This window comes from Jannaschia pohangensis (assembly GCF_900113875.1).
GTDB lineage: Bacteria > Pseudomonadota > Alphaproteobacteria > Rhodobacterales > Rhodobacteraceae > Jannaschia > Jannaschia pohangensis.
Genome location: NZ_FORA01000005.1, coordinates 56126 through 168919, shown reverse-complemented (window position 1 = coordinate 168919; position 112794 = coordinate 56126). Strand labels below are relative to the sequence as shown.

The 112794-nt window shown below is 65.0% G+C and carries 106 protein-coding genes and 3 tRNA genes (2 of these 109 only partly in view); 54 read left to right on the top strand and 55 right to left on the bottom strand.

The window, feature by feature from the left end; genetic code table 11:
- On the top strand, positions 1–676 hold the 3' portion of the coding sequence (locus BM002_RS16385; protein WP_092783749.1) for a hypothetical protein. 383 nt of this gene lie to the left of the window's left edge; the window shows 676 of its 1059 coding nt (coding positions 384–1059); its start codon lies beyond the left edge, outside the window; the stop codon is at positions 674–676.
- On the opposite strand, the gene BM002_RS16380 is transcribed toward BM002_RS16385, so the two are convergent.
- Positions 673–1047, bottom strand: coding sequence for a DM13 domain-containing protein (locus tag BM002_RS16380; RefSeq protein ID WP_175484936.1), 375 nt, complete (start codon positions 1045–1047; stop codon positions 673–675). The two genes, BM002_RS16385 and BM002_RS16380, sit on opposite strands and share 4 nt — an antisense overlap.
- A 136-nt stretch (positions 1048–1183) precedes the next feature.
- On the opposite strand from BM002_RS16380, the gene hslU reads away from it, so the two are divergent.
- Positions 1184–2482 (top strand): ATP-dependent protease ATPase subunit HslU, encoded by a 1299-nt coding sequence (gene hslU / locus BM002_RS16375; RefSeq protein WP_092783746.1) that lies wholly within the window; start codon positions 1184–1186, stop codon positions 2480–2482.
- On the top strand, positions 2479–3729 hold the full coding sequence (locus tag BM002_RS16370; protein WP_092783743.1) for an MFS transporter: 1251 nt from the start codon (positions 2479–2481) through the stop codon (positions 3727–3729). The genes hslU and BM002_RS16370 overlap by 4 nt, the downstream gene beginning before the upstream one ends.
- Here BM002_RS16370 and BM002_RS16365 read toward each other — a convergent pair.
- Genes BM002_RS16365 through BM002_RS16355 form a run of 3 tightly spaced genes read right to left on the bottom strand, consistent with a single transcriptional unit; the run spans position 3697 to position 5826 of the window.
- A complete protein-coding gene (locus BM002_RS16365; protein WP_092783740.1) occupies positions 3697–4278 on the bottom strand; it encodes a Smr/MutS family protein in 582 nt (193 codons plus the stop codon). The two genes, BM002_RS16370 and BM002_RS16365, sit on opposite strands and share 33 nt — an antisense overlap.
- Positions 4275–5165: a murein transglycosylase A gene (gene mltA, locus BM002_RS16360; protein WP_245749297.1), complete on the bottom strand. Its 891-nt coding sequence runs from the start codon at positions 5163–5165 to the stop codon at positions 4275–4277. The genes BM002_RS16365 and mltA overlap by 4 nt, the downstream gene beginning before the upstream one ends.
- Before the next feature lies 1 nt (position 5166).
- Positions 5167–5826, bottom strand: a complete 660-nt coding sequence (locus tag BM002_RS16355; protein WP_092783734.1) for a Tim44/TimA family putative adaptor protein — start codon at positions 5824–5826, stop codon at positions 5167–5169.
- A gap of 101 nt (positions 5827–5927) precedes the next feature.
- Between BM002_RS16355 and BM002_RS16350 the strand changes: the two genes are divergently transcribed.
- Positions 5928–6422 (top strand): FxsA family protein, encoded by a 495-nt coding sequence (locus tag BM002_RS16350; RefSeq protein ID WP_092783731.1) that lies wholly within the window; start codon positions 5928–5930, stop codon positions 6420–6422.
- 60 nt (positions 6423–6482) lie between these two features.
- Complete coding sequence (secB, locus tag BM002_RS16345; protein WP_092783728.1) at positions 6483–7010, top strand: protein-export chaperone SecB; 528 nt, start codon at positions 6483–6485, stop codon at positions 7008–7010.
- Positions 7011–7020: 10 nt separating this feature from the next.
- Here secB and dnaQ read toward each other — a convergent pair whose 3' ends face one another.
- Genes dnaQ through BM002_RS16325 form a run of 4 tightly spaced genes read right to left on the bottom strand, consistent with a single transcriptional unit; the run spans position 7021 to position 9669 of the window.
- On the bottom strand, positions 7021–7707 hold the full coding sequence (dnaQ, locus tag BM002_RS16340; RefSeq protein WP_092783725.1) for a DNA polymerase III subunit epsilon: 687 nt from the start codon (positions 7705–7707) through the stop codon (positions 7021–7023).
- Positions 7704–8270, bottom strand: a complete 567-nt coding sequence (gene coaE / locus BM002_RS16335) for a dephospho-CoA kinase (protein WP_092783722.1) — start codon at positions 8268–8270, stop codon at positions 7704–7706. The genes dnaQ and coaE overlap by 4 nt, the downstream gene beginning before the upstream one ends.
- On the bottom strand, positions 8267–9082 hold the full coding sequence (locus BM002_RS16330) for a shikimate dehydrogenase (RefSeq protein ID WP_092783719.1): 816 nt from the start codon (positions 9080–9082) through the stop codon (positions 8267–8269). Before BM002_RS16330 ends, coaE begins: the two co-directional genes overlap by 4 nt.
- The gene (locus tag BM002_RS16325; protein ID WP_092783716.1) at positions 9079–9669 is read right to left on the bottom strand and encodes a Maf family protein; all 591 of its coding nucleotides are present in this window, start codon (positions 9667–9669) and stop codon (positions 9079–9081) included. Before BM002_RS16325 ends, BM002_RS16330 begins: the two co-directional genes overlap by 4 nt.
- Before the next feature lie 388 nt (positions 9670–10057).
- On the opposite strand from BM002_RS16325, the gene hemJ reads away from it, so the two are divergent.
- The 7 genes from hemJ (at position 10058) to BM002_RS16290 (ending at position 17393) form a co-directional block, all read left to right on the top strand.
- Entirely contained in the window at positions 10058–10495 is a 438-nt protein-coding gene (hemJ, locus tag BM002_RS16320; RefSeq protein ID WP_092783713.1) for a protoporphyrinogen oxidase HemJ, read from the top strand.
- A 131-nt stretch (positions 10496–10626) separates the two neighbouring features.
- Entirely contained in the window at positions 10627–11943 is a 1317-nt protein-coding gene (rho, locus tag BM002_RS16315) for a transcription termination factor Rho (RefSeq protein WP_092783710.1), read from the top strand.
- A gap of 15 nt (positions 11944–11958) precedes the next feature.
- Positions 11959–13236 carry a tRNA uridine-5-carboxymethylaminomethyl(34) synthesis GTPase MnmE gene (gene mnmE / locus BM002_RS16310; protein WP_092783707.1) on the top strand — a complete coding sequence of 426 codons (1278 nt, stop codon included), beginning with the start codon at positions 11959–11961 and terminating at the stop codon, positions 13234–13236.
- Between the two features lies 1 nt (position 13237).
- Positions 13238–15115 carry a tRNA uridine-5-carboxymethylaminomethyl(34) synthesis enzyme MnmG gene (mnmG, locus tag BM002_RS16305; RefSeq protein ID WP_092783704.1) on the top strand — a complete coding sequence of 626 codons (1878 nt, stop codon included), beginning with the start codon at positions 13238–13240 and terminating at the stop codon, positions 15113–15115.
- A complete protein-coding gene (gene rsmG / locus BM002_RS16300; RefSeq protein ID WP_092783701.1) occupies positions 15112–15714 on the top strand; it encodes a 16S rRNA (guanine(527)-N(7))-methyltransferase RsmG in 603 nt (200 codons plus the stop codon). The genes mnmG and rsmG overlap by 4 nt, the downstream gene beginning before the upstream one ends.
- Position 15715: 1 nt before the next feature.
- Positions 15716–16504: a ParA family protein gene (locus tag BM002_RS16295; RefSeq protein WP_092783698.1), complete on the top strand. Its 789-nt coding sequence runs from the start codon at positions 15716–15718 to the stop codon at positions 16502–16504.
- The gene (locus BM002_RS16290; RefSeq protein ID WP_092783695.1) at positions 16497–17393 is read left to right on the top strand and encodes a ParB/RepB/Spo0J family partition protein; all 897 of its coding nucleotides are present in this window, start codon (positions 16497–16499) and stop codon (positions 17391–17393) included. Before BM002_RS16295 ends, BM002_RS16290 begins: the two co-directional genes overlap by 8 nt.
- On the opposite strand, the gene hemW is transcribed toward BM002_RS16290, so the two are convergent.
- From hemW to rph, 4 genes are read right to left on the bottom strand one after another with little or no spacing between them, the layout of a single operon-like run.
- The gene (gene hemW / locus BM002_RS16285; protein ID WP_092783692.1) at positions 17390–18544 is read right to left on the bottom strand and encodes a radical SAM family heme chaperone HemW; all 1155 of its coding nucleotides are present in this window, start codon (positions 18542–18544) and stop codon (positions 17390–17392) included. The two genes, BM002_RS16290 and hemW, sit on opposite strands and share 4 nt — an antisense overlap.
- Positions 18544–18927, bottom strand: a complete 384-nt coding sequence (locus BM002_RS16280; RefSeq protein WP_092783689.1) for a RidA family protein — start codon at positions 18925–18927, stop codon at positions 18544–18546. The genes hemW and BM002_RS16280 overlap by 1 nt, the downstream gene beginning before the upstream one ends.
- Before the next feature lie 3 nt (positions 18928–18930).
- Entirely contained in the window at positions 18931–19542 is a 612-nt protein-coding gene (rdgB, locus tag BM002_RS16275) for an RdgB/HAM1 family non-canonical purine NTP pyrophosphatase (protein WP_092783686.1), read from the bottom strand.
- Positions 19539–20252: a ribonuclease PH gene (rph, locus tag BM002_RS16270; protein ID WP_092783683.1), complete on the bottom strand. Its 714-nt coding sequence runs from the start codon at positions 20250–20252 to the stop codon at positions 19539–19541. Before rph ends, rdgB begins: the two co-directional genes overlap by 4 nt.
- Before the next feature lie 116 nt (positions 20253–20368).
- On the opposite strand from rph, the gene hrcA reads away from it, so the two are divergent.
- Both hrcA and BM002_RS16260 read left to right on the top strand, forming a co-directional pair.
- A complete protein-coding gene (hrcA, locus tag BM002_RS16265) occupies positions 20369–21433 on the top strand; it encodes a heat-inducible transcriptional repressor HrcA (RefSeq protein ID WP_092783680.1) in 1065 nt (354 codons plus the stop codon).
- Positions 21434–21442: 9 nt separating this feature from the next.
- Positions 21443–22009, top strand: coding sequence for a nucleotide exchange factor GrpE (locus BM002_RS16260; RefSeq protein ID WP_092783677.1), 567 nt, complete (start codon positions 21443–21445; stop codon positions 22007–22009).
- A gap of 4 nt (positions 22010–22013) precedes the next feature.
- Here BM002_RS16260 and mutS read toward each other — a convergent pair whose 3' ends face one another.
- Positions 22014–24617 carry a DNA mismatch repair protein MutS gene (gene mutS, locus BM002_RS16255; protein ID WP_092783674.1) on the bottom strand — a complete coding sequence of 868 codons (2604 nt, stop codon included), beginning with the start codon at positions 24615–24617 and terminating at the stop codon, positions 22014–22016.
- Positions 24618–24695: 78 nt separating this feature from the next.
- Here mutS and BM002_RS16250 point away from each other — a divergent pair, with 78 nt between their 5' ends.
- A complete protein-coding gene (locus BM002_RS16250; protein ID WP_092783671.1) occupies positions 24696–26957 on the top strand; it encodes an NADP-dependent malic enzyme in 2262 nt (753 codons plus the stop codon).
- A gap of 81 nt (positions 26958–27038) precedes the next feature.
- On the opposite strand, the gene dnaJ is transcribed toward BM002_RS16250, so the two are convergent.
- Both dnaJ and dnaK read right to left on the bottom strand, forming a co-directional pair.
- Positions 27039–28196, bottom strand: coding sequence for a molecular chaperone DnaJ (dnaJ, locus tag BM002_RS16245; protein ID WP_092783668.1), 1158 nt, complete (start codon positions 28194–28196; stop codon positions 27039–27041).
- Positions 28197–28264: 68 nt separating this feature from the next.
- A complete protein-coding gene (gene dnaK, locus BM002_RS16240; RefSeq protein ID WP_092783665.1) occupies positions 28265–30178 on the bottom strand; it encodes a molecular chaperone DnaK in 1914 nt (637 codons plus the stop codon).
- Between the two features lie 158 nt (positions 30179–30336).
- On the opposite strand from dnaK, the gene BM002_RS16235 reads away from it, so the two are divergent.
- Entirely contained in the window at positions 30337–30948 is a 612-nt protein-coding gene (locus tag BM002_RS16235; protein ID WP_092783662.1) for an alpha-ketoglutarate-dependent dioxygenase AlkB family protein, read from the top strand.
- Here BM002_RS16235 and BM002_RS16230 read toward each other — a convergent pair.
- The gene (locus tag BM002_RS16230; RefSeq protein ID WP_092783659.1) at positions 30941–31468 is read right to left on the bottom strand and encodes a hypothetical protein; all 528 of its coding nucleotides are present in this window, start codon (positions 31466–31468) and stop codon (positions 30941–30943) included. The two genes, BM002_RS16235 and BM002_RS16230, sit on opposite strands and share 8 nt — an antisense overlap.
- A 65-nt stretch (positions 31469–31533) precedes the next feature.
- Positions 31534–32355, bottom strand: a complete 822-nt coding sequence (locus BM002_RS16225) for an ABC transporter permease (RefSeq protein ID WP_092783656.1) — start codon at positions 32353–32355, stop codon at positions 31534–31536.
- A gap of 103 nt (positions 32356–32458) precedes the next feature.
- Between BM002_RS16225 and cysQ the strand changes: the two genes are divergently transcribed.
- The 6 genes from cysQ to BM002_RS16195 all read left to right on the top strand — a co-directional run bounded on the left by cysQ (position 32459) and on the right by BM002_RS16195 (position 39450).
- The gene (gene cysQ / locus BM002_RS16220) at positions 32459–33256 is read left to right on the top strand and encodes a 3'(2'),5'-bisphosphate nucleotidase CysQ (protein WP_092783653.1); all 798 of its coding nucleotides are present in this window, start codon (positions 32459–32461) and stop codon (positions 33254–33256) included.
- A 79-nt stretch (positions 33257–33335) separates the two neighbouring features.
- The gene (gene galU, locus BM002_RS16215; protein WP_092783650.1) at positions 33336–34223 is read left to right on the top strand and encodes a UTP--glucose-1-phosphate uridylyltransferase GalU; all 888 of its coding nucleotides are present in this window, start codon (positions 33336–33338) and stop codon (positions 34221–34223) included.
- Between the two features lie 6 nt (positions 34224–34229).
- Positions 34230–35252 (top strand): glycosyltransferase family 2 protein, encoded by a 1023-nt coding sequence (locus BM002_RS16210; RefSeq protein WP_092783647.1) that lies wholly within the window; start codon positions 34230–34232, stop codon positions 35250–35252.
- A gap of 145 nt (positions 35253–35397) precedes the next feature.
- A complete protein-coding gene (locus BM002_RS16205) occupies positions 35398–36408 on the top strand; it encodes a glycosyltransferase family 2 protein (protein ID WP_092783644.1) in 1011 nt (336 codons plus the stop codon).
- Positions 36405–38090, top strand: a complete 1686-nt coding sequence (locus BM002_RS16200) for a DUF5927 domain-containing protein (protein WP_092783641.1) — start codon at positions 36405–36407, stop codon at positions 38088–38090. Before BM002_RS16205 ends, BM002_RS16200 begins: the two co-directional genes overlap by 4 nt.
- Positions 38077–39450, top strand: a complete 1374-nt coding sequence (locus tag BM002_RS16195) for a hypothetical protein (protein WP_092783638.1) — start codon at positions 38077–38079, stop codon at positions 39448–39450. The genes BM002_RS16200 and BM002_RS16195 overlap by 14 nt, the downstream gene beginning before the upstream one ends.
- Here BM002_RS16195 and BM002_RS16190 read toward each other — a convergent pair.
- The 7 genes from BM002_RS16190 to BM002_RS16160 all read right to left on the bottom strand — a co-directional run bounded on the left by BM002_RS16190 (position 39447) and on the right by BM002_RS16160 (position 43370).
- Positions 39447–39911, bottom strand: coding sequence for a PTS sugar transporter subunit IIA (locus tag BM002_RS16190; RefSeq protein WP_092783635.1), 465 nt, complete (start codon positions 39909–39911; stop codon positions 39447–39449). The genes BM002_RS16195 and BM002_RS16190 overlap by 4 nt on opposite strands.
- A gap of 31 nt (positions 39912–39942) precedes the next feature.
- Positions 39943–40515, bottom strand: a complete 573-nt coding sequence (hpf, locus tag BM002_RS16185; RefSeq protein ID WP_092783632.1) for a ribosome hibernation-promoting factor, HPF/YfiA family — start codon at positions 40513–40515, stop codon at positions 39943–39945.
- Between the two features lie 202 nt (positions 40516–40717).
- Positions 40718–41464: an LPS export ABC transporter ATP-binding protein gene (lptB, locus tag BM002_RS16180; protein ID WP_092783629.1), complete on the bottom strand. Its 747-nt coding sequence runs from the start codon at positions 41462–41464 to the stop codon at positions 40718–40720.
- Positions 41461–41949, bottom strand: coding sequence for a lipopolysaccharide transport periplasmic protein LptA (gene lptA / locus BM002_RS16175; protein ID WP_245749296.1), 489 nt, complete (start codon positions 41947–41949; stop codon positions 41461–41463). Before lptA ends, lptB begins: the two co-directional genes overlap by 4 nt.
- Positions 41950–41962: 13 nt before the next feature.
- Positions 41963–42577 (bottom strand): LPS export ABC transporter periplasmic protein LptC, encoded by a 615-nt coding sequence (lptC, locus tag BM002_RS16170; RefSeq protein WP_092783626.1) that lies wholly within the window; start codon positions 42575–42577, stop codon positions 41963–41965.
- A gap of 12 nt (positions 42578–42589) precedes the next feature.
- Entirely contained in the window at positions 42590–43204 is a 615-nt protein-coding gene (locus tag BM002_RS16165) for a ribonuclease D (protein WP_092783623.1), read from the bottom strand.
- A 79-nt stretch (positions 43205–43283) separates the two neighbouring features.
- Positions 43284–43370 (bottom strand) — tRNA-Leu (locus BM002_RS16160).
- A 129-nt stretch (positions 43371–43499) separates the two neighbouring features.
- On the opposite strand from BM002_RS16160, the gene BM002_RS16155 reads away from it, so the two are divergent.
- Positions 43500–44477, top strand: coding sequence for a complex I NDUFA9 subunit family protein (locus tag BM002_RS16155; protein ID WP_092783620.1), 978 nt, complete (start codon positions 43500–43502; stop codon positions 44475–44477).
- 63 nt (positions 44478–44540) lie between these two features.
- On the top strand, positions 44541–45923 hold the full coding sequence (locus BM002_RS16150) for an MATE family efflux transporter (protein ID WP_092783617.1): 1383 nt from the start codon (positions 44541–44543) through the stop codon (positions 45921–45923).
- Here the strand turns inward: BM002_RS16150 and BM002_RS16145 are convergent.
- On the bottom strand, positions 45920–46720 hold the full coding sequence (locus BM002_RS16145) for an undecaprenyl-diphosphate phosphatase (protein WP_092783961.1): 801 nt from the start codon (positions 46718–46720) through the stop codon (positions 45920–45922). The genes BM002_RS16150 and BM002_RS16145 overlap by 4 nt on opposite strands.
- Positions 46721–46957: 237 nt before the next feature.
- On the opposite strand from BM002_RS16145, the gene BM002_RS16140 reads away from it, so the two are divergent.
- The 9 genes from BM002_RS16140 (at position 46958) to BM002_RS16100 (ending at position 58302) form a co-directional block, all read left to right on the top strand.
- Positions 46958–48433: an NAD(P)-dependent oxidoreductase gene (locus BM002_RS16140; RefSeq protein ID WP_092783614.1), complete on the top strand. Its 1476-nt coding sequence runs from the start codon at positions 46958–46960 to the stop codon at positions 48431–48433.
- Between the two features lie 184 nt (positions 48434–48617).
- Positions 48618–49331, top strand: a complete 714-nt coding sequence (locus BM002_RS16135; protein ID WP_092783610.1) for a hypothetical protein — start codon at positions 48618–48620, stop codon at positions 49329–49331.
- On the top strand, positions 49331–49783 hold the full coding sequence (locus BM002_RS16130; RefSeq protein ID WP_092783607.1) for a GFA family protein: 453 nt from the start codon (positions 49331–49333) through the stop codon (positions 49781–49783). The genes BM002_RS16135 and BM002_RS16130 overlap by 1 nt, the downstream gene beginning before the upstream one ends.
- Positions 49780–54318: a glutamate synthase large subunit gene (gene gltB / locus BM002_RS16125; RefSeq protein WP_092783604.1), complete on the top strand. Its 4539-nt coding sequence runs from the start codon at positions 49780–49782 to the stop codon at positions 54316–54318. Before BM002_RS16130 ends, gltB begins: the two co-directional genes overlap by 4 nt.
- Positions 54319–54408: 90 nt before the next feature.
- Positions 54409–55143 carry a monofunctional biosynthetic peptidoglycan transglycosylase gene (gene mtgA, locus BM002_RS16120; protein ID WP_092783602.1) on the top strand — a complete coding sequence of 245 codons (735 nt, stop codon included), beginning with the start codon at positions 54409–54411 and terminating at the stop codon, positions 55141–55143.
- A gap of 31 nt (positions 55144–55174) precedes the next feature.
- Positions 55175–55840: an FtsZ-binding protein FzlA gene (gene fzlA, locus BM002_RS16115; RefSeq protein WP_092783599.1), complete on the top strand. Its 666-nt coding sequence runs from the start codon at positions 55175–55177 to the stop codon at positions 55838–55840.
- Positions 55837–56853 (top strand): tRNA epoxyqueuosine(34) reductase QueG, encoded by a 1017-nt coding sequence (queG, locus tag BM002_RS16110; protein WP_092783596.1) that lies wholly within the window; start codon positions 55837–55839, stop codon positions 56851–56853. The genes fzlA and queG overlap by 4 nt, the downstream gene beginning before the upstream one ends.
- A complete protein-coding gene (locus tag BM002_RS16105; RefSeq protein ID WP_092783593.1) occupies positions 56850–57719 on the top strand; it encodes an SDR family oxidoreductase in 870 nt (289 codons plus the stop codon). The genes queG and BM002_RS16105 overlap by 4 nt, the downstream gene beginning before the upstream one ends.
- A gap of 76 nt (positions 57720–57795) precedes the next feature.
- Entirely contained in the window at positions 57796–58302 is a 507-nt protein-coding gene (locus tag BM002_RS16100) for a L,D-transpeptidase family protein (protein ID WP_092783958.1), read from the top strand.
- Between the two features lie 46 nt (positions 58303–58348).
- Here BM002_RS16100 and dalA read toward each other — a convergent pair whose 3' ends face one another.
- A complete protein-coding gene (dalA, locus tag BM002_RS16095) occupies positions 58349–58858 on the bottom strand; it encodes a divisome-associated lipoprotein DalA (RefSeq protein WP_092783590.1) in 510 nt (169 codons plus the stop codon).
- A 213-nt stretch (positions 58859–59071) separates the two neighbouring features.
- Here dalA and BM002_RS16090 point away from each other — a divergent pair, with 213 nt between their 5' ends.
- Both BM002_RS16090 and BM002_RS16085 read left to right on the top strand, forming a co-directional pair.
- Positions 59072–59653 (top strand): L,D-transpeptidase, encoded by a 582-nt coding sequence (locus BM002_RS16090; protein WP_092783588.1) that lies wholly within the window; start codon positions 59072–59074, stop codon positions 59651–59653.
- 154 nt (positions 59654–59807) lie between these two features.
- A complete protein-coding gene (locus BM002_RS16085) occupies positions 59808–59990 on the top strand; it encodes a hypothetical protein (protein WP_092783585.1) in 183 nt (60 codons plus the stop codon).
- A gap of 190 nt (positions 59991–60180) precedes the next feature.
- Here the strand turns inward: BM002_RS16085 and BM002_RS16080 are convergent, their stop codons facing one another.
- The 3 genes from BM002_RS16080 to BM002_RS16070 all read right to left on the bottom strand — a co-directional run bounded on the left by BM002_RS16080 (position 60181) and on the right by BM002_RS16070 (position 62526).
- Positions 60181–61293, bottom strand: coding sequence for a site-specific DNA-methyltransferase (locus tag BM002_RS16080; RefSeq protein ID WP_092783582.1), 1113 nt, complete (start codon positions 61291–61293; stop codon positions 60181–60183).
- 112 nt (positions 61294–61405) lie between these two features.
- On the bottom strand, positions 61406–62029 hold the full coding sequence (locus tag BM002_RS16075) for a ribonuclease HII (protein WP_092783955.1): 624 nt from the start codon (positions 62027–62029) through the stop codon (positions 61406–61408).
- Positions 62030–62064: 35 nt separating this feature from the next.
- On the bottom strand, positions 62065–62526 hold the full coding sequence (locus BM002_RS16070; RefSeq protein ID WP_092783579.1) for a hypothetical protein: 462 nt from the start codon (positions 62524–62526) through the stop codon (positions 62065–62067).
- Between the two features lie 144 nt (positions 62527–62670).
- Between BM002_RS16070 and BM002_RS16065 the strand changes: the two genes are divergently transcribed.
- Together BM002_RS16065 and BM002_RS16060 are read left to right on the top strand one after the other, a co-directional pair.
- A complete protein-coding gene (locus BM002_RS16065) occupies positions 62671–62949 on the top strand; it encodes a hypothetical protein (RefSeq protein ID WP_092783576.1) in 279 nt (92 codons plus the stop codon).
- Positions 62921–63622, top strand: coding sequence for a winged helix-turn-helix domain-containing protein (locus BM002_RS16060; protein ID WP_092783574.1), 702 nt, complete (start codon positions 62921–62923; stop codon positions 63620–63622). Before BM002_RS16065 ends, BM002_RS16060 begins: the two co-directional genes overlap by 29 nt.
- 25 nt (positions 63623–63647) lie before the next feature.
- Here the strand turns inward: BM002_RS16060 and BM002_RS16055 are convergent, their stop codons facing one another.
- The 16 genes from BM002_RS16055 to BM002_RS15980 all read right to left on the bottom strand — a co-directional run bounded on the left by BM002_RS16055 (position 63648) and on the right by BM002_RS15980 (position 82897).
- Positions 63648–65705, bottom strand: coding sequence for a vWA domain-containing protein (locus tag BM002_RS16055; protein ID WP_092783572.1), 2058 nt, complete (start codon positions 65703–65705; stop codon positions 63648–63650).
- Positions 65702–66241 carry an RNA polymerase sigma factor gene (locus BM002_RS16050; RefSeq protein ID WP_217641178.1) on the bottom strand — a complete coding sequence of 180 codons (540 nt, stop codon included), beginning with the start codon at positions 66239–66241 and terminating at the stop codon, positions 65702–65704. Before BM002_RS16050 ends, BM002_RS16055 begins: the two co-directional genes overlap by 4 nt.
- A 76-nt stretch (positions 66242–66317) precedes the next feature.
- Entirely contained in the window at positions 66318–68351 is a 2034-nt protein-coding gene (locus BM002_RS16045) for a DEAD/DEAH box helicase (RefSeq protein WP_092783566.1), read from the bottom strand.
- A gap of 111 nt (positions 68352–68462) precedes the next feature.
- Positions 68463–68738: a hypothetical protein gene (locus BM002_RS16040; protein ID WP_092783563.1), complete on the bottom strand. Its 276-nt coding sequence runs from the start codon at positions 68736–68738 to the stop codon at positions 68463–68465.
- 145 nt (positions 68739–68883) lie between these two features.
- The gene (locus BM002_RS16035) at positions 68884–69804 is read right to left on the bottom strand and encodes an acetamidase/formamidase family protein (protein WP_092783560.1); all 921 of its coding nucleotides are present in this window, start codon (positions 69802–69804) and stop codon (positions 68884–68886) included.
- Complete coding sequence (locus BM002_RS16030) at positions 69801–70961, bottom strand: M20 aminoacylase family protein (protein ID WP_092783557.1); 1161 nt, start codon at positions 70959–70961, stop codon at positions 69801–69803. The genes BM002_RS16035 and BM002_RS16030 overlap by 4 nt, the downstream gene beginning before the upstream one ends.
- 1 nt (position 70962) lies before the next feature.
- The gene (locus BM002_RS16025; protein ID WP_092783553.1) at positions 70963–72588 is read right to left on the bottom strand and encodes an amidase; all 1626 of its coding nucleotides are present in this window, start codon (positions 72586–72588) and stop codon (positions 70963–70965) included.
- Positions 72585–73268 (bottom strand): FadR/GntR family transcriptional regulator, encoded by a 684-nt coding sequence (locus tag BM002_RS16020; RefSeq protein ID WP_092783550.1) that lies wholly within the window; start codon positions 73266–73268, stop codon positions 72585–72587. Before BM002_RS16020 ends, BM002_RS16025 begins: the two co-directional genes overlap by 4 nt.
- A complete protein-coding gene (locus tag BM002_RS16015) occupies positions 73265–73999 on the bottom strand; it encodes a DUF1028 domain-containing protein (RefSeq protein ID WP_092783547.1) in 735 nt (244 codons plus the stop codon). The genes BM002_RS16020 and BM002_RS16015 overlap by 4 nt, the downstream gene beginning before the upstream one ends.
- The gene (locus BM002_RS16010) at positions 73996–75783 is read right to left on the bottom strand and encodes a gamma-glutamyltransferase family protein (protein ID WP_245749295.1); all 1788 of its coding nucleotides are present in this window, start codon (positions 75781–75783) and stop codon (positions 73996–73998) included. Before BM002_RS16010 ends, BM002_RS16015 begins: the two co-directional genes overlap by 4 nt.
- Positions 75784–75793: 10 nt before the next feature.
- Positions 75794–76660, bottom strand: coding sequence for an ABC transporter permease (locus tag BM002_RS16005; protein WP_092783544.1), 867 nt, complete (start codon positions 76658–76660; stop codon positions 75794–75796).
- Positions 76660–77604, bottom strand: a complete 945-nt coding sequence (locus BM002_RS16000; protein ID WP_092783542.1) for an ABC transporter permease — start codon at positions 77602–77604, stop codon at positions 76660–76662. Before BM002_RS16000 ends, BM002_RS16005 begins: the two co-directional genes overlap by 1 nt.
- Positions 77605–77673: 69 nt before the next feature.
- Positions 77674–79182 (bottom strand): ABC transporter substrate-binding protein, encoded by a 1509-nt coding sequence (locus tag BM002_RS15995; protein WP_092783539.1) that lies wholly within the window; start codon positions 79180–79182, stop codon positions 77674–77676.
- Positions 79179–80288 carry an ABC transporter ATP-binding protein gene (locus BM002_RS15990; protein WP_092783536.1) on the bottom strand — a complete coding sequence of 370 codons (1110 nt, stop codon included), beginning with the start codon at positions 80286–80288 and terminating at the stop codon, positions 79179–79181. The genes BM002_RS15995 and BM002_RS15990 overlap by 4 nt, the downstream gene beginning before the upstream one ends.
- On the bottom strand, positions 80285–81253 hold the full coding sequence (locus BM002_RS15985) for an ABC transporter ATP-binding protein (RefSeq protein ID WP_092783949.1): 969 nt from the start codon (positions 81251–81253) through the stop codon (positions 80285–80287). The genes BM002_RS15990 and BM002_RS15985 overlap by 4 nt, the downstream gene beginning before the upstream one ends.
- Positions 81254–81484: 231 nt before the next feature.
- Positions 81485–82897, bottom strand: a complete 1413-nt coding sequence (locus BM002_RS15980) for an RtcB family protein (protein ID WP_245749294.1) — start codon at positions 82895–82897, stop codon at positions 81485–81487.
- 283 nt (positions 82898–83180) lie between these two features.
- Here BM002_RS15980 and rtcR point away from each other — a divergent pair, with 283 nt between their 5' ends.
- Complete coding sequence (rtcR, locus tag BM002_RS15975; RefSeq protein ID WP_092783533.1) at positions 83181–84746, top strand: RNA repair transcriptional activator RtcR; 1566 nt, start codon at positions 83181–83183, stop codon at positions 84744–84746.
- Positions 84747–84754: 8 nt separating this feature from the next.
- On the opposite strand, the gene BM002_RS15970 is transcribed toward rtcR, so the two are convergent.
- From BM002_RS15970 to BM002_RS15945, 6 genes are all read right to left on the bottom strand, one after another.
- Positions 84755–86644, bottom strand: coding sequence for an SWIM zinc finger family protein (locus BM002_RS15970; RefSeq protein ID WP_092783530.1), 1890 nt, complete (start codon positions 86642–86644; stop codon positions 84755–84757).
- Complete coding sequence (locus tag BM002_RS15965; protein ID WP_092783527.1) at positions 86641–87759, bottom strand: VWA domain-containing protein; 1119 nt, start codon at positions 87757–87759, stop codon at positions 86641–86643. The genes BM002_RS15970 and BM002_RS15965 overlap by 4 nt, the downstream gene beginning before the upstream one ends.
- Positions 87756–90104, bottom strand: coding sequence for a DUF5682 family protein (locus BM002_RS15960; RefSeq protein WP_092783524.1), 2349 nt, complete (start codon positions 90102–90104; stop codon positions 87756–87758). The genes BM002_RS15965 and BM002_RS15960 overlap by 4 nt, the downstream gene beginning before the upstream one ends.
- The gene (locus BM002_RS15955) at positions 90101–91204 is read right to left on the bottom strand and encodes an AAA family ATPase (RefSeq protein WP_092783521.1); all 1104 of its coding nucleotides are present in this window, start codon (positions 91202–91204) and stop codon (positions 90101–90103) included. The genes BM002_RS15960 and BM002_RS15955 overlap by 4 nt, the downstream gene beginning before the upstream one ends.
- Positions 91201–94860 carry a DUF4132 domain-containing protein gene (locus tag BM002_RS15950; RefSeq protein WP_175484935.1) on the bottom strand — a complete coding sequence of 1220 codons (3660 nt, stop codon included), beginning with the start codon at positions 94858–94860 and terminating at the stop codon, positions 91201–91203. Before BM002_RS15950 ends, BM002_RS15955 begins: the two co-directional genes overlap by 4 nt.
- 219 nt (positions 94861–95079) lie before the next feature.
- Positions 95080–95156, bottom strand: a tRNA-Arg gene (locus tag BM002_RS15945).
- A 113-nt stretch (positions 95157–95269) separates the two neighbouring features.
- Between BM002_RS15945 and BM002_RS15940 the strand changes: the two genes are divergently transcribed.
- From BM002_RS15940 to BM002_RS15920, 5 genes are all read left to right on the top strand, one after another.
- Positions 95270–96313 carry a LacI family DNA-binding transcriptional regulator gene (locus tag BM002_RS15940; protein WP_175484934.1) on the top strand — a complete coding sequence of 348 codons (1044 nt, stop codon included), beginning with the start codon at positions 95270–95272 and terminating at the stop codon, positions 96311–96313.
- An 84-nt stretch (positions 96314–96397) separates the two neighbouring features.
- Positions 96398–97042: an FkbM family methyltransferase gene (locus BM002_RS15935; protein ID WP_092783516.1), complete on the top strand. Its 645-nt coding sequence runs from the start codon at positions 96398–96400 to the stop codon at positions 97040–97042.
- 3 nt (positions 97043–97045) lie between these two features.
- Complete coding sequence (locus tag BM002_RS15930) at positions 97046–98185, top strand: GSCFA domain-containing protein (protein WP_092783514.1); 1140 nt, start codon at positions 97046–97048, stop codon at positions 98183–98185.
- Positions 98182–99729 carry a glycosyltransferase family 2 protein gene (locus BM002_RS15925; protein ID WP_092783512.1) on the top strand — a complete coding sequence of 516 codons (1548 nt, stop codon included), beginning with the start codon at positions 98182–98184 and terminating at the stop codon, positions 99727–99729. Before BM002_RS15930 ends, BM002_RS15925 begins: the two co-directional genes overlap by 4 nt.
- A gap of 9 nt (positions 99730–99738) precedes the next feature.
- On the top strand, positions 99739–100290 hold the full coding sequence (locus BM002_RS15920; protein WP_092783510.1) for a class I SAM-dependent methyltransferase: 552 nt from the start codon (positions 99739–99741) through the stop codon (positions 100288–100290).
- 247 nt (positions 100291–100537) lie between these two features.
- On the opposite strand, the gene BM002_RS15915 is transcribed toward BM002_RS15920, so the two are convergent.
- Together BM002_RS15915 and BM002_RS15910 are read right to left on the bottom strand one after the other, a co-directional pair.
- The gene (locus BM002_RS15915; protein WP_092783508.1) at positions 100538–101938 is read right to left on the bottom strand and encodes an L-serine ammonia-lyase; all 1401 of its coding nucleotides are present in this window, start codon (positions 101936–101938) and stop codon (positions 100538–100540) included.
- A 31-nt stretch (positions 101939–101969) separates the two neighbouring features.
- Positions 101970–102830, bottom strand: a complete 861-nt coding sequence (locus BM002_RS15910; protein WP_092783506.1) for a lysophospholipid acyltransferase family protein — start codon at positions 102828–102830, stop codon at positions 101970–101972.
- A gap of 120 nt (positions 102831–102950) precedes the next feature.
- Between BM002_RS15910 and BM002_RS15905 the strand changes: the two genes are divergently transcribed.
- The 4 genes from BM002_RS15905 to BM002_RS15890 are packed head-to-tail and all read left to right on the top strand — an operon-like array spanning position 102951 to position 105840.
- On the top strand, positions 102951–103565 hold the full coding sequence (locus BM002_RS15905) for a lytic transglycosylase domain-containing protein (RefSeq protein WP_092783504.1): 615 nt from the start codon (positions 102951–102953) through the stop codon (positions 103563–103565).
- A gap of 27 nt (positions 103566–103592) precedes the next feature.
- Positions 103593–104252 (top strand): lysophospholipid acyltransferase family protein, encoded by a 660-nt coding sequence (locus tag BM002_RS15900; protein ID WP_092783502.1) that lies wholly within the window; start codon positions 103593–103595, stop codon positions 104250–104252.
- The gene (locus tag BM002_RS15895; protein WP_092783500.1) at positions 104249–105184 is read left to right on the top strand and encodes a phosphatidate cytidylyltransferase; all 936 of its coding nucleotides are present in this window, start codon (positions 104249–104251) and stop codon (positions 105182–105184) included. The genes BM002_RS15900 and BM002_RS15895 overlap by 4 nt, the downstream gene beginning before the upstream one ends.
- Complete coding sequence (locus BM002_RS15890) at positions 105184–105840, top strand: CDP-alcohol phosphatidyltransferase family protein (protein ID WP_092783940.1); 657 nt, start codon at positions 105184–105186, stop codon at positions 105838–105840. Before BM002_RS15895 ends, BM002_RS15890 begins: the two co-directional genes overlap by 1 nt.
- A gap of 31 nt (positions 105841–105871) precedes the next feature.
- Here BM002_RS15890 and BM002_RS15885 read toward each other — a convergent pair.
- Positions 105872–105947: transfer RNA gene (locus BM002_RS15885), tRNA-Lys, on the bottom strand.
- A gap of 86 nt (positions 105948–106033) precedes the next feature.
- Here BM002_RS15885 and dapF point away from each other — a divergent pair.
- Together dapF and mtaB are read left to right on the top strand one after the other, a co-directional pair.
- Complete coding sequence (gene dapF / locus BM002_RS15880; protein ID WP_245749292.1) at positions 106034–106846, top strand: diaminopimelate epimerase; 813 nt, start codon at positions 106034–106036, stop codon at positions 106844–106846.
- On the top strand, positions 106843–108102 hold the full coding sequence (mtaB, locus tag BM002_RS15875; protein ID WP_092783497.1) for a tRNA (N(6)-L-threonylcarbamoyladenosine(37)-C(2))-methylthiotransferase MtaB: 1260 nt from the start codon (positions 106843–106845) through the stop codon (positions 108100–108102). Before dapF ends, mtaB begins: the two co-directional genes overlap by 4 nt.
- Here the strand turns inward: mtaB and BM002_RS15870 are convergent.
- On the bottom strand, positions 108050–108967 hold the full coding sequence (locus BM002_RS15870; protein ID WP_139212400.1) for a DMT family transporter: 918 nt from the start codon (positions 108965–108967) through the stop codon (positions 108050–108052). The genes mtaB and BM002_RS15870 overlap by 53 nt on opposite strands.
- A 71-nt stretch (positions 108968–109038) precedes the next feature.
- On the opposite strand from BM002_RS15870, the gene BM002_RS15865 reads away from it, so the two are divergent.
- The 5 genes from BM002_RS15865 to BM002_RS15845 all read left to right on the top strand — a co-directional run.
- Positions 109039–109650: an FMN-binding negative transcriptional regulator gene (locus tag BM002_RS15865; protein WP_092783491.1), complete on the top strand. Its 612-nt coding sequence runs from the start codon at positions 109039–109041 to the stop codon at positions 109648–109650.
- Between the two features lie 5 nt (positions 109651–109655).
- The gene (locus tag BM002_RS15860; protein WP_092783488.1) at positions 109656–110252 is read left to right on the top strand and encodes a glutathione S-transferase; all 597 of its coding nucleotides are present in this window, start codon (positions 109656–109658) and stop codon (positions 110250–110252) included.
- The gene (locus tag BM002_RS15855; protein WP_092783485.1) at positions 110252–110686 is read left to right on the top strand and encodes a GNAT family N-acetyltransferase; all 435 of its coding nucleotides are present in this window, start codon (positions 110252–110254) and stop codon (positions 110684–110686) included. The genes BM002_RS15860 and BM002_RS15855 overlap by 1 nt, the downstream gene beginning before the upstream one ends.
- 167 nt (positions 110687–110853) lie before the next feature.
- Positions 110854–111450 (top strand): ubiquinol-cytochrome c reductase iron-sulfur subunit, encoded by a 597-nt coding sequence (petA, locus tag BM002_RS15850; protein WP_092783482.1) that lies wholly within the window; start codon positions 110854–110856, stop codon positions 111448–111450.
- Between the two features lie 10 nt (positions 111451–111460).
- Positions 111461–112794, top strand: the 5' portion of a protein-coding gene (locus BM002_RS15845) for a cytochrome b (RefSeq protein WP_092783479.1). The gene runs 28 nt beyond the window's last position; only the first 1334 of its 1362 coding nucleotides appear in the window; its start codon is at positions 111461–111463; the stop codon falls past the right edge of the window.

Here is a 112794-nt window from a genome sequence, read left to right as displayed (position 1 = left end):
GTCGCTGGCCTTCAACAGCATCACCGTTTTCCACGGTCTCAAGGTGCCCGAGTCCATCCTGCCGCTGGCCCTGACGACGGTCACCATCGGTCTGTTCTGGTGGCGGTTCCGCGTGCCCTTTGCCATGGCTTTGATGGCGGGGACGGCGTTCATCTGCCTGATGTTCACGCTTGTGGCTACATCCGGCCAACAGGCGGGCTTTGCAGAGATGTTCCTGCTGTCCGCCTCCGGTCCCTTTGCCTGGGGGACGTTGCTGTTCGGCCTGTTCCTGTTCGCGGTGGCCATGTGGTTCGACATGTCCGATCCGCACCGCGTCACGCTTCGCTCGGTAAATGGCTTCTGGCTGCATGTCATCGCCGCACCCGCCATCGTGAACACGATTGCCCTCACGCTGATCTCGGCGGGCGGTGCGGTCGCGCTGGTCGTCCTGTCGGTCTTCTTGCTGGCGATCGCCTTCGTCGCCGTGGTCATCGACCGGCGGTCGTTCCTGATTTCGGCGGTTGGCTATCTTGTGGCGCTGCTGTCGACCTTTGCCGAAGGCTGGCAGGTCGCCGCTTCGATCTTCCTTCTGGGCGCGGGCCTTGTCGGCCTCGGCGCCGGGTGGCAGGCGGTTCGGCGCAGGTTGATGGGTGTTGTGCCCGACCCGCTGCGCGACTGCCTGCCGCCATCACATTAGCCGATCTTGGCGACACCAAGCGGCACGTTGAACCGTTCGCACCAGATCCAGATCTCGTTGTACTGATTGGGGTCGATACCAGCGGGCAGCGTATAGCTGGACGCGCCCGACGTGCTCTTGAGCGGACCCATCAGCGTGGCGGGATCATAGCCATCCCGGCCAAGGGCGACCTTCGGGTCGGGCGCACTGCCAAAGCGGAAGTCGTCCAGCAGGTTGACCTGATTGCCGACAAGCTCGCCCGATCCGCCGATGCCATAGCGTTCGGCACCCGAGAACGTGCCGACGCGGCCGTGGCCGCCCGCGATCAACCGGGTGGCGGGAAGCACGGCAAGGCCCGTGGCGGCGAGGGTCAGAAAGGAACGACGGTGCATGGAAATCTCCGGGTGTTGTGTGTGGGCAGACCCTGCGCGGCCCCGCGATTCGAAACCAGCCCATCCCACGGACACGTGAGCGGCGTTGCGTTTCCGTGAACGGCGATTAGGTAGGGCTGACGTGAAGGAGAGACCCATGACCGACCTGACCCCGCGCGAAATCGTGTCCGAGCTGGACCGTTTCATCATCGGCCAGAAAGACGCCAAGCGGGCCGTGGCCGTCGCCCTGCGCAACCGGTGGCGGCGCAAGAAGTTGGGCGATGATCTGCGCGACGAGGTCTATCCCAAGAACATCCTGATGATCGGACCCACGGGCGTCGGCAAGACCGAGATTTCGCGGCGTCTGGCCAAGCTGGCCCGCGCGCCCTTCCTCAAGGTCGAGGCCACGAAATTCACCGAAGTCGGCTATGTCGGGCGCGATGTGGAACAGATCGTCCGCGATCTGGTCGATGCCGCCATCCTTATGATCCGCGAACAGATGCGCGAGGAGGTCAAGGCCAAGGCCCATGGCGCCGCCGAGGACCGCGTCATCACCGCCCTGGCCGGTGTCGATGCCCGCGAAGGCACGCGCGAGTCGTTTCGCAAGAAGCTGCGCGCGGGCGACCTCGACGACAAGGTGATCGAGCTGGAGGTGGCCGATACATCCAACCCCATGGGCATGGCGATCCCCGGCCAACCCGGCATGGACCAGATGGCGGGCCTTGGCGAATTGTTCGGCAAGATGATGCAGCGCACCGTGAAAAAGCGCCTGACCGTCGCGGCCAGCTATGAGCTGTTGATCGACGAAGAGGCGGACAAATTGCTCGACGATGAAACCGTCAAGCGGGAGGCGGTGCGCGCGGTCGAACAGAACGGCATCGTGTTCATCGATGAGATCGACAAGGTTTGTGCCCGGTCGGATGCGCGCGGCGCCGATGTCAGCCGTGAAGGCGTGCAGCGCGACCTGCTTCCGTTGATCGAGGGGACGACGGTCTCGACCAAGCACGGCGCGGTCAAGACGGACCATATCCTCTTTATCGCTTCGGGCGCGTTCCACATCGCCAAGCCGTCCGACCTGCTGCCTGAATTGCAGGGCCGCCTGCCGATCCGGGTCGAGTTGCGCGCCCTTACCGAAGAGGATTTCGTCCGCATCCTGACGGAAACCGACAACGCCCTGACCCGGCAATACACCGCCCTGATGGCAACCGAGGAAGTCACGGTCAGCTTTACCGACGATGGTATCGCGGCCCTGGCCCGCATCGCCGCCGAAGTGAATGGCACGGTCGAGAATATCGGAGCACGGCGGCTCTATACGGTGCTGGAACGGGTGTTCGAGGAGCTGTCGTTCGACGCGCCCGACAAGGGCGGCACCAGCGTCACCATCGACGGCGCCTTCGTCGAGGATCAGTTGGGCGAACTGGCGAAATCGACCGACATATCGCGATATGTCCTGTGACAGGTCCCCGCGCCTATGCCGCGTTTGTCCGTGACAATGCGGCGTTTCTGGCAGCGGGGGTCCTTATCTGCTTCACCTCGAACTTCGGTCAGACCTGGTTCATCTCGCTGTTTGCCGCCGGCATCCTGCGGGATTTCGGGCTGACCGACGGGCAATGGGGTCTGGTCTATATGGTCGCCACGGGGGCATCGGCCGGCGCGATGATCTTTGCGGGCGGCCTGACTGACCGGGTGCGCGTGCGCGTGCTGGCGATGATCGCCTCGGTCGGCCTGGCGCTGGCCTGTCTGGCGCTGGCCACGGTCGAAGGGGTCGCGGCGCTCCTGTTGACGATCTGGGCGCTGCGCTTTTTCGGGCAGGGCCTGATGACCCACATGTCGGCGGTCGCCATGTCCCGCTGGTTCGTGGCCACCCGGGGCAAGGCGCTGTCGATCTCTGCCATGGGGTTTTCCCTGGGTCAGGCGACCCTGCCCATCATCTTCGTGGCGCTTCTGGCCACGACGAACTGGCGCAACCTCTGGTTCGTGGCGGGCCTTCTGGTCCTGCTGGCGATGCCGGTGATCCTGCGCCTGCTGCGTGCCGAACGGACGCCGCAATCCCTGGCCGCCGAGGCCCCTTCTGTCGGGATGGACGGGCGCCACTGGACGCGGGGCCAGATGGTGCGGCACTGGCTGTTTTGGGCGGTGATGCCCCTGATGCTCGGCCCCTATGCTTTCGTCACGGCGCTGTTCTTCCATCAGGTGCATTTCGTGGCCGACAAGGGGTGGGATCTTGTGGACTACGTCGCGCTCATGCCGCTGTTTACCGCCGTGACGGTGGCGATGACCTTCGCCTCGGGCGCGGCACTTGATCGAATGGGCACGGGGCGGCTCATGTCGCTGTACTTGTTGCCGTTCGTGGGGGCCTTCCTGATCTTCTGGTCTTCCGAGACGCTTTTCGGGGCGGCGCTCGGGTTGGCGGTCATGGGCCTTGGGACCGGGGCGCAGGCGACGGTGCCGAATGCGTTCTGGGCCGAATACTACGGCACGCGGCACCTGGGGTCGATCAAGGCGATGGCCATGTCGATCATGGTTCTGGGCACGGCCATTGGCCCGGGCCTGACCGGAACGCTCATCGATCTGGGGTGGGAGTTGGACGATCAATCCCTGGGCATCGCCGTCTATTTCGCGGCAGCGGCCCTGTTGGCGACACTGGCGATCCAGCGGGCGAAGCGCGGTCTAGCGCCGCAGATAGACGTAATACGCCCCTGATCCGCCATGGGTGCGATGCGCCTCAGTCACCTGTTGCACGACGCCGGACAGCGGCGCCATCCGAAGCCATTGCGGCACCTGATGCTTGAGCACACCGATGCGGGTCGGAATGGGGCCGCCGCCGTCCCGTGCCTTGCCCTTGCCGGTCACCACGATCACCAGACGCCGCCCCTGTGCCTGCGAAGACAGGATGAAGCGCGTCAGGGCCGGATGCGCCGTGTCGAGGGTCATGCCATGCAGGTCCAGCTTGCCTTCGGGCCGCAACTTGCCGCTGCGCATCCGGCGGTGCGTCTTGGCATCCATCCGCAGGGGCGCGCGGGCGATGTCTTCGGAAATCGTCGGCGTCGGAGTGAAGGTCGAAGCGCGATGGTTGACCCTCTGCCCAACACTGAATTCGGGGATCGGATCGGCCAGCGGGGCGGCGTCGGGTTTCGGTTTGGGCGTATCGGGCGCCTTGCTTCGCTTGATCGGATGCAAGGGGTCCGCCGTCCGGGAGTAGCGAGACCACAGATCCCGGTCCTCCTCCGTCAAGCCGCGCCGCCGCTTCATCGTGGCACCAGCGGGATGAATGCGCCCGGATGGTTCAAACGACCTGCGGCCTGTCCTGCGCCCTTCCCGGTGCCGAAGAACAGATCCGCCCGTCCCGCACCCTTGATGGCGGAGCCGGTATCCTGTGCGATCACAAGGCGGGCGATGCCGTCCACCGCGATCCAGACCGGCGTGCCGAGGGGGGTGTGATCGGGGTCGACCGCGATGGACCGGCCTTGCGTCACCTCGCAAAGCGTCCCCATCGGTCCGGCGTCGGGGGCTGTCGGGCGTTCCGCGAAAAACACATAGCTCGGGTTTTCGGCCATGACCGCGCGGCCCCGGTCGACGTCCTCGCGCAGCCATACCTTGAGCGCCTCGGCGGTGATGTCCGGCCCGAACACCCCGCGTTCGATCAAGAGTTTTCCGATGGAGCGATACGGGTGCCCATTCGACCCCGCATAGCCGACCCGCAGAGTGGCCCCGTCGGGCAATCGCAACCGACCGGACCCCTGAACCTGAAGGAAGAACCGGTCCACCTCGTCGCGGACCCAGGCAATCTCCTGTCCCACAAGTTGCGCATCGAGTTCGGCGCGCGGGGCCGACACGCCCCCGGGCGGCATCGTGTGCAGCGGGACGGGATGGCTTGGCGTCCGGACCCGGCTGCCCGAAAGCTCGGGTTCGTAGTAGCCGGTGAAATGGCCGTTGATCGGACCAGAAGGCGTGAAATGCGCCTCGAAAAAGGATCGTCCGTCCCGGGCCTGCGCCGCCACACCCGACAGCGGACCCGCCGGGTTCTTGCGAAAGACCGTCAGCGCGAGGTCCAGATCGTCATCGCCCCAACCTGCCAGGTCGGAAAACGAAAACCGCCCCGTTTCGGGGGCGGTCAGGGGTGTCTCGCTTGGTAACACGTCAGCCGTCCGTTGCGACCAGCTTCCAGTTGGGATTGTCGGCGCCCATTTCCCGGGCGAACGTCCAGACATCCCGCTGCTTGCGGATCTCGTTCGGGTTGCCCTCGACGATCGTGCCCTCGGCGTCGCGCACCACGCTGGTCAGCTCACCGACGAAGCGAAGGGAAATCTGTGCTTCGTTCCGGTCGCGGTCGAATTCCGCAGAGGTCAGGCTGGTTTCACGCACGCCGATGAAGTTCGCCTCGACCTTCAGGCCCTTGTCTTCACGGTCGGCGATCACTTCGACGAAGGCGTCACGCACATCGTCGGACAGGAAGTCGTCGACCGGCGACAGATCGCCGTTCTCGAAAGCCATCAGGATCATCTCATAGGCCTGACGCCCACCGCTGACGAATTCGGTCACGCTGAACCCCGGTTCGGCCAGTTTCATCGCGGCCAGCGCCTTGGCGCTTTCGGTGCCATCGTCGACGTGGTCGGTGATGTCGCGGTCCGGGCCGCCCTCGATCACCTCGAAATCGCGGCGAACCTGCGACGGACGTTGTGCGTCGGTCACGGTCGGTTTCTCGAACCCGGTCCGTGTTCCCAGGACATTCTTCAAGCGAATGACCAGGAACAGGGCGATCGCTGCCAGTACCAAAAGTTGTATCACGGCGTCGTCCATCCCTCTCTCCGGTTTGTACGGGGTTGGTATCCCGCACCGTGGACATATGTAAGTGCGACAAGGGGTCAAGGGAAGCGACCCAGCTAAATACGAGGCCCGAAATGTGGTTATTTGCCTTTTTCGTCGCAGTTCCGATCATTGAAATCGCCCTGTTCATCCAGGTTGGCGGGTGGCTTGGACTGCTCTGGACCCTCGCCATTGTGGTCGCGACGGCCATTCTGGGCACCTATCTTGTCCGCCGACAGGGGTTGGAGCAACTGGCCCGTATCCAGGCGTCGTTCAGCGAATTGAGCGATCCGACCCGGCCGCTCGCCCATGGCGCGATGATTCTGGCCTCGGGCCTTTTGCTTCTGACGCCGGGGTTTTTCACCGATGCCGTCGGTTTCGCCCTGCTGATCCCGGGTGTTCGGGATGCGGTGATGGCCTATCTGGCCAAGCGGATTTCGGTCCGGTCGTTCACGATGGGCGGCCAGCCCGGCCAGCGCCCGATGCCCGACGATGTCGTCGAAGGCGATTTCGAAGAGGTGTCGCCGCGGACCGGACCGTCGGGCTGGACCCAGAAGGACCTGCCCGATCCGGGCAAGCCGAGGTTGTGAGGCCACGGCCGCTCTGATATCGAAGCGCGACCCAATCGACAGACCCGAGGATTTCGCCAGATGGCCGACGAAGACCAGACCAGCACCGCCACCCCCGCCGCCGATCAACCGAATGGCGCCGCGCAACCCGTCATGCCGCAGATGAAGGTTCTGGGTCAGTTCATCCGTGATCTGTCGTTCGAAAATGTCGCCGTCCAGAAGGGCCGGTCCTTTGAGGGGCAGCCGGACATCAACGTGCAGGTTGGCCTCGAAGCCAAGAAGCGCACCGCCGAAGGCCAGTACGAAGTCGTCACCAAGCTGAAGGTCACCGCCAAGGGCAAGGACGGCGATGAGCCGATCTTTGCGATGGAGCTGGATTACTGCGGTATCTTCCAGATCGGCGGCGTGCCGGAAAACCAGATGCACGCCTATCTGATGATCGAATGCCCGCGGATGCTCTTTCCGTTCCTGCGCCGCATCGTATCGGACGTGACGCGCGACGGTGGCTTCCCGCCGCTGAACCTTGAAAACATCGACTTCGTTGCACTTTACCGCAACGAGATCACGCGCCGCGCCCAGGCCGAGGCCGCACAGGTCACGCCGTCCTGATCAACGCCGCCTAGGACGTCTTTTTCCAGATTGCGCCGTCGCCCAACCCGTCCACAAAGGCGGCATGGGCGGCGGCTTCTTCGTCGGTGATGCGGGGCTTGAGCGGCTGAGGTCGCGGCCTTGGTGTCCAGGTGCCGCCCATATCTTGCCGGTTCCCGGTATCGGCCACCAGCGACATCGTCGGCTGCCGCCCCCCGATCAACTCAAGATACACCTCCGCCAGGATTTCGCTGTCCAGCAACGCGCCGTGCTTTGTCCGGGCGGTGTTGTCGATGTTGAACCGGCGGCACAGCGCGTCGAGGGAGGCAGGCGATCCGGGATATTTGGACCGCGCGATGGCCAGCGTGTCGACAGCCCGGTCATAGGGCAGCCGCGGCAGGCCCATCCACTCAAGCTCCGCGTTCAGGAACTTCATGTCGAAGGCGGCATTGTGGATCACCAGCTTGTCGGTGCCGATGAAATCGAGAAATGCCTGCCCGATGGATTTGAACACCGGAAAATCCTTGAGGAAGTCATCGCCCAGACCATGCACCTCGAACGCGCCGGCGGGCATCGACCGCTCGGGGTTGATGTACTGGTGATAGACCCGGCCCGTCGCCACATGATTGAGCAACTCGACGGCCCCGATCTCCACGATCCGGTCGCCGCTTTCAGGCTCGAACCCAGTAGTTTCGGTGTCGAGAACGATCTCTCTCATGTCAGCTCCTCGATGATTGTCGCCACCATATCGCGCGCGGTCTCCATTGTCGAAGTGTCGATGACATAGTCGGCCCGGGCCCGTTTTTCAGCATCGGGCAGCTGACGCGACAGAATGGCGTCGAAGTCCGCCTCTGACATCGTGCCGCGCGCCAGAACCCGGGTCCGTTGTGTTTCGGCATCGACCGAGACGACGGCAATCCGGTCGCAGATCGCGTCGGCCCCGGTCTCGAACAGAAGCGGGACGTCGAGGACGACAAGCCCGCTCTTGTTCCGCAGGAATTCGGCGCGGTCCCCGGCCACCAGCGGATGGATCAGGGCATTGAGTTGGTCCAATACGCCCGGGTCCTTGGCCACGAGGGCCCGCAGCACATCACGGTCCACGCCGTTTTCCCCAACGCATCCGGGAAAGGCGGCCTCCAACAGGTCAAGCGCCGGGCCGCCCGGCGCATAGAGGCGACGCACCACATCATCGGCGTCCCAGACCGGAATGCCCTGTTCGGCGAACATGGCCGCCGTTGTCGACTTGCCCATGCCGATTGAGCCGGTCAGCCCCAGGATCATCCCAGAACCGCCCTGCGCAGGTCATCGTCCACCGTTGGCGTCACGCCGAACCAGCGGGCGAACCCGGGAACCGCCTGATGCAGCAGCATGCCGACACCATCGACCGTCGGGTGCCCGGCGGCCCGTGCCTGCACCAAAAGCGGCGTATCGACGGGCGTATAGACGATGTCGGTGACGATCGCTGTCTTCGGAAGGCCGGACAGATCGATCTCGAGCGGCGGCTGACCCGCCATGCCAAGGCTTGTCGTGTTCACCAGGAGCCCCTGCGAAGCCATGGTGTCCGGCAGATCGGACCAATCCGCCACCTCGACCCCGTCGTCGAACAGATCGGCGAGCGCGTCGGCCCGCCCGCGTGTGCGATTGACCAACGTGACCTGCGGCACGCCCGCATCGAGGAGGGCCGCGATGACACCCCGCGCGGCACCGCCCGCGCCCAGAACCAGTGCCGGTCGATCTGCGGTCCAACCGGGCGCGCCATCCCGAAGGTTGGCGATGAAGCCATAGCCATCGGTGTTGTCGGCGTGAATCTCCCCTTCCACGAAGGTCAGGGTATTGGCGGCCCCGACCGCGCTGGCCCGGTCCGTCACATCGTGGGCCAGATCGAACACCGCCTCCTTGTGGGGGATGGTGACGTTGATCCCGGCAAAGCCGAGACGTGGAAGCAGGTCGAGCGTGCGCGACAGATCGTCGGGGAGCACGTGCAGGGGGACATAGTGCCCGTCGATCCCGTGACGTCGAAGCCAGGTCCCATGCAGTCGCGGAGAGCGGCTGTGCCCGATGGGGTCGCCGATCACGCCGGCCAGTATCGTCATGTCCGGATATCCCCCCGTGTCGCCAGAAAATCGATCAGGGGCAGAAGCGGCAGCCCCAGAACGGCAAAGTAATCGCCCTCGACGCGGTGAAACAACCGCGCGCCTTCGCCTTCGAGGGTATAGCTGCCGGCCGAATGGCGGATGTCGTCCCAGTTCCGCGCGACGTAATCTGCGATGTAGTCCGGCGATAGCTGCCGCATCGTCATGATGACGCTGGAGATATGGCGCCAGATCGGCTTGCCGTCCTCGACGATCACCGCTGCGGAATGCAGCCGGTGCTTCCCCCCGGACATCGCGGTCAACTGATCGACCGCATCCTCGGGTATCGTGGGTTTCGACACCAGTTTTCCCTCGTGGTCCAGCACCTGATCACATCCAAGGATCTTGCCCGGCTCCCGCAGACGCAGCGCCTTCAACTCGGCCAAGGCGTCGGCGATGCTGCGCGGGGAGTGCCCCTCGGCCAGAAGCGATTCCTTGACCATGCTCTCGTCCACGCGGGCGGGTTTGGCCTCGAAGGGAATCGCGGCGTTGCGGAGGAGCGTCGCCCTGATTTTGGACGTGCTGGCGAGGATCAGCATGGGTATCATCCTGTGGGAAACCGAGGGGAGAACCCTGTCGGAGAATCTGGGTATGGTTTGCGACCTTCCCGTCCGGAGGACAAGTCACCCGATTTCCCATCCTCGCACCGGATTGATCGACACCCGTCGCCGAATTTTCAGCCATGTGGATATGCCGGGATGCCCACGAACGATCCCGGATCCATCCCGTATGTCCTCCACAACGCATGGCACGACAGGCAAAAGAAATTCCCCGATTCCTCCCCAATGCTGTGTCGTTTTCCAGGCCCCGGGTCGCTCCCTGTGTGCGATGACGTGGGCAACAAGTAATCCCCGTTTTCCACTGCCCCTACTATGAACATCATCCTTCTTTTCTTCTTTCATATTGTTAAGAGGGAGGACCGGAACGGGGGACGAGATGGGCGATCTATATCTATGGCTGAAGGCAGGACATGTGATCTCGGTGATCGCGTGGATGGCAGGGATATTCTATCTCCCCCGGCTTTTCGTGTACCACGCGGAGCAGCGTGCCGCAGTGCCGCAGATGGTCCCCACGCTGGAAGTGATGGAGCGGCGTCTGCTTCAGGCGATCATGACGCCTGCGATGATTGCAACATGGGTCTTCGGGTTGATCCTGATCGGTATGGGCGCTTTCGACTGGGGTGCGGCGTGGTCCTGGATCAAACTGGCCTGCGTCATCGGGATGACGGCCTTTCACATGTGGTGCGCGGCAGAGCGAAAGCGGCTTGCGACGGGAACGGCGACGATGACGGGGCGGAATTATCGCATGATGAACGAGGTGCCGACGGTTCTGATGATCCTGATCGTCATCGCGGTCATCGTGCGCCCCTTCTGATTGACTTCGGCGGCTTTCAACCGTATCTGCCCCGACAACGGTGGGCCGTCCTGGCCCGGATACCGGTTTCCAGATTTTCAAAAGACGTGCGGCACCCCGGGTGACTGCGCGCGCGGCAACGGAGATTTGCCATGCCCGACGATCAGATCAATGACATCGATATCGACGACGACGGAGAGTCCACCGGGACCCTGAACCTTCGCGATCTCAAAGCGCAGTCCCCGAAGGACCTGTTGTCGATGGCGGAAGAGCTCGAAATCGAGAATGCCTCGACCATGCGCAAGGGCGAGATGATGTTCTCGATCCTGCGGGAACGGGCGGATGAAGGATGGGAGATTTCGGGCGAAGGCGTCCTCGAGGTGCTTCAGGACGGTTTCGGCTTCCTGCGTGCGCCCGAAGCGAATTACCTGCCGGGGCCCGACGACATCTATGTGTCGCCCGAAGTCATCCGCCAACACTCCCTGCGCACCGGCGATACGGTTGAAGGGGTCATCCAGGCCCCGGACGACAATGAGCGCTATTTCGCGATCACCAAGGTCACGCAGATCAACTTTGCTGACCCCGAGATGGCCAAGCACAAGGTCAGCTTCGACAACCTGACCCCGCTCTATCCGGATGAGCGGTTCAACATGGAAATCGAGGATCCGACCATCAAGGATCGCTCTGCCCGGATCATCGATCTGGTCGCGCCAATCGGAAAAGGTCAGCGTTCTCTGATAGTTGCGCCACCTCGCACGGGTAAGACCGTGCTGTTGCAGAACATCGCGAAGTCCATCGAGACGAACCATCCGGAATGCTATCTGATGGTCCTGCTGATCGACGAGCGTCCCGAGGAAGTGACCGACATGCAGCGGTCGGTGAAGGGCGAAGTCATCTCTTCGACCTTCGATGAACCCGCCACGCGGCACGTCGCGGTCAGCGAAATGGTGATTGAAAAGGCCAAGCGCCTGGTGGAGCACAAGCGCGATGTCGTCATCCTGCTCGACTCGATCACGCGTCTTGGTCGTGCTTTCAACACCGTCGTGCCGTCGTCGGGCAAGGTCCTGACCGGCGGTGTGGATGCGAACGCCCTGCAGCGGCCCAAGCGGTTCTTTGGTGCCGCCCGGAACATCGAGGAAGGCGGATCGCTGACCATCATCGCAACCGCTCTGATCGACACCGGCAGCCGGATGGACGAAGTCATCTTCGAGGAATTCAAGGGCACCGGTAACAGCGAATTGGTCCTGGATCGCAAGGTGGCCGACAAGCGCGTCTTCCCCGCGATGGACATCCTGAAGTCCGGCACCCGGAAAGAGGAGCTTCTGGTTGATCCGAAGAACCTTCAGAAGACGTTCGTGCTGCGCCGGATCCTGAACCCGATGGGCACGACGGACGCCATCGAGTTCCTGATCTCCAAACTCAAGCAGACGAAAACCAACGCGGATTTCTTCGACTCCATGAATTCCTGACCCAGAGGCGATCAAATGGGCGATACGATTTTTGCCCTTGCGACCGCCCAAGGGAAAGCTGGCCTTGCCGTCATCCGTCTATCGGGACCCGATTCCGTCGCGGTGCTCCAGGCGCTTGGCGGCACGGCGCCCGACGCGCGGTCATCGCGGGTCTGTGTGCTGCGCGATGCAGGTGGTCTGATCCTCGATCATGCGCTGGTGCTTCATTTCGCCGAGGGCGCAAGTTTTACCGGCGAGACGACGATTGAACTGCACCTGCACGGCAGCATCGCCGTCGTTCGCGCGGCCTTGCGCGCCATTGAGGCGACGGGCCTCGCCCGGGCGGCGAACCCCGGCGAATTCACGCGCCGGGCCCTGATGAACGATCGACTCGACCTGACCCAGGTTCAAGGTCTGGCCGATATCATAGATGCCGAGACGGAAGCTCAACATCGCCACGCCATGCGCGTTTTCGGGGGGGAGATGGCCGACCGGGTCACCCGCTGGCGCCACGATCTGACACGGGCCATGGCGTTGCTGGAAGCGACGATAGACTTTGCGGATGAAGAGATTCCCGAGGATGTTTCGCCCGAGGTGGGGGTTCTTCTTGCGACGGTCGCCCGCGATCTTCGGGATGAGATTGATCGGCAAAGTGCCACTGCGCGGCTGAAGGCGGGGTTCGAAGTAGCCTTGATTGGCGAGCCAAACGCCGGAAAATCTTCGCTTCTCAATAGATTGACCCAAAGCGACGCTGCCATCGTTTCGGAGTTCGCCGGAACGACCCGAGATGTGATCGAGGTCCGGATGGACGTGGAGGGAATACCGGTGACCTTCCTTGATACGGCTGGCCTACGCGATGCGCAGGACCCGGTGGAGGTCATCGGGATCAAACGCGCCCTGAGCCGCGCGCGTCAAGCAGATTTGCGTTTGGTCCTGACCGAATCTGGCGCGGTCCCCGATCGGCTGGTAGAGGGGATCGCCGTCGACCTCGTCGTTCGAACAAAATCTGACCTGCATGGTGGCGACGGCGTTTCGGCTGTTACTGGCGACGGGATCGCGCCGCTCCTGAAGTCGATTGCATCGATTCTCTCGGATCGCGTCGGTGACGTCGGGCTGTTCTCGCGGGAGCGGGATCGGATCGCGCTCGAGGAGGCAGCCGCCCATATTGAGTTGGCCACACAATCTGCTATGCCGACAGAACTGCGGTCCGAAGAATTGCGACAGGCCGTTCAGGCGCTCCAGAACATCGTGGGGGGCATCGATGTTGAATCCATATTGGGTGAAGTTTTTTCCACCTTCTGCGTAGGGAAGTGAGATGTTTCACGTGAAACATACCGATTTCGATGTTCTCGTGGTCGGCGGCGGCCATGCAGGGTGTGAAGCTGCCTTGGCGGCGGCACGTCTTGGTGTCCGCGTGGCCCTCGTCACCTTTCGGAAAACTGACCTCGGTGTGATGTCCTGCAATCCGGCAATCGGCGGCCTTGGGAAAGGGCATCTGGTTCGCGAGATCGACGCCATGGATGGCGTCATGGGCCGTGCCGCGGATTTTGCCGGAATCCAGTTTCGGCTTTTGAATCGGAAGAAGGGCCCCGCCGTTCAGGGACCGCGCGCGCAGGCGGACCGTGAGCGTTACAAGGCCTTTATGCAGGCACAGTTCGCCGCTCAATCGGGTGTTTCGATCATCGAGGGCGAGGTTGTCGACCTTCTGGTAGGTGATGGAAACCGTGCTCAGGGCGTCAGGCTTGGCGACGATTCCGAAATTCGTGCCGCCGAAGTCGTCCTTACCACAGGAACCTTCCTCGGCGGGACAATCCATATCGGTGGAGAGCGCAAATCTGGCGGTCGCATGGGCGCGAATGCCTCTGTGCGCTTGGCCGACCGCCTGCGCGCCCATGCGCCGGGGGTGGGTCGTCTCAAGACTGGAACGCCGCCGCGTCTTCGAAAATCGTCGATTGCCTGGGACGGTCTCGCCATGCAGCCGGGCGACGATGCACCGGGTTTCTTTTCGTTTGATACGTCACATGTCGCCTGCGCGCAGATTTCCTGCGGTGTCACGCATACCAACGCGGAAACACATGACATTATTCGGCGAAACCTTGAGCGGTCGGCGATGTACGGTGGGATGATCGAGGGTATCGGGCCAAGGTATTGCCCGTCCATCGAAGACAAGATCGTGCGGTTCGAGGACAAGACATCACATCAGATTTTCCTTGAGCCAGAGGGGCTTGAGAGTGATCTGGTCTATCCGAACGGCATATCGACATCGTTGCCCCATGACGTTCAGATCGCCTATGTCCAATCGATTTCCGGGCTCGAGATGGCCGAGATCGTCCAACCGGGCTATGCAATCGAATACGATTATATCGACCCTCGTGGCCTTTCGCGGTCACTGGAACTGCCTTCGATCCCCGGGCTTTCGCTGGCGGGCCAGATCAACGGAACGACCGGGTACGAAGAAGCGGCGGCACAGGGCCTTGTTGTCGGCTTGAATGCCGCGCTTCGTGCTCTGGGCCGGGAGCCGTTGGTGTTTGACCGCGCAACCTCCTACATCGGCGTCATGGTTGACGATCTGGTGACGCGCGGCGTGTCGGAACCGTATCGCATGTTTACCTCTAGGGCCGAATATCGTCTGACGCTGCGGGCGGATAACGCGGATCAGCGGTTGACGCCGACAGGTCTGGCTGTCGGATGCATATCTGCGGCACGTGGCGCGGCGTTTGCCGACAAGATGGCGCGTCTGGACCGGTGCACGGCCGATGTTTCTGCTGTCATGTTTTCGTCAGGCCAGTTGTCCGAGCATGGTTTGCAGGTCCGATCTGACGGGAAACGTCGCAACGGGATCGAGACGCTCGCAATCGCCGGTGTAGAGGTGTCCGACATCATCGCCTTGGAGCCATCGCTTGCGGCGCATGACCCCGAAATTCTGGAACAGGTGGCGCGGGATGCGCTCTATTCAACGTATATCGAACGGCAGGAGCGCGACGTCGCGGTTTTGAACCGGGACGAGGCGATTTCAATCCCGACCGACTTCGATTTTGCGTCGGTCGGATCGTTGTCGGGCGAGATCCGTGCGAAGCTGAACGCAAGTCGGCCGGAAACATTGGCGCAGGCAGGACGGATCGAGGGGATGACGCCGGCCGCGCTGGTCTCGCTTCTGGCCGCCGTTCGCCGGGCCGAACGCGTTTCTGCATGAGCGGTCTGCCGGTCGCTCTGGATGTTTCACGTGAAACACTCGAGAAATTGCGCGCTTATGAGGCCTTGGTCCGGAAGTGGAATTCAAAGATCAATCTGGTGGCACAGGGAACGCTCGACGATTTCAGCTCAAGACACATCCAGGATTCTATCGCCATTGCGCGCGCGACAGCGATGCATGGGCAATGGCTTGATCTGGGTTCCGGTGGCGGATTGCCCGGAATTGTCGTCGCCATCTTGGCGGATCCAGAACGTTCCGTGACGCTGATTGAAAGCGACGGTCGAAAGGCGGCCTTTCTGAACACTGTGCGTCGCGAATTGGGGCTTGATCTACGTGTGATTCCTGACCGGATTGAAGATGTTGACCCGTTCGCTGCCGATGTCGTCAGCGCCCGTGCTCTTGCCCCCTTACCCCGTTTGCTGGAACTTTGCGTGCGCCACGGACACCCTCGGACCCGGTATATTCTTCCTAAGGGCCGCAATTGGCGGCAGGAAGTGATGGAAGCGGAGGCATCCTGGGTCTATGATGTGGAGATAATAGAGAGTCCGGTCGATCCGTCGTCGGTCATCTTGAAAATAACGAACCTGGATCGAGCGTGACATGAAGGCCAAGATTATCAGTATTGCGAACCAGAAGGGCGGCGTTGGCAAGACCACGACCGCGATCAATCTGGGCGCGTCGCTGGCAATGCGGGGGAAGCGGACGCTTCTGGTTGATCTGGATCCGCAGGGAAATGCATCGACTGGCCTTGGTGTGCCGCGAAACACCCGGGGTCGGAGCACCTATGACGTCATTCTGGGCGATGCCGCTCCGTTGGAGGTCGCGGTCGAGACCGAAGTCGATCATCTGTCGATAATTCCCGCGACGATGGACCTGAGTTCAGCCGACGCGGAGCTGATGAAAAGCGCGCGGCGCGTCGTTCATCTGCGCAATGCGCTGCGTCTGCGGGAAGCGCCCTACGATTATATCCTCATCGATTGCCCACCCAGTCTGAACCTGCTGACCGTGAATGCCTTTGTCGCATCCGATAGCGTCCTTGTGCCTCTTCAGGCCGAGTTTTTCGCGCTGGAGGGTCTATCGCAGCTGCTTTTGACGGTGCGCGAGGTCCGCTCATCCGCGAACTCGGACCTGCGGATCGAGGGGATCGTGCTGACCATGTTCGACAAGCGGAACAATATCTGTCAGCAAGTCGAAGAAGATGCGCGCGAGAACTTGGGCGATCTGGTCATGCAGACCAAGATTCCGCGAAATGTCCGTCTGAGCGAGGCGCCAAGCTACGCCATGCCGGTCACAAATTATGATCCGACGTCGAGGGGGGCGATTGCATATCGTAGCCTCGCGGCGGAACTCCTCCAACGCGAAGAAGAAACGGCGGTGTCCTATGGCTGAAGCTCCTCAGAAGCGCGCGATGCGTCGGGGTCTGTCTGCCCTGATGGCCGATGTGGGTGTGTCCGCCTCCGACATGGGGGGTCGCGGAAACGCCGAGCGGACGCTGCCAATCGAGCAGCTTCATCCCAATCCGGATCAGCCGCGTCGGACCTTTAATGAGCAGGAGCTTTCGGATCTTGCCGCATCGATCGCGCAGAAGGGGATTTTGCAGCCTCTGATCGTACGACGCGACCCCAAGCGCGAAGACGGCTATCAGATCGTTGCCGGTGAGCGTCGCTGGCGCGCCGCGCAGCGCGCGGGTCTGCACGAGGCGCCGGTGGTCATTCGCGATCTCGACGACACCGAAGTCCTTGAAATCGGGATCATCGAGAACATTCAACGTGCGGACCTGAATGCCATCGAAGAGGCTCAAGGCTTCCGCCAGCTGATGGAACGTTTCGGCCATACACAGGATCAGCTGTCGACGGTGCTTGGCAAATCGCGCAGTCACATCGCCAACCTGATGCGCCTTCTGAAACTGCCCGACAGCGTGCAGGAGTATGTTCGCCTTGGCACGCTGAGCGCCGGGCACGCGCGGGCGTTGATCAATGCGCCCGACGCCGAGCGGCTCGCGCGGAATATCATCTCCAAGGGCTTGTCGGTTCGGGAAACGGAGCGGCTTGTCAAATCTGCGACCGAAGGCGAGACTCAGCCCAGGGCCAAGACGGCCAGGGCGGGGTCCGACAAGGACGCCGATACGCGAGCATTGGAGGGCGACTTGTCCGCAGCTCTGTCCATGGCAGTGTCCATCGACCACGATTCGTCGTCCGAAGGTGGGTCAGTGATGATCCGTTACAAGAGCCTCGATGATCTGGACCGTCTCTGCGGCTTGTTGTCGTCCGGGGCCTAGCCTGGGATGATCTGACGCAGGATCGGATTTACCAGCATCGCGCCACGATCGGTCGTGGCGAGGTAGCCGTCATGGGACATGAGCAGACCCTGATCGATGAGGTCATCGACGGCCTGCTGATCCAGATGTGCGCCCAAGGCAGCAATGTGGGACAGGTCGGCACCCCGCCGCGTACGCAGGGACATCAGGATGTATTCTTCAAATATATCAGATGTTTGCAGGATTTCATCGGACACCACGCCCGCCCCGTTTTGTTCGACCTTTTGAACCCAGTCGCCCGGCATCCGCGCGGCGACCGTGGCGTGACGTGATCCGTTGATCGCAAGCCGGCCATGGGCTCCGGGGCCGATGCCCAACCAATCCCCGCCTGCCCAATAGATCAGGTTGTGGCGGGACGCAGCGCCCTCGGCCGCGTGATTGGACGTCTCGTAGCGATGCAAACCGGCAGCTTCGCACAGGCCCTGCGTCACTTCGTACATGTCTGCCGACATGTCCTCGTCCGGCAGGCCGCGCAGCCCGCCCGCCGCATGACGCGCGCCGAAGGCCGTGCCGTCCTCGATGGTGAGTTGGTAGAGTGACAGGTGTTCGCCCGCGAAAGTCAGCGCCTCGGTCAACTCAGCTTCCCACATGGCGGCGGTTTGATCCTGACGCGCATAGATCAGATCGAAAGACACGCGGTCCGTCGCGGATTTCGCGATCTCGAACGCGCGTCGCCCCTCGCTCGCGGAATGCAGCCGGCCCAGGCGACGCAGGTCCACATCGTTGAGCGCCTGGAGCCCGACCGAAAACCGGTTGACCCCCGCGCCCGTGAAATCGGAAAAGCGCGCGGCTTCGACTGAGGTGGGATTTGCCTCGAGCGTGACCTCCAGATCGTTTGCGGGCGTCCAGTGCCCGCGCGCGGCTTCGATGATCGCGCCGACGGTCTCGGGTGGCATCAGGGATGGGGTTCCACCGCCGAAGAAGATGCTGGTGAGGATGCGCCCGGGCGTCCGTTCGGCCCAATGGGCGAGATCGCGGAGCAAGGCCTTGCGCCACCGGTCCTGATCGACGGCGGCGACGACGTGGCTGTTGAAGTCGCAATAGGGACATTTTGCAGCGCAGAACGGCCAATGGACATAGAGGCCAAAGCCCCCGCGCTGCCAGTTCTCCATCAGGTGCCCCGGAAGGCCGTCACTTCGACCTCATAGAGCATTTCGGGCTTCATCAGCCCCGCGATCACCATGGTTGCCGCCGGACGGACGTCGCCCAACTCCGCGCCAAGCACGGGGATGACCGCGTCCACCAGCGCCCGATCGGCGACGTAATGCGTGACCCGAACGATATGCGCCACTTCGAACCCCGCCTCGGCCAGAACGGAGCGCACGGTCGCAAAGCAGTTGCGCGCCTGGTCCGCGATCCCATCCGGCAGAGTCATCGTCTTGTAATCATAGCCCGTCACCCCGGCCATGAAGCACCAATCGCCCTGCACGACCGCGCGGGAATAGCCGACCTGTGCCTCGAACGGCGATCCGGTGGAAATCAGTTTGCGCGCCATCGCTCAGGCCTTCCCGAAACAGGCGGCCATTGCAGCCAGGGCCTTGGCGCGATGGCTCAGGTGGTTCTTCTCCTCAAGCGCCATTTCCCCGAAGGTCCTGTCATGACCGGCGGGCATGAAGATCGGGTCATAGCCATGCCCCGTGGCACCCCGCATGGGCCAGACGACCTGACCCTCTGCCTCGCCCACGAAAACCTCCTCGTGACCATCTGGCCAGCGGAGCAGGAGTGTCGCGTGAAACCGCGCAGTCCGGGGTGTCGGCGCCTTGCGCGCCTCCAGCTCCTGCCAGGCGCGGGTCATGGCGATCTTGAAATCGCGCCCCGTCGGCGTCTCAGCCCAATCGGCGGTGTGAACACCGGGCGCGCCGTCCAGACCGTCGATGATGATGCCGGAATCGTCGGCCAGCGCGGGCAGACCCGTCGCCGTCACCGCCGCCACGGCCTTGATCCGGGCATTGCCCTCGAACGTCTGCTCCGTCTCTTCGGGCTCCGGCAGGTCGAAATCGACATTCGACCGGCAGGTGATCCCCAGAGGGCCGAGAATGGCCTGAAATTCCTCCAGCTTCCCCAGATTATGGGTCGCGATCAGAAGTTCAGAGCCTTCGAACCGTCTCATGCGGTGGCGGCCTTCTGGGCTGCGACCAATTCACCGACACCCTTCTTGGCCAGACGCATCAGTTCGGAAAACTCGTCCTGACCGAAGGTCGCCCCCTCGGCGCTGGCCTGAATCTCGATCATGCGGCCAGTGCCGGTCATCACGAAGTTGCCGTCGGTCCCGGCCTCGGAATCCTCGGGGTAGTCGAGGTCGAGGACCGGCTGACCGGCATAGATGCCGCAGGAGACGGCGGCGACGTGATCGACCATCGGGTCGGTGACGATATCGCCCGCCTTCATCAGCTTGTTGACCGCCAGCCGCAAGGCAACCCACCCCCCGGTGATCGACGCACAGCGCGTGCCGCCGTCGGCCTGGATCACGTCGCAGTCGACGGTGATCTGACGCTCGCCCAGGGCGTTACGGTCAACCCCGGCCCGCAGGGACCGACCGATCAGGCGCTGAATCTCCTGCGTTCGGCCCGACTGCTTGCCCGCCGCAGCCTCGCGCCGCATCCGGGTCGTCGTGGCACGGGGCAGCATGCCGTATTCCGCCGTCACCCACCCTTGCCCGGTATTGCGAAGAAACGGCGGGACCCTCTCTTCCAACGACGCGGTGCAAAGGACGTGGGTGTCGCCGCAGCGGATCATGCAGGACCCTTCGGCGTGGCGGGTGACATCCACCTCGATGGAAATGTCGCGCATCTGGTCAAGGGCCCGTCCCGAAGGTCGCATCTGTCTCTCCTATGGCTGTTGCCCCGTGACATGCCCCCCCGACCTGCGCCGCGCAACCCCGAGTTTGGCGCGGCGGATTGACCGTGGGCCCGGACCTGCATACATGCCTTACGCCCATGAACGATAACGCCAGAATCCTGTCCGAGATGAACGACCGCTCCCGCGAGGTGTTTCGCCGGGTGGTCGAAGGCTATCTGGGGTCCGGCGAACCCGTGGGCAGCCGCACCCTGACGCGGACGATGACGGAGCAGGTGTCGGCGGCGACGATCCGCAACGTGATGCAGGATCTGGAATTCCTGGGCTTGTTGCAGGCCCCCCACATCAGCGCGGGGCGCATCCCGACGCAGGCGGGTCTGCGCATGTTCGTCGATGGCCTCCTCGAAGCGCAATTGGGCGACGCGGACCGCGAACAGATCGAGGCGTCGGTCGGCTCGTCCGAAGACGACGTCTCGGCGATGATGGACCGGGTGGGAAATGCCCTTTCGGGAATTACGCACGGCGCGTCCCTGGTTCTGGCGCCCAAGCGCGAGGCGCCGATCAAGCACATCGAATTCGTGAGCCTTGCGCCCGACCGTGCCCTTGTCGTGCTGGTCTTTGCCGATGGTCACGTGGAAAACCGTGTCTTCGTTCCGCCCCCCGGTCAGACTCCGTCGGCCATGCGCGAGGCGGCGAACCTGCTCAATGCCCTGGTCGAGGGGCGGACCCTGTCGGACCTTCAGGGCATCATGACCAACGAAGTCGCCGCCCGTCGCCAGGAAATCGACGTTCTGGCCCATGACCTGATCGAAAAGGGGCTGGCCGTCTGGGAGAATTCCGGCGAGCGCAGCGAACGTCTGATCGTGCGCGGCCGGTCCAACCTTCTGGACGAAGGCACCGATGCCGCCGCCCTTGAACGTATTCGCAGCCTCTTCGACGATCTGGAGCGCAAGCGCGACATCGCCGAATTCCTGGACCTGACCGAACAGGGTGAAGGCGTGCGCATTTTCATCGGGTCCGAGAACAAACTCTTCTCACTTTCCGGTTCATCTTTGGTGGTTTCACCCTATATGAACGCGGATCGAAAAATCGTGGGCGCGGTCGGCGTGATCGGCCCGACCCGCCTGAACTACGGTCGGATCGTTCCGATCGTCGACTATACAGCACAACTTGTCGGTCGGATGCTCTCCGGCCCCGGAAGATAGAGGAAGACCATGGCTGATCCGAAGGAAGACGCGTTTCTCGACGATCCCGAAATGCTGGAGGAGGATTTCGACCTCGATGCAGCGATGGAGGAGGAGCCCGATGCGCCCGCGCAATCGGGACGTGCCGCCATGGAGGCCATCGTCGCCGAACGGGACGAGATGCGTGACCGCCTGATGCGCTCCCTTGCGGAGGCGGAAAACGTGCGCAAACGCGCCGCCCGCGACCGGATCGAGGCCGAGCAATATGGCGGCTCCAAATTGGCCCGTGACATGCTGCCGGTCTATGACAACCTGCGACGCGCGCTCGACGCGGCGGGCGAGGCGAATGATGGCGTGATCGAGGGGATCAAACTGACCCTCAAGGAAATCCTGAACGTCTTCAACAAGCACGGCATCACGCTTGTCGCGCCCGAAGTCGGCGATCGCTTCGACCCGCAGCTGCATCAGGCCATGTTCGAAGCACCCCTGCCCGGCACCAAGGCCGGCGACATCATTCAGGTCGCTGCCGAAGGCTTTCTGCTCCACGACCGCCTTCTGCGACCCGCCCAGGTCGGCGTGTCGTCGACACCCGCGTGACGGCTCAGCCGTCGGTCAGACGCTTCAACTCATAGAGCAGGTCCAGTGCTTCGCGCGGGGTCAGCTCATCGGGGAAGACATCGCGCAGCCGGGTTTCGGCTGCGCTTTCCTTTTGGGGTCGGGGCGCCGGAACCGGCGTGGCACTGAACAAGGGCAGATCGTCGATCATCGCCTTGGGCTTTGTTCCCCCTTCCCGCTCGCCCTCCTCCAGCGCGTTCAGGACGGCGCGGGCCCGAGCCACGACAGCCTCGGGCAAACCGGCCAGCTTCGCGACCTGCACACCATAAGACCGGTCCGCAGCACCATCCCGCACCTCGTGCAGAAAGATCACGTCGCCGTCCCATTCGCGCACGGCTACGGTTGCATTCTCGACCCCCGCCAGCTTGGCCGACAGGGCCGTCATCTCGTGGTAGTGGGTGGCAAAGAGCGCGCGGCACCGGTTCACGTCGTGCAGGTGTTCCAGCGTGGCCCAAGCGATGGACAGGCCGTCATAGGTTGCCGTGCCCCGCCCGATTTCGTCCAGGATGACAAAGCTGCGGTCGTCCGCCTGGTTCAGGATCGCCGCCGTCTCGACCATTTCGACCATGAAAGTGGAGCGTCCGCGGGCCAGATCGTCGGACGCGCCGACACGGCTGAAGAGTTGGCTGACGATGCCGATATGCGCCGCCTCGGCCGGGACGAAGGACCCCATCTGGGCCAGGACCGCGATCAATGCGTTCTGCCGCAGCCACGTGGATTTGCCGGCCATGTTCGGCCCGGTCAGCAGACGAATGGCCGCGCCATCGGTCGCATCTAGACGCGTGTCGTTGGCGACGAAGGGCGCGCCCTGGGCCTTGAGCGCGCGTTCGACGACCGGGTGGCGTCCCGTATCGATGGTGAACGCCCGGGTGCTGTCCACCTTGGGGCGGCACCAGTTTTCGCCGCGCGCCAGATCGGCGAGCGCGGCCGTCACGTCCAGTTCCGCCAGCACGCGGGCGGCGGCAAAAATCGCGTTCGAGGCGGACAGAACGGCATCACGCAGACCCGCGAAAATGCGAACCTCGATCTCCTGCGCCCTGCCCCCGGCGTTCAGGATCTTTGTCTCTAACTCAGACAATTCGACAGTCGTGAAGCGAACCTGATTGGCCGTCGTCTGGCGATGTATGAAGATGTCATCGGCCCGCATCTTGTCGACATGGGTGGCCGTCGTCTCGATGAAATAGCCCAGAACGTTGTTGTGCTTGACCTTGAGCGAGGCGATGCCCGTCCGGTCGGCATAGGTCTTTTGCAACGCCGCGATGACCCCTCGCCCCTGATCGCGCAGCTGCCGCGCTTCATCGAGGTCCGCGTCATGCCCGGATGCGACGAAACCACCATCGCGCAGCATCAGGGGCGGCTCGGCCACGAGGGCGGCATCGAGCAGCGCCGTCAAGGCCTCCTGCCCGACCAGATCTACCAGATCGAGCGGCAAATCAGTCTCTGACAAACAGGAAAACAGGCTTTGCCCGGCCATCAATCCGTCCCGAATTGCCGCCAGATCGCGTGGTCCGCCCCGATCCAAAGACAGACGCGACAGGGCACGGTCCATGTCGGGGGCGCGGCGCAACGCGGTGCGAATGTCATTGGCCAGCCGGTCATTGGCGCAGGCCCAGTCCACCGCATCCAGCCGCGACCGTATCACCCCTTCGACCGTCGATGGTGCCGAGACGCGGCGCTCCAGCAAGCGGCCGCCGCCCGCCGTGACCGTCCGGTCAATCGCCCACAACAGTGACCCGTCGCGCCCGCCCGATGTGCCCCGCGTCAGTTCCAGACTGCGCCGGGTCGCGGCGTCGATCGCCATCAATTCGCCGCTGGCCTCGGGGCGTGGCGGACGCATCAGGGGCAGTTTGCCGCGCTGTGTCAGCTCGATGTATTCGACCAGCGCCCCCATGGCCCCCAGGTCGGCGCGGGTGAAGGTGCCGAACGCGTCAAGCGAGGCGACATCGAACAGCGTCTTCAATCGCACTTCGGCAGAGGCGGAATCGAAGGCACTGCGCCCAAGCGGCGTGACGGCGACCCCCAGTTCGCTGGCGATGTCGGCCACGTCCGACTCGTCTGTCAGCACGATTTCCCGAACGACGAGGCGCGACAGATCGGGCCCCAGACGGACACGCGGACAGGCCGAGACATGGAACGCCCCGGTCGAGATATCGGCCCAAGCCAGCGCCCCCTCGCCCCGCACATCGCACCAGGCGGCCAGGTAATTATGCGCGCGGGCGTCCAGCAGCGTATCTTCGGTCAAGGTGCCGGGCGTCACCAGCCGCACGATCCCCCGCTTCACGACAGACTTGGAGCCGCGTTTCTTCGCCTCTTCAGGGGCCTCCAACTGCTCGGCCACTGCGACTCGAAACCCCTTGCGGATCAGCGTCATCAGGTAGTTTTCGGCGGAATGGACCGGCACGCCGCACATGGCGATGTCCTGTCCCAGATGCTGGCCTCGTTTGGTCAGCGCGATGTCGAGCGCGGCGCTGGCGGCGACGGCATCGTCGAAGAACAATTCGTAGAAATCGCCCATGCGATAGAACAGCAAGGCATTCGGCGCCTCGGCCTTGATGTCGAGGTATTGGGCCATCATCGGCGTGACTGACATGGGACCCCTCCGTTCGCGCAACACGTCTACCGTCACGCGCGCGCGTCCGCTACACCGAAACTCCTGAGGGAGGACACCATGGCCGAACGCACGAGAATTACCGACGCAGAAGCACTTGCCTATCATCTGGAGCCGCGGCCCGGAAAGATCGAGATCAATGCCTCGACCGCGATGGCGACACAGCGCGACCTGTCGCTTGCCTATTCGCCCGGCGTGGCCGTCCCCTGCGAGGCAATCGCGGAAAACCCGGCCTTGGCCTATGATTACACCACCAAGGGCAACCTGGTGGCCGTCATCTCGAACGGAACGGCGGTTCTGGGTCTGGGGAACCTTGGCGCGCTGGCCTCCAAGCCGGTGATGGAGGGGAAAGCCGTCCTGTTCAAACGCTTCGCCGACGTGAATTCCATCGACATCGAGTTGGACACCGAAGACGTCGACGCCTTTGTCGCGGCCGTGAAACTGATGGGTCCGTCCTTTGGCGGGATCAACCTTGAGGACATCAAGGCCCCCGAATGCTTCATGATCGAGAGCCAGTTGAAAGAGGCGATGGATATCCCCGTCTTTCACGACGACCAGCATGGTACCGCCGTGATCTGTGCCGCCGGGCTGATCAATGCGCTGCATATCTCGGGCAAGAAGATCGAGGATGTGAAGATCGTGCTGAACGGTGCGGGGGCGGCGGGGATCGCCTGCATCGAACTGCTGAAATCCATGGGTGCGCGGCACGAGAATTGCATTACATGCGACACCAAGGGCGTCATCTGGCAGGGTCGCACCGAGGGCATGAACCAGTGGAAGTCGGCCCATGCGATCAAGACCGATCTGCGCACCCTGGAAGAGGCGATGAAGGGGTCGGATGTCTTCCTCGGCGTGTCGGCCAAGGGGGCGGTGACGCCCGAAATGGTCTCTAGCATGGCGGAAAACCCGGTCATCTTCGCCATGGCGAACCCCGACCCGGAGATCACGCCCGAAGAGGCCCACGCCGTGCGTGCCGATGCGATCGTGGCCACAGGTCGGTCGGATTACCCCAATCAGGTGAACAACGTCCTGGGCTTTCCCTATCTCTTCCGCGGCGCGCTCGACATCCATGCGCGGGCCATCAACGACGAGATGAAGATCGCCTGTGCCGAGGCGTTGGCCGCCCTCGCGCGCGAGGATGTGCCCGACGAGGTCGCCATGGCCTATGGGCGCAAGCTGACGTTCGGGCGGGACTATATCATCCCGACGCCGTTCGATCCGCGTCTGATCCATGTGATCCCGCCCGCGGTCGCGCGTGCGGGCATGGACACCGGCGTCGCGCGTCGGCCCATCGTCGACATGCCGGGCTATGCCGATAGCCTGGCCGCACGGATGGATCCGACGGCGAGCATCGTTCAGGGCATCTCCGCCCGGGCGCGACAGGCGCAGGCGCGCATGATCTTTGCCGAAGGGGATGATCCGCGCGTGCTGCGTGCCGCCGTCGCCTATCAGCGGAACGGCTATGGCAAGGCGCTGGTGGTCGGGCGGACGGACGACGTCCGCGAAAAGCTGGAGGCGGCGGGTCTGGCCGATGCGGTGCGCGAGCTGGAGGTGGTGAACGCGGCCAACACCCGACACCTCGAGACCTACAAGGACTTCCTGTATGAGCGGTTGCAGCGGCAGGGCTATGATCGACAGGACATCCACCGCCTTGCCAGCCGTGACCGCCATGTCTTTGCCGCGCTGATGCTGGCCCACGATCATGGCGAGGGGCTGGTCACCGGGGCGACCCGCAAATCGGCCCATGCCCTGCGGCTGCTGGATCATGTGTTTGACATCAAGACGAACAAGGAAGCGGTCGGGATCACGGCGCTTCTGCATCGGGGCCGGATCGTCTTGATGGGCGACACGCTGGTTCACGAATGGCCCGATGAAGAAGACCTGGCCACCATCGCCGAGGCCGGTGCGCGCATCGCCCGCGGTCTGGGGATGGAACCGCGCGTCGCCTTCGTCAGCTTTTCGACGTTCGGCTATCCCGTGTCGGAGCGTGCGACCAAGATGCACCTGGCCCCGGGTGTTCTGGAACAGCGGGGGGCGGATTTCGAATACGAAGGCGAGATGACCGTCGACGTGGCGCTCAATCCCGAGGTCGCGGCGCATTATCCGTTTTCCCGCCTGACAGGACCGGCGAATGTACTCGTCGTGCCGGCGCGCCACTCGGCGTCGATATCGGTCAAATTGATGCAGGAAATGGCGGGGGCCACCGTGATCGGCCCGATCCTGACCGGGATCGACCGACCGGTGCAGATCGCATCGACCAGTTCGACATCGTCGGATGTGCTGAACATGGCGCTTCTGGCGGCCTGCCGGATCGGGGGGTGAGGGCCGGGGGCCAGCCCCCGGACCCCCGGAGTATTTGAGAAGCAGAGAAAAGGCGCCCGGGATCAGGGCGCCTTTCATAGGTTATTGGGTCATGCCATCCCAGAAGCCTTTGACCTTGCGGAAAAAGCTGTCGCCCTGGGGGTTGTTGTCGGCGTCGATCTTCTCGAAGTCACGCAGGAGCTCTTTCTGACGCGAGGTCAGGTTCACCGGGGTCTCGACCGTCAGTTCGATCAGCATGTCGCCGGTACCGCCGCCCCGCAGGGCGGGCATGCCCTTGCCACGCAGGCGCATCTGTCGACCGGTTTGCGAGCCAGCGGGGACCTTGACCCGTGACCGACCGCCATCGATGGTCGGCACCTCGACCTCGCCGCCCAGGGCCGCCGCGATCATGGAGACGGGAACCGAGCAGAATAGGACAGGCCCCTCGCGCTGGAAGATGTCGTGTTCCTGCACCTCGATGAAGATATAGAGGTCACCGCTCGGCCCGCCGCGCAACCCGGCCTCGCCTTCGCCCGAGAGGCGAATGCGGGTGCCGGTCTCGACCCCGGCGGGGATATTGACGGAAAGCTGACGCTCTTTCTCGACGCGACCGATGCCGCCGCAGGATTTGCAGGGGTTCTTGATGATCTGGCCCGCGCCCGAACAGGTCGGGCAGCTGCGTTCGACGGTGAAGAAACCCTGCTGCGCCCGGACCTTGCCCATTCCGGCACAGGTCGGACATGTGGCGGGTTCGCTCGCCCCTTCGGTGCCTTTCCCGGAGCATGTGGAACACTGCACCGCCGTCGGAACGGTGATCGTCTTTTGCTTGCCCGAGAACGCCTCTTCCAGGGAGATACGCATGTTGTAGCGCAGATCGGAGCCACGGGTGGCGCGCGGCCTGCCGCCGCGTCCGCCGCCCTGTTGGCCACCCATGAAATCGCCGAAGAGGTCTTCGAAGACGTCCGAGAAGGCCGAGGCAAAGTCACCCTGCCCGCCCGGCGCACCGCCGCCACGGGGCCCGCCGCCCATGCCACCCTCGAAGGCGGCATGGCCAAAACGGTCATAGGCCGCTTTCTTGTTGCCATCCTTCAGAACGTCGTAGGCTTCGTTCGCTTCCTTGAACTGGGCTTCGGCGTTCGGGTTGTCGGAGTTGCGGTCGGGATGCAGCTCCTTCGCCTTCTGGCGATAGGCCTTCTTGATCTCTTCGGCGCTGGCGCCCTTCGAGACCCCAAGCGTCTCGTAGTAGTCACGTTTCGCCATGCTTCATTCTCCAACGGAAGGGCCGACCCGCTTGGGGTCGGCCGCGTCCGTGTTTTGCTCAGGGACGGTCAGGCGCGCTTTTCGTCGTCGAGATCCTCGAAATCAGCGTCGAGGATGTCGTCGTCGGCGCCATCTGGCGCATCGGCAGGGCGTGCATCCCCGTCGTCGCCGTCATTGGCGCTGGCCTTGTAGATCGCCTCGCCCAGACGCATCGCCGCTTCGGTGACATTTTGGATGCCGGACTTGATCTTGGCGGTGTCCGAACTCTCCATCGTGTCCTCGAGGGCGGAAATCGCCAGCTCGATGGCTTCGACGGTGGATGGGTCGACCTTGTCGCCATGCTCCTCGACCTGCTTCTTGGTCGTGTGGATCAGGCTTTCGGCCTGGTTCTTGGCTTCGACCAATTCGCGACGATCCTTGTCGGCTTCGGCATTCGCCTCGGCGTCCTTGACCATCTGTTCGATATCCTCGTCCGACAGACCGCCCGACGCCTGGATGGTGATCGCCTGCTCCTTGCCGGTACCCTTGTCCTTGGCGCCGACCGACACGATGCCGTTGGCGTCGATGTCGAAGGTCACTTCGATCTGCGGCATGCCGCGGGGCGACGGGGGAATATCCTCGAGGTTGAACTGACCGAGCATCTTGTTGTCGGCCGCCATCTCCCGCTCGCCCTGGAAGACGCGGATCGTCACCGCATTCTGATTGTCCTCGGCGGTCGAGAAGACCTGGGATTTCTTGGTCGGAATGGTCGTGTTGCGGTCGATCAGGCGGGTGAAGACACCACCCAACGTCTCGATCCCGAGGGACAGGGGTGTCACGTCGAGCAGGACCACGTCCTTGACGTCACCTTGAAGAACGCCGGCCTGAATGGCGGCACCCATGGCCACGACTTCGTCCGGGTTGACGCCCTTGTGAGGCTCCTTGCCGAAGAACTTCGTCACTTCCTCGATGACCTTGGGCATGCGGGTCATGCCGCCGACCAGAACCACTTCGTCGATATCATCCTTGGACAGGCCCGCATCCTTGAGCGCGGCGGCACAGGGTTTCATCGAGGCCTTGATGAGATCACCGACAAGCGATTCCAGCTTGGCACGGGTCAGCTTCATGACCATGTGCAGCGGCTGGCCGTTGCTGCCCATCGAGATGAAGGGCTGGTTGATCTCGGTCTGCTGGCTGGACGACAGTTCGATCTTGGCCTTTTCCGCCGCCTCTTTCAGGCGCTGGAGGGCCATCTTGTCCTGCTTGAGGTCGGTGCCATGCTCCTTTTTGAACTCCTCGGCGAGGTAGTTCACGATGCGCATGTCGAAGTCTTCACCACCGAGGAAGGTGTCGCCGTTGGTCGACTTCACCTCGAAGAGGCCGTCGTCGATTTCGAGGATGGTCACGTCGAAGGTACCGCCACCAAGGTCATAGACCGCGATGGTCCGCGTTTCCTTCTTGTCGAGACCGTAGGCCAGTGCGGCGGCCGTCGGCTCGTTGATGATGCGCAGCACTTCCAGACCGGCGATCTTGCCTGCGTCCTTGGTGGCCTGACGCTGCGCGTCGTTGAAATACGCCGGAACCGTGATGACGGCCTGCGTCACCTCCTCGCCCAGATAGGATTCGGCGGTTTCCTTCATCTTCTGAAGGATCAGCGCGGAGACCTGAGCGGGGGAATACTTTTCGCCCCGAACCTCGACCCAGGCGTCACCGTTGCCGCCGTTGACGACATTGTAGGGGAGGTTCTTCTTGTCCTTCGCCAGATGCTCGTCGTCGAACCGGCGACCGATCAGGCGCTTGACGCCGAAGACGGTGTTTTCCGGGTTGGTGACGGCCTGGCGTTTGGCGGGTTGGCCGACCAGACGTTCATTCTCGGTGTAGCCGACGATGGAAGGGGTGGTCCGGGCACCTTCCGCGTTCTCGATCACGCGGGGCTGCGACCCGTCCATGATGGCGACGCAGGAGTTGGTGGTCCCGAGGTCGATACCGATGACTTTTGCCATTTCGAATGGTCCTCTCTTGGCGATGTGTGCGGCGCAGGGCCCAATAAGGCGCCCCGAGCCATATCCCGTTTGAATAACGGACAGGGTGACCCGGCCCGCGGTTCGGTGGGTATATAAGGAGGGGGTTTTGACCTCGCAAGGACGTGAAGGGGATCAAAATGAATGGACCTGACGGTCGTGACATTCGCGGCGTCCGTCTGTTCGACGGATTCCTGGACGCGGCGGCGCAGGCGGCGATGGTTTCGGATGTCCGGGATATCGTCCGGGCGGCGCCGCTGATCGCGCCGGTCACCCGGCGGGGTCAGGCGCTGTCGGTGCGGATGACCTCGGCGGGTGACATGGGCTGGATCACCGATCGCGGCGGCTATCGCTATGCGCCGCGCCATCCGTCCGGTGTGGCCTGGCCACCGATCCCGGCATCGGTTCTGGCCGTGTGGAGAACCGTCGTGCCGGATGCCCGCACGCCAGAAAGCTGCCTTGTGAACTGGTATGCGCCCGACGCCCGGATGGGTCTGCATCAAGATCGGGACGAGGGGGATTTCGACCAACCTGTGGTGTCGATTTCGCTTGGGGACGATGCGCTGTTCCGGATCGGAAATGTGGCCAGGGGTGGATCGACGGAAAGTATCTGGCTGCGGTCGGGCGATGTGCTTGTGATGGGCGGGGCCGCACGGCTGATCCACCACGGGGTCGACCGGATCGCGCCCGGCACATCGACCCTGTTGGAGGCGCCAGGCCGCATCAACTTGACGCTGCGCGTGGTCAGTTAGACAGAACGCAGCAGCCCGACAACGTGCTGTGACCGCGTGCCCCCACGTAGATCAGCGTGATCGAGAGGCCGAAGAGCCGGTCGCTCATCCCGTCACTACAGAGTTCGCGGCGCAGCACTCCCCGCGCCTCACCCTCCGCATCGCCGGCGGCAAAGCCGAAGATGTCGATCCGGTTCGCGGAGCGTGTCCCGTCCCGCAGATATCCATCGACCAGGGTCTCGCCTGACAGCGTCAGCTGCGCCTGTTCGCCATCGGTTTCGAGCGACCAGTAGGGCTCATTGCCATAGCAAGCGGTGATGGCGGGATAGCTGTCGCCGGTCTGACCCGGCTGACGGCTGAGGAAGCGCATCGCGACCCAACCCGTCCGCTCACCCGCGCGGATCTGGCCCCACCGACCGTCGAGTGAGGGAAAGACGACCTCCACGTCGGTCGCATCGGGGGCAAGGCCCGCGATGATGTCCGCGTCGGCATCGGCTAGTGCGCGAATGTTCAGGACGTCGTCGGCGGCAACGCCGGTCACGTCGAACAGGGCGGGCCAATCTTCGGTCTGGGCCAGCGCGGGTGCGCCCCAAACAAGCGTCGCGATCAGCGCCCCGCGAACCAGGACAAGGAGGTGTGCCGCCGCGTGTAGAATTCGCCCATCATTCCGATCACCAGACATATGACACCTATCATCAGGGGGTATTCCCAGTTCGTGTAGTGCGGATTGTAGTTGATGAAGGCATATCCGCGCGACTGGTCGATTGCATGGAACAGCGGGTTCCAGCTGAAGAACGGCAACATCGTCGCCGGAAGGGAGTTGGCCACGAACATCTTGCCGGATGCGATCATGTTCACGCGGGAATAGACCGAATTCACGATGTTCACGAAGTTCGGCGCCCAGGGCTTGAGCGCCAGAAGAACCATGCCGATGCCGACGCCCACAAACCACGCCAGCAGGAACATCATCGCAAAGCCGCCCATGTCGTAGATCTCGATCGGGGTCCAGGCGACGTGGACGGCGAACAGGATCAGGACAACCGACAACACCTGAATATAAAGCGATGACAGGGCCGCCGCGAGGATCGCGATGGCGGTGTTCATGGGGGCGTGTTTCATCATCGCTGACGCCGGGCCCTCGGCGCTGACAATCGCGCCCATGGCCTTGATATGGGTCATGAAGAGGAAGATGCCCGACATGATGTAGAGCACGAAGTTGCCCCGGATCGCGCTGCCCCGGATGCCCAGGATCGTGAACATCAGCACGAAGGCGCCGATGAAGATGACCGACTGCAGAACGTTCATGACCAGCGCCATCATGCCGGTGCCGTGGCCCTTGCGAATCTGGCGGACCGTGGCGTGGAACACCAGTTCCGACAGGGTAAATGCCCGGGACAGGGCGGAATCACGTCGTTCGAATCTGAACATGAGCCCCCTCCGTCAGGATTGCCGGGGTCGTCTGCTTGCCCCGGGGATGTCGAATACCATAAGCCTTGCCGCGTCACCAAGGTATTAAGACGGGAGTATGGGTATGGATTTCGGCGAAATGATGGTTGTCCTTCGGAAACTCGCACTCGAGGCGGGGGACCGGATCATGGAAATCTATGACGCGGACGACTTCGATCTGCGGTCCAAGTCGGACGACAGTCCCGTAACTGCCGCGGACGAGGCGGCCGATGCGCTGATCTCGGCCGGGCTACGGTCGGCGTTCCCGGATGCCGCCCTGGTGACCGAAGAGCAATCGGCCACTCACGATCTGAAGGTCAGCACCTTCTTCATCGTCGACCCGCTGGATGGCACCAAGGAGTTCGTCCAGAGGCGTGGCGATTTCACCGTCAACATCGCCTGGGTCGAAGACGGCGTGCCGGTGCGCGGTGTCGTCTATGCCCCGGCCAAGGGACGCCTGTTCTGGACCCGGGCCGACGGCCAGACGGTCGAGGAAACGGGCCCCTTCGACAAGGACCGGATCGGCGCCTGCACCGAGATTTCGGTCTCGACCCCAGATCAATCCGCGCTGCTTGTCGTGGCCTCCAAGTCGCACCGCGATCAGGCGACGGACGACTACATCGGCAAATACGCCGTCGCCGACATGAGGTCGGCAGGCTCGTCGCTGAAGTTCTGCCTTGTCGCCACCGGCGAGGCGGACCTCTATCCCCGGCTTGGCCGAACGATGGAATGGGACACTGCGGCGGGTCACGCCGTTCTGTCGGGGGCCGGAGGTCATGTGGTGCGCTTCGACGACCATCAGCCGCTGACCTATGGCAAGCCGATATTCGAGAACCCCTTCTTCATCGCCTATGCCCCCGGAGTGACCCTTCACCAAGGCTGAATGCCCAATTGGGGCCGCATTTCCCTGTCAAATCGGGGTTAAACGGGCATCAATCGCCCGCAACTGGAAGAGCTGAAGCATGAAGCGAAACGTCACCAAGGCGATTTTCCCCGTGGCCGGGTTGGGGACACGGTTCCTGCCTGCAACGAAATCCGTCCCCAAGGAGATCATGACCCTCGTCGACCGTCCGCTGATCCAATACGCGATCGACGAAGCGCGGGCGGCAGGGATCAAGGAGTTCATATTCGTGACGTCGCGCGGGAAATCCGCGCTCGAGGATTATTTCGACGACAGTCCCATCCTGGAGCAGGAGCTTCGCAAGAAGAAGAAGCTGGACCTTCTGGAGGAGTTGAAGCGGACCACGATGGATTCGGGCCAGATCGCCTATATCCGCCAGCACCGCGCACGGGGTCTTGGCCATGCCGTCGCCTGCGCGCGCCGCATGATCCACAACGAGCCCTTTGCCGTGATCCTGCCCGATGACGTGATCGCGGCCGACAAACCCTGCCTTGCGCAGATGGTCGAGGCCTATGCCGAAACCGGCGGCAGCATGGTCGCCGCGATGGAGGTCGCGCCGGATCGCACGTCGTCCTATGGCATTCTCGACGTGGCCGAGTCGGACCAGCAGACGATGCGCGTCAAGGGCATGGTCGAAAAGCCGCCCTCGGGCACCGCGCCGTCGAACCTGGCGGTGATCGGTCGCTACATCCTCAGCCCGAAAGTGATGAAGAACCTCACGGGTCTGGGGGCCGGGGCCGGCGGCGAGATCCAGCTGACCGACGCGATTGCGGGCGAAGTGGACAGCGAAGAGGGCGTTCACGGCTTCCGCTTCGAAGGGCAACGGTATGACTGCGGCTCCAAGGCGGGGTTCCTTCAGGCCACGGTCGCCTTCGGTCTGGCCCGCGAAGACCTTCGGGACGAGTTGCGCGGTTTTCTGGCCGATCTCAGCCTGACCGGACAGATCTGACGGGCGATGGCCCGGGCCCCGGATCTCTGGCAAGCCTACAAGCTGCGGTGGAAGCGGCGGCGTCTTCTGGCGCGATCCTTCGCCAAAAGGGGTCAGCTGTCCGCGCGACAGGACCGGACCGACCGGATCGGTCCGGGTGACATCCTGGCCTTCGCCACGGTCCGGAACGAGATGTCGCGCCTGCCGTGGTTCCTGCGCCACCACCGGGCGCTTGGCGTCGCGCATTTCCTGGTCGTCGACAACGACAGCGACGACGGCACCGTCGATTACCTGGTGGAACAACCGGATGTCTCGGTCTGGACGACGCCCCACGGCTACAAGGCGTCGCGCTTCGGGGTCGATTGGCTGACCGTGCTTCTGGCCCGTCATGGGCACGGGCATTGGTGCCTGACCCTCGATGCCGACGAGCTGTTCGTCTACGCCCACCATGATCGCCGTCCCCTGCGGGCGCTGACCGACTGGCTCGACCTGACGGGGCGGGAGTCGATGGGGGCGCTGATGCTCGATATGTATCCGCGCGGTCCCCTCGGACAGGCGCGCGTCGATCCCCAGGATGACCCGATAGCGACGTTGTCGCACTTCGATGCGGGCAATTATGTCATGATCCGCCAACCCGTCCTGCAGAACCTCTGGGTGCAGGGCGGTCCCCGGGCGCGGGCCTTCTTTGCCGACGATCCCCGGCGCGCCCCGACCCTCTCCAAGGTGCCGCTGATCCGCTGGAACCGGCGCTATGCCTATGTCAGCTCCACCCATTCCGCCCTGCCCCGGCATCTCAACCATGTCTATGACCAGAGCGGGGGCGAGGCGCCGACGGGCGTCCTGCTGCATACAAAGTTCCTCCCCAACATCCTGACCAAATCCACCGAGGAAAAGGAACGGCGGCAGCATTTCGAGAATTCGACCCTCTATGAAGGCTACTATGACGCGTTGATCTCCGATCCCGTCCTGTGGTGCGAGGCATCGACCCGCTATGCCGGATGGCAGCAACTGGAGGGCCTGGGGCTTTTGTCTCGGGGGGGATGGGAATGACCTTCGATCGCCATAAAGAGTTGCGAAATGGAATCATGGTTCCGCGACGCGGACCGCGATTGATTGCGTCCGAATTGGAAACAATGGTTTATCGAGTGCAAAGGTCGGGAGCGATGGCGCTGGTACGGGAAGGCAGAGCAAGTCGATGGGGCTGATCGCGTCCTATAGAATGCGCCTGCGCCGCCGCTATTGGCGACTTCGGGCCCTGCGAAGGCGGCGTCAGCTGACGGTCGTCAAGGATCGGACACGCGCGATTTCCTATGGGACGATCCTTGCATTCAGCACCGTGCGGAACGAGCGGACGCGCCTGCCCTACTTCCTGGAGTATTACCGCAAGCAGGGCATCGATCACTTCCTCTTCGTCGACAACGACAGCGTGGATGGCACCCGCGAATACCTGGCCGATCAGCCCGACGTGTCCGTGTGGACGACGCCGGACAGCTATGCCAAGTCGGCCTTCGGGATCGATTGGCTCAACTGGCTGATGCGCTCCCATGGGCATGGACATTGGTGCCTGACCGTCGATGTGGACGAATTCCTGGTCTATCCGTTCTGCGACACGCGGCCCTTGCGCGCGCTCACCGATTGGCTGGACGCGAGTTCGATCCGCAGTTTCGGGGCGATGCTTCTGGACATGTATCCCAAGGGCCCCGTCAACGCGCAGCCCTATCGCGAGGGGCAGAACCCCTTCGAGATCGCTGCCTGGTTCGACAGCGGCAACTATATGTTCGAGCGCAATCCCCGCTTCGGAAACCTCTGGATCCAGGGCGGCATCCGGGCCCGGGCCTTCTTTGCCGATGCCCCGAAAAAGGCGCCGGCGCTCAACAAGGTGCCGCTGGTCAAATGGCGTCGGGAGTTCACCTACATCAGTTCGACCCACATCCTTCTGCCCCGTGGCCTGAACCTGACCTATGATCCGGCGGGCGGCGAAAAGACGACGGGCGTCCTGCTCCATGCCAAATTCCTCAGCCTGTTCGTCGAACGCGCCGCCGAGGAGGCACAGCGGGCCGAACACTACCGCGCGGCGGGCGAATACAGGGCCTATGCCGACGGTCTGGAGGGTTCGGACGATCTGTGGTGCAAATGGTCCGAGCGCTATATCAATTGGCGACAGCTCGAAATTCTGGGCCTGATCTCCAAGGGGAACTGGGCATGAGCCTCGGGTTCATCATGCTGGTCCACACGGCCTTTGACCGCGCCGAACAGGTGGCGCGCTATTGGGCGTCGAACGGCTGTCCGGTAGTCATCCACGTCGACGGCAAGGTGCGGCCCGCCCGGTTCCGCGCGTTTCGCGACCAGTTTCGGGATGATCCGATGATCCGCTTCTCCAGGCGGACACGGGTCGAATGGGGCAAATGGTCCCTTGTGCGCGCCACGCAATTCGCGGCTGAACGCCTGCTGGCCGATTTCCCGGACGTGCGGCACGTCTTTCTGGCGTCGGGATCCTGTCTGCCACTGCGGCCGGTGTCCGAGTTGCGCGACTATCTCGATGCCCATCCCGAAACGGATTTCATCGAAAGCGTGACGACAGAGCAAGTCACCTGGACGGTCGATGGCCTGGAGGCCGAGCGCTTTACCCTGCGGTTCCCGTTTTCGTGGCGCAAGCAGCGCAAGCTCTTCGATGCCTATGTCCGGTTTCAGCGGCGCTTCGGTCTTCGCCGACGCATCCCCGAAGGCGTCTCCCCGCATCTGGGAAGCCAATGGTGGTGTCTGACCCGGCGGACGCTGTCGTCGATCCTGTCGGCCCCGGATCGGGCCAGCATGGACGCCTATTTCGCCAAGGTCTGGATACCGGACGAAAGCTATTTTCAGTCTCTCGCACGGCGCTATTCGACCCAGATCGAAAGCCGGTCCCTGACGCTGTCCAAGTTCGACGTGCAGGGAAAACCCCATGTCTTCTATGACGACCACCAACCCCTGCTGGAGCGGTCGGATTGCTTTGTCGCGCGCAAGATCTGGCCTCGTGCGGATCGTCTCTACGAGGTCTTCCTCGATGATACCCGTCTTGCGAACCGCGGGGCGGAGCCGAACCCGGGCAAGATCGACCGGGTCTTCTCCAAGGCGAACGAGCGGCGGGGTCAGGGCCGGCCCGGGCTCTATTCCCAGGCACGCTTCCCGTCACCCGGGCTTGAGAACGGGCTGACCTGCGCGCGCTACAACATCTTTTCCGGATTCGACTTCCTGTTCGACGGGTTCGAGCCATGGCTCGCGCGGCGGATCGGGGGCCGTATCCATGGGCACCTCTATGCGCCCGAGCGTGCGGAGTTCGCCGGGGGCGAGACGTTGATGAACGGTTGTCTGTCCGACTCCGCCGCCTTGCGCGACTATCGCCCGACGCAATTCCTGACCAACCTGCTCTGGTCCACGCGCGGCGAACGGCAGAGCTTTTTCATCGGTCCACATGATGCGCAGGACGTGGTGCCCTTCGTCACGAGTGATCCGAACGCCACGATTGCCGCCGTGACCGGGGCCTGGGCGGTTCCCCTTCTGACGTCGAACCTGGGCTTCGATGCCATCAAGGCCGAGGCCGCGCGTCTGCAACGCGTCGAACTCGCCTTCCTGAAGGAACTGAAATCCCCGGGTCTGGCCGCCCGGGTGCATGTCTGGCCGCTGGCCGATTTCGTGGCCCAGCCGACAGAAAAACTTCAGAATGTCCTGTCGGAGATCACCGGTCCCAGTCCGCGACGCCTGACCGATCTTCCGCCGATGCGCGATCTGACGGGCTTTCGCGACTTCCTGTTGCGGCTGCGTGACGGGGGCGTGAAACCGCAGGTCATGGGGGATCTTGCCCTCTTCCCGACCAAGACGGACGGAGGTGCGAAACATGGCAGCGTTTGATGCCTTCGTCCTCTTTGCCGAAATGCGCACCGGGTCCAACCACCTTGAGGAATCGCTCAACGGGCTCGACGACGTCCAGAGCTTTGGCGAGGTGTTCAACCCCGTCTTCCTCGGCGCGCACAACCGGACCGAACTTTTCGGCATCGACATGGCCGCGCGGGAGGCGGACCCGATGCCCCTGCTCCGCGCCATCGTGGCCCAACCGGGGATCAGCGGCTTTCGGTTCTTCCATGACCACGATCCGCGCGTTCTGGGGCCTGTCCTGGAGGATCCGCGGATCGCGAAGGTCTTTCTGACGCGCAACCCGCTGGACAGCTATGTCTCGCTGACGATCGCCGCTCAGACCGGGCAATGGCGCCTGACCAATCCGAAGATGGCGAAGGTGGCCAAGGCGACCTTCGTGCCTGCGGATTTCGACGCCCTTGTCGAACGTCAGCGCGTCTTCCGCGACGAGGTGCAGCGCCAGTTGAAAATCAGCGGGCAGGGGTCGTTCTGGGTCAGCTATGACGACATCGGCGATGTCGAGGTCATCAACGGAATCGCGCGGTTCATCGGGTCGAAGGGCCGTCTGGAAGACGTGCCCGGAAAGCTCAAGAAGCAGAACCCCGGCGAGATCGAGGACAAGGTCGAGAACCCCGATGTCCTGCGCGCGCATCTGGCGACGCTCGACCCGTTCCTTCTGTCGTCCTCCACCAACCTGGAGCCGCAGCGCGGACCGTCCGTGCCGGGCCTGATGGCCGCCGCCGACAGTGCCCTGATCGCTCTGCCGGTTCCCGGTGGGCCGACCGATGCCCTGCGCGACTGGCTCACGGCGCTGGACGGGGCCGCCCCGATCGAGGGAATGTCGCAAAAGCAGCTTCGCCCCTGGATGCGGCAGCACAAGGGGTTCATCAGCTTTGCCGTGGTGCGCCACCCCCTTGCCCGCGCCCATGACGCGTTTTGCGATGTTCTGGCCGCCAAGGGGCCGCAGGCGAATACGCTGCGCCGGATTCTGACCAATCAGCACGGCGTCGACCTGGACGGCGATGCGGCGGCGGCGTTCCTTGGGTTCCTGCGGTTCATCAAGGCAAACCTCGGGGGGCAATCGTCACTGCCGGTGCAGCCGGAATGGGCCAGCCAATCGGCCTTGCTGGCGGGCATGGCGCAGGCGGTCCTGCCGCAGCGCCTGATCCGGGAGGAAGAGGTACAGGCGGAGCTGGACCGCCTGGCGAACCTTGTCGGCAAACCCGCAAGGCCGCTGATCCTGCCCGGCCGGGCCGCGCTTGCGGAAATCTGTAGCGACGAGATCGAAGACGCCTGCATCGACGCCTATCGTCGCGACTTTCTCAATTTCGGATTCAAGCGCTGGAGGAATTCCTAGGCGGCGTCTGCCGTCTGTGCTTCGGTCAGCACGGTATAGAGCAGGGACGGATCGTCATTGGCGCGCAGCTTGGCGCAAAGTCCCGGATCGCGCAGCGTGCGGGACACCAGCGCCAGCGCCTTGAGATGCGCGACACCCGCGCCTTCGGGCGCAAAGAGCGCAAAGATCAGATCGACCGGCTTGCGATCCATCGCATCGAAGTCGAGCGGCGATTCAAGGCGGATGAACACACCATGCACTTCATTCAGGTCGGGCAGGCGCGCATGGGGCAGGGCGACACCGTCGCCCACGCCCGTCGTGCCAAGCGCCTCGCGTTCCTGCAACGCCGCGAAGGCAGCGTCATAGTCCAGCCCGTGCAAATCCTGCGCGACCTCGGCCAGATCGCAGAACAGCCGTTTCTTGCTGGACGCCTTCGGCAATACCTTCACGGCCCTCTGGGCAAGGATTTCGCTTAACCGCATCTGCTCTCCCTTTATCCGCCTTCGGGCGTTTTCAGGTGCCTGTTGCGGGGTCGATCCATCCAACGTTTCCATCGTCGCGCCGATAGACAACGTTCACGCCGCCGCTTTTCTCGTTCTTGAAGACCAGCACCGGGGCACTGGCCAATTCCATCTGCATAACCGCTTCGCCAACGGAAAGCGACGGTATCTTGGTCGACATCTCGGCCACGATCACGGGTGCCAGGCTGTCGGGTTCTTCCAGGCTCTCGTCATCAGCGGCGAGGATATACGAGGCCGCCCCCGAGAGTTCAACCGGCTGTGCGCGATCCTGATGATGATCCTTCAAGCGGCGTTTGTAGCGTCGCAGCTGCTTGTCCATCTTTTCGGCACAGGCATCGAAAGCGGCATAGATTTCAACGGCTTTACCCTTGGCCTGGGCCGTCAGTCCCGTCGAAAGATGCACTGTCGCCTCGCAGACGTTCTCATGCGCGGACTTCGAAAACACCACCATCGCATCCGTCGGTCGGCCCGCATACTTGCCGATGACTTCGCCCAGTTCGGTCTTGACGTGGGTCTGAAGGGCCTCGCCGATGTCGATCTGCTTGCCGGTGATTTGATAGCGCATGATGCCTCCTACTGGAATGGCGGGCCTGAACCTGTCGGTCTAACCCATTGGATGGCTTGAGTTTCTGGATACCGTGCCGCGATATGCCGCGGCGGTCTTCTCATCGGTCCCGGCGGGCGGGACAAGGTCGTGAGAGCGGGGCTCCATGCTCCGATTGGGCGTCGAATGCGCGCGCAAGTCAATCTCGAATCACATCAAGCGATTAACGGGTGAAGCTTTCGCCCAGATAGACCCGACGGACATTGTCGTTGGCGACAACTTCGTCCGGGCTGCCCGACATCAGGACACGCCCGTCGTGCAGGATATAGGCGCGATCAACCAGTTCCAGGGTTTCGCGGACGTTGTGATCGGTGATCAGGACGCCGATTCCGCGCGACTTCAACTCGACCACAAGGGCGCGGATATCGCCAACGGCAATCGGGTCGACACCCGCAAAAGGTTCATCGAGCAGGAGGTAGCTCGGGTTCGCGGCCAGGCATCGCGCGATCTCCACCCGCCGCCGTTCACCGCCCGAGAGCGCCATGGCCGAAGCGCGGCGCAGATGTTCGATGTGGAATTCGCCCAGAAGCTCCTCCAGCCGTTCGCGACGGCGGTGGCGTTTCGGTTCCGCCACTTCGAGAATTGCCATGATGTTCTGTTCCACCGTCATGCCGCGAAAGATCGACATTTCCTGTGGCAGGTATCCGATGCCCGCCTTGGCGCGCCGATACATCGGCAGCCAGGTGACATCGCGGCCATCCAGACTGACCGTTCCGCCATCGGGGGTGACGAGACCTGCGATGCAATAGAAGGTCGTCGTTTTCCCCGAGCCGTTCGGTCCCAGAAGGGCCACCACCTCGCCCCGGGCCAGGTCCATCGACACATCGGTGATGACCGGGCGCTTGCGATAGGATTTGCGCAGGTTGCGGATGCGCAGGCCGCCGTCGCCTTCGGTGACCGAAAGCGTCACGGCTGCAACGTGGTCCGCACGCGCCCGGTGACGGTGCCCGCCCCGCTGGCCAGATTGATCGAAAGGCGGTCACCGGCCAAAACGCTGCCCGCCTGGGTGACGACGACATCGCCGGTCAGCAGGATGTCGGAACTGGCCAAGGTATAGACCGCGTCCTGACCCTCGGCGGCATCCTCGCCCGCCACGATCAGGACATTGCCCGAGGCGTTCAGCCGCTCGATCTGGCGATCCCCGCCGCCCGTCGAATAGTCGACCGTGACGATGTCCGCCGAAAGCCTGAGGTCGCCCTGGGCGATCACGACGTTGCCGGTCAGCGTGGCACGCCCCGTCGCCTGATCCACCTCCAGGCTGTCGGCGGCCACTTCGACCGGAGCGGATCGGTCGAAATCGCCCTGGCCAAAGCCGACTGCCGCCGTTTGTGCGGCGGCCATCACCGTGGTGGCCGACAGAAGGACGAGGGAAAGGGCCAGGTTGCGCAGGAGCATCGGGATATCCGGATCAGGTTGGGGGTTGGTATAGCAGGTCGACGCCTCCGGTGAACAGCAATCGCGTCCCGCCGTCGGCATCTTCGTTCAGGCGCATCTCTCCGGCCCTGAGGCGACCCAGGGGGCCATCACCCGAGACAGGCCCCGGCGACACCACATCAAGACGGCCGAGCGACCCCTCCAGACGGTCCGTGGTCAGGCTGTATCCGGTGGATGTCTCGATCTTCACATCCCCCGTCAGGACCAGGGTCCGGCGCGCCGTATCGACGTCGCCCGCGTTCGAGATGACGGTGGATTGCCCGCCGTTCAGACCGTCGAGCACCAGGCGCAATTCTTCGGCGGTCATGCGGCGCGGGTCCGTGGGATCCGGTCGTGCCAGCCGCGCCGACAGGTCGAATGCCGTCCCGTCCTGCGAGACGCCTGTGAAACGCGGCATCGTCAGTTGCTGATCCCGCGCCCGTTCGGACACATCGACATCGGCCACGGGAATGGCGTCATCGGGATTCACCGACCGCGCCAGCAGGAACAGCGTGCTCAGCAGCATCAACGCCAGCACCGGCAGGACAAGTTTCGCCATCCGCACAAGGCGGCTGTGAAGGCTTTCGGACAGGGGGCGCGCAGATGCCATGGCGGCAGTCTGTCATGTATGGGCGAAAATGTCCGTCTCGGGATAGCCGATCAGGTCAAGTTTCGCGCGCGTCGGCAGGAAATCGTAGCAGGCCTGTGCGATCTCCATCCGATCCTCGCGCGCAAGCCGTGCGTCAAGCTCGGCCTTCAGGCGATGCAGGTAGAGGACATCGGACGCCGCATAGGCCAGCTGCGCCTCGGTCAGGGTTTCGGCACCCCAATCGCTGGTCTGTTGCAGCTTGCTGATGTCTTCCTGGAGCAGCTCTTGTAGCAGCACCTTCAGCCCGTGACGGTCGGTATAAGTCCGCACCAGTCGGCTTGCGATCTTGGAACACCAGACCGGCGTCGCAAGCGCCCCGAAGGTGTGGAACATCGCCGCGATGTCGAAGCGTCCGAAATGGAACAGCTTGAGCACAGAGGTATCGCGCAGCAGCCGCTCGAGGTTTGGGGCCGATGTCTGCCCCTTGGCGATCTGCACCAGATGCGCGGTCCCGTCGCCCGACGACAGCTGCACAAGACAAAGCCTGTCGCGGTGCGGGTTCAGGCCCATCGTCTCGCAATCGATCGCGACAGAGGAACCAAGGTCCAGCCCGTCTGGTAGATCGTTCTGGTGCAGGGTGATGGTCATCGCGGGCCTCCGGATCAAAAACGCGAACGCCCGGCCGCCGTTGGTAGTCGGAGGCCGGGCGTTTCGTGTTGGTAGACCGTGGTGCCCAGGAGAGGACTCGAACCTCCACTCCCTTGCGAGAACTGGCACCTGAAGCCAGCGCGTCTACCAATTCCGCCACCTGGGCATCCACGGTGCGCGGTGCGTATATCCGGGTGCGAAGACTGTCAATCGGTCAAACTGCGAAAATTGGCGCACTTGCCCGGACGGCCCCCGGCGGCTATCCGAACGCATCTCATTCGGCAGGAGCGACCCCATGCAAAAGCTCGTCACCATTTTCGGCGGTTCCGGTTTCATCGGGCGCTATGTTGCCCGCCGCATGGCCAAGGACGGCTGGCGCGTGCGCGTCGCCTGCCGTCGCCCGAACGAGGCGGGCTTCGTGCGCATGTACGGCAGCGTCGGTCAGGTGGAGCCCGTGCTGGCCAATATCCGCGACGATGCCTCGGTCGCCGCCGCTGTCATGGGGGCGGATGCGGTGGTGAACTGCGTCGGCATCCTGGCCGAGGCGGGCAAGAACCGGTTCGACGCCGTTCAGGCCGAGGGAGCGGCCCGCGTTGCCCGCCTGTCCGCCGCCGCCGGTGTCGCGCGTCTGGTCCAGATCAGCGCCATCGGGGCCGATGCCGACAGCGACAGCGACTATGCCCGCACCAAGGCCGCGGGCGAAGCAGGCGTGCTGGAGCATATGCCCGATGCCGTGATCCTGCGGCCGTCCATCGTGTTCGGCCCCGAGGATCAGTTCTTCAACCGCTTCGCCGGCATGGCCCGCATGATGCCGATCCTGCCGGTGGTGGGGCCCGACACCAAGTTCCAACCCGTCTTCGTCGACGATGTGGCCGCCGCCGCCGCCCTTGCCGCGGAAGGCAAGGCCGCGCCCGGTGTCTATGAGTTGGGCGGCCCCGACGTCGATACCTTCCGCGAGCTGATGCAGACGATGCTCAAGGTCATCCGTCGCCGCGCCCTGATCCTGACGGTGCCGTTCTTTGCCGCGCGGCTGATGGCCTTCGGCCTCGACATGGGTCAGAAGCTCAGCCTTGGCCTGTTGCACAATGGCACCCTGACCCGTGACCAAGTGCGCAACCTGGCCCATGACAATGTGGCGACCGGCCCCGGCTTCGACGCCTTCGGGATCGCGCCGACCGCGATGGAGGTGATCCTCCCGGGCTATCTCTATCGCTTTCGCCCCTCGGGTCAGTATTCGGACATCAAGGACAGTGCCCGCAACCTGAAGACCTGACGGAACTGCTGCGCCGCGCCAACGGTTGGCCCGCGAAACCAAAAGACTGGCAAGGGACGGCACATGGCGCGCAATTCGAAGGACCTGACCGAAGGGCCGATCTGGCGTGCGCTGGCCGGGTTATCCCTGCCGATGATGCTCGGCATTCTGGCGGTGATCTCCACGGGTCTGGTCGATGCCTATTTTCTGGCCAAGGTCTCGCCCGAGGCGCTGGCCGCCGTGGGCTTCATCTATCCCGTGACCACCGCCATCTCGTCGCTCTCCATCGGGATGTCGGCGGGGGCCAGCGCCATCATCAGTCAGGCATTGGGCCGCAAGGAAAGCGAAGACGACGTCACCCGTCGCGGACTGCATGCCCTTGGTCTGGGCCTGACCTTCGCATCCATTGCGGCGGCGCTCTTCTGGCTGGTCGACCGCCCGCTTCTGGCGGCCCTGGGAGCCGAGGAAGAGGTGCTCGAGACGGCGCTGCGCTACACGCCGATCTGGTGTTTGTCCTTTCCGTTCCTCGTGTCGATGATGCTGATCAACGGGGTGTTCCGGGCCCATGGCAACGGCACGCAATCGGCGGGCGTCATGGTGTTTTCGGCCATCGTGAACGTGACGACCACACCCGTTTTCATTCTGGGCCTTGGCCCGGTGCCCGAACTGGGGGTTGCCGGGGCGGCCCTTGGCACGCTGGTGGCCATGCTGTCGGGCAGTGCGATGGCCTTCTTTCTGGCGCTGCGCGATGGCATCCTTCAACCCTGTAGCGAGCCGTTTCTGGACCTGTGGCGGAACCTGCGCAATGTCGTCGCCATCGGCGGCCCTGCGGCCACATCCAATGCGATCAACCCGGCCGGCATGGCGCTGGTGACGGCGGCGGTGGCGACGGTGGGTGCCGATTACGTCGGCGGGTTCGGCGCGGCCACGCGGGTCGAATCGCTGGCCGCCGTGCCCCTGTTGGCCCTGTCCTCGGGGATCGGGCCGGTGGTGGGTCAGAACTGGGGTGCGGAAAAGCAGGATCGCGCGCAACAGGCGCTGCGCCTCTGTCTGATCTTCTCGGTCGGTTATGGCCTTCTGCTGGCGCTGACGCTGACCATCTTCGGCGACTGGATCGCCACTGCCTTCGGTGCGGGCGAGGGCAGCACGCAGGCTGCCGCCGCCTATCTGCGGGTCGTCGGATGGTCGATCTTCGGCTACGGAATGCTGGTCACTGGGAATGCGGCGCTCAACGCGATTTCCAAGTCCGGCCATGCGATGACCCTGTCTGTGGCACGGGTGCTGGCGATCTATGTGCCTTTGGCGTGGCTTGGCGTGACCCTGTTCGGCTATGGCGGCATCCTTGCCGCGGCGGTGGTCGCAAACGTCTTCGGGGCCTGGGCCATTCTGGTGGCGGCGCGGGCGACGGGTCTTCTGGCATGGGATATCCCGCCGGTCTCCTGGCCCGCGCAGCGCGTCCCGTCCTAGGTGTAGGCCCAGGTCAGAAGGGCAAGCCCCAAGAAGATCCGATAGATCACATAGGGCGTGAAGCTGACCGACCGCAAAAGCCGCATCATCAGGGCCAGCGCGCCCAAGGCCGCAAGAAACGACAGAACCGCGGCGATTGCCCCGTCGCGAAGCAGCGCGCCGCTGGTGTCGTTCATCACGTCCAGCGACAGAAGCGCCGCCGAGGCGAGGATCGTCGGAATCGACATCAGTATCGAGATCCGCGCCGCATCCTCGCGCCCGTAGCCCATGGAGCGGGCTCCGGTGATGCAGATGCCCGACCGCGATGTGCCGGGGATCAGGGCGATGGCCTGCCAAAGCCCCAGCTTCAGGGCCTGTCCCGGGGTCCAGTCGGCCACGGTGCGGTCATGCGCGCCCCGGCGGTCGAACCAGAACAGCAACAGTCCGAAGCCCAACGTCGCCCAGCCGATCACGGTGACGGAGCGCATCGCGTCGCTGGCCCCGGTCACCTTGAGGATCAGGCCCGCGATGATGACCGGCACCGTCGCGATGGCGAGGCCTGCGGCCAGACGCTCGTCCGGGCCCCATTTGCGGCGGAACAGACCCAGAGTGCCGACCAGGGCGCGGGCGACGTCGGCGCGGAAATAGAGGACGACGGCGCCGAGGGTGCCGAAGTGCAGGGCGACGTCGAGGGCGGTGCCCTGATCTTCCATTCCGGTCAATGCGGGCAACAGGATCAGATGGCCAGAGGAGGAGATGGGCAGGAATTCGGTTACGCCCTGGATCAGCGCCAGAAGGATGAGATGCCACAGCGCCATGATTGATTCGTCCTTGGTTTCGCGCACAATGAATCACCTGTGCCGAAAGGAAAAGATTGACATTTAGGACCAAGTCGGACCTAAAATAACTTCACCGGAGCGAAAAACTCGCCTCAGGACCTCGAAAATCTGAAACTAGGTCAGCAATGCTGACTTTATTCCCCGAAACACCTCGTGTAGAGCGGGGGTCTGATGTTGGTGGGCGCTTTGAAAACAAGGCGCAGGGAGGAGACCCGGATGGCCTCGAACAAGATGCTCAAGTTTGTCACGGTAGAACGCCAGACGCCAGAAAAGCGCGAGGCCGAGGCGCGCAAGGCCGACTTCGGGGAGATCTATCGCGAATACGCCGCCGAGAAGGCCGCCGAGCAAGCGGGGCGGTGCAGCCAATGCGGCGTCCCCTATTGTCAGAGCCATTGCCCGCTGCACAACAACATCCCCGACTGGCTGCGCCTGGTGGCCGAGGGACGCCTGCAGGAGGCCTATGAGGTCAGTCAGGCGACCAACACCTTCCCCGAAATCTGTGGCCGCATCTGCCCGCAGGACCGTCTGTGCGAAGGCAACTGCGTGATCGAGCAGTCGGGCCACGGCACCGTCACTATTGGCGCGGTCGAGAAATATATCACCGACACCGCCTTCGAAATGGGCTGGGTCCCGTCGATCAAGCCGCATGCTGAGCGCGCGGAAAGCGTGGGCATCATCGGGGCCGGCCCCGGCGGGCTGGCGGCGGCGGATGTGCTGCGCCGCGCGGGCGTGCAGGTCACGGTCTATGACCGCCACGACCGCGCCGGCGGGCTGATGATCTATGGCATCCCCGGCTTCAAGCTGGAGAAGGACGTGGTCATGCGCCGCAACGCGCAGCTGGAGGAGGGCGGCGTGACCTTCGCGCTGAACACCGAAATCGGACGCGACATCACCTTCGACGAGATCCGGGACAAGCATGACGCCGTCATCATCGCGACCGGCGTCTACAAGTCGCGGGAATTGTCCGGTGCGAACCATGCCGCCAAGGGCATCGTGCGGGCGCTGGACTTCCTGACCGCGTCCAACCGCAAGTCGTTCGGCGACGATGTGCCCGAATTCGACAGCGGTGAGCTCAATGCCAAGGGCAAGCGCGTCGTGGTGATCGGCGGGGGCGACACGGCGATGGACTGTGTGCGCACGTCGGTCCGGCAGGGGGCCACGTCGGTCAAATGCCTCTACCGTCGCGACCGCAACAACATGCCGGGATCGCAGCGCGAGGTTGCCAATGCCGAGGAAGAGGGCGTCGAGTTCGTCTGGCTGACCGCGCCCGACGGGTTCACCGTCGACCTGCGCGTGACCAAGGCCGACGACAGCGGCGCGGCCGGTCCGGTCAAGGGCGTGCGCGTCCAGAAGATGAAACTGGGCGAGGCGGATGCCACGGGGCGTCAGGCGCCGGAACTGATCGAAGGGGCCGACTACGTCGAGGAGGCCGACCTGGTCATCAAGGCGCTGGGGTTCGAACCCGAGGCGCTGCCGAAGCTTTGGGAAAAGCCGGAGCTGGAAGTGACGCGCTGGGGCACGATCAAGGCCGATTTCCGCACCCACGAGACGCCGCTGGACGGGGTCTATGCGGTGGGTGACATCGTGCGGGGCGCGTCGCTGGTCGTCTGGGCCATTCGCGACGGTCGCGAGGCTGCCGATGCCATCCTGGAGCGGTTCGCCGCCGCCCAGTCCAGCGTTGCCGCTGAGTAGAGCGGATGTCCGGTCAAGCGGGATATTTCGGCCATGCATTTCACGCAATGTCGGCCGGGCGGGACGGGTGCCCGAAGGGGGTGTCAGCTGTACACCCCCCGTACACCCCCCGTGCATCCCGGGCCGGTATGCAGGTCGCGCAATGTGTCAGCGCGGCTGACCCGTTCTCTGGCCGCTTGACGTGATGGCCGTTCAGCCCATCGACACCGTCTTTCAGGACGAGGACCTGATCCTGCGCTGGCTGCCCGGGCGGACGCGGCGTCTGGTCGTGGTGTTCACCGGGATGAAGGCCGGGTTCGGCGGCGCGCCGCTGGATGAGTTCGCGGGCTCGGCCAGCGGGCGGGGCGATAACAATGTGCTGTTCGTCACCGACAAACGGGCGAGCTGGTACGCGGCCCCCGGTCTCTGGCGGCGCGTGGTGAAGTTCATCCGCTACCTGCGTCGCGCCGAAGGGATCGAAGAGGTCATCACGCTGGGCACCTCCATGGGCGGGTTCGGCGCGCTGCTGCTGCCGCGCGACCTGCGGGTGCGGCGCGCGATTGCCTTTGCCCCGCAGGTCAGCATGGACCGCAGCGTGATCGAGGACGACCGCTGGCCCGATGTGCACAAGCGCTATGGCAGCCTGCCGGTGCGGAACCTGGCCGACGAGATGGGCGAGACACGGACGCATTACTTCGTGCTGGCCGGGTCCGATTGCCCCGACGACCTGCGCCATCTGGCGCTGATCCCGGATGATATGCCCCGGGTGCAGCGCTGGATCCTGCCGCAGGGTCGGCACAACCTGGCGCGGACGCTCAAGGATGCGGGTCTGCTGGAGGCCGTGATCGGCGCCATCGTCCGGGGCCGCGCGTCGCGGGTCGATGGATTACTGGGCCGCTATGCGGCGCGGGTGGCGTGATGGCGGACCATGACGTGCGCGGACGGATCGTCGGACACTGCCTTTGCCGGTCGGTCACCATCGAGGTGGACGGCGCGCATGTCGCCGCCGTCGGTGCGTGCCATTGCCGCATGTGTCAGGCGTGGTCAGGCGCGCTATTTGCTGCGTTCGACGCCGATGCGGCGGCGGTGACGGTGACCGGAGAGGTCGCGCGTTACCAGTCGTCGAATTTCGCGGAGCGGGCCTTTTGTCCGCGCTGCGGCAGCCACCTGTGGTTGCGCGATACGGACCCCGAGGGCGAGCCCTATGAACTGATGCCCGGCCTGTTTGTCGACGCGGCGGCGTTTCCGCTGGCATCCGAGATCTATATCGACCGGCGACCGGCCTATCTGCCGCCTGCCGGGGAGTACCGAACCCAGACCCGTGCCGACTATGAGCGGGACCACCGATCTATCGAGGGAGATACCCCATGACCCATTATTTCAGCGACTGGGAACGTGACGAGTTGGCCCGCCGTCAGGCGATGGCGGGGACAAGTCTCTATCACGAGGAGAGCGAGCATTCGTCCTGCGGGGTCGGGTTGGTCGTCAACATCTCGGGCAAGCGGTCGCGCAAGGTGGTCGAGGCGGGGATTTCCGCGCTCAAGGCGATCTGGCACCGGGGGGCCGTCGATGCGGACGGCAAGACGGGCGACGGCGCGGGCATCCACGTGCAGATCCCGGTGGAGTTCTTCAAGGACCAGATCCGCCGCACCGGCCACGAGCCGCACGAGGGCAAGCGCATCGCCGTGGGCCAGGTGTTTTTGCCGCGGTCGAATTTCACCGCGCAGGAGGTCTGCCGGACCATTGTCGAGACCGAAGTGCTGCGGATGGGGTATTACATCTATGGCTGGCGCCATGTGCCGGTGAACATCGATTGCCTGGGCGAAAAGGCCAATGCGACGCGGCCCGAGATCGAGCAGATCCTGATTTCGAACCTGAAGGGCGTGGACGAGGATACCTTCGAGCGGGAGCTGTATGTCATTCGTCGCCGGATCGAGAAGGCGGCCATCGCGGCGCAGATCAATGGTCTGTATCTGGCGTCGCTGTCGTGCCGGGGGATCATCTACAAGGGCATGATGCTGGCCGAGCAGGTGGCCGAGTTCTATCCCGACCTGCAGGACGAGCGGTTCGAGAGCGCCTTTGCCATCTATCACCAGCGGTATTCGACCAACACCTTCCCGCAGTGGTGGCTGGCGCAGCCGTTCCGGATGCTGGCCCACAACGGCGAGATCAACACGCTCAAGGGCAACATCAACTGGATGAAGTCCCACGAGATCCGCATGGCGTCGGGGGCGTTCGGGGATTTCGCCGAAGACATCAAGCCCATCGTGCCCCAGGGGGCGAGCGACTCTGCGGCGCTGGATTCGGTGTTCGAGGTGCTGGTGCGGGCCGGGCGGTCTGCGCCCATGGCCAAGACCATGCTGGTGCCCGAGTCGTGGTCGCAATCGGCGGTCGAGCTGCCGGATGCGTGGCGCGACATGTATGCCTATTGCAACGCGGTGATGGAGCCGTGGGACGGACCCGCGGCCCTGGCTATGACCGACGGGCGCTGGGTCTGCGCGGGTCTGGACCGCAACGGGTTGCGGCCGATGCGCTATGTTCTGACCGGTGACGGGATGCTGATCGCCGGGTCCGAGGCGGGGATGGTCCCGGTGGACGAGGCGACGGTGATCGAGAAGGGCGCGCTTGGCCCCGGTCAGCTGATCGCGGTCGATATGGAAGACGGCAAGCTTTACCACGACACGCAGATCAAGGACCGGTTGGCGGGCAGCCTGCCGTTCGGGGATTGGGTCGAGCGGATCACCAACCTGGAGGACGTCACCAAGGGCGTGCCCGAGACGGCGATCCACAGCGGTGCAGAGCTGCGCACGCGGCAGGTCGCGGCCGGCTATTCCATCGAGGAGCTGGAGCAGATCCTGGCGCCCATGGCCGAGGACGGCAAAGAGGCGCTGGCCTCCATGGGGGACGATACGCCGAGCGCCGTCCTGTCCGAGAAGTATCGCCCGCTGAGCCATTTCTTCCGCCAGTCGTTCAGCCAGGTGACCAATCCGCCCATCGACAGCCTGCGCGAATTCCGGGTGATGAGCCTGAAGACGCGGTTCGGGAACCTCAAGAACGTGCTGGACGAGAGTTCCAGCCAGACGGAGATCCTGGTGCTCGACAGCCCGTTCGTGGGCAACTCGCAGTTCCAGACGATGTTCGCGCATTTCGAGGATTCGGTGACGACCATCGATTGCACCTTCCCGGCGGGCGGCATCAACGGTGCCCTGCGCGACGGGCTGGAGCGGATCCGGGCCGAGGCCGAGGACGCGGTGCGCTCGGGCGCGGGGCATATCGTGCTGACAGACCGCTTGCAGGGCGAAGACCGCGTGCCGATGCCGATGATCCTGGCCACCAGTGCGGTGCATTCGTGGCTGACGCGCAAGGGGCTGCGGACCTTCTGTTCGATCAACGTGCGGTCGGCGGAATGTATCGATCCGCATTACTTCGCCGTGCTGATCGGTTGCGGCGCCACGACCGTCAACGCCTATCTGGCGCAGGACAGCCTGGCCGACCGGATCGAGAAGGGCCTGCTGGATTGCACCCTGGACGAGGCGGTGACGCGGTATCGCAACGCGATCGACGCCGGTCTGCTCAAGATCATGGCGAAGATGGGGATATCGGTCATCTCCTCCTATCGCGGGGGTCTGAACTTCGAGGCGGTGGGCCTGTCGCGGGCGATGGTCGCGGAGTATTTCCCCGGCATGCTGAGCCGGATTTCGGGCATCGGCACCTGGGGCCTGCAACGCAAGGTCGAGCAGGTCCATGCGGCCGGCTGGCGGGGCACTTCGAACGTGCTGCCCATCGGCGGGTTCTACAAGGCGCGGCGCTCGGGCGAAAAGCACGCCTGGGAAGCGCAGACGATGCACATGCTGCAGGCCGCCTGCGACCGCGGGTCTTACGAGCTGTGGAAGCAGTTCAGCCACGCGATGCAGGCGAACCCGCCGATCCACCTGCGCGACCTTCTGGCGATCAAGCCCATGGGCAAGTCGATCCCCATCGAAGAGGTCGAGAGCATCACCGCGATCCGCAAGCGGTTCGTCACACCGGGCATGTCGCTGGGCGCGCTGTCGCCAGAGGCGCACAAACTGCTGAACGTGGCGATGAACCGGATCGGGGCCAAGTCGGACAGCGGCGAAGGCGGCGAGGACCCGGCGCATTTCGTGCCCGAACCCAATGGCGACAACCCGTCGGCCAAGATCAAGCAGGTCGCGTCGGGGCGGTTCGGCGTGACGGCGGAATACCTGAACCATTGCGAAGAGCTTGAGATCAAGGTCGCGCAGGGCGCCAAGCCCGGCGAGGGTGGTCAGCTTCCGGGCATGAAGGTCACCGACCTGATCGCGCGGCTGCGCCATTCGACCAAGGGTGTCACGCTGATCAGCCCGCCGCCGCACCACGATATCTATTCGATCGAGGATCTGGCGCAGCTGATCTATGACCTCAAGCAGATCAACCCACGCTGCAAGGTGACGGTCAAGCTGGTGGCGTCTTCGGGCGTTGGCACGATTGCCGCCGGCGTGGCCAAGGCCAAGGCCGACGTGATCCTGATTTCGGGGCACAACGGCGGCACGGGCGCGTCCCCCGCGACGTCGATCAAATACGCCGGTCTGCCGTGGGAGATGGGTCTGACCGAAGCGCATCAGGTTCTGGCGATGAACAAGCTGCGCGAGCGGGTGACGCTGCGCACCGATGGCGGGCTTCGGACCGGGCGCGACATCGTCATGGCCGCGATGATGGGGGCCGAGGAGTATGGCATCGGGACCGCCGCGCTCATCTCCATGGGCTGCATCATGGTGCGTCAGTGCCAGTCGAACACCTGCCCGGTGGGCGTCTGTACCCAGGACGAGGCGCTGCGCGCCAAGTTCACCGGGACGGCGGACAAGGTCGTCAACCTGATCACCTTCTATGCGCAGGAAGTGCGTGAAATCCTTGCCGAGATCGGCGCGCGGAGCCTTGATGAGGTGATCGGGCGTGCGGATCTTCTGACTCAGGTCAGCCGGGGATCGTCGCATCTGGACGACCTGGATCTGAACCCGCTTCTGATCAAGGTCGATGGGGCGGACCGGATCAAGTACGACCGCAACAAGCCGCGCAATGCCGTGCCCGACACGCTGGACGCGCAGATCGTGGAGGATGCCGCGCGGTTCCTGAACGACGGCGAGAAGATGCAGCTGTCCTATGCGGTGCAGAACACGCACCGCACCGTGGGCACGCGCATTTCCAGCCATATCGTGTCGAAGTTCGGGATGCGCAATTCGCTGCAACCCGATCACCTGACGGTCAAGTTGCAGGGGTCGGCGGGTCAGTCGCTGGGCGCCTTCGCCGCTCCGGGTCTGAAGCTGGAAGTGTCGGGGGACGCCAACGACTACGTGGGCAAGGGCCTGTCCGGGGGCACCATCGTGGTGCGCCCGCCCATGGCCTCGTCGCTGAAGGCGGATGACAACACGATCATCGGCAACACGGTGCTTTATGGCGCGACGGACGGATATCTGTTCGCCGCCGGTCGTGCGGGCGAGCGGTTCGCCGTGCGCAACTCGGGCGCGTCGGTGGTGATCGAGGGCTGTGGCTCCAACGGGTGCGAATACATGACCGGCGGTGTCGCGGTGATCCTGGGGACGATCGGCGCGAACTTCGGCGCGGGCATGACCGGCGGGATGGCCTATGTCTATGATCCCGACGGCGATGCGGCCCCGTTGATGAACATGGAGACGCTGGTCACCTGTCCGGTCACGGTCGCCCATTGGGAGCGGCAGCTGCGCGGCCTGGTCGAGCGCCACGCCGCCGAGACCGGATCACGCAAGGCGCGCCTGATCCTGTCGGATTGGGATCGCGAGAAGGGCAACTTTCTGCAGGTATGCCCGAGAGAGATGCTGATCCACATCCCGGCCCCCCTGACCGAGGAAGCGGGGGCGATTCCGGCGGAATAGTCTCTGCCCGGTGACGCTTTGCCCCGTCCGCCGCTTGGTGGGCGGGGTTTTTCTTGACCCCGGGCGTGTGGCCCGGTTCCTAGGGCCACCATGGCGCGCAAGACGACTTCAAGGAAGACGGCGAAGAAGCCCGGCCTGCGGGCGCGGGGCGGGGCGTTTTTGCGCCGTGTTCTGCGCTGGCTGGTGCGGGGTGTGTTCTGGGGGGTCGTGGTGATGCTGGTCTGGGTGCTGGCCTATCGCTGGATCAACCCGCCGACGACGATCTATATCGAACAGGAGCGGGCGCGGCTGGGGTCGGTGGCGCAGACCTGGGTCGATCTGGAGGACATGGCCCCGGTGATGGCGCGGGCGGCGGTGGCGGCCGAGGACGCGAATTTCTGTCTGCACTGGGGGTTCGACGTGGAGGCGATCCGCGAGGCCATCGAGGATGGCAGCGGGCGCGGAGCCTCGACCATCAGTCAGCAGGTGGTGAAGAACGCTTTTCTCTGGCAGGGGCGATCCTGGGTCCGCAAGGCGATGGAGGCGGCGCTGACTCCGGTGATGGAGACGCTCTGGCCCAAGCGGCGGGTGATCGAGATCTATCTGAACGTGGCCGAATTCGACGAAGGCGTGTTCGGCGTGGGGGCCGCGTCGCAGCATTATTTCGGTCGCGATGTCGCCGATCTGACCGCGCGGCAGGCGGGACTTCTGGCCGCGATCCTGCCCAGTCCCAAGACGCGCAGCGCCGCGCGGCCCACGGATTTCGTCAGCCGCCGGGCCAATTCCGTGGCCGACGGGGCCGCGACGATCCTTGCCGACGGGCGGGCCGATTGTTTCGAGGATTGAAAAGCGCGGGCAGGCGGGGCAAATCATCGGGATGATCCAGCTTCATCACTTCGCCCTGTCGCCGTTTTGCCGGAAGGTCCGCCTTGTGTTGGCCGAGAAGAAGCTCGAGGTCGAGCTGATCGATGAGCGGTATTGGGAGGCGACGGCGGAGTTCCTGCGCCGCAATGCCGCCGGGAAGGTGCCGGTTCTGCGCATCGACGGGCATAGCCTGTCGGATAGCACGGCGATCTGCGAATACCTTGAAGAGACGGTGCCCGAGCCTGCGTTGATGCCCAAGGATCCGCTGGAGCGGGCCGAGGTGCGGCGGCTGGTGGCCTGGTTCGACGACAAGTTCCACCACGAGGTGACCTCGAAACTGGTCTATGAGCGGGTCAACAAGAAGCTGACGCGGGCGGGCTATCCCGACGGGACGAACGTCAAGAACGGCGTGAAGGCGATCAAGTTCCACCTCGATTACATGGGATGGTTGCTGGACCGGAATCGCTGGCTTGCCGGGTCGTCGCTGACGGTGGCCGATTTCGCGGCGGCGGCGCATCTGTCGTGCCTCGACTATTCGTCGGACGTGGACTGGAACCGAAATCAGGCGGTGCGCGACTGGTATGCCAAGATCAAATCGCGGCCCGCGTTCCGGTCGATCCTGGCGGATGTGGTGCCGGGGTTCCGGCCTGCGAAGCACTACGCCGATCTGGATTTTTGAGCTTTCGCGCGCGTCTTGAGGCCGAGGCGCAGGCAGCGGGTTTCGTGGCGCTGGGCGTCTGTCGGCCCGATGCGATCCCCGAGGCACCCGCGCGGCTGGCCGCATTTCTGGACGCCGGACACCACGGTCAGATGGGCTGGATGGGCGAGCGGACGGCGTGGCGTGGCGACCCCGGCGCGCTCTGGCCCGAGGCGCGGTCGGTGGTGATGCTGGCGCAATCCTATGCGCCCGAGCATGACCCGCTGACCGACCTCGAACGACCCGAACACGGGGCGGTTTCGGTCTATGCGCAGGGGCGCGATTATCATGACGTGGTCAAGAAGGCGCTGAAACGGGTGGCACGGTGGATGGTTTCGGTGGCCGACTGCGAGGTCAAGGTCTTCGTGGACACCGCGCCCGTCATGGAAAAACCGCTGGCGCAGGCGGCGGGTCTGGGGTGGCAGGGGAAGCACACCAACCTGTTGAGCCGGGAGTTCGGCAACTGGGTGTTTCTGGGCGCGATCTTCACCACCCTCGACCTGGAGCCGGACGCGCCGGAGGGGGAGCATTGCGGGACCTGCCGCAAATGCCTCGACGTCTGTCCGACCGATGCCTTTCCCGCGCCGTTCCAGCTGGATGCGCGGCGGTGCATTTCCTATCTGACGATCGAACATCGCGGCCCGGTCGACGAAGGTTTGCGCGCCGCCATGGGCAACCGGATCTATGGTTGCGACGATTGTTTGGCCGTCTGTCCGTGGAACAAGTTCGCCGTGGCCGCGTCCGACATTCGCTATCACGGGCCGCACCGCGCGCCGCCGTTGGCCGACCTGGCCGTGCTGGACGATGCGGCGTTCCGGGTGCGATTCAGTGGGTCGCCCATCAAGCGGATCGGGCGGGACAGGATGGTGCGCAATGTGTGCTACGCCATCGGCAATTCGGGAGAAAACCCCTTGAAACCCATTGTGCAGAGCCTTTGCGACGATGCCGATGACGCCGTGGCCGATGCCGCGCGCTGGGCGGTGGGGCGCCTATGAAAACGCTTCTGAGTTTTGGTCACGGGTTTTCGGCGCGGGCGTTGACGCCCCTGCTGCTGGCCGATGGATGGCAGGTCATCGGGACGACCCGGTCAGCCGAAAAGGCCAATGCCCTGCGCGCCGAAGGGGTGGAGCCGGTGATCTTCGGTGAGCCGCTGGAGGCGGCGATGGCGCGGGCGAGTCATGTCCTGACCTCGGCCGGGCCGGACACGGATGGCGACCCGGTGTTGAATGCCTATGGCCCCTTGTTGGAGACGCATCTGGGGTCGAAAGCCTGGGTCGGATACCTGTCGACGACGGGGGTTTACGGCGACCACGGTGGCGATTGGGTGGACGAGGAGACGCCGCTGACCCCGGCGACCCGGCGGGGCCGAATGCGGGTCGAGGCCGAGGCGGCGTGGCAGGCGCTGGCCACCGCGACCGGCGCGCCGCTGCACATCTTTCGACTGGCGGGGATCTATGGTCCGGGGCGCGGGCCGTTTGCCAAGGTGCGCGATGGCACCGCCCGGCGGATCGTCAAACCGGGGCAGGTGTTCAGCCGTATTCACGTCGAGGACATCGCCCAGATCCTGGCGGCGAGCATTGCGCGACCCCGGTCCGGCGCGATCTATAACCTGTGCGACGATGACCCGGCCCCGCCCGAGGATGTGATCGGCCATGCGGCGGAATTGCTTGGTTTGCCGGTGCCGCCCGCCGTGCCCTTCGAGACGGCGGAGATGACGCCGATGGCGCGCAGTTTCTATGCCGAATCGAAGCGGGTGCGGAATGACCGGGTGAAGCAAGAGCTTGGCGTGACGCTGAAATTCCCGGATTACCGCAGCGGGCTGGCCGATTTGTTGCAGCGGGAGCGCCTTGCGCCAAAGTGATCGTTTGCCCCGTTCCGCAATCGGCGGAATTGCGCTATTGGGTATCGAGACAGTGCAACACAGAGTGCAGGCAGACATGGAACGGTACACACGACGCAGCGCGCTGGCGCTGGGCCTTGGCGGCACGGCGTTGCTGGCGGGATGCGGCAGCAAATTCATCAATTACGACGGTCCGCAGGTGACGCGGGTCGAGATTCAGAAGGGCAACCGGGCGATGTTCCTGTTGCACAATGAACAGGTGCTCGAGGCGTATCAGGTGCAGCTGGGCTTTACCGCCGCCGGACCGAAGCAATTCGAAGGCGATGGCCGGACCCCCGAAGGGCGCTATCATATCGACCGCCGTAACCCGAATTCGGCCTTCTACCTGTCGGTCGGGATCGATTACCCCAATGCCGAGGATCGCGCCTATGCGGCGTCGATGGGCAAGAAGCCTGGCGGCGACATCTTTATCCACGGATGGGGCGACAAGCGGCGTCAGCGCAGCGCGGACTGGACCGCGGGCTGCGTGGCCGTGACCAACCGGGAGATGAAGCTGGTCTATGCCATGGTGCAGAACGGCACGCCGGTCGACATCTTCGCATGAAAAAGGGGGCCGCGATGGCCCCCCGTTCGTCCGAATGTCGGCGCGATCAGGTGCCGACGTTGAGCGTGTACCAGATCTTGCCGTTGGATTCCTGATAGAAGGCAAAGCCCATGCGCCGCCCGTTCGGGTCAAGCAGGACGCGGCGGGGACCCGGTTCCTGCAGCCAGGCGGCGACGGTTTCCAGCTCGGTCTCGTAGGTTTCCGAAATCGTCTCGCCCAGAAGGCGGCCGTCGAAGCCCACGCGTTGTGCCCGGTCGATGGGGGAGGAGCCGTCCGAACCGAAGTGCCAGGGACGGTTCTGGACCGACATGTCGCGCGAATGGGTGGCGGCGGCGGCGGACAGCTTGGAATCGAGGGACAGCGGCGGCGCACCGGCCCCCTGGCGCAGGGCGTTCACCGCGTCGAGCGCGCGGAACGGCACGCGCCGCGCTTCGGACCCGGAGATCCGGTAGATCTTGGGAAGCGGTTTTCCATCGGGGCCGAGCGCCGGCGGCGGCGGCGCACAGGCGGCAAGAGCGGTCGATCCCAAAAGAAGCAGGGCGGTACGGCGGTTCATAGAATTTCCCCAAGGTCGTCTGGACTTTGAACGGCATTATACCGGAGCAGGCGGCAACGCAAACGCCCCGACCCCCTGAAAATAAGCGAATCATTGCCCGTTGGCGGTCGATTGATTTGAATAGTCGGGCTTTAATCCCTAGCAATCGGGTCAAGCCGCGTATTTGCGACACCCGCCGGATGCGACACTCCGGAAGAGAATCAGGAGTATTTCATGCAACGTTTCGACCGTCGTGCGTTTCTGGCCACTGGCGCGGCCTCGCTGCTGGCCGCACCGGCCATCGCCCAGAACCTTCCCGATACCGTTCAACTGGAGGCCGAGATCACGTCGGTGACCCGGCGCAACACCTCGAGCTTTCGGGCGCTGGATTGGCGTCCCTATTTCCGCACGCTGAACCGGGGCGCGATCCTGGTCGATATCGACAGCCGGGTGCTGCACCACTGGCAGCCGGACGGCAGCTATGGTCTCTATCCGTCCTCCGTGCCCATGTCCGAAGATCTGACGCGCCGGGGCCGGACGAGCGTTGTGCAGAAGGTGGTCGGGCCGACCTGGCGCCCGACGCCGAACATGCGCCGCCGCAATCCCGAATGGCCCGCGGTTGTCGGGCCCGGGCCGGACAATCCGCTTGGCACCCATGCGCTCTATCTGTCGTGGACCTATTACCGGATTCACGGCACCCATGACACGCGCAAGATCGGGCGGCGGTCGTCCTCGGGCTGCATCGGGCTTTACAATGAACACATCGCAGAGGTGTTCGGGCGGACCGTGGTGGGGACACAGGTGTTGCTTATTTGACGAAAGTCCATGTTTTCCCCCGATAACCGGGGCGAGTCGCCGTTGCATTGCCCGCTCATCCCTGCTTAATCGACTCGCACGAGGTACAGTCTTGGGTGCCATATGGTGTGGCAACTGTCGCCTCACCGATGGCGTATCTTGGAGGATACTGATTATGAAGAAACTCGCTCTCGCCGCCGTTCTGTCGGCTACCGCTTCGGTTGCTTTCGCTGGCAACCCGGCTCCCGCCCCGATCGAACCCGTTGTCATCGTTGAGGACACCTCGTCCTCTTCGGCCGGCATCATCGTTCCGATCCTGGCCCTGATCCTGCTGGCCGCCGCCGCTGCTTCGGACTGATCCAAGCACGACGACGAACCACTGCGTTCAAGGAAAAGGCGTCCCTTCGGGGGCGCTTTTTTCGTTTTGGATGTGGGGTTTGCGGCGACTGGCGGACAAAAAGAACCCCTGAACCCGACAAGCGGGAACAGGGGTTAAGGTTGCACCAGCCGGACATTGGACAGCCGGTGCGGGCGGTAACTGGTTTCGGTCAGTTGAGACGATTGCTCGCCATTTCCTCGCGAATTTGTTGGCGCAGGGTGTCGATAGGCACAGCCTTCCCCTCGCGCTTGAAGTGCCAATACGTCCAGCCGTTGCAGCTGGGCGCGTTCTCGGCGGCTGCCCCGACCTGATGGATGGAGCCTTTGACGCCGTCGCCCGCAAGGGTGCCATCGGCGCGAATCTTGGCGCGGTGGCGGCCGTTGACGGACAGAAGTTCCTCGCCCGGGCGCAGCATGCCGCGTTCGACCAATTGGCCGAAGGGCACACGCGGTTCGGCACGCTTGCTGGTCGTCACCTCGATCGCGGTGGTGTCGAGGGGGCGGACATTGGCAATGCGTTCGGCGGCGAGTTGGCGGTACTCCTCCTCCCGCTCGATCCCGATGAAGTGACGGCCAAGCATGGTGGCCACCGCCCCGGTCGTCCCGGTGCCGAAGAACGGATCGAGGACGACATCGCCCGGATTGGTCGTCGCCACCAGAAGTCGGTGCAGCAACGCCTCGGGCTTTTGTGTCGGATGGGCCTTTTCGCCGCGCGCATTCTTGAGCCGCTCATGTCCGGTGCAGATCGGGAAGGTCCAGTCGGAGCGCATCTGCACCCCGTCATTGGCGGCCTTCATCGCCTCGTAGTTGAAGGTGTATTTCGACCCTTCGGACCTGGACGCCCAGATCATCGTCTCATGCGCATTGGTCAGCCGCTTGCCGCGAAAGTTCGGCATCGGATTGGTCTTGCGCCAGATCACGTCATTGAGAAGCCAGTACCCCTGATCCTGGAGGGCGGACCCGACGCGGAAGATGTTGTGATAGCTGCCGATGACCCAGATCGCCCCGTCGGGTTTCAGCACCCGGCGCGCGGCCTTGAGCCAGTTGCGGGTGAAGACGTCATAGGCCTTCAGGCTCTCGAACTGGTCCCAGTGGTCGTCGACGGCATCGACGCGGCTGTTGTCGGGGCGGTGCAGATCACCGCGCAATTGCAGGTTATAGGGCGGGTCGGCAAAGATCAGGTCGACGGACTCGGCAGGCAGCGCGTTCATTGCGGCCACGCAGTCTCCGGACATGATGGTATCGAGCGGAAGCACGGGGGCCTCCGGGTTGGGTCTTGCCATTGTCTGTCGCCTCGGTCGGGACCCTCGTTGATCGGGGCCGCCTTGTTGTTTGTGAGACCAAGATGACGGGGTCGGCGTTAACCGTCCACTGAGCGATTGGGGCGTATTTGTGTCAGCCGGTCTGACACAATATCTTGTGGATCGGCGCGAAGCTTCTCCGATGATATGGTGTCACACCGTGGTTTTTCAGCCCCTCCTGATGGGCCTTGGTGCCGTAGCCCGCGTTACGATCCCAGCCGTAGCCGGGGAATTGTTGCGCCAGGGCAACCATGCCTTTATCCCGCCGTGTTTTTGCCAGAACCGACGCCGCGGCGATCGACAATGACCTGCTGTCGCCCTTGACGATGACGTCGCGGGGACAATCGACCCAGGCGGGGCAGTCGTTTCCGTCGATCAGCAGGTAGTCGGGCAATTGCGGCAGGTCGGCCACGGCACGGCGCATGGCCAGATGCGTGGCCTGCCGGATGTTGAGGGCGTCGATTTCCTCTGCGCTGGCTTCGCCGAAGCCGACCTCGCAACAGGCCAGCAGGAGCGGGACCATCGCCTCGCGCCGTTTCGCGGTCAGCTTCTTGCTGTCGTTGAGGCCTGCGGGGGCCGGGCCGATCAGGCGCGCGGCGCAGGCAACCACGGGTCCGGCCCAGGGTCCGCGCCCCACTTCGTCAAGGCCGACGATGAAACGCGCCCCCGTCTTGGCGGCGGCGCGTTCGAAGCTGAGGTCGGGAGCAACCTTGGGCATGGGCGGACCCTGCCCCCCGGTCGGGTCGGCGTCAATCAGCGGCGGGCCGTGCGGACCGACCAACCCTCAAGTGCCATGCAGCGGGGATCATAGAGATTGCGCGGGCCCCGGTGCGCGCGGACCTGTCGGATGCAGTTGGGCGGCAGCAAGCCCGGGCGGGCAACAGCGTTCTGCATGCAGCGCGCGCCATAGCCGGTATAGCGGCCCCGATCCGTCGGGACGGTGATATAGCATTGCTCGGGCAACAGGCGGACATCGCGGCGCGGAGGGGTCCGGCGCGGCGGATGCGGGCGGGGCGCGACATAGCGGGGCGGCGTCGGTTGCACGACACGCGCGCCCCGGTCGCGGTCCCGGTCGAGCGCTTCCTTGAGGATATAAAGCGCGGCCAGCCCGCCCAGAACCTTGGCGATATCGCGGTTGTCGGCATGGGCGGGGGCAGTTGTCATGGGCAGAGCCAGGGCCAGCGACAGGGTGGCGGCAAGAAGATTGCGGAACATGGGACAGGTCCTTTCGGTTGGCAGGTGCCCCAATGTCCCCCGTGCTGTCTTCGTGGCTCAATGACAGGGGGATGTCATGGGATAACAGTGCCCGGACCCCCGGTTGTCATTGCCTGACGCGCCCGGATCGCCCATCAAGACGCCATGAAACTCGCATTCTCCCTTTCGATCCTTGTGCTCATGGCTGCGCCTGCGTCTGCGGCCTGCTATGCGGACTACAAGGCCAAGCAGGACAATCCCCTGCAGCTCCACTACGGTGTCATCGAAGTGCCTGACGCCCAGTGCACCCCCGCCGGTGCCGCCGCCCAATTGGCGAGTCGCTTGCGCGACGGGTGGCAAGTGCTGCAAGTGATGTCCGTGTTTGGCCCCGAAGGTCTGGATCAAAGGAAAGCGAGTGCCGGCGAATACTTCCTCCGTTACTGAGACGCGCGCCGCATCGGCCCGTGTCGTGGGCCTTGGCATCGCGGCGATCGTCGTCATCCTGCTGGCCGCCGCGATCTTCCTGTTCGCCACGCTGCCCGACGCCAATGCGTTCAACGCCCGGGTCGAACGGCTGTTCATCGAATCCGACCTGACCGCGCCCGCCGAGATCGGCTTGCTCGAGGTGCTGGCCCAGTCGGGCACCGCGTTTTCGGACGTGTTGGTCAGTTACCGGGTCATCATCTTCGTGCTGCTGGTGTTCGCCACGGCGCTGCTGATCGCCTGTGTCGTCCTGTTGCTGGCCATCGTGACGCTCAACCGCAAGATGGGCGAGATCGAGCGATCGGGAATACAGGTGACGTCGCTGGTTCTGGCACGGGCCGAAAATGTCGTGATGCTCAACGATATCGAGCTGAAGCTGACCGAGGCCGCAATGGAGACGATGGCCGTTCTGGCCGAAGCGCGGCTGGACGGTGAAATGCTGACCGGGACCCAGATCGAGGCGATGATATCCGGCAAGCCCGAGACCGACTGCGAAGAGGCGGCGGGGGCGACCCGGATCAAGCGTCTGCGTGACGCGCTGGGCAACCAGATCGTCACGCATCTGCTGATCCGGAATATCACGCGGCAGGGGTATGTCCTGGCGCTCGACCCCAAGGTCATCCGGATGATGTGACGGGGGTTTCCCCCCGTCCCGATCCTCAGCGGTCGGTCAGACTTGCACCCAGTTCCATCAGTTCGACCAATTCGCGGCGGCGCCCATCGGTGTCGTCGCCCAGGCCGCCCCGCGCCAGCGCGATGACATCGGCCCATTCCACATCGTTCAGACCCGGTGCCCCGCGCAGTTTTTCAGCGAACCCGGCGGCGGCGACCGAAAAGCGGACGTCGTCCGACGTCTCGGTCAGGGGGATCGCGTCGCCCACCACGATGGGCGCGGTGATCAACCGGCTTTCGTCGCCGTCTGGTGCCTTGTAGCGGATCTGCAGGAAGCCCAATTCGTCGGCCAGAGTCGTGGTCGTTGCGGTCTCGGTCGCGGTGTCGCCCTCGGCATAGCGCAGGGGCGGGCCATCGGGGCGAACCCCCTGCGGCAGGACTTCGTAAATCGCGGTGACGCGGTGGCCCGCCCCGATCTCGCCTGCGTCGACGCGGTCATCGTTGAAATCCTCGCGCGACAGGGCGCGGGTCTCATAGCCGACCAGGCGATAGCTTTCGACCACGGCGGGGTTGAACTCTACCTGCAGCTTCACGTCCTTGGCGATGGTGAAGATCGAGCCGGTCGCCTGTTCCACCAGAACGCGGCGCGCCTCGCTCAGGGTGTCGATATAGGCGGCGGTGCCGTTCCCGGCCTGGGCCAGCGCCTGCATCGTGTCGTCGCGCAGATTGCCGGTGCCGAACCCCAGGACCGACAGGAAGACGCCCGTCTCGCGTTTCTCCGCGATCAACCGCTCAAGGGCCAGCGGGTCGGAGGGGCCCACGTTGAAATCGCCGTCGGTGGCCAGGATCACGCGGTTCGCGCCGCCTTCGATGAAGGCCTCTTGCGCCAGGTCATAGGCGGTTTCGATGCCCGCCGCTCCGGCGGTGCCACCCCCGGCCCGAAGGCTGTTGAGCGCGGCCCGGATGCGGGTGCGTTCGCGGGCCGGGGTCGGCTCGAGCACGATGCCCGCATTGCCCGCATAGACGGCGATGGCGATGGTGTCTTCGGGGGCCATCTGATCGACCAGCATTTCCAGCGAGCGGATCAGCAGGGGCAGCTTGTCGGGCGATTCCATCGACCCCGACGCGTCGATCAGGAAGACGAGGTTCGCGGGCGGGCGGTCCTCGCCGACAAGATCATAGCCCTGGATGCCGATGTGCAGCAGTTGCGCGCCGTCGGTCCACGGGCTGTCGGTCAGCGTCGTCGTCGCGCGGAAGGGCACGTCGCGCGTTTCGGGCACGGGGTAGTCATAGGCGAAGGCGTTCAGCACCTCTTCGGGGCGGATCATCTCGGGCGGCGGGACCTGACCGGCCAGGATCGCGCGCCGCATCCGGGCATAGGAGGCGGTGTCGACATCCGCCGAGAAGGTCGAGACCGGGGCATCGGCCACGGATTGGTAGTCGCCGACCGCGCCGGGGGCGTAGCGTTCGGAGCCGGTGGGATCGTTGGTAAAGCCCGGGCTGACCACCATGTCGGCGCTTTCGCGAAAGGCGCCCTGGACCATGGGTTCGGCCATCTCGGACCTTGCCCGCAAGTCCGGACGCGCCGTGTGCGTCGGTACCGGGACGGCCGAAACCTGGGGCGACACGGGCACCGGGGCCCGTGGTGTCGCGATCTCCGACGTCGTCGGCTGCGGGATGGCGATGGGCTCGGGCGCGGCTTCCTCGGTCGGCGCGACGACCGACGTGCTGGGCGCATCGGCCTGGACGCTGCGCGTATCATCTTGCGCGACGAGGCCGCCTTCGGTCCGGGCCGGCACCAACGCATCGGTTTCGGCAATGGTATTCTGTTCGTTGATCACGAAGATCGTGGTGGGCAGCGCCACGCTTGCGACCAGCAGGGCGGCAAGGGCGGGGCGGGATCCGGCGGGGAAGAAATTGGGCATCGAAAGGCTCCTCAGGGTGTTGATGACACCCCTGAGACGCCCGCCCGTCGCGGATCCTTTGGTCGTGGGATCGGAAAATTCGCCATCGAAGGCAGAAAGTCCCGCCGACAGCGCCGCATCGCGCGCCGATTGACGTGGCGCGGGCACAGGCCCGGACAGTTTGTCGAGATCGTCGGTCATGCGGCCTCTTCCTCCATCAGGGTCTTCAGGCGGGCCCGTGCGGCGTGAACATGATAGCTGACCGTGGCTTCGGCACAGTCCATCGCCTCGGCGGCCTCGGCGTGGCTGACCCCTTCGCCATAGACCAGCGTGACGGCCATGCGCTGTTTCGGCGGCAGTTGCCGCACGGCCTCCCACAGACGGGTGGCGGCTTCGTCGTCACACCCGGGGTCGGGGGCGGGTTCATTGGCCCAGGCTTCGCGCAGTTTGCCGTCGCGCGCCAGTTTACGACCCTGATCGCGCGCGGCGTTCAGCACCACCTTGTAGAGCCAGGTTTCGAACCGGCCCTTGCCCGACCAGCTGCGCAGGGCGCGCGGCAGACGGATGCAGACATCCTGCGCGACATCTTCGGCATCGGCGCGGCGGCCCGACCAGCGATAGGCGGCGCGATACATCAGGTCGTAGTGCCGGCCCAGAAGGCAGCCGAACGCCGCGCGGTCGCCGCCAAGGGCGCGCTGCGCCAATTGGGCGTCGCTCAGGGTGTCGATCTGGGTCACGATCCGCATTTGATCATGAGACGTGTGTCGGGGGCCATTCCTTTGGTCGCCCCCCCGAAATAATTTCACAAAGGCCTCAGCCCTTGGACGGGCCCTTTTGCGCGGCCTTCTTTTCGGCGGCCCGGGCGCGGTTTTTCTTGCTGCTGGGCTTGCCGACGGGGGTCTTGCCGGGCGCGGGTTTGCCGGGCTTGCCGCCCTCGGGCTTGGCCCAGGGTTTCGCGCCGGGCTTGCCGGCGGTCTTGGTGCGCGGCTTGCGGTCGGGTTTGCCGTCGGGCCGGGGCGTTCGCTTGAATTCCTCGACCACGCCTTCGGGGCGGTCCTGATGGGGTTTGCGCGGCTTGGCGTTCGGATGGGCGACCTTGGGCTTTTTCGGGCGGGGCGCCGGATCGTCGTTCCATTCGACGGGTTTCGTCGTGCCCTTGGACTTGGCATTGTAAGCGGGTTTGTCGGCTTGCGGCGGCGCGCTGTCATAGGCGGGCTTGTCGGCGCGGGGCGGGCGGTTGCCGCCCTCGGGCTTGCGGTAAGCCGGGCGCGGGCCTTGGGCCGGGGGCGCATCGGAGGGGCGGACGGCCTCGCCCTCGATCTCCATCGCGGGGCCGAGCGATTTGGTGAAGGCTTCGGCGGTGGCCTCCGAGATCTGGAAGAAGGTCTCGTCCTCCCGGATGCGGATCGCGCCGATGTCGTCGCGGGTCAAACCGCCGGCCTTGCAGAGCATCGGCAGCAGGCGACGGGGGTCGTGATGCGCCTTGCGCCCGCCCACCATCGCGAACCAGCGGGAGGGGCCGAATTCCTGACGACGCTCGGGCTTGCCCGCGACTACTTCGGACAGATCCTCGGGCGCGGTCTGGCGGGTAGCCATCAGGCGCAGATAGGCGGCGGCGAGTTGCTGGGGCGTGAAGCGCGCGGCCAATTCATTGACCACGTCCGATTCGTCCTCGGTGATTTCTTCGTGCCAGGCCGGATCGTCGAGAACGCGCTCGCGGTCCTTGGCGCGCACCTCGTCGGCGCCGGGGGCAGGGGCCCAGGTCGCCGACAGCTTGGCCCATCCCAGAAGGCGGTGGGCCTTTTTCTTGGCGGCGGGCGGTACGATCAGGGCGCTGACGCCCTTGCGCCCGGCGCGGCCCGTGCGCCCCGACCGGTGCAGCAGCGTGTCCGACCCGGTGGGCAATTCGGCGTGGATCACCAGATCGAGGTTCGGCAGGTCGATGCCTCGCGCCGCCACATCGGTCGCCACGCAGACCCGCGCCCGCCCGTCGCGCATCGCCTGAAGCGCGTGGGTACGTTCGGCCTGGGACAATTCGCCTGACAGGGCCACAACAGAAAAGCCCCGGTTCGACAGCCGGGTGGTCAGGCGGTTCACCATGGCCCGCGTGTTGCAGAAGACGATGGCATTGGGCGCTTCGTGAAAGCGCAGGACGTTGATGATGGCGTTCTCACTGTCGCGGGCCGACACCTCGAGCGCGTGGTATTCGATATCCGCGTGCTGGGTCTTGCCGGTGACGGTGGCGACGCGCACGGCGTCTTTCTGATAGCTTTCGGCCAGTTTGGCGATGGCCGCGGGAACCGTCGCGCTGAACAGCAAGGTCTGACGGTCTTCGGGGCATTCGCCCAGGATGAATTCCAGGTCTTCGCGAAAGCCGAGGTCCAGCATCTCGTCCGCTTCGTCCAGCACCACGGCGCGGATCGCCGTCAGGTCTATGGAGCCGCGCATGATGTGGTCGCGCAACCGGCCCGGCGTGGCCACGACGATATGCGCCCCCCGGGCGAGCGCGCGGCGTTCGTCGCGCATGTCCATGCCGCCCACACAAGACGCGAGGTCAGCCCCTGCCTTGGCATAAAGCCAGGTCAGTTCGCGGCGCACCTGAAGCGCCAGTTCCCGGGTCGGCGCGATGATGAGGGCCAGGGGGCTGCCCGCCTGGTCGAACATCTCGTCGTCGCCCAGAAGTGTGGGTGCGATGGCCAGGCCGAACCCGAGTGTCTTGCCCGAGCCGGTCTGCGCCGAGACGAGCATGTCCGCGCCTTCGAGGCCGGGCTCCAGCACGGCGTCCTGAACGGGGGTGAGGGTGACGTATCCGCGCTCGGACAGCGCTTCGGCAATGGCTTGTTTCACGTGAGGTCCTGACCGTCATCGACCCACCGACAGGGTGTCGGTCGGGGCAAGGGTCCGCTGCTACGCCGAAAGGCCCGTCATGTCGAGAGTTGGGCCGCATTCGCCGTCACGTCAGCGGGTTGTCTGCCGCCGGGTGCTCAGGGAGCCGCTTGGATCGTGACGGTGAAATCTTGCCCGGACCCGTCGACGCTGATGGGCAGCCCACTCGGCAGGGCGGTGGCCAGCTGTGCGCCGGACGATGATGACACGACTGCCGTCGAGATCGAGGAAGAGCGGGTTCAGCTCGAACACCGCGTCGGTGGCAATGTCCTGCCCGGTCGCGAGATCGCGCAGGACAAGCGTCCCCGTCTCGCGCGCGACGGCAAGCAGGTGCGAGCCGTCGCCCAAGGTGTCGAGCGTACCGTGACCGTCCAGCCAGTCGCCCGGCAGGGTATGGGAAAGGGCCCGGTCATGTGGAGGAAGGTCACCCCCTTAAGCACCCGAATCGACCCATTGCGCGGGTCGGTCAGGGTTGTGCCGGTTTCGGTCGGCGTCAGAGCAGGGCCTTGGCCATCATCATGTGCACGCCCTTCTCGCGGTTCACCGTCTGCGTCACGCGCAAATCGCCTGCCAATGAGCAGAGCATATAGGCTTCCTCCCGCGTGATCCCCGCCTTGTCCGAGACGAGCGCGATCATGTTGCGCGTCGCGGTGCGGGCGCAGTCATCCAACGATGCATCGGTGGCCAGCGTGATCCAGTGGGTCGGCGTCTCGGCCAGGATCACGGGAGGCATGTCATCGCACAGGGTCAGGCGGAAGCGCCCTTCGAGCGCGGTTTCGATGGCTGTGACGTTCACCTCTCCGTCGCCCTGCGCGCCGTGCCCGTCGCCGACGCTGAAGAGTGCGCCTTCGGCATGGATCGGCAGGTAGAGCGTCGTGCCCGCGATCAGCTCCTTGCAGTCGAGATTGCCACCATGGGCGCGCGGCTCGATCGTGCTGATCCGACCCCAGGCGGGGGGCGGGGCGACGCCCATCACCCCGAAGAACGGGGCCAGCGGCAGGTCGAGGCCCCAGGGCATCCGCGCGGTCATCGCGGCCTTGTCGAGGGGGATGTTGACCTGCGTCGTTTCGTGGAAATCCATCGGCAGGGTTCCCGCGAGGGGGCGGATGAAGTTGTAGCCCCAGTTCTGCCGAAGGCCTACGTCGAGAATGTCGATTTGCAGCACCTGACCCGGTTTCGCCCCTCGGACAGCAACCGGGCCGGTCAGGATATGGCCCGGGGCGGCGGGCACCCCGGCAGCGTGGATATCGTGCAGTTCTGGCGGCACGTGAAAGCCGTCGGGCGGCAGGGCAGTCGGCCCGCCCGACACGGTGCGGATGGTCACCTCATCCCCGCTGGCCACCTCGGCCACGGGTGCCAATGTTGCGTCGAAATAGCCCCAGTGCACCGTCGCGGGAGAGGCTTCGACGATCATGCCGAAAGTCTCTGTTCGGCAAGTTCGACCCACCAGGAGCAGCCGACGGGAATGATCTCGTCGTTGAAATCGTATTCCGGGTGATGAAGGCCCGCGCTCGGCCCGTTGCCGACCTGGATATAGGCCCCGGGGCAGGCCTGCAGCATATAGGCGAAATCCTCGCCCCCCGTGGTGCGCGGGGCTTCGGTATTCACGTCGCCCGCCACGGCGCGCGCGGCAGAGGCGGCATGGCCCGTCTCGGTCTCGTGGTTGACCATCACGGGATAGGGCACTTCGTCGAAGGCCAATTCAGCGGTCGCACCATAGGCCGCGGCGGTCGCGTCGATCAGCCGTTTCATGTCGGCGATGCATTTGTCGCGGGTGGGGCCGTCGAAGCTGCGGATGGTGCCGCGCAGGGTGGCCATGTCGGGGATGACGTTGAACGCATCGCTGTCGGTGCGGAAGGCGGTGACCGACACGACCAGAGGCTGCTGCGGATCGGTGTTGCGGCTGACCACGGATTGCAGCGCCATGACGATGGCGCTGGCCGTCAGGGTGGTGTCGACGGTGTTGTTGGGCCGCGCGGCATGGCCGCCACGCCCCTTCACGTCGATGCGGAAACTGTCGACGGCGGCATAGAAGGGACCCGAGCGGATGGCGAATTGCCCGGCAGGCAGCAGGGGCGAATTATGCATGCCGTAGATCTCGGTGATGCCGAAGCGCGGGATCAGGCCGTCCTGCACCATGGCGTCGGCCCCGGCGCCGCCTTCCTCGGCGGGCTGGAAGACGACCGCGACGGTGCCCGCGAAGTTGCGCGTCTCGGCCAGGTACTTTGCCGCCCCGAGCAGCATTGCGGTGTGACCGTCATGGCCGCAGGCGTGCATCTTGCCGGGTGTCTTGCTGGCATGGGCTGCGCCCGTCGCCTCATGGATGGGCAGGGCGTCCATGTCGGCGCGCAGGCCGATGGTTTTCCCCGGTTTAGAGCCTTTGATGAGACCTACGACTCCGGTGCGTCCGACCCCCTCCACCACCTCGTCGCAGCCGAAGGCGCGCAGCTTGCCCGCCACGATCCCGGCGGTGCGGTGGACGTCGTATTGCAGCTCCGGGTTCTCGTGCAGGTCACGCCGCCAGGCCGTGATCTCGGGCAGCAGTTCTGCGAAACGGTTGCGGACGGGCATGTCAGATCTCCGGTCTGATGTGGTGGACGTCGAAGGCGGCTTCGAGGGCTTGGCCGACCGATAGCATCGGCCCCTCGTTGAACAGCCCGCCCCAGAGTGAAATCCCGTGGGGGACGCGGTGCAGGGTGCCGTCCGTGGGCCGTGCCGGGCCGGCCGATGACCCGAGCGCACCGGGCGGTCGCGTGGCAAGCCGGTCGAACCCGCTGCGCAGGTGCAGGCAGGGATGGCCGGTGAAGTTCGTCGCGGTCAGCATGTTGGCGGTGCCCATGGGGCCGATCACCACGTCACAGTCCCGGAACAGCGCGTCGACGGCCTGCATCACGCGATACCGCAGGCGGTCGAGTTGCACGTGATCGACAGCCGACAGGAACCGCGCCTTGCGGAAGGCATTGGGCCAGGCGGGCGCGTCCTGCCAAGTCAGCTCATCGTCGCGGCCCGACAGGGTGAGGTTTTCGAAGGCGGCGGCAGCTTCGGCGAAAAGCACGTTGGTCAGGCTCTCGTAGGGGAGGTCGGGCAATGTGAGCTCGACAGTCTCTAACCCCAGCGATTTCGCGGTATTCAGAGCCGTGCGGTCCAGGTCGGTCGCCCCCCCGCCGAATGCTTCGGGCAGATAGCCGAGGCGCAGCCCGGCCAGAGGTTTGCTTGCATCCCAGTGGAACGGTGCCGCGATGCTGCCCCGGTCGGCGGTATCGCCCCCGTTCAGCACCGACAGGACCAGCCCGGTGTCGGCGACCGTCCGGCAGATCGGCCCGACCTTGTCCAGCGACCAGGCCAGCGGCATTGCACCCGCGCGCGACACCCGCCCGAACGTCGGGCGCAGACCCGTGGTGCCGCAGCGCTGCGAGGGCGAGACGATGGAGCCGAGCGTTTCCGTGCCGATGGCAAAGGCACAAAGACCCGCCGCCGTCGCACTGGCCGATCCGGCAGAGGAGCCGCTCGACCCTTCCTCGGGGTTCCACGGATTGCGCGTGCGGCCCCCGTACCAGAGGTCGCCGTAGGCCAGCGCGCCCAATGTCGTCTTGCCCAGCAGGACCGCGCCCGCCCGGCGCAGCTTGCCGACGATGGTGGCGTCGGTGTCCGGCACACGGTCGGCATAGGGTTCGGCGCCCCAGCCTGTCGTCACGCCCTTGGTGTCGAACAGGTCCTTCAAGCCGTAGGGCACCCCGTGCAGCGGCCCGAGCGACACGCCTTCGCGGGTCAGGGCGTCCACCACCTCGGCTTCGGCCCGGGCGATGTCGGGGGTGACGGTGGCCCAGGCGTTGAGGGTCGGGTTCAGGCGGGCAATCCGCGCGAGATAGATTTCGACCAGTCGCGCCGAGGTCAACGCGCCTTGCCGGATCCAATGTGCCAGATGGGTGACGGGTGCAAAGGCGATGTCGTCGTCATCGTCGGGCAGCGGCGCATCGACGGGCAGCAGGCGCAGCATCCCGGTCCCCTGGGGCATGACGAAACCGGGCAGGCGTGGGTCGAAGGTGCTTGCGGGTGGCGCATCGCCAAGGTCGACGCCGCGTCGGACGCGGGCGCGGATGATCTGCGCCTCGAGATTGTCGAGCATCAGGGCCCGTTCGTCGATGGTAAAGGTGACGCCCAGGATCGTTTCGGCGGCGGCAATATCGGCGGGCGTCATTCCCCCGCCTCGCGCAGACCGTCGGTGAATTCGGTCTTGAGCGCGGTGAACCGCGCGGACAGGTGGTCATGCATCGCTTGTCGCGCGGCGTCCGGATTGCGCGCGGCGATGGCGTCGATCAGAACCTCGTGCTCGCTTTGCGGCACGGTCAGGGATGTGCGGCTGCGCGCCCGGGCGCGGACCTGCACCCAATCGGGGTTCGACCGGATGCGATCGAGGAGGGCAAATGCCGTGAGCAAGGGTCTGTTGCGGGCACATTGCGCGATCAGGCGGTGAAATGCGCCGTCCCAAAGCTCGATCGTCTGGGCGTCGGCGGCCACATGTCGATGGGCCAGGGTGCGCAGGCGGGCGAGCTCTTCGTCGGTCATCCGCGTGGCACAGAGCGCGGCCAGCTCCGGCTCGATGCACAGGCGTGCCTCCATCACCTGGATCGGGTCGGTTTCCCCCGCGATGCGGGCGGCAAGATCGCCGGTCGGGTCCTCGGGTTGCCCGGCATAGGTGCCCGACCCCTGTCTGCGCCAGACCAGCCCCTCGGTCTCCAGTTGGTCGAGAACCTGTCGGACCACGCGGCGGGAGGTGTCGAAGCGTTCGGCCAGCGCCCGCTCGGTGGGCAGGCGCCCGTCGGGGGGCAATTCGGCCTCGATCAGCTGGGTGATGGATTGGCGAAGGGATTGGGTCATGTCTCGACGGCGTGCGATTGGCTGGGTCTGCCCGAGGCTATCCGCTGCGCTTCGGCTTGGGCAATGGCCGCGTCGATGTGGTCGCGCGTCGGACTGCCGGAAAAGGCGGCGCGGGTCGGTATGCCGAGGGTGAAATGCACATAGCGTTCCTGCGCCACCTGCCAGAGCCGGTCCAATTCGCCCAGGGGGTCGGCATGGTCGTCGGCGCGCAGCGACAGCCAGGGATGATCTTCGCCCCGGTGGATGGTCAGGCCCGCCGCCTGTCGCCCGCGCTTGTCGCCGCCCGCCGCTTCGCCCGCTTTCATCGCCGCGATCAGACGGTCGGCGAAGGGACCGCTGGCCTTGGTGAAGGCCTGTGACGTCGCTTCGATGACCTTTGACCCGGCCAGCATGTTGCCCGCAACGGAATGGTCGTCGCGGATCAGGTGGCCCGCCCAATCGACGCAATCGCCCCCGGTGTGGGCGGCGAAGTTCCCTTGGGCGTCGATCATATGCGCCTGCCTGATGGCCTGGCCCTCGTCACGCGCCACCAGATCGGCCAGCACGTCGGCAGCAGGTTCGGTTTCCAGGCGCGCGCGGCCCTCGGTGCCCCAGATCGGGTTGCAAAAGGCCTGACTCGCCACGGCAGTGCGAGGGCCCACGTAAGGAACGACCGCGCCGCAGGCGAAGAACTTCGACGCGACGATCAGCCCGATGTCGTCTCCGTCGCGCGCGATCAGGCTCCAGGTCATCGGCCCACCGCATAGGCCTGCATCAGGCGCGGGGTGGCCGCGGCGCGCAGGGTGCCGTCCGGTTCGCGCAGGGCGGCGGTGAGGCGTCCGACGGACCAGGGTTCGGCCACGTGGACGATGTGCCCGCGTGCGCGCAGACCCTCGATGACTGCCTCCCCAAAGGCGGGTTCAAGCATCATTTCTGCGGGCTTGGCCTCGCGCGGATAAAAACTGCCCTGGAAGTGCATGGAATGGAACAGCGGCGCGTCCATGCAGGCCTGAAGCTCCATGTCCCAATGGACAAAACGCAAGAACCAGACGAGTTGCCACTGATCCTGCTGATCGCCGCCGGGGGTGCCGAAGACCATCCGCCGCCCGTCGGTATGGGTAGCCAGCGACGGGGTAAGGGTGGTACGGGGCCTGCGACCGGGCGCCAGGGTGGTGGGAAGACCCTCCTCCAGCCAGAACATCTGCGCGCGGGAATTGAGCGGGAATCCGAGGCCGGGCACCACCGGGTTCGATTGCAGCCAGCCGCCCGAGGGGGTGGAGGCGACCATGTTGCCCCAACGGTCGATGATGTCGAGGTGGACGGTATCACCGCGCTTTTCCGTCAGGTGGGCCATTGTGGGTTCCTGCGGCGCGGCATCGGCGGCCCCGAAATCGCGCGCGGCGCGGGCGATATAGGCGTCGGCCAGATGCTCCAACCCCGGCACGCGCCCGGGCCGCTGTTCGGTGCTGGCCTGCGCGGTGATCAGCTTGGCGCGGTCCGTGTTGTAGGCGTCGGACAACAGGTGCTCCATCGGGATCGTCGAATGGATCGGATCGCCATAATAGGCCTCCCGGTCGGCATAGGCGAGCTTCATCGCCTCGATCACCGTGTGGACGAAGTCGGCCCCCATAGGGTCCATCGACGCGAGGTCGTGGTGTTTCAGGATGGCCAGCGCCTGGAGCAGCACGGGGCCTTGCGACCATGGGCCGGTCTTGTGGACCGTCCAGCCGTGGTAGTCGTAGTGGAGGCTCCGCTCGTAGGTGGCTTCCCAGCCCGCCATGTCGGCGCGGGTCAGGACGCCGCGATGCTTTGCGCCCGACACGTCCATGACTTCGGCGTCTGTCAGGAAGTTTTCGATCGCCTCGGCCACGAACCCGACGGACCATTCGCGGCGCGCCGCGTCGATCTGGGCGACACGGTCATCGCCCGCCGCTTCGCCGGTTTCGACGAGGCGTTCGTAGGTGCGGGCGAGGTCTGGGTTCTTGAAGAGCGCGTTGGGTTCGGGGGCCTTGCCACCGGGGGTCCATGTGTCGGCCGAGGTGGGCCAATGTTGGGCGAAATAGGCGGCCAGACCGGCAATCTGGTTGGCGACGCGGGGCAGGACGGGATGGCCGTCGCGCGCATAGCTGATGGCGGGCTCCAGCACCTCGCGCAGGGTCATGGTACCGTGGTCGCGCAGCATCAGCATCCAGCCGTCGAAGGCCCCGGGGATCACCGTTGCCAGAAGGCCGGACCCGGGGATGAGGGTGAGGCCCTGCGCCTTGTAGTGCGCCAGCGTGGCACCGGAGGGGGCGGGGGCCTGGGCACAGATCACCTGAACCTCCTCACCCGCCTTCTGAAATATCGCGGGCATGTCGCCGGCGGGGCCATTCAGATGCGGCTCCACCACTTGCAACGTGATGGCGGTGGCCACGGCGGCGTCGAAGGCGTTGCCGCCGCGTTCCAGCATCGACATCCCGACGGCGGACGCGATCCAGTGGGTCGATGTGGCAACGCCGAAGGTGCCGCGAATTTCGGGACGGGTGGTAAAGGTCATGATGGGCCCTTCAATGTTCGCGGGGGTCGAGGGCGTCGCGCAGACCGTCGCCCAAAAGGTTGAAGCCAAGCACCACAAGGAAGATGGAGATGCCGGGCCAGAGCGCCATCCACGGCGCCTGATTGAGGAAGTTCTTGGCGGTGTTCAGCATGGACCCCCAGGACGGCGCGGGGGGTTGCTGGCCGAGGCCCAGGAACGACAGCGACGCCTCGGCGATGATGGCGGTGGCGATGGTCAGCGTCGCCTGCACCAGGATCGGCGGCAGCACGTTGGGCAGGATGTAGCGCGACAGGATCAACCGGGTGGGCAGGCCGATGGCGCGGGCGCTGTCGACGTAATCCTCCACCTTGATGTTGATGACTTGGCCCCGTGTCAGGCGGATGAAGACCGGCGTGGCCGAAATGCCGATGGCGATCATCGCATTGGTCAGGCTTGGCCCAAGGAAGGCGGCAAGCGCGATGGCCAGGATCAGGAAGGGGGCCGCCAGCAGCGCCTCGGTGCAGCGGGAAATAACGGCGTCGGTCCAGCCGCCGAAATAGCCCGCCACGACCCCAAGCGGCACGCCGATGGCGACCGCGATGCCGACCGAGATGACGCCCGCCAGCAGCGACGCCTGCGCGCCCCAGATCATCCGGGACAGCATGTCGCGTCCGATTTCGTCGGTTCCCATCCAATGCGCCGCCGAGGGCGCCTTGCGCACCAGGCTCCAGTCGGTGGCCGCCGGATCGGGGATCGGCAGGATCGGGGCCAGAAGGGCGATGGCCACGAAGAACACCACGAGGATGCCGCCCAGCATGGCCGATTTGTGGCTGCGGAATTTCTTCCAGACCCGGTTTTCCGGCTTGGGCAGGTCGAGGGCGGGATCGGCGGCGACCATCAGGCGCTCCTCAGGCGGGGGTTGAGCAGGAAATAGGCCATGTCCGCCAGCAGGTTCATGACGATGAAGCCCACGGCGGTGACCAGAACGATACCCTGCACCACGGCGTAGTCCCGGTTGAAGACCGCATCAACGACCAGTTTGCCGAAACCCGGAATGGTGAAGATCTGTTCGGTCAGGACCGCCCCGGCGATGAGTTCGCCGAAGAGGAGGGCTGTCAGTGTGACAATGGGGGTCAGCGCGTTGCGGAAGGCGTGTTTCAGCACGACCTTCCGTTCGGACAGGCCCTTGGCCCGGGCGGTGCGGACGTAGTCGGAGGTCAGCACACCCAGCATGGCCGACCGCGTGTGCCGCATCAGCGTCGCGGCCAGCGCCGTGCCAAGGACGAAGGCGGGCATCAGCATGGTCTTGATCGAGAGCCAGAAATCCTCGCCCGGGGGGACATAGCCCGACGCGGGCAGCAGTTGCCATTTCACCGACACCAGCAGGATCAGCATGATCCCCAGCCAGAAGTTCGGGATCGACAGGCCCGACAGGGCGACAACGTTGGCGATGTAGTCGGTCACCGTGCCCTTGCGATAGGCCGAGACAATGCCCGCCGGGATGCCGATGGCGATGGCGAAGATGAGGGACATCACCGCCAGTTGCAGCGTGACGGGCAGTTTCTGGGCGATGAGTTGCGTCACCGGCTGATTGGTGCGGAACGATGTGCCGAGGTCGCCGGTCAGGGCATTGCCGATCCAGGTCAGGTACTGGATCGGGATCGGGTCGTTCAGGCGATACTTCTCGCGCAGGAATTCCAGCACCTCGGGGTCGCGCTCCTCGCCCGCCAGCACCAGCAGCGGATCGCCGGGCAGTAGTTTCTGCAACGCGAAGACGAAGACCGAGATCAGCAGGATCGTCGGGATCGCGATGGCGACACGGCGCAGGAAGAAAGCGAGCATGGGAGGCCCTTGCCTGGGTCAATTGCGGGGATGGCCCGCCCCGCGATCGGGGGCGGACCGGGGGTCACGTCACTCGGACTTCGAGACGCCTTTGAGGCGGATCATGCCGTCGGGATAGGGCACAAAGCCTTCGATCGCGCTGTCGAGCGCCCAGAGCCAGGTGTCATGCCACAGGTAGACGATGGGCAGGTCCTCACTCAGGATGCTTTGCGCCTCGGCATAGAGCGCCTTGCGCTCGGCCGTGTCGTTGGTCTGGCGGGCGGCGTTCAGCAAGCGGTCGACCTCGGCGTTGGAATAGCCCGAGTCGTTGATGCCGCCGTCCGTGGTCACGAACTGGTGTATGTTGCCGTCCGGGTCGACCCGGCCGGACCAGCCGACCAGCGATGCGGTGTAGCTGCCCGCCGACTGGTCGGCCAGCATGGTCGCGAACTCCTTCGAGGTGATCGTCAGGTTGATCCCCGCCTCGGCGACCATGGCCTGGATCACCTGCATCACCTGCTGGCTGTCCGTGTCGTTCGGGGCCTGCACCTCGATGTCGACCCCGTCGGCGAAACCGGCTTCGGCCAGCAGGGCCTTCGCGGCCTCGATGTCGCGGGTCGGCACCGGGTAGGCGGCGGCATAGAAGTTCGAGCCGGGCGAATACTGCTGGTTGCCCGGCGTGGTCACGCCGTCGAACACCACCTGGCTCAGCGCCTGGCGGTCGATGGACAGGCTCAGCGCCTGGCGCAGCAGCTTGCCGTCGGTACCGAACGGGTTGTCGGCCCTGTCGCCGTTGCCGACGTTGAACGTCATCCCGTCATAGCCGAGCGACGTCGCCCGTTCGACGATGATGTCCTCGTCCGCCTCGGCCTGCGCGAGGTCGGTCGCCGACAGGCGCTCGATCATGTCGAGGTCGCCGGACTGGAGGTTCGCGAGACGCACGGTAGTGTCGGGGATCGGCAGATAGGTGACCGTATCGAAGTTGATCGCCTCCGCGTTCCAGTAGTCGGCGAATTTCTCCAGCACGATGCGGTCCTGCGCGATCCGCTCGACAAATCGGAACGGGCCCGAGCAGATCGGGTTTGCGCCGAAGTCCGTCCCGGCCTCGGTCGCGGCCGTGGGCGAGATCATCATGCCGGCCCGGTCGGCCAGCTGCGCCATCACGGTCGCATCCGGGGCCGTAAGGTTCAGAGTCAGAGTATAGTCTCCGGTCACCTCGACCGAGGCGATGGAGGCCAGTTCCGACTTGCGGCGGCTTTCCTCCAGCGTCTGCGAGCGCGAGATGTTGTCGGCCGCAGCCTGCGCATTGAAAGGGGTGCCGTCATGGAAGACGACGCCTTCGCGCAGGGTCATGTCGATGGACATGCCATCCTCGGCCACCGTCCATTCGGTGGCGAGTTGCGGAATGATCTCCAGGTCGGGCGTGATGTCCACCAGCTTGTCGCAGAGCGCGGTATAGACGATCCGGCCGACGAAGGTGCGCGACTGGTCGGGGTCGAGGACGTCCGGGTCCTCCTGCAGGCCGATGCGCAGGTCTTGCGCCATGGCACCCGTCGCCATCAGGGCGAGCGCGGCAGTGGTGAGGGTCAGGTATTTCATGTGAGTTCCTCTCTGTCGGGGGTCTTGGATGCGACGGGGATGATCTTCGCCCCCTCCGTCGCCTTTCGATAAAGCTCCAGCCGCGCTTGCGTCGCGGGGCTTCGGCTGCTTGCGGTCGTCTGACGGGGGGTCAGGCCAAGGTCCTGCCAGTGGTGGCAGGCTGTCATGTGCCCGTCCGGTGTCGTCTGGGGCATCGGCACCTTCGTGCGGCACAGGTCAGTCGCGTGCGGGCAACGGGTGTGAAAGGCACAGCCGGGGGGCGGGTTCAACGGACTGGGCATCTCGCCCTCGATCCGCGCGCGGCTGGCGCTTCCGCGGTCGTCCGGGTCCGGGATCGCGTCGAGAAGCGCGCGGGTATAGGGGTGGCGTGGTCGCTCGAACAGGTCGTCGGTTGTCCCCTGCTCCACGATCTTGCCCAGATACATGACGGCCACGCGGTCCGACATGTGCCGGATCACGGCGAGGTCATGGGCGATCAGGATCAGGGTCAGGCCCAGGTCACGGCCGAGGTCACCCAAAAGGTTCACCACCTGCGCCTGGACCGAGACATCCAGCGCCGACACCGGTTCGTCCCCAATGATGAGCCGGGGCCCGGAGGCCAGCGCGCGGGCGATTCCGATCCGCTGTCGCTGGCCGCCCGAGAATTCGTGCGGATAGCGGTCGGCATGTTCCGGGCGCAATCCGACCTGGGCCAGAAGCGCCGAAACCTTCGCCTGCCGCTCGGATTTCGACAGGTCGGGGGCGTGGACTTCGAGTGGTTCACCGACCAGCCGTCCGACCGACATGCGGGGATTCAGCGACGAGAACGGGTCCTGAAAGATGAACTGCACGTCGCGCCGCAGGTCCGACAGGGCCTTGCCGCGCGCCGTCGTCACCTGCTTGCCATCAAACACCACATCGCCGGTCGTCGCATCGATCAGGCGCATCAGAAGGCGGGCGAGGGTCGATTTTCCGCAGCCGGATTCGCCCACGATGGCAAAGGTCTCGCCGGGGGTGATCGACAGGGAAACGCCGTCGACCGCCTTGACCAGACCCTTTTTCTGAAACAGGCCCCCGCCGGTCGGGAAATGCTTGGTGACGTTCTGCGCTTCGAGGATCGGTTTCATCCCGCCACCGCCAGATGCTGTTCCAAAGGCGCGAAGTGACAGGCGACGGCATGGCCCCCGGTCAGACGCGTGGGCGCCGGACGGGTGGCGCAGAGGGGGGCCGCAAAGGCGCAGCGCGTGCGGAACCGGCAACCTTCGGCCATCGCGTCGGTCGTCGGCACGGTCCCCGGGATCGTGGTCAACCGGGCGCGTGGGCCGGTCAGGCGGGGAACGGAGGCCATCAGGCCGATGGTATAGGGATGCTGGGGGTTCTCGAAGACCTCGGCCACGGGGCCGGTCTCGACGATCTGGCCGCCGTACATGACGGCCACGGTGTCGGCGACTTCGGCCACGACGCCAAGATCGTGGGTGATCATGATCGTGCCCATGCCGGTGTCGCGTTGCAGGTCGCGAATCAGCTCCAGGATCTGGGCCTGAATGGTCACGTCCAATGCGGTCGTCGGCTCATCCGCGATCAAAAGGCGGGGGTCGTTGGCCAGGGCCATGGCGATCATCACGCGCTGACGCTGACCACCGGACAATTGGTGCGGATACTGGTCGAGGCGTTGCTCGGGCGACGGCAGGCCCACCCGGCGCAGCATCTCGAGCGCGCGGGCGCGGGCGTCGGCGCGGCTGCATCCCTTGTGACGTTCCACCGATTCCGCGATCTGGTCGCCGATCCGGAACGCCGGATTGAGGGATGTCATCGGTTCCTGAAAGATCATGGCCATGTCGCTGCCACGCATGTCGGACGGGATGCCTTCGGTCGTCAGATCGAAGGTTCGCCCGTCAAATGTCATCGATCCGTCGGGAATGCGGGCCGTGTCCGAGGGCAGAAGCCCCATCAACGCCATGGCGGTCACGCTCTTGCCGCATCCGGATTCGCCCACGATGCAGAGGATTTCACCCGCCGCCACGTCGAGGTCGACGTTCTCCACGACACAGGCCCCCTGGCCGCGAAAGCGCAGGCTGAAATTCCGCAACATCAAGAGAGGAGGCGACTCGGTCAATCTCGGGCCTTCCGCGATGGTGAACCAATTACCTATTGGTTCAATCCACGGGGGCGAGAGTCAACGGATTCCCGCCGCACAGTCCGGCATCCGACCGGAACGCCCAAATATTGTGCAGTTGTCCGGCATTCGACCATGGCTTCGTCGGTTTTCAGCCGCTCCGACGCAATTCGACGACCCCGCCGATTGTGGCGGGATCGTCGGGTGTCATCTGCGCCCGCGCGTCTTGCGGGTGAAGCGCGGCAGCTCACCGGCCATGATGCAGCCGTAGGGGTCGATGTGGTCGACCACTTCGGCCAGACCGAAGGAGCCGATCTGCTCCGCCACAGCCGAAGCCGGCTTGTAGCTCGACGGCAACTCGGAAGCATCGACCTTGCCGCTGGCGAAGCGGACGTCGAGTCCGACGGTCTCCTCCAGCAGGGCTTCATTCGCCGTCTTCGACCCGAGCCTGCGCATATGCTCCGTCCGGGACCAGTTGCGCCCGGCCCCGTGCGGGCTGAACCCCAGGGCATGGTCCGCATCCGATCCGCGCACGATCAGCACCGGCTCCGCCATGTTGAGCGGAATGATGGTGCGTCCCTGCGCATCGGCATCCGGCGCGAACCCGTCCCAGGCCGGGGTTGCCCCCTTGCCGTGCAGATAGATGTCGCCCCGCCGGAAGACGAAGTTATGCTCGTTCCAGAACCGCTCGCCTGCCGACGCCCGCGCCGCCTCCATCGTCGCCTGATGGATGGAGTTGTGGTTGGTCTTGGTCCACTTGCGGATCAGCTGCAGCGCCTCCCAATAGGCCTGACCTTCCGCGCTGTCGGCGGGAATCCAGGCGTTCTGCTTGAGCGTCTGCGGTGAATGAAGCTTGCGATGCGCCTCTGCCACTTCCATGCCGGCCTTGTAGAGCTTCGCCCCCGGCCCGCGAGAGCCGTGATGCGTGATCAACGTGGTCCGACCCGTCGCGCGCGACCGCCCGACGAACAGGAAATGGTTGCCATCGCCCTGCGTCCCCATGTGCTCCTGCGCGGCGCGGATCGTCTTCGCGTCGCTCAGGAAGGGGTTCGCCCGGAATGCATCCAGCAGGTCGAGCGACACGGTGAACCGTTTGCCCTGCGCCCGCCCGCCGGGGCCGAAATGCGTGACTGACGCGGCGGCATCCAGGACCGTCGCTGGGTCGGCATCGCCAAGATCCGTCAGCATCAGCGAGCAGCAGATATCGGCGGAATGCATCCCGGGATGGATCGCGTTGCGCGCCGCCACGACACCGCCCACGGGGATGGTGCCGACGGGACCCGCCGGACAGGCGTCGGGCATGATCGCGCCGCCGACCACAGTCGGGGTGCGCATCACGGCACGCATGGTCTCGCGGACCTTCTCGAGGTTGCCTTCCTCGTCCGCGTCGGCGGGGATCAGGTTTTCGTGGAAGGGGATGGCACCCGCAGGATGCAGGTCGACCTGAACGGGCGGCACCGGGATTTCGCTGGCCAGCGTCTGCCGGATATCGTCCAGCCCCGTGCCTTGGGCGAGCATCGCATTCGCGCGCTCGATCAGGGAGGGGAACTGCGCCCCGGGGCGATGTCCCCACTCCTTGAGGGTGGTTCCGGTCACGGGTGTGAGGGTCAGGTCTTCCATCATTTCGTCCTCTTGGTCAGTGCTCCCCATTGGGGGTGACGGGTGGTGCGGCGGACCGGGAATGGGCCCGGTCCGCCGTCTGTCTTCGGATGCGGATTCATCCGTCGCTTCAGGTCTTTCTCTTCTGGTGAGAGCTTTCTGACATTGGACCGGATCGATTCCCAGGAAATCTGGAAAACGACGTAAAGATCTGTTATAGTTGGAAAATATTCAGGTTTGTCGAATGAAGGCGTGACATATACGATAGCTGAGTATCGTAACTTATCCGTAAGGATCGCACATCATGCGCAACGTCGTCCTCGGCTTTCTCGGCACGCAGCTGGACATGGGAAAGCGGCGGCGGTGGCGGCCCAGCATCAGCCTGTGCCAGACCGAGGGGTTTCACGTCGATCGGTTCGAATTGCTCTATGATCGCAAGTTCAGCCGCCTGGCCCACGATGTCCGACGCGAGATCGAGCGTGTGTCGCCCGACACCGAAGTCCTGCTGGTGCAGATGGATCTGGACGACCCCTGGGACCTGCAGGAGGTCTATGCCAAGCTGTTCGACTTCGCCAAGGACTACGGCTTTGACGAGGATCGGGAGCGGTATCACATCCACCTGACCACCGGCACGCATGTGGCGCAGATCTGCTGGTTCCTGCTCTCGGAATCGCGCCATATCCCGGCGGCCCTGATCCAGACCGGCCCGCCGCGCGGGGACGAGGAGATCGGGACGTTCGACCTCATCGACCTGGACCTTGGCCGATACGACGCGCTGCAACAGAGGTTCGATCAGCAGACGCGCGAATATGGCGATCTGCTGAAGGGAGGGATCGAGACGCGGAACCCCGCGTATAACGCCCTGATCGACCGGATCGAACAGGTGGCCAGCATTTCGGACGCGCCGATCCTGTTGATGGGGGAGTCGGGGACGGGCAAATCGGAACTGGCGCAGCGCATCTATGAGCTGAAGCTGCAGCGGCGCCGGGTGAAGGGCCGTCTGGTGCAGGTCAATTGCGCGACGCTGCGCGGCGGCGGGGCGATTGCGACACTCTTTGGCCAGCGCCGCAGTCATACGGGCCAGCCGGGGACAGAACGGTCAGGCCTGCTGCGCGAGGCGGATGGCGGCGTGCTCTTTCTGGACGAGATCGATGAGCTGGGGATGGAGGAACAGGCCCTCCTCCTCCATGCGCTCGAGACGGGGCGATATTATCCGCTGGGCTCCGACTCCGAAGTCACCAGCCGTTTCCAGGTCATCGCCGGTGCCTCGCGCGATCTGGCCACGCTCGTGGCCGAGGATCGGTTTCGCCTTGACTTGTTGTCGCGTCTCAACCTCTGGACGTTCCGCCTGCCGGCACTCCGCGACCGGACCGAGGATCTGGAGGCGAACCTGCGGTTCGAACTTGCCCGGGCGGAAAAGATTCTGGGCACGCGAGTCGGGTTCAACGCGGATGCCGCCGACGCCTGGCTCCGGTTCGCCCGCGCGCCCGACACGCCCTGGCCCGGCAATTTCCGCGATTTCGGCGGAGCGATCCTGCGGCTTTGTACCCTGGCCCCCCGTGGACGGATCACGCGCGCGCAGGTCGACGAAGAGGTGGAGACGCTGCGCCGACGCTGGCGCATGGCAGAAAACGACCCGGACGCCCGTCTGGTCGGCGAGGTGACGGACCTGACGCTCGATCCATTCGACGTGCCGCAACTGGCCCATGTGATCCGGATCTGTCGCACCGCCCCCACGATAAGCGAGGCGGGCCGACGCCTGTTCGCCGCCTCACGCGAAACGCGGACCAGTCGGAACGACGCGGACCGGCTTCGCAAGTATTTGGCTCGGTTCGACCTGACCTGGGCCAGCCTGCACGACGACACATAGGCACGCGGTCAGGCCCGGTCGCCGAGGGCATTCTGCGCAAGCGCCAGAAGATAGGCCGTGGGAAGGGCCGTCGCGGCGGTTCCGTCCAGCGAGTCCAGACCCTCTGCGATGCGCGCCAACCCGATGGCGCGGGTCTGGTCGATGGGGCGAGGCGCGTTCGGGCGGGTCAGGCTTGCCAGCACCGCCTCTGCTGCGCGATCCAGCGCCAGACGGAGCGGGTCGGGCGGCGCAGGCGGGCGCGCAGCAGGCGCCGCGACCTTGTCCCGGATCCGGTCAACCAGCGCCGTCCAGCCGACCGGTTTGGGCAATGTGTCGAACTGCAGGACGTAATGTCCGGCCGCGCTACCCCCAAGCCAGAGGGACATCAGCCGCATCGCACCCCCCGGGGCCAGCGCCACCAGCCCCCGCGTCACGCGCCGGGTCAGCGGGTCGAGCAGCCGTGGGTCACTGAGCATATCGGTTGGCAAACGCAGGTCGACGGCCACACCCTCGGCATCCTGCCAGGTCCAGACCCACCGCTGCGCATAGGGATCGAAGACCGGCGCGTCGGTCGTCTTTGGCGTAAGCAGCAGCAGGGCTTCGCCCGGACGCTGGCGCAGGCCCCGACCCATCTGGGCGTCGAAGGCGGGTCGCAGGTCGGCCCAACTGGTGATGCCGGCCACCTCTCCCCCCTCGCCCGCGTCTGTGGCTTTCTGGGTCAGACCAAGGCCACCATCGGGGGCCAAAGCCGCATCCGGCAGATGCAAAAGGCGGCCCTTCATGCGGGACGGGGGCATCAGACCCCAGAGCGGCGTCGACCAGGATTGGCGCGGCTCGAACGTCAGATCGGTCCCGGCGGCGCGCGCTTCGGTGGCGCGGTGGATCGTGCCGGTCGCGGGGTTCACGAAGACGGAGGTGAGGCCGCGCGCCCCTGCGAGCGTCCGCCAGGATTCGCTCCCCAGATAGATCACATCCATCGGACCCGAGGGCGCAAAGCTGCGCGCCAATGTTCCGACCAGCGCCGGATCCTCGGGGTTGAAGCGCAGGGCCCGGGTCAGCGCGTGGGTGCGCCCCAGGGCCAAAAGCAGCTTTTCCGGCGTTTCGTCTGCCCGGCGCAGGGCCTCGTCGGTCATCCGTCGCGACAGGCCCCGCAGTTCCGCCGCAAGGCGCGGCACGGCCTCGGCGCGGGTCGAGATGGCAAGGGTGAAGAGGCGCGTCGCAGCCTGGGGCAAGGCCCCGGCGGACAGGGCGACCGCCGCTTCTCCCAAGGCCGCTTCGATCCGGTCCAGTGTCTGCGGATCGGCCCGGGCCGTCGCATTTTCGACGGTGACCTCGGGAAGGTCGCGCCCGCTTGCGCGGGCCAGAACCAAGGCTGCGGCGGCGACGGCCATGCGCGTCCGGCTGGCGCTCTTTCCCTTGTAGAGAGCCTGTTTCAAACCCAGGCCGACGGGAAAGGTCACCGTCTCTGCGGTCTCCGGAAAGGTGACGGCGCGGGTGGTGTCGCCCGTGATCTGCGCCGCCTCGCCGGTCAGGGCAAGCGCCCGGCTCCAGTCGGTGCCTGCGAACGTCTTGATGTCGGAAAATGGAAGCGTCGCGATGTCGATTACGTCGGGCACCTCGGTCGCCGACGGCGACGGTTCGCCGGTCGACGCAGGTGCCGTCATTCGAAGGGCAATGACCGCCGCAATCACATGGCGGCAGGGAAAGGGCGTCCCGCAATCGCAGCGCGCCGCGCGCAGGTCAGGGGCCGTCACGCTGACGGTCGCGCCCCCCGTCACCACTGTCGCGCCACCGTCGGAGCGATCCCGGATGGTGGCCGTCGCCGCGTCCTTGCCCGCGCGGATCACGATACCCTTGGAGACCAATCCGGTCAGCGCGGCCTCGTCCCAGGTGGCCAGCATCTGGGCGAGCGCCGTCACACCATCACCTCGGCCAGCCAATCGGCAAAGGCAGAGGGGGTGAGGGCCGCGACCTCCATGCCCAGGGCGGCCAGCTTGCCCGCCATGACCCGGTCGAAATCGGCGCGCCCGCTATCGTCGAGGGCGGCAATGCCCAGCATCTTCACCCGGGCCTCGGACAGGCGGGCGACCGTCGCCAGCAGGCGGCGCGGTCCGGCCCCTTCGTAGAAGTCCGAGATCAGAGCGACGACAGTGCGTGTCGGTTGCTCCACCAGCCCCTCGCAATAGGCCAGTGCCTTGCCGATGTCGGTGCCCCCGCCCAGTTGCACCGACAGCAGCAGCGCAAGGGGGTCGTCCAATTGATCCGTCACATCCACCACCGAGGTGTCAAACAGGACCATCTTGACCCGCACCCCCGGCAATCCCGCCAGAATGGATGCCATCAGTGCCGCGAAGATCAGGCTTTCGGTCATCGACCCCGACTGGTCGACGCAGAGGATGATGGTCCAGTCGAGGTGCCGCTTCTGACGTGCCATGAAACGCAGGCGATCGGCCACGATCCGCTGCCGTTCGGCATCCCAATTGGCGAGGTTTGCGCGGATGGTGGCGCGCGCGTCGAAGTTGTTGGCCGACTTCATCGGCGAGCGTTGGTGTCGGTTGCGCCGTCCGGTCAGGGACCGCATGACCTGCGTGCGCAGCTTTTGCAGGATCTCGTCGATGACGGCCTGCGCGATGCGGCGCAGCTCGGCCTGCATGGCCGGGTCGGCGCGGTCCTGAAACGACAGGAGCGTGCGCAGGGTCGCGGGGGAGGCTTCCAGATCCTCCCAGACCTTCGGGTCCTTCAGAAGGTCGGTCATCTGGTAGCGGTCGATCGCATCGGCCTTCAGCTTGTCGAACACCGTCTCGGGGAACAGGCTCCTGGCCTCGCCCAGCCAGTCGAGGGCCTTCATCCGCGTGGGGTCGAGGCTGGCCTCGCGCGGACCCGTCTCGATCCCGCGTTTTCCGTATTCGCGGCCATAGAGGTAGTCGAGTGCCGCGTCCCGGCGCTGGTCGCCCGTGCCCAGACAACCGCCCATCCGCCGGTCGGCATAGCGGCCCAGCATCAGACGCCAGCGTTCGATCGGGCTCCGGCTCATGCCAGACCGTCCACGCGCAATGCCTCGCCCAGGGCGCGGTCCAGCGCCATGCCGCGATGCAGGTCGGCTTCGGAGAACGACTGCCTTTGCCCAAGGGTCGCTGTGTTCTCGCCCAGGATCAGGGTCAGCTCTTCGGCAAGCCGGTCCGTCTCGTGCGGGTTGAGCGCGGTCAGGCTGCGCCGCAGGGACGGCAGCAAGGCGAGAAAGCCGTCGTCGTCGAGGGCGATCAGCGTGGCATTCGCGGCCTCCAGCACCGCGCGCGCCTGCCACAGAAGCATCGGTGCCGTGGTCAAGAGCCCGTCCAGAGCGGCTGCGCGGGCGTCCGGGGTGCCGCCGATGCCGCGCAGGCTGCCCGAAAGCAGCCGGGCGAGATCGCCATCGTCGCGCCGTCCCGCCCGCACCAGGAGGCCCATGACCGCCCCCATCAGGCGCGGCGGGCAATCCTCGGCCTGCAGGATGTCTTCCATCGCGGCATCGAAGCGGTTCCCCTCGAACCTGTCGGCATTCGGCCCACGCAGCACGCCAGCCAAGGTGCGCAAGGCCGCAATGGCCGGGTCCAATTCGTCATCGGGCCGGTCGGGCAGGTCGGCGCAAAGATAGACCAGCCGGTCGAAGGCGCGCCGGGCCAGCGCCAGCAGGTCGGGCGCGTCCGCATCGTGGAGCGGATCGCCCGGCGCGGCGGCCGCCTGAAGGCGGTCGATCATGGCGGCCAGACCGGCCAGATCGCCCGTGTTCGTGACGGACTCGGTCAATTCACCGACCATGGCCGACAGGCGCGCGCCCAACCCGGCGCGAAGCCCCGTGATGACGAGTGTCAGAAGGGCGGCGATGTCGTCACCCCGGCCCTGCTCGAACAGGGCTGCGCGGCGCGCCAGCAGGACGGCTCCGGCGGCCTGGGGCACGGTGGCGCCCTGGTGGGCCACGTCGATCAGCCGGCCTTCGACGAAGGGCGACCAGCCAATGTCCCATTCCTCGAACAGCAGGTCGACGCGACTGCCGGTGACGAAATCCGGACCGCTGGTCAGACTGGCAAAGCCTGTGTCCAGCAGGTTCATCTGGTGCAGGAATTGAGACGCGGCGCGATGCGCCGGTTTGCGGCGGATGTCGAGCTTGCGCGCCTTGCGGGTGCTGTCATCCAGGTCGATCCGGGCGCGACCGGCCCGGTCGCGGGCGTCGGCGACGATGGGTGGGCGTCCGGCGGCGCGGGGCGCGGTGCCAAGCCGCGTGCCCCGCAGAAAGGCGTGCAGGCCTTCGGTGAACGGCTCGCCCGGGCCCGCCTGCCCCTTGATGAGGGCGGTGCGCGCGCCGTCGAACAGATCGGGCAGAAGGGTCGCCGTCCGTCCCTTCATCGCGGCCAGCCCCTTGGCCATGGTCAGCATTTCGACCAGTTGCGGCTGTGCGATGCGACGCTTGGCGGCCTTCATGTGGGCGGCGAAATCGGTGCCCGTCTCAAGCAGAAGCGCATCCCAGTCGGGCGGCCCACCCTTCGCCTCGGCGGCGGCCATGGCGCGGGCATACCACGCGGGGTGGCGCAGGCCGGCGGCATAGCCGGACAAGGCGTCCAGCGCCTCTTCGCCGTAGGAAATCAGGTAGGACTCGGATGATTTGTCCGGTTTAGGGACTGAATCGCTGCCCTCGCCGATCAGGGCGGGGGTGTGAAAGCCGCCGGTCACGACGACCATGCGCTTGCCCGCGCAGGCGGCGATATGGGCGCGCATGGCGGCTTCGCGCGGACGCGTATCGTCGCCGTCGATCCGACCTTTCGGCGTGGTTTCGCGGATCGCGAGGCAATAGGCATGCACATCGGCAAAGAAACGACGCCAGTCGTCCTCGCCCAGCCGGACCTCGAACAGATGGTCCCAGAGTTCGTTGCCGTCGCGCAGGCCCAATCGCTGGCAACTGGCGGCGATGAAGGCGGCGGTGTCGAAGGGGTCTTCGGGTTGCGGGATCGGGCGCGCGTCGTCCTTGACGCGCGCGCCAGTGGCCAGGTCGATGAACCGCACTTCTGCCCCAAGGCGTGCGGCTTCGCGCAGGGCCATCAACTCGGGCGAAGTGTCTGAAAAGGGATAATAGGCCACGGACCGCCCGGCCTCTGCCTCGGGCCCAAGGGCGGCGATGGCGACGGGGGCCACGGTTTCGGGGTCGGTCAGGTGCGGGATATGTGCCGCGAGGTCGGCGGGCATCTCGATCAGGATGACCTCGGGCGCATGGTCCCGGATCATCGCGCGCAGCATCCAGGCACAGGCGGGCGAATGATGCCGGATCGGCGCAAAGAGACAGGTGCTTCCCCGCGTGCCGAACAACTCGGCCTCGGCCCTGTCGCGCGTGATGAGCGGTTCGGTCACTTGGCCGGATCTTGGGGCCCGAGGGCCGCCTGCGCCGCCTTGAAGAAATCGCGCCAGACTGCGGATTTCCCGGCCCGGTCGCGGGCGACGATGTCGATGTAGCTGCGGAACTTGCGCGCGTCCTCGGGGTCGTCCTTGAAGACCACGCCCTGCAACTGCCGCGCCAGATGACGGCCCGCGACGGCGCCCTGATCCAGATAGGTCGCGTCCAGCAAGGCGGCATGGGCCACATTGACCGACTCGGCCGTCGACATTACCGCCCTGGGGGCCGCAACGGTGGTGCCATCTTCCAGCCGCCCGCGCCGCAGATCGCGAAACACGGTCACCAGGAGGTCGAGCACGTCGGTATCGGCAGCGGGCGCGCCCGGGTGATCGGCCATGCGTTCGGCGACCTGACGCGCGACCAGATCCCTTTCGAAGGCGGCATCGGCGATGGGATGCACCGTCTCGAAGTTGAAGCGCCGTTTGAGAGCGGACGACATGTCATGCACGCCGCGGTCGCGCAGGTTCGCCGTGGCGATCACGTTGAAACCGGGGCGGGCGCGGTATTCGACGTCCGACCCCAGTTCGGGCACGGTGATCGTCTTTTCGGACATCAGGGAGATCAGCACATCCTGCACCTCGGGGGCGCAGCGGGTCAGCTCCTCGACCCTGACGATCTGACCGGCCTGCATCGCCTGAAGGACTGGCGACGGGACCATGGCGCGCGGCGACGGCCCTTCGGCCAGCAGCAGGGCATAGTTCCAGCCATAGCGCAGGTGATCTTCGATGATCCCGGCGCTGCCCTGCACCACATTGGTGGACCGCCCCGAGATGGCGGCGGCCAGCAGTTCGGACAGCAGGGACTTGGCCGTCCCCGGCTCCCCCACCAACATCAGGCCCTGACGCCCCATCAGCGAGACGATGCAGCGGTCGACCAGGGCGTCGTCGCCCACGAACTTGGGCGCGATGTCGAGCGATGGATCGCCCGTGATGAAGCGCCGTACGGCGCGCGGGGTCAGGTGCCACCCCGTCGGGCGCGGGCCATCGTCCGCGGCAAGACGCGTCAATTGGTCGGCGAAATCCGTCTCGGCGGCCTGACGGAGGGTCTGTTCTGTCATGTATAGAGACCTTTCTTGCGCCAATCGGCATCGAACGATCCGACGGCGGCGATATCGTGCAGGTCGTTCCAGCATTCCGACAGCAGCAGCGGTGGCACGTCCCCCAGTTTCATGATGCGCGCCTTCTGACGGAACTGCATCGACATGATGGCCACGGGGATGTTGTCTTCGGGAACGTAGCTGCCGGTGAATTGCAGCTCGGCCACGATGCCCGCGCTGCGGAAGGTCTTGGAATAGTCCTGAAAGCTCGCGCCATCCTCGACCGAGCCGCGATCGTAGCCCAGCTTGCCGGTTGCCGACCGCAGTTTGAGCGCCTCCATCAACCAGCCTTCGCGGTCGGTGATGGCGGTCAGCGCGCGCTGGTCCGGGGTCAGGTCGTGGACTGGGCGGGTCAACTGCGCGAACAGCGGCGTCACCTCGAAATCCTTGATATGCTCCAGCCAGGCCGCGCGGGCCTCGGCGTCCATGGTGGCGGAATGGGCCAGGTCGATCCGTACCGCCGCGTCAAGGTCGACATCGTCGCCCGCCGCATCGAAGAGATCACCTTCGGGCGTGGGGCGAAATGCGGCGATGGGGGTGCCGTCTTCGGCCAGCGCACGCCAGACCAGACGTTCGGTCAGACGCGCCATGATGGGATGCGCGTTCAGGTCGTTCTGCCAGTCGTCACGCGTCCAGGTGCGCCCGGCCATCATCGCTTCGTAGAGGCGCATCCGCTGCTGATCGGTGACGGTCTTGATGGTCTTCTTGAGACCCGAAAGCAGCGATTTCGCCTCTTTGGTGGCGGCATCCTTGCCGGCGGGCAGGGATTTGACCTCTTTCCCGGCCGGATTGGTGATCCGCACGGCCAGGTCGCTGTCGAGACGGATGGTATAGGTCTTGAGCTCCTCTCCGACCTCTAGCTCCATCGCGCCGCCGTCTTCCAGCCCGCCCGACGGGATCGACCTGTCGGCCAGTTCGTCGGCGGTCCAGCCGCGATCTTCGGCCAGCGCCGTGACCAGCGTTTCGGCCATCTCTCGGACCGAACGTTGCTTGAAGCGGGTGGATGTTGCGACCAGAACCTGGATCGACTCGGACGTACCGGCAGAGGCCAGAACCTCGATCATGGCCTTGGCCTGCGAGACGCGCTTGCCGTGATCCTTGAGGTAGGCCGAGCAGATCCTGGCCATAACGGCGGGCGTCGCGCGATGGGTCATCGCCAGCAGACCCTTGGTGTCGCTTCCCGAATTGGGATAGCTCTGCATCTGGTAGCGGACCAGCATCGCCACGATTTCGTCGAGCGGCTTGTCTTTGTAGTATGTGTATTGCGACTGGTATTGCTGCGCCATCGGCAGGACCGCCGCGCGCATTTCGGCCAGCGAGTCGCGGAAGGTGTCATAGCCGATCCAGCTGGTCAGCAACCAGTTCGCAAAGGCCTCTGCGTCGCCCTTATCCAGTTGGTCGAGGTAGAGGTTGAACAACGCCCCGTCGCCCGGCGCCTTGAGCTTGACCGCCAGTTTCGTCCAGGCGTCGATCACCACCGGCTCGACCGTGGCCCCATCGCGCCAGCGCAGGCCGGGGGCCTGATCGAGGGGCAGCCAATCGAGCTTGCCGCCGGGCAGTTTGGTGGCCAGCTTCTCGGCTTCGGCGACCAGTGCCTTGCGGCTCAGGTAGGGCGTGGTGTCGCCGCCAAGATCGGCCACCGCGGAGATCATCGCGGCGCGGGCGGTTTCCGATTTCTCGGCCTTCAGGCGCTTGACGATTGCGGGCAGCGCGGATTTGGCCCCGCGCTGCGCCAGGAAGGATGCGGCGTTCGCGCGCACGGCCTGTCGCTTGTCGGTCAGCGCCTCCGAAATGGCCTCGTCCAGACCCGGCTGTTTGGCCAGAACGGCGCGCGCCCGGTCGCGGGCCACTCGACTGTCGCCCAAGGCCACGAAGAGGATCGGCTGGACGAATTGCGCGGGCAGGGCGGGAAGCAGTTGCAGCATCGCAATCGCCCCCGCGTTGGCCTGCGCATTCAGGTTCTGCGGCGGCAGGGCATCGGCGATGACGTCGAGGTGTTCGGCGATGGCGGGCCAGCAGGGCTCCTTGCCGAAGCTCTGTTCCAGGGATTGGGCGGTCCAACTGCCGGTCTGCGCCGATCCGCCGATCCAGACCCGGGCGAAATCGGCCGCCGCCGGGGTCTTGACCGGGATGAGATAGTCGCGGCTGCGATACTGGATCGAAGCCTGGCCCGCGCCATTCAGCAAGTCGCGCAGATCCAGGGTTGCATCGCGCATCCGGTCGCCGATCCAAGTGGTCATCGGGGTCGATTGCCATTGTTCGAAGATGCGGTCGAAATCGTGCAGGCTGGCGAGACAGATCTGCATCGCTCGGTCCGTCGGCGCGCGCGACAGCGCCTCGGAAATCCAGCCGTGATAGGCGTTCGGCAGATAGCTGATCTGGACCGCGTCCCGATTTTTGGAATTTACATAGGGCGTGACGGGGCGCTCCCCATTGAAGACGTCGATCAGGTCACTGGCGCGCTTGACGGGCCGCACCACATGGGGTTTGTGCCCGGCCTTGACCCGGTTCGCCTCGTGCTCGCGCTGGCTGGCCTCAAGCTTTGCATCGATGGCCGACAGGATGGCCAGGTCGTCCTTGCCGAAGGGTTTTCCGTCGCCCTTGGGCAATGCGCGGCGTGCGGGGATTTCGACCGTGCTGCCGTCTGCGGCGATGTATCCGACGGCCGGATCGACCCCGGCGGTTTGGGCGACCGCAGATGTGCCGAGGAACTGATCGATCAGAAGTTGAACCGCTTGGGTCTTCTCGATCTCGCGCCGCGCCCGAAGCGCATCCATCGCCGTGTCGGTTCCCAATTCCCCCAGCATCTGCGCCGCCGAAGTGCGCAAGGCGGCCTTGCCCGAAGACGCCAGCGGCACCACGCGGTCGGTGACCGTGCCCGCATCCTGGGTCAGCAGGGCCGCGCGGGCCGCATCGCGGACCTTTTGCGATCCGGATTCCAGCCCGCCAAGCAGGAAATCGAGATAGGCCGGGTCGGACGCGATCTTGCGCCAGGTCATTGCCTTGATGGCGTTCGCGAGGGTGTCGGCCTTGTGACGGGTCAGCCCCGCGATGACCTCGGTCGCGGGGAGGGAGAGCGCGAATTGCTCGAGCGCGTCACGGTCCCGGAAGAACGCCGTCATCACCGACCAACTCGATCCCATGACGTGATCGACAAGGTCCGCCGGACGACCGCCGAGCATCGCGATCAGCTTCAGCAAATCGTCCGCCGACAGCCGTGTCGTCGATATATTGCCGGGGGCCCGCGAGACCTGTCCCACCGTCTGGATCAGCGACTTTACCAGGTCTGGCATGTCGTCGGATCCCCCGGCGTAAAGCGTCACATTCAAGAAGTCGGTCAGCGCCAGAACCTTGACGTAGCGCGCCGCGATGTCGAGGTTTTGCGCCCCGTCCAGCACGAAGGCCCTCCGGCCCTGAGCGGCCTTGGGATCACCATAATGCGCCACGTAGCCGCCGCCCTGTATCTTGGCGGCCCGTGCCTTCAGGATGGCTTGGGATTGTGCATCAAGACTGGCGATCACCGTCGCGGGCTCGCCGGTCAGGATGTAGGACACGGTCTTGACGGTCAGGTCGGCTTCCACCTTGTCGAGATATTCGATCTCCTTGGCGATCCGCATGTCAGTCTTCGGTCCGTCCCCCGATCCGAAGATCCGTTTGAGCCAACCGCCCGCCTTCCCAGTGTCCGCCATAATCGATCCTCTCTCGATACTTCGGCGACGCTAGCGGCCTGTCGTGCAGGGTGGAAGGCTCAAATATGGCGGAAGCCGTGCGGAGGGATGGCCAATTGCCGGCTGGCCCGTCGATTGAACAGGTCACACGAACGAAATGGGGCTGACTGGTGATCCCGGCAGGACTTGAACCTGCAACCTATCCCTTAGGAGGGGATTGCTCTATCCAGTTGAGCCACGGGACCCCGCCGTGGTCATAGGCCGTTGCGCGCGCCTTGTCACCCGCCTTGCAACCCGTCGGTGTCGGTCATCTCTGGCGCAAGGTCGCCAAAAGGCTTAGCTTCCGCAGCGACAGGCAATGCCCGGAGTGCGACGGTTGGTGCGACCCCCAAACAGACATCTGACACTGCGCGACGTGTCCGAGGAATCGGGCGTCAGCGAAATGACCGTCAGCCGTGTCCTGCGCAATCGTGGCGACGTCAGCGACAAGACCCGTGCCAAGGTGATCGAGGCGGCCAAGCGCCTGGGATATGTCCCCAACAAGATCGCGGGCGCGCTGGCGTCGAACCGGGTCAACCTTGTGGCCGTCATCGTGCCAAGCCTGTCGAACCTGGTCTTCCCCGAGATGCTGGCCGGTGTGGACGAGGTGCTGGCGACGACGTCGCTGCAACCGGTGGTCGGCACCACCAGCTATGACCCCGCCAAGGAAGAGAAGACCCTGTTCGAGATGCTGTCCTGGCGTCCGTCGGGTGTCATCATCGCGGGCCTCGAGCACACCGACGCAAGTCGCGCGATGCTGGCCAATTGCGGGGTGCCCGTGGTCGAGGTGATGGATGTCGACGGCGACCCGGTCGATGCCGCCGTGGGGATCAGTCATTGGCGCGCCGGTTATCAGGTCGGGACCGAAATCGCGGAGCGCGGCTATTCGCGGGTCGGCATCCTGGGCACCAAGATGGACGGGGACCACAGGGCACGCAAACGCATCGAAGGGCTGGAGCGGGCCTTGTCCGAGGCCGGGATCGGTGTCGCGGACCAGATGGCCTATTCCGGACTGTCGGGCTTTGCCAAGGGACGCGAGATGACGGCCGCCATGCTGGAGCGGACCCCGGACCTCGACTTCCTGTTCTACACCAACGATCTGACCGGGGCGGGCGGGCTGCTCTATGCCTTGGAAAAGGGTCTGGATGTGGGGGGAAACCTGGGCCTTGCCGGGTTCAACGCCTTCACCCTCCTGGACGGTCTGCCGCGCAAGCTGGCCACCGTCGACAGCCGCCGCCGCGAGGCGGGTCAGGTGGCCGCGCGGATCATCGCGGGCGATCATGTCTTCGACAGCGACGACCGGCGGGTCGAACTGGTGCCGACGTTGCTGCCGGGTGACACCATGCGCGACCGCTTGGCGTAGGCCCGCGCCTTCGCTATGATCGTGGGGCGCGGGCATTGAACGATCCGCAACCAAAGCAGCGACCGCACCACGGGGAGCAGACCCATGGCAGTTCCAGACAAGTTGCAGGCCGGCTATCTTCGCCGGTACGATTTTACCGCGCCCGTCATCATCGACGTGGGCGTCCTGAACGGCACACCGTTCCTGTACGACGCTTTCCCCGACCGAAAGTTCCTGCTGATCGACCCGCTGGAGGAAAGCCGCGCGGCCGTTACTGCCGCCTGGTCGAAGCTGGATTTCGACTTTCACGTCACGGCCCTGGGCGCGCGCAAGGGCAGTGTCGAGCTGGAGCTGGAACCGGGGCGTCTGGCCCGGACGTCCGGCGGGCGGCGGATTGACGCCGTCGAGGTGCTCGAGCGCCGAAAGGTTCCCGTCAGCCGTCTCGATACGATTACCGATGGGATCGAAGGGCCCTTCGGCCTGAAGATCGACACCGAAGGTCACGAGCTCGAAGTGCTCAAGGGCGCGACCCGCACCTTGAAACGTTGCGAGTTCGTCATCGCCGAAGTCTCGATCAAGAAGCGGTTCGAGGGCGGCTATCGGTTTTCGGAGGTGATCGCGTTCATGGCATCGCAAGGTTTCGAAGTGCATAGCTTCCTGAGCGGTCTGACGCGGGCGCCGCGCATGTCGGATGTGCTCTTCATTCCGGCCGATAGCCCTCGTTTTGACATGGTTTCGAAGGATGCGTGAGACATGAACAAGAAAGCCTCAGCCAAGACCTTCAACTTCCAGCATACGCGCAAGGAAGGTGTCTTTCGCACGTGGTTCCGTGGCGAACACACGAACTTCAACCCCGATTTCGAGAAGATGGCCGAAGCCGACGCCGCCCTGAAATGGGTGACCGAAGGCTGGCAGCCGGCCACCCGGATGGTGACGCCGTCCACCAAGATCACCGCCTTCGGGTCGTGTTTCGCGGCCAATATCTCCAATTGGCTGGCGGGCCGGAATTACAACATCCTGACGCGTGACGAGGGCTCCAACGCCTATGTCGTCAAGTGTGGCGAAGGGATGGTGAACAGCTTCGTCATCCGCCAGCAGTTCGAATGGGCCTTCGAGGGCAAGAAATTCGAAGAGGACCTGTGGCACGGCTATGAGGCCGAAAGCTATGGCTATGACGAGGATATCCGTCAGCAGACGCTCGACATCTTTTCCAAGACCGACCTGTTCATCCTGACGTTCGGCCTGTCGGAGGTCTGGTATGATGAGGTGACGGGCGGTGTCTTCTGGCGGTCGATCCCGCAGGAGGCCTATGACCCCGCGCGTCACAAGTTCCGCGTGACCACCGTCGAGGAAAACAAGGACAACATCCGCGCCATCTACGATCTGATCCGCAAGCATCGCCCGGATGCCAAGATCATCACCACCCTGTCGCCTGTCCCGCTGATCGCGACGTTCCGGCCCGTCAGCTGCATCAGCGCCAATTCGGTCAGCAAGGCCGTGCTGCGCGTGGCCCTCGATGAATTGATGCGCGAGTTGGGGGACGAGGGCTATCTGCACTACTGGCCCAGCTACGAGATCGTGACGGATGTCTTCCATTCGCCTTTCAAGCAGGACCGCAGGCATCTGCCCCGCGCGGTGCTCGATTTCATCATGATGTTGTTCGAACAGGTCTGGTGCGAAAAGCAGCCGACGGACGAAGAGATGCTCCGCCACTGGATCGCCGCGCTGTCGTCGGCGGGAATGGTGTCAGACCGGCTGGAAGCGGCAGTGCGCGATGACAGCCTGGCCGCGCTCAAGCGGATCATGAGCAAACGCAAAGTCGCCCGTCACCCCGAAGCCGAGGCGGCGATCCGCGTGCAACTGGAACGCCTGGAAGGGATGCTGAAGGGGTGACCATCCTGCGCGACAATGCCCGGTCGACGATGGATCTTCTGCCCAAAGGCGGCAGCGGAGCGGAGGTCGGAACGAACAAGGGGCGCTGGACCCGGTGGCTTGCCGAGGTTGCCGTCCCGACCAGCCTGACCCTGATCGACCCCTGGGCCGAAGACGAGGCGCAGGACAGCCGACCCCACGCCTTTGTCGCCCCGCAGGAAGAGCGGGATGCCGACCATGACGCCATCCGCGCCGCCTATCCCGAGGCGACCATCCTGCGCAGCGGGTCCACCGATGCGTTGACGATGATGCCGGATGCGACGCTCGACTGGATCTGGCTGGACGGCAACAAGCAGTACGACGTGATTCTGGCCGATCTGGAACAGGCCGCCCGTGTCGTGCGGCCCGGTGGCGTGATCGCCGGGGGCGGTTGGCATTGGGGTGTTGAACTGGGCCGCCCCGTGCGCGAGGCGGTGTCCGATCTCGCCGCCCGGATCGATGGTGCGGAGGTCGCGCAGCAGGGGCAATTCTGGTCGCTTCAGTTGCCCGAAAGCGTGAGCCTTCGGCCCCGCCCGACCGAGGAGCGGTTCCTCATCATCTCGACGATGAAGAACGAGGCGCCCTATATCCTCGAATGGGTCGCGCACAATCGGGCCATCGGCTTCACCGATTTCCTGGTCTTCACCAACGATTGCGATGATACGACCGACGCGCTGCTCGACCGGCTGGAGGCGCGGGGCATTCTGACCCATCAGGTCAATACCGTTCTGAAACGCGGTCCGCACAAGTCGGCGCTGCGCTGGGCCAAGGATCACGTGCTGCGTCACAAGGCGACCTGGATCCTGATCACGGATGTCGATGAATTCATCAACGTGCGGTCCGCCGATGGCACAATCCAGGGTCTGCTGGCCGACTTGGGGCCCGAAACCGATGTGGTGAGCTTTCCGTGGAAATGCTTCGGCAATGGCGGGATCGAGCCGTTCCGCGACAAGCCGCTGACCGCGCAATTCACCGTTTGCGAGCCGGTGCCGCGTCGGGGCGGGCGCAAGTCGCGCGATGTGAAGACGCTCTTCCGCAATCCGGACGCGATGTATCATTTCGGCCTGCACCGCCCCCGCGTGAAGGACGAGTGGAAGGACCGCATCGTCTGGAAATCGCCGTCGGGCGAGGACATCAGCGCGCGGATGAACAAGGGTCAGAGCTGGCTGATGAAGTGGGATGGCTGTCAGGAGACGGCTTATATGCACCATTACCCCCTGCGTTCGCTCGAGGCGTATATCCTCAAGAAGAACCGCGGCCGCGCCAACCACGTGGGCGAGGATCTGGGGCTGGACTACTGGGACAAGTGGAACATGACCGGCGGGCGCGACAAGACGCTGGTCGATGGCGCCCCGGGATTTGCCGAGGCGCTGGCCGATCTGCGCTCCGACCGGGCTACGCGGCAGCTGCACAAGCAGGGGGTCGCCTGGCATCGGGCGCAATTCGCCGAATTGATGGAGGATGCCCGGTACCGGGACCTCTGGGATGAACTCAAGACCAGAAAAACGGCGAAATCGGACGCCTGAGGGGGCAAAATGGCAGGAAAACGTGATGAGACCCGGCGCAACATGCTCGAAGCCCTGCCCAAGGGCGGGATCGGGGCAGAAGTCGGTGTCTGGGAGGGTCGGTTCAGCGAGGTGATCCTGGAGGTCTGTGAACCGACGAAGCTGCATCTGATCGACCCGTGGGAATACGATCCCCGGTTCAACAACACCGGCTTCGGGCGAAAGAAGAACGCCGACCGGATGCCGGAAATGCACGAGATGGTGGCCGAGAAGTTCGCGGGCGACGACCGCGTCGTTCTGCACCGCGCCACTTCGCAGGAGGCATTGCTGGAGATGGACGATGCCAGCCTCGACTGGGTCTATATCGACGGCAACCACAACGAGCCGTTCATCGGCATGGATCTTGCGCTGAGCGTGAAGAAGGTGAAGCCCGGCGGCGTGATCGCGGGGGACGACTATCACTGGAACGATGGCAACGGCACGCCGGTCAAGGACGCCGTGGCCAAGCAGATTGCCAAGCTGGGCGATGCCGCCACGCTCGAAGTGATGGGCCAGCAATACATCATCCGTCTTTCCAACTGACAGGTCGGATGCCTCCGGCGGGAGTATTTTCAAAGCAGAGAAGCCGCCATTAACCTTAACGCAACCCTGCGATGGGTAGGGTCGGGATGCGGTACAGGCTGGAGAGCCGATGACCGCAAGCGGAGAAGCCCCTCGTCACCCGGACTTGCGGCGGGCGAGGGGTGGACCGGCTTTCTCTGCTTTCCAAATACTCTCGCCGGAGGCAGTCCTCAGCCTGCGTGACGATACGGCTCTGAACCGGACGTCATCAGCACTCCGGCAGGTTGACGGCCAATCCACCCTGGCTCGTTTCCTTGTATTTCTCGGACATGTCGCGCCCGGTCTGGCGCATGGCTTCGATGCAATTGTCGAGCGGCATGAAATGCGTGCCGTCCCCGCGCAGCGACAGGGACGCCGCCGAAACCGCCTTGATCGCGCCCAGGCCATTGCGTTCGATACACGGCACCTGGACCAGCCCCGCGGCCGGATCGCAGGTCATGCCGAGATGATGTTCCAGCGCGATTTCGGCGGCATTCTCGATCTGTGCATTGGTGCCCCCAAGGGCTGCGCAGAGGCCGGCGGCCGCCATGGCCGCCGCGCTGCCCACCTCGCCCTGGCAGCCGACTTCCGCGCCCGAGATCGATGCATTGTGCTTGATGAGGCCGCCCACGGCGGCAGCGGTCAGAAGGAAGGTCCGGATCCCTTCGGCATGGGCGCCGACGCAGTGGTCGCGGTAGTAACGGATGGTTGCGGGCACCACGCCGGCCGCGCCATTGGTTGGTGACGTCACGACCTTGCCACCGGCCGCGTTCTCTTCGTTGACGGCCATGGCATAGACGCTCAGCCAATCGTTGACGACATGGGGTTGCGCGAGGTTGCGGCCCGCTTCGTCCAGAAGTTGCCGGTGGATCGCCCGGGCCCGCCGCTTGACGGACAGGCCACCGGGCAGGATCCCCTCCTGTGCCAGACCCCGGTCGATGCAGCCGTCCATCGCCGACCAGATGCCGTCGATTCGGGAGCCGAGGTCGCTCTCGGGTGTCAGGACGCATTCGTTGCGCCATTTCATCTGGGCGATGGTCAGCCCGGCTTTGGACCCCATGGCGAGCATTTCGGCGGCGGAACCGAAGGGAAAGGGAAAGCCCGCTTCGGCCTTGGCGGCATGCAGATCGGGGGGCAGGGTCAATTCCCGCTCGGTCACGACAAAGCCGCCGCCGACCGAATAGTACGTCTCCTGCATGTGCAGGTTTCCCGCGCCGTCGAAGGCGCGCAGCACGATCCCGTTGGCGTGCCCCTCCAGCGGTGGACCCCAATCGAAGACCACGTCCGATGCAGGGTCGAAGCGCAGCGGCGGCAGGCCTTCGGGGTTGAGCGTCAAGCTCTCGTTCAGGGTGGCCAGGGTCGTCTCGGCGGCATCCATGTCGATCGTCGCCGCCTCGAACCCCAACAGGCCCAGACAGACGGCGCGGTCGGTGGCGTGGCCCTTGCCGGTCCAGGCGAGCGAGCCGTGGAGCGTCGCGGTGACATGGGCCGGGGCACCAGACCCGGGTTCGGGATCAGCCCCGCCGCGCAGTGCGCCCAGAAACCGGGCGGCGGCGACCATCGGTCCCATCGTATGGGACGAGGAGGGGCCGATGCCGGGCTTGAAGATATCGAAGATGCTCAGGAACATGGGATACTCCGCGCGCCGCGTCAGTCAACGGTCACCGTTCGGGATAGCGCTTCCACCGTCGGTGAAGCCAGTGCCATTGCGACGGATACCGCGTCACCCACGACCCGAGGCGCGCATTGTAGGCGGCCATCATCGTCTGCGCGTCGCTGTGCGGGATCGGGTCTTCGAAGATGATGCGCAGGGCTCCGTCCTCTTCGGGGGCGAAGGCCGGAACCAGCAGAAGGTCGTAGCGCAGCGCAAGTTCCGCTGCCCCGAGTGATGTCATGGCCGGATGCCCCAGAAAGGGGATCAACACACCGTCATCCGCCGCCTGATCGGGGAGCAGCGCCATGAAGCCGCCGTCGCGGATGTGGGCAAGCATCTGGCGATAGCCCGCGCGGCCCTTGGGGATGATGGGCTGGCCGCCCAATTCGATGCCATCGCGAAAGATCGGCTCGTAATAGGGGTTGTTGTTGGGGCGATAGATCGCGCCCGTCTCCATCCCCTCGCGGCGCAGGATATGGCGGATTGCCTCCCACTGGCCGAAATGCCCCGACACGATGATGGCGCCCCGTCCCGCCGCATGGGCGTCGCGCAGGGCGGCAAGGCCGGGCCCTTCGGCGGGTTGGTTGGCGAGGGATCGGGCGAAGTCGGCGTTGAACCAGATGCCGGTCAGACTGCGCCCGACATTGCGCCCGACCGCTTGCACCATCGCGGTCCGGTCGGAATTGGACATGTCCGGAAAGACGAGGTCCAGATTGTCCAAGATTCGGCGGCGCAGGGGCGTGAGCCGGACCACGGCCGCGCTCACCTGACCGATGATGGCACGTCGCCACGCCAACGGCATCAGGCGGGCAAGGGCCAGAAGACAACGCAGGAACGCGCCCTGAATCCAGTAGATTGTCCGTCTCATCCGACCGGGGTGGCGCAGTCGACCACCGGTTGCAAGCGCGGGACTCCGCCGATGCGCGAAAGAAGGGTCCCCAGAATGCGATTTTTGGGTTAACCGCGCAAAAAAAGACCGAGGGATCACATGTTCCGTTTTCTACTGCCGCTTGCGTTCGTCCTTGCCGCCTGCGGGGGGCCGACGATCGCGCCCGAAACCACACCTGCATTCCAGGCGGCCTCTGCGCCCGTGCTTTATCCGGGCGAGACGCCCGAGATGCGGCGCCTCGTGAACAAATGGGCGGACTACTACAATATCCCGCGCAGCCTGCTGCACCGGGTGATCCAGCGCGAGAGCGACTATCGTGCCGGGGCGCGCAACGGTCCGTACTGGGGCATCATGCAGATCCTGCCCGCGACCGCGCGGAACATGGGGATGGTCGGCGGGCCCGAGCAGCTCCTCGACGGCGATATCGGGCTGAAGTATTCGGCGCGCTATCTGCGGGGGGCCTGGATGCTTTCGGGGGGCAGCGAGGACGTCGCCGTGTCGTGGTATGCCAAGGGCTACTACTACGAGGCGCGGGATCGCGGGCTGTTGCAGGAGACCGGCCTGCGCGGGAACCTCTGGCAGCGCTATGACGCGGGCGAAGCCAAGATGCCCCGGATCGACGAGAAGGGCCGTCTTCTGCCGCAAGTGGCCGAGGTGGAGTGTGTCTCTCCGACCGGTATCGGGCGTCTCCTGCGCGAGGATACTTGTTCCTGATCATTCCCGACCGCTAGGGTCGGCGCGATGACGAACCGCCTCTCTGCTCCGTTGACCGAACTGGCCGCCACGCTTTGCGCGGGCGGGATCGAGGTCTTTGCCCGCCTGGTCACTGCCGTGCGCGCCGAATGGGTCGGGGTGGAACCCGTTCCGGGCAAGCGGGTCTATTACGCCAACCATTGCAGCAACGGCGATTTCGTCCTGATCTGGACGGTGTTGCCCGACCCCCTGCGCCGGGCGACGCGGCCGGTGGCGGGGGCGGATTACTGGACTGCGACGAAGCTCAAGCATTTCATCGGGCGCGACGTGTTCAACGCCGTTCTGATCGACCGGACGGGCGAAGGCCCGCGCGAACGCCCGGTCGAGTTGATGTCCGAGGCGCTGGACGAGGGGTCGTCCCTGATCCTGTTCCCCGAAGGCACGCGCAACCTGACCGATGCGCCGCTTCTGCCGTTTCGGACCGGGCTGTTCCATCTGGCCGAGGCCCGCCCCGAGGTCGATTTCGTGCCCGTCTGGATCGAGAACCTGAACCGCGTGATGCCAAAGGGCGAGGTCGTGCCGATCCCTCTCTTGTGTCGTGTCCGATTTGGCGCGCCCCTGCGGATCGAGATCGGCGAAGACCGGGACGCGTTCCTGACCCGGACGCGCGACGCCCTGCTGGCCATGTCGCCGGAGGCTGCGAAATGATCCCCGATCTTGTGACGCTTCTGTTGTGGATCGGGGTGATCCTGATCGTGGCCTCGGTCGTCGGGCGGGTGTTGCGCATGCGCCTATCGCCCAATGGCGAGAACGAGGGGATCGAGAATCTGGTCGCCCGCATCCGTGCCTGGTGGGTGATGGTCATCCTGATCGCCGTCGCGTTTCTGGCTGGGCGGACCGGCGTCGTCATCCTGTTCGCGCTGTGCAGTTTTGCGGCCCTGCGCGAATTCCTGACGCTGACCAATGCGCGCCGGGCCGATCACTGGTCGCTGGCCGGGGCGTTCTTCGTGGTGATCCCGTTTCAGTATCTGATGGTCTGGGCCGGGCAATACGGCATCTATTCGATCTATATCCCCGTCTATGTCTTCCTGCTGATGCCGATCATCAGCGCCCTGCGCGGCGAGACGCAGGGCTTCCTGGTCGGCGTGGCGGAAATCCAGTGGGCGCTGATGATCACTGTCTTCTGCGCCAGCCATGTGCCCGCCCTCCTGACGCTTGAGATCGAGGGGTATGAGGGGCGTGGCGTCTTGCTGATCGCCTTCCTGATCGTCGTGGTGCAGCTGTCGGACGTGCTGCAATACGTCTGGGGCAAGCTGATCGGGAAGACGAAGATCGCGCCCCGGTTGTCGCCGTCAAAGACGCTTGAGGGGTTTCTGGGCGGCATCCTGTCGGCCACGGCCATCGGGGCCATGCTCTACTGGATCACGCCCTTCACCCCGGTTCAGGCGGCGGCAATGGCCTTCGTCATCACGATCATGGGCTTCTTTGGCGGCCTTGTGATGTCGGCGATCAAGCGCGACCGGGGCGTCAAGGATTGGGGCCACACCATCGAAGGGCACGGCGGTTTCATCGACCGGCTTGATTCGGTGGTGTTTTCGGCGCCGATCTTCTTTCACCTCACCCGCTATTGGTGGACCTGATGGAGAATCGCCGCCCTCTGGCCAGCCGTCAGACCGGTTGGGCCGCTTTCGTCACCCGGCGTCTTGCCGCGACCTCGATCACGCCCAATCAGGTGTCGGGATTCAGCGTTCTGGCCGCCGCCCTGGCCGGGCTGGCCTTTGCCGCCGTGGATTGGGTCGATGGCGGTGCGGAATTGCTGGTTCTGGGCATCGGGGCCGCCTGCGTTCAGCTACGGCTGCTCTGCAATCTTTTCGACGGCATGCTGGCCGTCGAGGCGGGGCGCGGATCACCCACGGGGGCCTTCTGGAACGAGGTGCCGGACCGGCCCGCCGACATGCTGATTCTGGTGGGGGTAGGCATCGGAGCGGGGGTGCCCTGGCTGGGTTGGGCCGCCGCCGCGCTGGCCGTCTTCGTGGCCTACCTGCGTGCCTTCGGCCAATCGCTGGGTCAGGCTGCGGATTACCGAGGGCCCATGGCAAAGCAGCATCGCATGGCCATGGTGACCGTCGCCGCCGTCGCGGGCATAGTGCTGAGTCCCTGGATGGCCCCCGCGACGCTGCTGGCGCTGGCGCTCTGGCTGATCGTGGCGGGCAGCGGGGTGACCGCAGCGCGGCGCGGCATGGCCATTCGGGACGGTTTGGCACAGGCATCCGCAGGGCCGGACGGATCGGCCTGAGCCGGTCTGACGCCATCGGTCTGGAAGGAAGTGGTGAGCCCGTCGGGGTTCGAACCCGAGACCTACTGATTAAAAGTCAGTTGCTCTACCAACTGAGCTACAGGCCCACTAGAGGCGCGTCCTATCGGGGGTCGACGGGTGCGTCAAGCCGTGGGTCTTTCAAAAGTTTCCCGTCGCGCGTATCTGCGCCCTGATGGATACCGCACCCGCCTCCGGCCTGCCGTTCATGAAGATGCACGGGCTTGGCAATGACTTCGTCGTCGTCGACGAACGCGTCACCGGTCCGCGTGTCGACGCCGACCTGGCGTGCGCCATCGGCGACCGTCATCGTGGCGTGGGCTTTGACCAACTGGCGGTAATCCGCGACGGCACCGACACCGATCTGGAGCTTCTGTTCTGGAACAGTGACGGCAGCACGGCCGGGGCCTGCGGCAACGCGACCCGCTGCATTGCCGCCTGGGAAATGGCGCGCCGCGATGCGACCACTCTGACCCTGCGCACCGAACGCGGCATCCTGCACGCCCGCGATGCGGGCGGCGGTTTGACGGCGGTGAACATGGGGGCGCCGCTGCTCGGTTGGGCCGATGTGCCGCTGGCACGCGATGTCGACACTCTGCACCTGCCCATCGACGGCGATCCGGTCGCCACCGGCATGGGCAATCCGCATTGCAGCTTTTTCGTCGCGGATGCCGAGGCCGTCGATCTTGCGACCTTTGGCGCGGTCCATGAACATCACCCCCTGTTTCCCGCACGCACCAACGTGCAGGTCGCACACCGGATCGGCCCGGATCACCTGCGCATGCGGGTGTGGGAGCGTGGGGTCGGCCTGACGCTGGCCAGCGGATCGTCGTCCTGTGCCGTGGCCGTCGCGGCCGCGCGCCGCGGGATCACCGGGCGCCAGGTCCGCATCGACCTCGACGGCGGCACCATTCACGTCGACTGGCGCGACGACGGCGTCTGGATGACCGGGCCGACGGCCCATGTCTTCGACGGCGTGTGGCGATGAGCGTGCCGCGCCTGTCCAACCACGGCTGTCGCCTGAACGCCTATGAGGCCGAGGCGATGCGGGAGCTTGCGGGGGCGGCGGGTCTGACCGATGCGATCATCGTGAACACCTGTGCGGTGACCGCCGAGGCGGTGCGTAAGGGACGGCAGGACATCCGCAAGCTGCGCCGCGAAAACCCCGACGCGCAGATCATCGTCACGGGCTGCGCGGCCCAGACCGACCCCGACAGTTTCGCCGCCATGGCCGAAGTCGATACCGTCATCGGCAACACCGAAAAAATGCAGCCCGCGACCTGGGCCGGGCTGGCCACCGGCACGACCGAGGCGGTGCAGGTGGACGACATCATGTCCGTCACCGAGACCGCGGGCCACCTGATCGACGGGTTCGGCACGCGCAGCCGCGCCTATGTTCAGGTCCAGAACGGCTGCGATCACCGTTGCACTTTCTGCATCATCCCCTTCGGGCGCGGCAACTCGCGGTCGGTTCCGGCGGGCGTCGTGGTGGATCAGATCAACCGCCTTGTCGCGCGCGGCTTCAACGAGATCGTTCTGACCGGCGTCGACCTGACGTCCTGGGGGGGCGACCTGCCGGGGCAACCGCGTCTTGGCAATCTGGTGCAACGTATCCTGCGCCTGACCGATGTGCCGCGCCTGCGCATCAGCAGCATCGATTCGATCGAGGTCGATCCCGATCTGATGCAGGCCATCGCCGAGGAGTCGCGCCTCATGCCGCATCTGCACCTGTCGCTGCAACACGGGTCCGACCTGATCCTGAAGCGGATGAAGCGGCGGCACCTGCGCGGCGATGCCATCGCCTTCGCCAGGGAGGCGCGGCGGCTGCGCCCGGACATGACCTTCGGGGCCGACATCATCGCGGGTTTCCCGACCGAGACCGAGGCGCAGTTTCAGGACAGTCTCGCCCTGGTCGAGGAATGCGACCTGACCTGGTTGCATGTGTTCCCCTATTCCCCCCGCGCGGGCACGCCCGCCGCCCGGATGCCTGCCGTCGACGGCAAGCTGATCAAGGCGCGCGCCGCCCGTCTGCGCGCCGCCGGGGAAAGCGCCGTCGAGCGGCATCTGACGGCACAGGTCGGGCAGCAGCATCAGGTTTTGATGGAAAGCCCCCGCATGGGCCGCACGGCACAATTCGCCGAAGTGACGTTTGACGCGGATCAGCCCGAGGGACGGATCGTGCCCACGACCATCACCGGGCGCGCAGGCCTGTCCCTATCGGGCGTCCCGACAAGGCCGTCATGAGGCCTGCCGTGGTGATCAGGGCGATCCCCACCCACCCCCAGGCCCCCGGCAGATGCGCGAAGATCGCGAAATCCAGGATCACGGCAAAGACGAGCCCGGCATAGTCGAAAGGCGCCAGTGTCGACACCGGGGCGCGCGCCACGGCCTCGGTGGCGGTGATATGCGTCGCCGCCCCCAGGAGCCCCGCACCGCCAAGCCAGGCCCAGAGCGTCGGTGTCATCGGCACCCAGCCGGTCACCAACACGCCCAGAGCGCCCAGACAGGCCCCGATCACCGCAAAGGACAGGGCGATGGAGACCGTGGTCTCGGTCACCGTCATCGCCTTTATGTGGACCCGGACAAGCGCCATGATCCCGGCCGAGGCGATGCCGGCGAGCATCCCGGTCAATTGCCCGACACCCCAGTCCGGCCGCGCCACCGAGGTGTAGAGCATCGCGATCATCCCCGCGAAGCCGAGCGCCACCGCAAGGACCGTGCGCACCGACAACCGCTCACCCAAAAGGATGACTGCCGCCGGGATCGACAGCACCGGGGCCAGATAGGACAGGGCCTGCGCATGGGTTACCGGCAATTGCCCCAGGGCATAGAAGTTCAGCACCATCGACAAGCCGCCCAGCAAACCCCGGATCAGGTGCTTTCCGGGGGCTTTGGGGCGCATGTCGGCCAGCGGCGCGGTCAGCGCGGCCCAGAGCAGCAGGGGCGGGATCGACAGTGCGGCACGGAGGAACACGATCTGGCCTGTGTCGGCCTGTTGCGCAGCTCCGTGGATGCAAAACCCAAGACCCGTGGCAAACCCCGCCGCCGATAGGCGAAGCAGGATCGCCGATCGGACACCGGACGGGACGGTTGCGGGCGCGTCTGTCATTGCCGCCACATTGCGCGGGGCGCGCGCCTTGGGCAAGCTGCGACCTCATCACGTTTCACAGGTTCCCCGCCATGCATCCGAACCCCGCTTTTCGCCAGACCCCCGAGGCGCGCGCCCTTGCCTTCGCGGCCGAACGTGGGTTCGGCATCCTGTCGGTCAACGCCGATCCGAGCCCGCTCCTGGCGCATATCCCGTTCCTGCTGTCGCCGGATGGTGCGTCGGCGGATCTGCATCTGGTACGGTCGAACCCGATCCTGCGGTTGCTCGATTGCCCCGCGGTCATCGCCGTCAGCGGGCCGGATGCCTATATTTCGCCCGACTGGTACGAGGTGACCGATCAGGTGCCCACCTGGAACTATGTCGGCGTTCACCTGCGGGGTCGGCTGACGCGCCTGCCGGACGAGGCGATGCGCGACATGCTCGACCGCCAGAGCGCGGCCTATGAACACCGCCTGACACCCAAGGCCCCCTGGACCGCCGACAAGATGACGCCTGACGTTCTGACCCGGATGATGCGTCAGATCGTGCCCTGCCGGTTCCTCGTCGAGGAGGTTCAATCGACCTGGAAACTGGGCCAGAACAAACCCGAGGCGGTTCGTCTGGCGGCGGCGGAACAGGTGGAAACCTCTGGCATCGGGTCCGAGACCCTGCTTCTGTCTGCCTTGATGAAATCCCCGGAGTGATCCCGATGCAGCTTCTCAGCTCACCCGCCTCGCCGTTCGTGCGCAAATGCCGTGTTTTCCTGATCGAGACGGGTCAGGACGATATCGAGGTGCGAGAGGTCACGTCCAGCCCCATGGGTGGGGACGCCGACCTGAACGCCGCCAATCCGTCCGGCAAGATCCCGGCGCTGGTGCGCGACGACGGTCCCGCGATCTATGACAGCCGGGTGATCTGCCGCTTTCTGGATGCCCGGGCTGGAGCCAATCTCTATCCCGATGCGCGGCTTTGGGACGTGCTGAGCCTTGAGGCGAATGCTGATGCCATCATGGAGGCCGCCGTCGGCATCGTCTATGAACGGCGCCTGCGCCCCGAAGAGCTGTGGTATCAGCCCTGGCAGGACAAGCAGTGGGAAAAGGTGACGCGCAGCCTCGATGCGCTGGAAGCGCGGTCGATGCCCCTGCTCGAAGGGCCGCTCAATGCCGCGCAGATCGCGGTCGGCTGTGCCTTGGGCTATCTCGACTTCCGGCATGGCGACAAAGATTGGCGACCGGGGCGTCCCGCGCTTGCGGCCTGGGCGGAAACCTTTGGCGCGCGCCCGGCCATGGCGCAAACCGCCCCCTGATGCCTCTGCCCGTCGGTGTCGCGGTGGAGCGTGTCACCGATCTGACCTCACCGCTTGCGATTCGGGCCGAGGTCTTCATCGAAGGGCAGGGCGTCAGCCTGGCCGACGAGGTGGATGGCCGCGACCCCGATTGCCTGCACTGGCTGATGACCGATGCGGAGGGGCCGGTCGCGACCCTTCGTGTCCTGCCGATTGATGCGGATCGCGCCAAGGTGCAGCGCGTCGCCGTGCTGGCCCGCGCAAGGGGACGGGGTCTGGGGGCGCTGTTGATGCGTTTCGTCCTGTCTGATCTGCAATTACAGGGGTTTAGCCGCATCACTCTGGGGGCGCAGGTCGATGTGATCGGCTTCTACGAGCGGTTGGGGTTTGCTGCACATGGCCCGGTTTACGACGATGCGGGCATACCGCACCGGGATATGGACCTGACTTTCTGACAAAACAGTGGCGTTTATGGCCCCCTGCGCGCGTTTGTCCGCTGGAACTCCGCTGCGGACCTGCGGTATGGGAGGCAGGACGCAGGCCGGGTGGAAACCTTTCGGCCTGTTCACGTATTAATAAGACTGACCCGTCAGGGTCGCCACAAGGATCGGGAGAAGGCTTCGTGTCACACGCAGACGATCACGCGGGCACCCGCCGCGATTTCCTCTATTATGCGACGGCCGCCACGGGCGCCGTCGTCACCGGTGCTGCCGGTTGGGGGTTGGTGAACCAGATGAACCCCTCGGCGGATGTGCAGGCGCTCGCCTCCATCGACGTGGACATCTCGGGAATCGAGCCGGGGACGCAGCTGACGGTGAAATGGCTGGGCAAGCCCGTCTTCATCCGCCGCCGCACGCCAGAGGAAATCGAAGCCGCGCGCGCCGTCGAACTGGACGACCTTCCCGATCCGCGCGCCGAGAACGAGAATCTCGAGGCGGATGCGGACGCATCCGACGCCAACCGCTCCATCGCGCCCTTTGTACCCGAAGGCGGCGAAGCCGACCCCGCGTCTGACGGTGAATGGCTGGTCATGATCGGCGTCTGCACGCACCTGGGTTGTGTGCCCTTGGGCGATGCCGGCGATTTCGGCGGCTGGTTCTGCCCGTGCCACGGGTCGCATTATGATACCGCGGGCCGCATCCGTCAGGGGCCCGCACCGCGCAACATGGAAATTCCGGTCGCGCAATTCACCAACGAAACCACGCTCAAACTGGGCTGAGGAGGCTGCTATGGGTGGTATTCCCCACGACCATTACGAACCGAAATCGGCTGGCGAGAAGTGGGTTCATCGCCGGATTCCGATCATCGGGCTGATCTATGACACCCTGATGATCCCGACCCCGAAGAACCTGAACTGGATGTGGATCTGGGGCATCGTCCTGACGTTCACGCTGATGCTTCAGATCATCACCGGTATCGTCCTGGTCATGCACTACACGCCGCATGTCGACTTCGCGTTCAGCTCGGTCGAGCATATCATGCGCAACGTCAACGGGGGCTGGGCGCTCCGCTATATCCACATGAACGGCGCCTCGCTGTTCTTCGTGGCCGTCTATGCCCATATCTTCCGCAACCTCTACTACGGCTCCTACAAGGCCCCGCGCGAGATCACGTGGATCATCGGCATCGTCATCTATCTTCTGATGATGGGCACGGCATTCATGGGCTACGTGCTGCCTTGGGGTCAGATGTCGTTCTGGGGTGCCACGGTCATTACCGGCCTGTTCGGCGCCATCCCCTTCGTGGGCGATGCGCTTCAGGCCTGGCTGCTTGGCGGACCGGCGGTCGACAATGCGACGTTGAACCGCTTCTTCTCGCTGCACTACCTGATGCCCTTCCTGATCCTGGGCCTGACCGTCGTGCACATCTGGTCGTTCCATTCCACAGGCAACAACAACCCGACCGGGGTCGAGGTGCGCCGCACCTCCAAGGCCGAAGCCCAGAAGGACACGCTCCCGTTCTGGCCCTACTTCGTGATCAAGGATCTGTTCGCCCTGGCGGTCATCCTGCTGGTGTTCTTCGCCATTGTCGGGTTCATGCCCAACTATCTGGGTCACCCTGACAACTATATCGAGGCGAATGCCCTGGCGACGCCTGCGCACATCGTGCCCGAATGGTACTTCCTGCCGTTCTACGCGATTCTGCGGGCCTTCACCGATGATGTCTGGATCGTCATGTTCTCCAGCTTCATCACCGGCGGCATCATCGACGCGAAGTTCTTCGGCGTGCTCGCCATGTTCGGCGCCATCGCCATCATGGCCTTCGCCCCCTGGCTCGACACGTCGTCGGTACGCTCGGGACGGTATCGCCCGATGTTCAAGTGGTGGTTCTGGCTTCTGGTCGTCGACTTCTTCTTCCTGATGTGGCTGGGGTCCATGCCGGCTGAGGAGCCTTGGGCAAGCCTGTCGCTGATCGCGACGACCTATTGGTTCGCCTACTTCCTGGTGATCCTGCCGCTGCTTGGCGTGATCGAGAAGCCGCTGGCCCGTCCGGCGACGATCGAAGACGACTTTGCAGCCCATTATGGCAAACCCGGTGACATGACCGGCCAACGGTTGCCCGG

What these genes read in the sequence shown, in the direction of transcription:
- BM002_RS16150 (WP_092783617.1), top strand. Translation starts at nt 44,541, where the DNA reads ATGGCGCGCAATTCGAAGGACCTGACCGAAGGGCCGATCTGGCGTGCG.
- BM002_RS16015 (WP_092783547.1), bottom strand. Translation starts at nt 73,999, where the DNA reads ATGACCTGGAGCCTGATCGCGCGCGACGGAGACGACATCGGGCTGATC.
- BM002_RS16290 (WP_092783695.1), top strand. Translation starts at nt 16,497, where the DNA reads ATGGCTGAAGCTCCTCAGAAGCGCGCGATGCGTCGGGGTCTGTCTGCC.
- BM002_RS16380 (WP_175484936.1), bottom strand. Translation starts at nt 1,047, where the DNA reads ATGCACCGTCGTTCCTTTCTGACCCTCGCCGCCACGGGCCTTGCCGTG.
- BM002_RS16210 (WP_092783647.1), top strand. Translation starts at nt 34,230, where the DNA reads ATGGCCCGGGCCCCGGATCTCTGGCAAGCCTACAAGCTGCGGTGGAAG.
- BM002_RS15935 (WP_092783516.1), top strand. Translation starts at nt 96,398, where the DNA reads ATGGCAGTTCCAGACAAGTTGCAGGCCGGCTATCTTCGCCGGTACGAT.
- BM002_RS16030 (WP_092783557.1), bottom strand. Translation starts at nt 70,961, where the DNA reads ATGCCCGTCCGCAACCGTTTCGCAGAACTGCTGCCCGAGATCACGGCC.
- BM002_RS16085 (WP_092783585.1), top strand. Translation starts at nt 59,808, where the DNA reads ATGAAGAAACTCGCTCTCGCCGCCGTTCTGTCGGCTACCGCTTCGGTT.
- BM002_RS16325 (WP_092783716.1), bottom strand. Translation starts at nt 9,669, where the DNA reads ATGATACCCATGCTGATCCTCGCCAGCACGTCCAAAATCAGGGCGACG.
- BM002_RS15865 (WP_092783491.1), top strand. Translation starts at nt 109,039, where the DNA reads ATGCATCCGAACCCCGCTTTTCGCCAGACCCCCGAGGCGCGCGCCCTT.
- BM002_RS16365 (WP_092783740.1), bottom strand. Translation starts at nt 4,278, where the DNA reads ATGAAGCGGCGGCGCGGCTTGACGGAGGAGGACCGGGATCTGTGGTCT.
- BM002_RS15980 (WP_245749294.1), bottom strand. Translation starts at nt 82,897, where the DNA reads ATGGAAGACCTGACCCTCACACCCGTGACCGGAACCACCCTCAAGGAG.
- BM002_RS15915 (WP_092783508.1), bottom strand. Translation starts at nt 101,938, where the DNA reads ATGTTCCTGAGCATCTTCGATATCTTCAAGCCCGGCATCGGCCCCTCC.
- BM002_RS16010 (WP_245749295.1), bottom strand. Translation starts at nt 75,783, where the DNA reads ATGACCTTTACCACCCGTCCCGAAATTCGCGGCACCTTCGGCGTTGCC.
- BM002_RS16190 (WP_092783635.1), bottom strand. Translation starts at nt 39,911, where the DNA reads ATGCGGTTAAGCGAAATCCTTGCCCAGAGGGCCGTGAAGGTATTGCCG.
- BM002_RS16080 (WP_092783582.1), bottom strand. Translation starts at nt 61,293, where the DNA reads ATGGCAAGACCCAACCCGGAGGCCCCCGTGCTTCCGCTCGATACCATC.
- BM002_RS15905 (WP_092783504.1), top strand. Translation starts at nt 102,951, where the DNA reads ATGTTCCGTTTTCTACTGCCGCTTGCGTTCGTCCTTGCCGCCTGCGGG.
- BM002_RS15910 (WP_092783506.1), bottom strand. Translation starts at nt 102,830, where the DNA reads ATGAGACGGACAATCTACTGGATTCAGGGCGCGTTCCTGCGTTGTCTT.
- BM002_RS16225 (WP_092783656.1), bottom strand. Translation starts at nt 32,355, where the DNA reads ATGTTCAGATTCGAACGACGTGATTCCGCCCTGTCCCGGGCATTTACC.
- BM002_RS16235 (WP_092783662.1), top strand. Translation starts at nt 30,337, where the DNA reads ATGAATGGACCTGACGGTCGTGACATTCGCGGCGTCCGTCTGTTCGAC.
- BM002_RS16100 (WP_092783958.1), top strand. Translation starts at nt 57,796, where the DNA reads ATGGAACGGTACACACGACGCAGCGCGCTGGCGCTGGGCCTTGGCGGC.
- BM002_RS15900 (WP_092783502.1), top strand. Translation starts at nt 103,593, where the DNA reads ATGACGAACCGCCTCTCTGCTCCGTTGACCGAACTGGCCGCCACGCTT.
- BM002_RS16025 (WP_092783553.1), bottom strand. Translation starts at nt 72,588, where the DNA reads ATGACGCCCGCCGATATTGCCGCCGCCGAAACGATCCTGGGCGTCACC.
- BM002_RS15870 (WP_139212400.1), bottom strand. Translation starts at nt 108,967, where the DNA reads ATGACAGACGCGCCCGCAACCGTCCCGTCCGGTGTCCGATCGGCGATC.
- fzlA (WP_092783599.1), top strand. Translation starts at nt 55,175, where the DNA reads ATGATCCAGCTTCATCACTTCGCCCTGTCGCCGTTTTGCCGGAAGGTC.
- dnaQ (WP_092783725.1), bottom strand. Translation starts at nt 7,707, where the DNA reads ATGAGAGAGATCGTTCTCGACACCGAAACTACTGGGTTCGAGCCTGAA.
- dalA (WP_092783590.1), bottom strand. Translation starts at nt 58,858, where the DNA reads ATGAACCGCCGTACCGCCCTGCTTCTTTTGGGATCGACCGCTCTTGCC.
- BM002_RS16195 (WP_092783638.1), top strand. Translation starts at nt 38,077, where the DNA reads ATGGCAGCGTTTGATGCCTTCGTCCTCTTTGCCGAAATGCGCACCGGG.
- mnmG (WP_092783704.1), top strand. Translation starts at nt 13,238, where the DNA reads ATGTTTCACGTGAAACATACCGATTTCGATGTTCTCGTGGTCGGCGGC.
- gltB (WP_092783604.1), top strand. Translation starts at nt 49,780, where the DNA reads ATGACCCATTATTTCAGCGACTGGGAACGTGACGAGTTGGCCCGCCGT.
- BM002_RS16260 (WP_092783677.1), top strand. Translation starts at nt 21,443, where the DNA reads ATGGCTGATCCGAAGGAAGACGCGTTTCTCGACGATCCCGAAATGCTG.
- BM002_RS16035 (WP_092783560.1), bottom strand. Translation starts at nt 69,804, where the DNA reads ATGATCGTCGAAGCCTCTCCCGCGACGGTGCACTGGGGCTATTTCGAC.
- mnmE (WP_092783707.1), top strand. Translation starts at nt 11,959, where the DNA reads ATGGGCGATACGATTTTTGCCCTTGCGACCGCCCAAGGGAAAGCTGGC.
- BM002_RS16165 (WP_092783623.1), bottom strand. Translation starts at nt 43,204, where the DNA reads ATGACCATCACCCTGCACCAGAACGATCTACCAGACGGGCTGGACCTT.
- BM002_RS15895 (WP_092783500.1), top strand. Translation starts at nt 104,249, where the DNA reads ATGATCCCCGATCTTGTGACGCTTCTGTTGTGGATCGGGGTGATCCTG.
- rph (WP_092783683.1), bottom strand. Translation starts at nt 20,252, where the DNA reads ATGCGACCTTCGGGACGGGCCCTTGACCAGATGCGCGACATTTCCATC.
- BM002_RS15965 (WP_092783527.1), bottom strand. Translation starts at nt 87,759, where the DNA reads ATGAGCCGGAGCCCGATCGAACGCTGGCGTCTGATGCTGGGCCGCTAT.
- BM002_RS16130 (WP_092783607.1), top strand. Translation starts at nt 49,331, where the DNA reads ATGGCGGACCATGACGTGCGCGGACGGATCGTCGGACACTGCCTTTGC.
- BM002_RS16295 (WP_092783698.1), top strand. Translation starts at nt 15,716, where the DNA reads ATGAAGGCCAAGATTATCAGTATTGCGAACCAGAAGGGCGGCGTTGGC.
- BM002_RS15930 (WP_092783514.1), top strand. Translation starts at nt 97,046, where the DNA reads ATGAACAAGAAAGCCTCAGCCAAGACCTTCAACTTCCAGCATACGCGC.
- BM002_RS15985 (WP_092783949.1), bottom strand. Translation starts at nt 81,253, where the DNA reads ATGTTGCGGAATTTCAGCCTGCGCTTTCGCGGCCAGGGGGCCTGTGTC.
- mutS (WP_092783674.1), bottom strand. Translation starts at nt 24,617, where the DNA reads ATGTCAGTCACGCCGATGATGGCCCAATACCTCGACATCAAGGCCGAG.
- lptA (WP_245749296.1), bottom strand. Translation starts at nt 41,949, where the DNA reads ATGCTCCTGCGCAACCTGGCCCTTTCCCTCGTCCTTCTGTCGGCCACC.
- BM002_RS15890 (WP_092783940.1), top strand. Translation starts at nt 105,184, where the DNA reads ATGGAGAATCGCCGCCCTCTGGCCAGCCGTCAGACCGGTTGGGCCGCT.
- BM002_RS15920 (WP_092783510.1), top strand. Translation starts at nt 99,739, where the DNA reads ATGGCAGGAAAACGTGATGAGACCCGGCGCAACATGCTCGAAGCCCTG.
- mtaB (WP_092783497.1), top strand. Translation starts at nt 106,843, where the DNA reads ATGAGCGTGCCGCGCCTGTCCAACCACGGCTGTCGCCTGAACGCCTAT.
- rdgB (WP_092783686.1), bottom strand. Translation starts at nt 19,542, where the DNA reads ATGAGACGGTTCGAAGGCTCTGAACTTCTGATCGCGACCCATAATCTG.
- BM002_RS16000 (WP_092783542.1), bottom strand. Translation starts at nt 77,604, where the DNA reads ATGCTCGCTTTCTTCCTGCGCCGTGTCGCCATCGCGATCCCGACGATC.
- rho (WP_092783710.1), top strand. Translation starts at nt 10,627, where the DNA reads ATGCCCGACGATCAGATCAATGACATCGATATCGACGACGACGGAGAG.
- BM002_RS15855 (WP_092783485.1), top strand. Translation starts at nt 110,252, where the DNA reads ATGCCTCTGCCCGTCGGTGTCGCGGTGGAGCGTGTCACCGATCTGACC.
- BM002_RS16350 (WP_092783731.1), top strand. Translation starts at nt 5,928, where the DNA reads ATGTGGTTATTTGCCTTTTTCGTCGCAGTTCCGATCATTGAAATCGCC.
- BM002_RS15950 (WP_175484935.1), bottom strand. Translation starts at nt 94,860, where the DNA reads ATGCGGATCGCCAAGGAGATCGAATATCTCGACAAGGTGGAAGCCGAC.
- BM002_RS16105 (WP_092783593.1), top strand. Translation starts at nt 56,850, where the DNA reads ATGAAAACGCTTCTGAGTTTTGGTCACGGGTTTTCGGCGCGGGCGTTG.
- rtcR (WP_092783533.1), top strand. Translation starts at nt 83,181, where the DNA reads ATGCGCAACGTCGTCCTCGGCTTTCTCGGCACGCAGCTGGACATGGGA.
- BM002_RS15940 (WP_175484934.1), top strand. Translation starts at nt 95,270, where the DNA reads ATGCCCGGAGTGCGACGGTTGGTGCGACCCCCAAACAGACATCTGACA.
- hemW (WP_092783692.1), bottom strand. Translation starts at nt 18,544, where the DNA reads ATGGAGAACTGGCAGCGCGGGGGCTTTGGCCTCTATGTCCATTGGCCG.
- BM002_RS16355 (WP_092783734.1), bottom strand. Translation starts at nt 5,826, where the DNA reads ATGGACGACGCCGTGATACAACTTTTGGTACTGGCAGCGATCGCCCTG.
- BM002_RS16075 (WP_092783955.1), bottom strand. Translation starts at nt 62,029, where the DNA reads ATGCCCAAGGTTGCTCCCGACCTCAGCTTCGAACGCGCCGCCGCCAAG.
- dnaJ (WP_092783668.1), bottom strand. Translation starts at nt 28,196, where the DNA reads ATGGCGAAACGTGACTACTACGAGACGCTTGGGGTCTCGAAGGGCGCC.
- BM002_RS16065 (WP_092783576.1), top strand. Translation starts at nt 62,671, where the DNA reads ATGAAACTCGCATTCTCCCTTTCGATCCTTGTGCTCATGGCTGCGCCT.
- BM002_RS16155 (WP_092783620.1), top strand. Translation starts at nt 43,500, where the DNA reads ATGCAAAAGCTCGTCACCATTTTCGGCGGTTCCGGTTTCATCGGGCGC.
- hslU (WP_092783746.1), top strand. Translation starts at nt 1,184, where the DNA reads ATGACCGACCTGACCCCGCGCGAAATCGTGTCCGAGCTGGACCGTTTC.
- mtgA (WP_092783602.1), top strand. Translation starts at nt 54,409, where the DNA reads ATGGCGCGCAAGACGACTTCAAGGAAGACGGCGAAGAAGCCCGGCCTG.
- BM002_RS16250 (WP_092783671.1), top strand. Translation starts at nt 24,696, where the DNA reads ATGGCCGAACGCACGAGAATTACCGACGCAGAAGCACTTGCCTATCAT.
- BM002_RS16055 (WP_092783572.1), bottom strand. Translation starts at nt 65,705, where the DNA reads ATGACCGACGATCTCGACAAACTGTCCGGGCCTGTGCCCGCGCCACGT.
- BM002_RS16200 (WP_092783641.1), top strand. Translation starts at nt 36,405, where the DNA reads ATGAGCCTCGGGTTCATCATGCTGGTCCACACGGCCTTTGACCGCGCC.
- hemJ (WP_092783713.1), top strand. Translation starts at nt 10,058, where the DNA reads ATGGGCGATCTATATCTATGGCTGAAGGCAGGACATGTGATCTCGGTG.
- BM002_RS16140 (WP_092783614.1), top strand. Translation starts at nt 46,958, where the DNA reads ATGGCCTCGAACAAGATGCTCAAGTTTGTCACGGTAGAACGCCAGACG.
- BM002_RS16135 (WP_092783610.1), top strand. Translation starts at nt 48,618, where the DNA reads ATGGCCGTTCAGCCCATCGACACCGTCTTTCAGGACGAGGACCTGATC.
- coaE (WP_092783722.1), bottom strand. Translation starts at nt 8,270, where the DNA reads ATGATCCTGGGGCTGACCGGCTCAATCGGCATGGGCAAGTCGACAACG.
- secB (WP_092783728.1), top strand. Translation starts at nt 6,483, where the DNA reads ATGGCCGACGAAGACCAGACCAGCACCGCCACCCCCGCCGCCGATCAA.
- BM002_RS16330 (WP_092783719.1), bottom strand. Translation starts at nt 9,082, where the DNA reads ATGACGATACTGGCCGGCGTGATCGGCGACCCCATCGGGCACAGCCGC.
- dapF (WP_245749292.1), top strand. Translation starts at nt 106,034, where the DNA reads ATGGATACCGCACCCGCCTCCGGCCTGCCGTTCATGAAGATGCACGGG.
- BM002_RS16145 (WP_092783961.1), bottom strand. Translation starts at nt 46,720, where the DNA reads ATGGCGCTGTGGCATCTCATCCTTCTGGCGCTGATCCAGGGCGTAACC.
- BM002_RS16070 (WP_092783579.1), bottom strand. Translation starts at nt 62,526, where the DNA reads ATGTTCCGCAATCTTCTTGCCGCCACCCTGTCGCTGGCCCTGGCTCTG.
- BM002_RS15860 (WP_092783488.1), top strand. Translation starts at nt 109,656, where the DNA reads ATGCAGCTTCTCAGCTCACCCGCCTCGCCGTTCGTGCGCAAATGCCGT.
- BM002_RS16020 (WP_092783550.1), bottom strand. Translation starts at nt 73,268, where the DNA reads ATGACCCAATCCCTTCGCCAATCCATCACCCAGCTGATCGAGGCCGAA.
- BM002_RS16205 (WP_092783644.1), top strand. Translation starts at nt 35,398, where the DNA reads ATGGGGCTGATCGCGTCCTATAGAATGCGCCTGCGCCGCCGCTATTGG.
- BM002_RS16090 (WP_092783588.1), top strand. Translation starts at nt 59,072, where the DNA reads ATGCAACGTTTCGACCGTCGTGCGTTTCTGGCCACTGGCGCGGCCTCG.
- BM002_RS16280 (WP_092783689.1), bottom strand. Translation starts at nt 18,927, where the DNA reads ATGGCGCGCAAACTGATTTCCACCGGATCGCCGTTCGAGGCACAGGTC.
- BM002_RS15990 (WP_092783536.1), bottom strand. Translation starts at nt 80,288, where the DNA reads ATGAAACCGATCCTCGAAGCGCAGAACGTCACCAAGCATTTCCCGACC.
- hrcA (WP_092783680.1), top strand. Translation starts at nt 20,369, where the DNA reads ATGAACGATAACGCCAGAATCCTGTCCGAGATGAACGACCGCTCCCGC.
- dnaK (WP_092783665.1), bottom strand. Translation starts at nt 30,178, where the DNA reads ATGGCAAAAGTCATCGGTATCGACCTCGGGACCACCAACTCCTGCGTC.
- lptC (WP_092783626.1), bottom strand. Translation starts at nt 42,577, where the DNA reads ATGGCATCTGCGCGCCCCCTGTCCGAAAGCCTTCACAGCCGCCTTGTG.
- cysQ (WP_092783653.1), top strand. Translation starts at nt 32,459, where the DNA reads ATGGATTTCGGCGAAATGATGGTTGTCCTTCGGAAACTCGCACTCGAG.
- galU (WP_092783650.1), top strand. Translation starts at nt 33,336, where the DNA reads ATGAAGCGAAACGTCACCAAGGCGATTTTCCCCGTGGCCGGGTTGGGG.
- BM002_RS15955 (WP_092783521.1), bottom strand. Translation starts at nt 91,204, where the DNA reads ATGACAGAACAGACCCTCCGTCAGGCCGCCGAGACGGATTTCGCCGAC.
- rsmG (WP_092783701.1), top strand. Translation starts at nt 15,112, where the DNA reads ATGAGCGGTCTGCCGGTCGCTCTGGATGTTTCACGTGAAACACTCGAG.
- BM002_RS15995 (WP_092783539.1), bottom strand. Translation starts at nt 79,182, where the DNA reads ATGAAATACCTGACCCTCACCACTGCCGCGCTCGCCCTGATGGCGACG.
- BM002_RS16005 (WP_092783544.1), bottom strand. Translation starts at nt 76,660, where the DNA reads ATGGTCGCCGCCGATCCCGCCCTCGACCTGCCCAAGCCGGAAAACCGG.
- hpf (WP_092783632.1), bottom strand. Translation starts at nt 40,515, where the DNA reads ATGCGCTATCAAATCACCGGCAAGCAGATCGACATCGGCGAGGCCCTT.